The sequence below is a fragment of the Rheinheimera baltica DSM 14885 genome, assembly GCF_000425345.1.
Taxonomy (GTDB): domain Bacteria; phylum Pseudomonadota; class Gammaproteobacteria; order Enterobacterales; family Alteromonadaceae; genus Alishewanella; species Alishewanella baltica.
The window spans coordinates 1-108,433 of record NZ_AUDG01000009.1; the positions used below are offsets into that span (position 1 = coordinate 1).

90 protein-coding genes and 2 pseudogenes are annotated in these 108,433 nt (G+C 47.9%); 38 read left to right on the top strand and 54 right to left on the bottom strand.

Translation table 11 applies throughout. From position 1 onward, the window contains the following. From H595_RS0105715 to H595_RS0105775, 13 genes are all read right to left on the bottom strand, one after another. A partial coding sequence (locus H595_RS0105715; protein ID WP_156885926.1) for a transposase occupies positions 1-235 on the bottom strand: 235 nt, incomplete at its 3' end. A 78-nt stretch (positions 236-313) separates the two neighbouring features. Continuing rightward, complete coding sequence (locus H595_RS21660; protein ID WP_084153485.1) at positions 314-1,021, bottom strand: lipase family protein; 708 nt, start codon at positions 1,019-1,021, stop codon at positions 314-316. A gap of 22 nt (positions 1,022-1,043) precedes the next feature. Further along, positions 1,044-1,541: a DUF6795 domain-containing protein gene (locus tag H595_RS0105725; RefSeq protein WP_205623175.1), complete on the bottom strand. Its 498-nt coding sequence runs from the start codon at positions 1,539-1,541 to the stop codon at positions 1,044-1,046. Between the two features lie 221 nt (positions 1,542-1,762). Next, positions 1,763-2,629 (bottom strand): aminotransferase class IV, encoded by an 867-nt coding sequence (locus H595_RS0105730; RefSeq protein ID WP_027670351.1) that lies wholly within the window; start codon positions 2,627-2,629, stop codon positions 1,763-1,765. 377 nt (positions 2,630-3,006) lie between these two features. Continuing rightward, complete coding sequence (locus H595_RS0105735) at positions 3,007-3,852, bottom strand: DUF4392 domain-containing protein (RefSeq protein ID WP_027670352.1); 846 nt, start codon at positions 3,850-3,852, stop codon at positions 3,007-3,009. Further along, positions 3,853-4,794: a 5-oxoprolinase subunit C family protein gene (locus H595_RS0105740; RefSeq protein ID WP_027670353.1), complete on the bottom strand. Its 942-nt coding sequence runs from the start codon at positions 4,792-4,794 to the stop codon at positions 3,853-3,855. Beyond that, positions 4,791-5,498, bottom strand: a complete 708-nt coding sequence (gene pxpB, locus H595_RS0105745) for a 5-oxoprolinase subunit PxpB (protein ID WP_027670354.1) — start codon at positions 5,496-5,498, stop codon at positions 4,791-4,793. Before pxpB ends, H595_RS0105740 begins: the two co-directional genes overlap by 4 nt. Then, positions 5,495-6,220 carry a 5-oxoprolinase subunit PxpA gene (locus H595_RS0105750; protein WP_027670355.1) on the bottom strand — a complete coding sequence of 242 codons (726 nt, stop codon included), beginning with the start codon at positions 6,218-6,220 and terminating at the stop codon, positions 5,495-5,497. The genes pxpB and H595_RS0105750 overlap by 4 nt, the downstream gene beginning before the upstream one ends. A gap of 197 nt (positions 6,221-6,417) precedes the next feature. Next, positions 6,418-6,696 carry a DUF3297 family protein gene (locus tag H595_RS0105755; protein ID WP_027670356.1) on the bottom strand — a complete coding sequence of 93 codons (279 nt, stop codon included), beginning with the start codon at positions 6,694-6,696 and terminating at the stop codon, positions 6,418-6,420. Between the two features lie 108 nt (positions 6,697-6,804). Then, positions 6,805-7,998, bottom strand: coding sequence for a chromate efflux transporter (chrA, locus tag H595_RS0105760; RefSeq protein ID WP_027670357.1), 1,194 nt, complete (start codon positions 7,996-7,998; stop codon positions 6,805-6,807). Continuing rightward, positions 7,988-9,202 carry an organoarsenical effux MFS transporter ArsJ gene (arsJ, locus tag H595_RS0105765; RefSeq protein WP_027670358.1) on the bottom strand — a complete coding sequence of 405 codons (1,215 nt, stop codon included), beginning with the start codon at positions 9,200-9,202 and terminating at the stop codon, positions 7,988-7,990. Before arsJ ends, chrA begins: the two co-directional genes overlap by 11 nt. An 11-nt stretch (positions 9,203-9,213) precedes the next feature. Then, positions 9,214-10,218, bottom strand: a complete 1,005-nt coding sequence (locus tag H595_RS0105770) for an ArsJ-associated glyceraldehyde-3-phosphate dehydrogenase (RefSeq protein ID WP_027670359.1) — start codon at positions 10,216-10,218, stop codon at positions 9,214-9,216. A gap of 18 nt (positions 10,219-10,236) precedes the next feature. After that, positions 10,237-10,584, bottom strand: a complete 348-nt coding sequence (locus H595_RS0105775) for a metalloregulator ArsR/SmtB family transcription factor (protein ID WP_027670360.1) — start codon at positions 10,582-10,584, stop codon at positions 10,237-10,239. Between the two features lie 246 nt (positions 10,585-10,830). On the opposite strand from H595_RS0105775, the gene H595_RS0105780 reads away from it, so the two are divergent. Then, complete coding sequence (locus H595_RS0105780; RefSeq protein WP_027670361.1) at positions 10,831-11,301, top strand: hypothetical protein; 471 nt, start codon at positions 10,831-10,833, stop codon at positions 11,299-11,301. Positions 11,302-11,346: 45 nt separating this feature from the next. Here the strand turns inward: H595_RS0105780 and H595_RS0105785 are convergent, their stop codons facing one another. The 4 genes from H595_RS0105785 to H595_RS24365 all read right to left on the bottom strand — a co-directional run bounded on the left by H595_RS0105785 (position 11,347) and on the right by H595_RS24365 (position 14,780). Then, positions 11,347-13,404 carry a tetratricopeptide repeat protein gene (locus H595_RS0105785; RefSeq protein WP_169338539.1) on the bottom strand — a complete coding sequence of 686 codons (2,058 nt, stop codon included), beginning with the start codon at positions 13,402-13,404 and terminating at the stop codon, positions 11,347-11,349. Between the two features lie 185 nt (positions 13,405-13,589). After that, positions 13,590-14,123, bottom strand: coding sequence for a hypothetical protein (locus tag H595_RS0105790; protein WP_027670363.1), 534 nt, complete (start codon positions 14,121-14,123; stop codon positions 13,590-13,592). A gap of 311 nt (positions 14,124-14,434) precedes the next feature. Continuing rightward, on the bottom strand, positions 14,435-14,638 hold the full coding sequence (locus H595_RS0105800) for an FG-GAP repeat protein (RefSeq protein ID WP_205623176.1): 204 nt from the start codon (positions 14,636-14,638) through the stop codon (positions 14,435-14,437). After that, positions 14,607-14,780 (bottom strand): hypothetical protein, encoded by a 174-nt coding sequence (locus H595_RS24365; protein WP_205623177.1) that lies wholly within the window; start codon positions 14,778-14,780, stop codon positions 14,607-14,609. The genes H595_RS0105800 and H595_RS24365 overlap by 32 nt, the downstream gene beginning before the upstream one ends. A gap of 209 nt (positions 14,781-14,989) precedes the next feature. Between H595_RS24365 and H595_RS0105805 the strand changes: the two genes are divergently transcribed. Beyond that, complete coding sequence (locus tag H595_RS0105805) at positions 14,990-15,409, top strand: GFA family protein (protein WP_027670366.1); 420 nt, start codon at positions 14,990-14,992, stop codon at positions 15,407-15,409. Positions 15,410-15,427: 18 nt separating this feature from the next. Here H595_RS0105805 and H595_RS0105810 read toward each other — a convergent pair whose 3' ends face one another. Then, a complete protein-coding gene (locus H595_RS0105810; RefSeq protein ID WP_027670367.1) occupies positions 15,428-16,333 on the bottom strand; it encodes a LysR family transcriptional regulator in 906 nt (301 codons plus the stop codon). 276 nt (positions 16,334-16,609) lie between these two features. On the opposite strand from H595_RS0105810, the gene H595_RS0105815 reads away from it, so the two are divergent. Next, on the top strand, positions 16,610-17,590 hold the full coding sequence (locus tag H595_RS0105815) for a DUF1852 domain-containing protein (RefSeq protein ID WP_027670368.1): 981 nt from the start codon (positions 16,610-16,612) through the stop codon (positions 17,588-17,590). A gap of 27 nt (positions 17,591-17,617) precedes the next feature. After that, on the top strand, positions 17,618-18,646 hold the full coding sequence (locus H595_RS0105820; RefSeq protein ID WP_027670369.1) for a methionine synthase: 1,029 nt from the start codon (positions 17,618-17,620) through the stop codon (positions 18,644-18,646). A gap of 49 nt (positions 18,647-18,695) precedes the next feature. On the opposite strand, the gene H595_RS0105825 is transcribed toward H595_RS0105820, so the two are convergent. Next, positions 18,696-19,481 (bottom strand): putative hydro-lyase, encoded by a 786-nt coding sequence (locus H595_RS0105825; protein WP_027670370.1) that lies wholly within the window; start codon positions 19,479-19,481, stop codon positions 18,696-18,698. Positions 19,482-19,652: 171 nt separating this feature from the next. On the opposite strand from H595_RS0105825, the gene H595_RS0105830 reads away from it, so the two are divergent. From H595_RS0105830 to H595_RS0105855, 6 genes and pseudogenes are all read left to right on the top strand, one after another. Then, the gene (locus H595_RS0105830; RefSeq protein ID WP_027670371.1) at positions 19,653-20,099 is read left to right on the top strand and encodes a hypothetical protein; all 447 of its coding nucleotides are present in this window, start codon (positions 19,653-19,655) and stop codon (positions 20,097-20,099) included. 352 nt (positions 20,100-20,451) lie between these two features. Beyond that, entirely contained in the window at positions 20,452-21,525 is a 1,074-nt protein-coding gene (locus H595_RS0105835) for a sulfate/molybdate ABC transporter ATP-binding protein (protein ID WP_027670372.1), read from the top strand. Between the two features lie 18 nt (positions 21,526-21,543). Continuing rightward, positions 21,544-22,547, top strand: a pseudogene (cysP, locus tag H595_RS21665) (thiosulfate ABC transporter substrate-binding protein CysP). A gap of 2 nt (positions 22,548-22,549) precedes the next feature. Next, positions 22,550-23,395 (top strand): sulfate/thiosulfate ABC transporter permease CysT, encoded by an 846-nt coding sequence (gene cysT, locus H595_RS0105845; protein ID WP_027670373.1) that lies wholly within the window; start codon positions 22,550-22,552, stop codon positions 23,393-23,395. Further along, a complete protein-coding gene (gene cysW / locus H595_RS0105850) occupies positions 23,392-24,219 on the top strand; it encodes a sulfate/thiosulfate ABC transporter permease CysW (RefSeq protein ID WP_027670374.1) in 828 nt (275 codons plus the stop codon). Before cysT ends, cysW begins: the two co-directional genes overlap by 4 nt. A 95-nt stretch (positions 24,220-24,314) precedes the next feature. Continuing rightward, positions 24,315-25,484 carry a trans-sulfuration enzyme family protein gene (locus tag H595_RS0105855; RefSeq protein WP_027670375.1) on the top strand — a complete coding sequence of 390 codons (1,170 nt, stop codon included), beginning with the start codon at positions 24,315-24,317 and terminating at the stop codon, positions 25,482-25,484. Between the two features lie 8 nt (positions 25,485-25,492). Here H595_RS0105855 and recG read toward each other — a convergent pair whose 3' ends face one another. From recG to H595_RS0105895, 8 genes are all read right to left on the bottom strand, one after another. Next, on the bottom strand, positions 25,493-27,571 hold the full coding sequence (recG, locus tag H595_RS0105860) for an ATP-dependent DNA helicase RecG (protein ID WP_027670376.1): 2,079 nt from the start codon (positions 27,569-27,571) through the stop codon (positions 25,493-25,495). 17 nt (positions 27,572-27,588) lie between these two features. Beyond that, positions 27,589-29,028, bottom strand: coding sequence for a substrate-binding periplasmic protein (locus H595_RS23415; protein WP_051219749.1), 1,440 nt, complete (start codon positions 29,026-29,028; stop codon positions 27,589-27,591). Next, positions 29,025-29,855, bottom strand: coding sequence for a substrate-binding periplasmic protein (locus H595_RS0105870; protein ID WP_037053792.1), 831 nt, complete (start codon positions 29,853-29,855; stop codon positions 29,025-29,027). The genes H595_RS23415 and H595_RS0105870 overlap by 4 nt, the downstream gene beginning before the upstream one ends. 7 nt (positions 29,856-29,862) lie before the next feature. Further along, positions 29,863-30,255, bottom strand: coding sequence for a RidA family protein (locus H595_RS0105875; protein ID WP_027670378.1), 393 nt, complete (start codon positions 30,253-30,255; stop codon positions 29,863-29,865). Positions 30,256-30,260: 5 nt separating this feature from the next. Then, positions 30,261-32,381 (bottom strand): bifunctional GTP diphosphokinase/guanosine-3',5'-bis pyrophosphate 3'-pyrophosphohydrolase, encoded by a 2,121-nt coding sequence (gene spoT, locus H595_RS0105880; protein WP_027670379.1) that lies wholly within the window; start codon positions 32,379-32,381, stop codon positions 30,261-30,263. Positions 32,382-32,506: 125 nt separating this feature from the next. After that, positions 32,507-32,782: a DNA-directed RNA polymerase subunit omega gene (rpoZ, locus tag H595_RS0105885; RefSeq protein ID WP_027670380.1), complete on the bottom strand. Its 276-nt coding sequence runs from the start codon at positions 32,780-32,782 to the stop codon at positions 32,507-32,509. Between the two features lie 46 nt (positions 32,783-32,828). Beyond that, positions 32,829-33,461 (bottom strand): guanylate kinase, encoded by a 633-nt coding sequence (gmk, locus tag H595_RS0105890; RefSeq protein ID WP_027670381.1) that lies wholly within the window; start codon positions 33,459-33,461, stop codon positions 32,829-32,831. A 65-nt stretch (positions 33,462-33,526) separates the two neighbouring features. Beyond that, entirely contained in the window at positions 33,527-34,003 is a 477-nt protein-coding gene (locus H595_RS0105895; protein WP_027670382.1) for a PaaI family thioesterase, read from the bottom strand. A gap of 253 nt (positions 34,004-34,256) precedes the next feature. On the opposite strand from H595_RS0105895, the gene H595_RS21675 reads away from it, so the two are divergent. The 3 genes from H595_RS21675 to H595_RS0105910 all read left to right on the top strand — a co-directional run bounded on the left by H595_RS21675 (position 34,257) and on the right by H595_RS0105910 (position 40,862). After that, entirely contained in the window at positions 34,257-37,139 is a 2,883-nt protein-coding gene (locus H595_RS21675; protein WP_084153494.1) for a ligand-binding sensor domain-containing diguanylate cyclase, read from the top strand. Between the two features lie 119 nt (positions 37,140-37,258). Further along, on the top strand, positions 37,259-39,328 hold the full coding sequence (locus H595_RS0105905; RefSeq protein WP_037053796.1) for a site-specific recombinase: 2,070 nt from the start codon (positions 37,259-37,261) through the stop codon (positions 39,326-39,328). Between the two features lie 73 nt (positions 39,329-39,401). Continuing rightward, on the top strand, positions 39,402-40,862 hold the full coding sequence (locus H595_RS0105910) for an aminoacyl-histidine dipeptidase (RefSeq protein WP_027670384.1): 1,461 nt from the start codon (positions 39,402-39,404) through the stop codon (positions 40,860-40,862). Positions 40,863-41,093: 231 nt separating this feature from the next. Here the strand turns inward: H595_RS0105910 and H595_RS0105920 are convergent, their stop codons facing one another. The 14 genes from H595_RS0105920 to H595_RS0105990 form a co-directional block, all read right to left on the bottom strand. Beyond that, positions 41,094-42,512: a sugar porter family MFS transporter gene (locus tag H595_RS0105920; protein ID WP_084153487.1), complete on the bottom strand. Its 1,419-nt coding sequence runs from the start codon at positions 42,510-42,512 to the stop codon at positions 41,094-41,096. A 105-nt stretch (positions 42,513-42,617) separates the two neighbouring features. Then, a complete protein-coding gene (locus H595_RS0105925) occupies positions 42,618-43,697 on the bottom strand; it encodes a FecR family protein (RefSeq protein ID WP_027670386.1) in 1,080 nt (359 codons plus the stop codon). Continuing rightward, complete coding sequence (locus H595_RS0105930) at positions 43,690-44,265, bottom strand: RNA polymerase sigma factor (protein ID WP_027670387.1); 576 nt, start codon at positions 44,263-44,265, stop codon at positions 43,690-43,692. Before H595_RS0105930 ends, H595_RS0105925 begins: the two co-directional genes overlap by 8 nt. A gap of 174 nt (positions 44,266-44,439) precedes the next feature. Then, complete coding sequence (locus H595_RS0105935; RefSeq protein WP_037053801.1) at positions 44,440-45,150, bottom strand: DUF6445 family protein; 711 nt, start codon at positions 45,148-45,150, stop codon at positions 44,440-44,442. Then, on the bottom strand, positions 45,150-45,920 hold the full coding sequence (locus H595_RS0105940; RefSeq protein ID WP_027670389.1) for a SapC family protein: 771 nt from the start codon (positions 45,918-45,920) through the stop codon (positions 45,150-45,152). Before H595_RS0105940 ends, H595_RS0105935 begins: the two co-directional genes overlap by 1 nt. A gap of 85 nt (positions 45,921-46,005) precedes the next feature. After that, positions 46,006-47,625: a tryptophan halogenase family protein gene (locus H595_RS0105945; RefSeq protein WP_205623178.1), complete on the bottom strand. Its 1,620-nt coding sequence runs from the start codon at positions 47,623-47,625 to the stop codon at positions 46,006-46,008. A 141-nt stretch (positions 47,626-47,766) separates the two neighbouring features. Further along, positions 47,767-50,931 carry a TonB-dependent receptor gene (locus tag H595_RS0105950; protein WP_205623179.1) on the bottom strand — a complete coding sequence of 1,055 codons (3,165 nt, stop codon included), beginning with the start codon at positions 50,929-50,931 and terminating at the stop codon, positions 47,767-47,769. A gap of 414 nt (positions 50,932-51,345) precedes the next feature. Continuing rightward, complete coding sequence (locus H595_RS0105955) at positions 51,346-52,269, bottom strand: M14 family metallopeptidase (RefSeq protein ID WP_027670392.1); 924 nt, start codon at positions 52,267-52,269, stop codon at positions 51,346-51,348. Positions 52,270-52,327: 58 nt separating this feature from the next. Further along, positions 52,328-54,709 carry a fatty acid cis/trans isomerase gene (locus H595_RS0105960; RefSeq protein WP_027670393.1) on the bottom strand — a complete coding sequence of 794 codons (2,382 nt, stop codon included), beginning with the start codon at positions 54,707-54,709 and terminating at the stop codon, positions 52,328-52,330. A 216-nt stretch (positions 54,710-54,925) separates the two neighbouring features. Further along, on the bottom strand, positions 54,926-55,597 hold the full coding sequence (locus H595_RS0105970; RefSeq protein WP_027670394.1) for an immunoglobulin domain-containing protein: 672 nt from the start codon (positions 55,595-55,597) through the stop codon (positions 54,926-54,928). Positions 55,598-55,807: 210 nt separating this feature from the next. Next, positions 55,808-57,142, bottom strand: a complete 1,335-nt coding sequence (locus H595_RS0105975) for an ATP-binding protein (RefSeq protein ID WP_027670395.1) — start codon at positions 57,140-57,142, stop codon at positions 55,808-55,810. Between the two features lie 34 nt (positions 57,143-57,176). Next, positions 57,177-57,893, bottom strand: coding sequence for a response regulator (locus H595_RS0105980; protein WP_027670396.1), 717 nt, complete (start codon positions 57,891-57,893; stop codon positions 57,177-57,179). Positions 57,894-57,901: 8 nt separating this feature from the next. Further along, complete coding sequence (locus H595_RS21680) at positions 57,902-58,246, bottom strand: DUF3019 domain-containing protein (protein ID WP_169338540.1); 345 nt, start codon at positions 58,244-58,246, stop codon at positions 57,902-57,904. A gap of 55 nt (positions 58,247-58,301) precedes the next feature. Then, entirely contained in the window at positions 58,302-59,162 is an 861-nt protein-coding gene (locus tag H595_RS0105990; protein ID WP_027670397.1) for a MipA/OmpV family protein, read from the bottom strand. A gap of 237 nt (positions 59,163-59,399) precedes the next feature. Between H595_RS0105990 and recC the strand changes: the two genes are divergently transcribed. From recC to recD, 3 genes are read left to right on the top strand one after another with little or no spacing between them, the layout of a single operon-like run. After that, a complete protein-coding gene (gene recC / locus H595_RS0106000) occupies positions 59,400-62,828 on the top strand; it encodes an exodeoxyribonuclease V subunit gamma (RefSeq protein ID WP_027670398.1) in 3,429 nt (1,142 codons plus the stop codon). Next, positions 62,825-66,520, top strand: coding sequence for an exodeoxyribonuclease V subunit beta (gene recB, locus H595_RS0106005; RefSeq protein ID WP_027670399.1), 3,696 nt, complete (start codon positions 62,825-62,827; stop codon positions 66,518-66,520). The genes recC and recB overlap by 4 nt, the downstream gene beginning before the upstream one ends. Next, on the top strand, positions 66,510-68,459 hold the full coding sequence (recD, locus tag H595_RS0106010; protein ID WP_240474833.1) for an exodeoxyribonuclease V subunit alpha: 1,950 nt from the start codon (positions 66,510-66,512) through the stop codon (positions 68,457-68,459). The genes recB and recD overlap by 11 nt, the downstream gene beginning before the upstream one ends. Before the next feature lie 3 nt (positions 68,460-68,462). Here the strand turns inward: recD and H595_RS0106015 are convergent, their stop codons facing one another. Further along, entirely contained in the window at positions 68,463-69,377 is a 915-nt protein-coding gene (locus H595_RS0106015) for a LysR family transcriptional regulator (RefSeq protein WP_027670401.1), read from the bottom strand. A 94-nt stretch (positions 69,378-69,471) separates the two neighbouring features. Between H595_RS0106015 and H595_RS0106020 the strand changes: the two genes are divergently transcribed. Further along, on the top strand, positions 69,472-70,923 hold the full coding sequence (locus tag H595_RS0106020) for an NAD-dependent succinate-semialdehyde dehydrogenase (RefSeq protein ID WP_027670402.1): 1,452 nt from the start codon (positions 69,472-69,474) through the stop codon (positions 70,921-70,923). Positions 70,924-70,965: 42 nt separating this feature from the next. After that, on the top strand, positions 70,966-72,285 hold the full coding sequence (gene gabT / locus H595_RS21685; protein ID WP_240474834.1) for a 4-aminobutyrate--2-oxoglutarate transaminase: 1,320 nt from the start codon (positions 70,966-70,968) through the stop codon (positions 72,283-72,285). Between the two features lie 14 nt (positions 72,286-72,299). Here gabT and H595_RS0106030 read toward each other — a convergent pair whose 3' ends face one another. After that, a complete protein-coding gene (locus H595_RS0106030; protein ID WP_169338541.1) occupies positions 72,300-73,247 on the bottom strand; it encodes a PfkB family carbohydrate kinase in 948 nt (315 codons plus the stop codon). A 107-nt stretch (positions 73,248-73,354) separates the two neighbouring features. Here H595_RS0106030 and H595_RS0106035 point away from each other — a divergent pair, with 107 nt between their 5' ends. Next, complete coding sequence (locus H595_RS0106035) at positions 73,355-74,377, top strand: LacI family DNA-binding transcriptional regulator (protein ID WP_037053807.1); 1,023 nt, start codon at positions 73,355-73,357, stop codon at positions 74,375-74,377. 11 nt (positions 74,378-74,388) lie between these two features. On the opposite strand, the gene gtfA is transcribed toward H595_RS0106035, so the two are convergent. After that, positions 74,389-75,870, bottom strand: coding sequence for a sucrose phosphorylase (gene gtfA, locus H595_RS0106040; RefSeq protein ID WP_027670405.1), 1,482 nt, complete (start codon positions 75,868-75,870; stop codon positions 74,389-74,391). A gap of 187 nt (positions 75,871-76,057) precedes the next feature. Here gtfA and H595_RS0106045 point away from each other — a divergent pair, with 187 nt between their 5' ends. Together H595_RS0106045 and H595_RS0106050 are read left to right on the top strand one after the other, a co-directional pair. Continuing rightward, positions 76,058-77,311: an MFS transporter gene (locus H595_RS0106045; RefSeq protein WP_027670406.1), complete on the top strand. Its 1,254-nt coding sequence runs from the start codon at positions 76,058-76,060 to the stop codon at positions 77,309-77,311. 86 nt (positions 77,312-77,397) lie between these two features. Beyond that, positions 77,398-79,830, top strand: a complete 2,433-nt coding sequence (locus H595_RS0106050) for a TonB-dependent receptor domain-containing protein (RefSeq protein ID WP_027670407.1) — start codon at positions 77,398-77,400, stop codon at positions 79,828-79,830. Positions 79,831-79,877: 47 nt separating this feature from the next. Here H595_RS0106050 and H595_RS0106055 read toward each other — a convergent pair whose 3' ends face one another. Genes H595_RS0106055 through H595_RS0106065 form a run of 3 tightly spaced genes read right to left on the bottom strand, consistent with a single transcriptional unit; the run spans position 79,878 to position 83,534 of the window. After that, complete coding sequence (locus H595_RS0106055; protein WP_027670408.1) at positions 79,878-80,591, bottom strand: LytR/AlgR family response regulator transcription factor; 714 nt, start codon at positions 80,589-80,591, stop codon at positions 79,878-79,880. Then, complete coding sequence (locus tag H595_RS21690) at positions 80,588-81,670, bottom strand: sensor histidine kinase (protein ID WP_084153492.1); 1,083 nt, start codon at positions 81,668-81,670, stop codon at positions 80,588-80,590. Before H595_RS21690 ends, H595_RS0106055 begins: the two co-directional genes overlap by 4 nt. Positions 81,671-81,695: 25 nt before the next feature. Beyond that, a complete protein-coding gene (locus H595_RS0106065) occupies positions 81,696-83,534 on the bottom strand; it encodes a serine hydrolase domain-containing protein (protein WP_037053810.1) in 1,839 nt (612 codons plus the stop codon). A gap of 319 nt (positions 83,535-83,853) precedes the next feature. On the opposite strand from H595_RS0106065, the gene H595_RS0106070 reads away from it, so the two are divergent. Next, positions 83,854-84,201, top strand: a complete 348-nt coding sequence (locus tag H595_RS0106070; protein ID WP_027670410.1) for a hypothetical protein — start codon at positions 83,854-83,856, stop codon at positions 84,199-84,201. A 300-nt stretch (positions 84,202-84,501) separates the two neighbouring features. On the opposite strand, the gene H595_RS0106075 is transcribed toward H595_RS0106070, so the two are convergent. Both H595_RS0106075 and H595_RS0106080 read right to left on the bottom strand, forming a co-directional pair. Continuing rightward, positions 84,502-85,494 carry a nucleotidyl transferase AbiEii/AbiGii toxin family protein gene (locus H595_RS0106075; RefSeq protein WP_027670411.1) on the bottom strand — a complete coding sequence of 331 codons (993 nt, stop codon included), beginning with the start codon at positions 85,492-85,494 and terminating at the stop codon, positions 84,502-84,504. Next, positions 85,475-85,879: a DUF6088 family protein gene (locus H595_RS0106080; RefSeq protein ID WP_027670412.1), complete on the bottom strand. Its 405-nt coding sequence runs from the start codon at positions 85,877-85,879 to the stop codon at positions 85,475-85,477. Before H595_RS0106080 ends, H595_RS0106075 begins: the two co-directional genes overlap by 20 nt. 237 nt (positions 85,880-86,116) lie before the next feature. On the opposite strand from H595_RS0106080, the gene H595_RS0106085 reads away from it, so the two are divergent. The 7 genes from H595_RS0106085 to H595_RS21700 all read left to right on the top strand — a co-directional run bounded on the left by H595_RS0106085 (position 86,117) and on the right by H595_RS21700 (position 96,467). Beyond that, positions 86,117-87,124 carry a YecA family protein gene (locus tag H595_RS0106085; RefSeq protein WP_027670413.1) on the top strand — a complete coding sequence of 336 codons (1,008 nt, stop codon included), beginning with the start codon at positions 86,117-86,119 and terminating at the stop codon, positions 87,122-87,124. An 89-nt stretch (positions 87,125-87,213) separates the two neighbouring features. After that, positions 87,214-88,365 carry a Fic family protein gene (locus tag H595_RS0106090; RefSeq protein WP_027670414.1) on the top strand — a complete coding sequence of 384 codons (1,152 nt, stop codon included), beginning with the start codon at positions 87,214-87,216 and terminating at the stop codon, positions 88,363-88,365. A gap of 201 nt (positions 88,366-88,566) precedes the next feature. Continuing rightward, complete coding sequence (locus H595_RS0106095) at positions 88,567-90,156, top strand: type I restriction-modification system subunit M (RefSeq protein ID WP_027670415.1); 1,590 nt, start codon at positions 88,567-88,569, stop codon at positions 90,154-90,156. Beyond that, complete coding sequence (locus H595_RS24260; RefSeq protein ID WP_051219753.1) at positions 90,153-91,400, top strand: restriction endonuclease subunit S; 1,248 nt, start codon at positions 90,153-90,155, stop codon at positions 91,398-91,400. The genes H595_RS0106095 and H595_RS24260 overlap by 4 nt, the downstream gene beginning before the upstream one ends. 8 nt (positions 91,401-91,408) lie before the next feature. Next, positions 91,409-92,191, top strand: coding sequence for a hypothetical protein (locus H595_RS0106105; protein ID WP_027670416.1), 783 nt, complete (start codon positions 91,409-91,411; stop codon positions 92,189-92,191). A 44-nt stretch (positions 92,192-92,235) separates the two neighbouring features. Beyond that, positions 92,236-92,643, top strand: a complete 408-nt coding sequence (locus H595_RS0106110) for a nucleotidyltransferase substrate binding protein (RefSeq protein WP_027670417.1) — start codon at positions 92,236-92,238, stop codon at positions 92,641-92,643. After that, positions 92,643-96,467 (top strand): type I restriction endonuclease subunit R, EcoR124 family, encoded by a 3,825-nt coding sequence (locus H595_RS21700; protein WP_037053814.1) that lies wholly within the window; start codon positions 92,643-92,645, stop codon positions 96,465-96,467. The genes H595_RS0106110 and H595_RS21700 overlap by 1 nt, the downstream gene beginning before the upstream one ends. A 49-nt stretch (positions 96,468-96,516) precedes the next feature. Here the strand turns inward: H595_RS21700 and H595_RS0106120 are convergent, their stop codons facing one another. Then, complete coding sequence (locus H595_RS0106120) at positions 96,517-97,377, bottom strand: YicC/YloC family endoribonuclease (protein WP_027670418.1); 861 nt, start codon at positions 97,375-97,377, stop codon at positions 96,517-96,519. 141 nt (positions 97,378-97,518) lie between these two features. Between H595_RS0106120 and rph the strand changes: the two genes are divergently transcribed. The 3 genes from rph (at position 97,519) to H595_RS0106135 (ending at position 99,615) form a co-directional block, all read left to right on the top strand. Further along, the gene (rph, locus tag H595_RS0106125; RefSeq protein WP_027670419.1) at positions 97,519-98,232 is read left to right on the top strand and encodes a ribonuclease PH; all 714 of its coding nucleotides are present in this window, start codon (positions 97,519-97,521) and stop codon (positions 98,230-98,232) included. A gap of 50 nt (positions 98,233-98,282) precedes the next feature. Further along, a complete protein-coding gene (gene pyrE, locus H595_RS0106130; RefSeq protein ID WP_027670420.1) occupies positions 98,283-98,930 on the top strand; it encodes an orotate phosphoribosyltransferase in 648 nt (215 codons plus the stop codon). 313 nt (positions 98,931-99,243) lie between these two features. Then, complete coding sequence (locus H595_RS0106135) at positions 99,244-99,615, top strand: diacylglycerol kinase (protein ID WP_027670421.1); 372 nt, start codon at positions 99,244-99,246, stop codon at positions 99,613-99,615. Positions 99,616-99,621: 6 nt separating this feature from the next. Here the strand turns inward: H595_RS0106135 and slmA are convergent, their stop codons facing one another. The 3 genes from slmA to coaBC all read right to left on the bottom strand — a co-directional run bounded on the left by slmA (position 99,622) and on the right by coaBC (position 102,090). Then, a complete protein-coding gene (gene slmA, locus H595_RS0106140; protein ID WP_027670422.1) occupies positions 99,622-100,215 on the bottom strand; it encodes a nucleoid occlusion factor SlmA in 594 nt (197 codons plus the stop codon). A gap of 176 nt (positions 100,216-100,391) precedes the next feature. After that, entirely contained in the window at positions 100,392-100,850 is a 459-nt protein-coding gene (gene dut / locus H595_RS0106145) for a dUTP diphosphatase (RefSeq protein ID WP_027670423.1), read from the bottom strand. A 28-nt stretch (positions 100,851-100,878) separates the two neighbouring features. After that, positions 100,879-102,090 (bottom strand): bifunctional phosphopantothenoylcysteine decarboxylase/phosphopantothenate--cysteine ligase CoaBC, encoded by a 1,212-nt coding sequence (coaBC, locus tag H595_RS0106150; RefSeq protein WP_027670424.1) that lies wholly within the window; start codon positions 102,088-102,090, stop codon positions 100,879-100,881. Between the two features lie 82 nt (positions 102,091-102,172). Between coaBC and radC the strand changes: the two are divergent. After that, positions 102,173-102,622: pseudogene (gene radC / locus H595_RS21705) on the top strand (RadC family protein); the annotation flags it as partial. Between the two features lie 379 nt (positions 102,623-103,001). Here the strand turns inward: radC and H595_RS0106160 are convergent. After that, positions 103,002-103,805 carry a hypothetical protein gene (locus H595_RS0106160; RefSeq protein WP_027670425.1) on the bottom strand — a complete coding sequence of 268 codons (804 nt, stop codon included), beginning with the start codon at positions 103,803-103,805 and terminating at the stop codon, positions 103,002-103,004. Between the two features lie 81 nt (positions 103,806-103,886). Here H595_RS0106160 and H595_RS0106165 point away from each other — a divergent pair, with 81 nt between their 5' ends. The 5 genes from H595_RS0106165 to H595_RS0106185 all read left to right on the top strand — a co-directional run bounded on the left by H595_RS0106165 (position 103,887) and on the right by H595_RS0106185 (position 108,384). After that, a complete protein-coding gene (locus tag H595_RS0106165) occupies positions 103,887-104,096 on the top strand; it encodes a helix-turn-helix domain-containing protein (RefSeq protein WP_027670426.1) in 210 nt (69 codons plus the stop codon). A 227-nt stretch (positions 104,097-104,323) separates the two neighbouring features. Next, positions 104,324-104,617, top strand: a complete 294-nt coding sequence (locus H595_RS0106170) for a hypothetical protein (RefSeq protein WP_027670427.1) — start codon at positions 104,324-104,326, stop codon at positions 104,615-104,617. A gap of 11 nt (positions 104,618-104,628) precedes the next feature. Continuing rightward, on the top strand, positions 104,629-105,543 hold the full coding sequence (locus tag H595_RS0106175; RefSeq protein ID WP_027670428.1) for a WYL domain-containing protein: 915 nt from the start codon (positions 104,629-104,631) through the stop codon (positions 105,541-105,543). Between the two features lie 80 nt (positions 105,544-105,623). Further along, positions 105,624-107,447, top strand: a complete 1,824-nt coding sequence (locus tag H595_RS0106180) for a site-specific DNA-methyltransferase (protein WP_027670429.1) — start codon at positions 105,624-105,626, stop codon at positions 107,445-107,447. A gap of 1 nt (position 107,448) precedes the next feature. Continuing rightward, the gene (locus H595_RS0106185; RefSeq protein WP_027670430.1) at positions 107,449-108,384 is read left to right on the top strand and encodes a DEAD/DEAH box helicase family protein; all 936 of its coding nucleotides are present in this window, start codon (positions 107,449-107,451) and stop codon (positions 108,382-108,384) included. The last annotated feature ends 49 nt before the right edge of the window (positions 108,385-108,433 follow it).

Consider the following 108,433-nt stretch of genomic DNA (forward strand, 5'->3'; position numbering starts at 1 on the left):
CGGCGAATAGCTGCATCAGAATGCCTTTTTTAGACCACAAGTTAAAACGCCGGTAGATGGCGCTCCAATCTCCAAAAGTTTCTGGCACATCGCGCCATGGGCAACCGACCCGCATCCGGTACAAAATGCCTTCGAAAGTATTTCTGTGTTCCGGTTTGTCATAAATGCGGCCTGTTTTAAGCATCAATCTGATTAGCTTTGACCAGCACTCGTCTGTTAACATTGTCCTTGGCATGATGGGTTGTCATGGTTAGTTTTTGGCGAAAGTAATTGTACCAGCCCATCATGCTGTCTAATAATCCATCTCGAAAGATCAACAAGCCCTAATACCCTGACCTGGCGCTAACAATACTTCTTCACCATGATAAGGTGCGTGAACAAAGGGCCATAAAGGCACCATTGGTACCGGATCGGCAGCGTGAGTACAGCGGAAAATACGATCGATATTGTTGGAGGTCTTTAGTGCAAAGCCGTCAAGCCCGACACGAGGTGCGCCAAAGGTGTACAAGAATACTTTATTTTTGTAGCGCCGTTTGACCCAGTCAGCCGTGATATGTGCCAAAGCGCCGCCTAAACTATGACCCACGCAATGAACTGTGCCAGAAGAGCTGCGAGCTAGCATGGGATTTAGTGTGCTTTCCAAGGCAGGTTTCATGCTTTGGAAAGTTTTATTAAAACCAGCATGTATCAAGGAGTTATTATCACCACCGGTTAAACCTATGTGGGCATCAGTAATGCCATCACTAAGGCTGGCGGTACCCCGGATTGCAATCACATGATCGCCGTCATATTGTCCTTTGCCTTTGCCAACAGCAGCAAAGCCGGTAGAACGTTTTAACATCCTAGCCAAAATACTACCGGAAATACCCTGAATTGGGCCATTTGATAAATCAAACTGAAAAGCTTTTTCTACCTCAGGTGCCGATTTGCCAAAACGATATAAACCTGATGAGCTGGGTTCCTTAATGTCATATGCGACGGACGCCAGTTGGACTGCAAGTTTAGGTGTTAACGTTGCCATTAGATGATCCTTTCGGTGGTAATTAATCCAGACTGCATATGCCTGTCACACCGTGAGGGTGATCAGGATACTCATGGTTAGGTAATTCGTAGGTTGTTTCCGGTTGAGTTAATTCGCAGCGCAACTGTTGCATTTTTTCAGTCAACGTCTTTGCCGCAGAGGCATTTAGAGTTGTGAAGTACCAGAGTAAATAGCGTTGTTCGTTATAATCAACATACAGTACCTGACGCTTCGAAGTATCAAAGGCGCTGCCTGGACGACGTGAGCGAATATTCTTTTCATCAAAGGTGAAAAAACCGTCGTGGTTAGTTATTGCATGGTCCAGATACTCTTTATCATAAGTGAGCTCGCGGAATACTTTAACGTTAGCTACTGGGCTACCATGAAACGTAATAGTGCCTTGTACTGCAGGCGATAAATGCACATCGTATTTTTTAAACCAACTAAACATATCTGCCATAACCTGTTGTGAAAAAATAATAAAAACCAAAAAACTCAGCGCTGCTACCAAAAACAGCATTGGCTTTCGCCTAAACAGAGGAATATGCATTTGCGGCTCTGATGAAAATAGGTTGCTAAAAGATAACCAAGTAGCAACATTTTGTAAATTAATTATTTGTTAAAGTTGCAGAGTGTGGGGGGAAGGGTGCAACCCAGGTGGCTGCACCATAAAACTTAGCTGTTTAGTTAACAAAAAGATGTATGGTAAGTGAACAGGTGTTAAGTAAAAAAACAAGCTGTTTAGTAAGCAAATTTATGCTGACTAAATAGCTGTTGTACGGCCAGCCATACATCACCCACCTGACCACTACCAACTGGCTTATCATTTACAAATAATACGGGCGCAATTTCTTTGCTGGAGCTGGTAAGCCAAATTTCATCTGCGGCTAATACCTCGGCTTCACTGACATCACGTTGTTCCACACTGATATCGCTATGCTCTGCCAGTATCGCCAGCAAAATGTGCCGGGTTATACCGGGCAAGAGTTTATTACTAAGGGGTGGGGTGGCAATAACACCATCTTTTACCACAAATACGTTTACCGCTGCCCCTTCGGTAAGGTTACCGTCTTTATCAAACAGCAGTATTTCTTGCGCGCCCTGGGCATAGCTTTGCTGGTAGTGCAGCACATTACCCAGCAAGGATGTCGATTTTATATGGCAGCGCTGCCAGCGTAAATCCTGGCCGGTGACTACAGCATAAGTGGTGGCTTTGCTCTTATCGGCTACGGGTTCTGGCCCTATTGCAAACGCATAACCAAATACGGTTGGGCTGATATTGCTGGGAAAGGCATGGCCGCGCTTGGTGTCGGTGCCGCGGCTTACCTGAAAGTACACCCCGAGGTTGTCACCCAGTTCGGCGCGGTTATCGGCAATCAATGTGTCGGCAATCTGCTGCCAGTCACTCAGACTTAGTTTTGGGTCAATGGATAGCTGGGCAAGGCCGCTGTGCATACGGTCTATATGCGGACCAAATCCGACAAAGCGACCGCCGTAACTTGGGATCACTTCGTAAATGCCGTCGCCGAATAAAAAGCCGCGGTCCATCGGCGATATTTTAGCTTCGCTGGCCGGCATAAAGCTGCCATTTAAATACACTGTTGTCATTGCGGTTCTCTTGTTCGTGGCATGTAGTTATATCATCGAACCGGTTTACCCACACCGACACGCCGTAAATACATCCTTGTAGGCTCGTTTTTGCCCATCAGGGACTCCAACGGTCGGTTTAGGGTAAGCCGATTCTCACATTATTTAGTTATATCATCGAACCGGTTTACCCACACCGACACGCCGTAAATACATCCGTGTAGGCTCGTTTCCGCCCATCCGGGGCTCCAACGGTCGGTTTAGGGTAAGCCGATTCTCACATTATGTAGTTATATCATCGAACCGGTTTACCCACACCGACGCGCCGTAAATACATCCTTGTAGGCTCGTTTCCGCCCATCCGGGGCTTCAACGGTCGGTTTAGGCTAAGCCGATTCTCACTTAATTAGTAACTGAAGATCATCAATCAGTTGCTGGCCTTCAGTATGTGCCAGGCCATCTTCGGTTAAGGTATTTAACCGGGTAACGCCATCGACACTGCCTTTGGCGGATAAATATTGCAAAATCGCCAGCGGGTCGGCGTCGCTTAGCCGGTTTTCGCCGCGTAGCAAAGACACCATAGCCGTTAAACCCCAGGCTGCCCAGTTGGAGACATCGGCAACAATGAGCTCGTCACATTGGGTAACACAAGGCGTAATGTTAAGCGCGCTTACTTGTTGGTATAAATTACCCATACCAATTTCATTACCGCCATCGCCAATGCCAATAGTAGGGCAGTGCGCTTGGGTTAAAAAGTAATCGAAGCTGGCGCAACGCGCGCTGATATCTTCACCGCGCATGTTAGCGTAGCGCTGCTGCGCGTTAAAACCGGGCCGCTCAATGGAGATCACCAGTTGCGGCTTAAGCTCTGTAAGTGCGACACTGGCAATTGTAGGCAGTGCGTCGTATTGGTTTACCTTAATTTGAAAACACTGGTAATCGGCCTTTAGCGCGCTGTATAGCGGGTCGCCACAAACAATAATAGGGTTGGCACCCAATTGTTCAAGCAGCTTATACAAGCCAATAGCGCCAACCGGACCATCAGTTTCAAAAGTGTCTAATACCGGAAAGCCAGTGCCGATAAGGACAGTACCACGGCATTGATTAAGCAACCGGGCGGCGCGCAGGATATAGCCAGGGCGCAAATGCGGTTTTAAGGTTGCCATGCCTCTTGGGTTTTGCCGCACTAATAGCTGTTCTATCTGCTGGCTAATGGCCAGATACTGTGGTGTCAATGTTGTCATTTACAGGTTCACCATTTGGCTGGTTAGTGCATCAGTGCGAACTTTAGCCAGACAAAGCGCATTGTGCGCTTGCTCTGGGCTTATCGGAGTGAAATAGACTTCGGTTCCCGCAGCGGCTTGGGCTAATAAGGCGCAATCTAGCGACAGGACGCTACCAATTTTGGGGTAGCCACCCAGGGTTTGGCGGTCGTTCAGCAGTACTATGGGCTGGCCATCCGGTGGAATTTGCACTGCACCATAGCAGATGCCCTCGGATAATAGCTGTGTTTGTTGACAACGGATGGCGCTGCCACTGAGTTTATAGCCCATGCGATCAGCCTGTGGCGTGACTGTATAACTGTGTAGGTAAAAGCGCTGACGCTCAGTGCTGTTAAAGCTTTGTGCTTGATAGCCTTCTACCAACCGCAGTGTAAGGGTACGATTAAATTGCACCTGGTGATGTACAGGCAAGTGCCTTCGTGGCAGGCTGTTTACTGTTGCGGCAGGTAGTGAGTCGCCCGGTTGCAGTTTATTACCGTTTAATCCGCCAATGCCTTCGCGTAGCACCGTGGCGGTGCTACCAAACTGCGGTGCGACGTTAAAACCACCGGCTACGGCCAAATATGCCCGCAAGCCTTTGCTTACCATGCCAAGCTCAATAACATCGCCTTGCCGGATTTTATGTACTGTCCATAATTCTGCGGTATTGCCATTAATACTTAGGGGCAAGGTTGCGCCGGTAACGGCGATATAGCTGTTTGTTTCTGCCCGCATTTGCAAGCCGCCGACGCTGCATTCTATTAAGGTTGCGTTATGCTGATTACCCAGCAAAAGGTTCGCCCACTGTGCTGATGGCGCATCCATTGGCCCACCGCTGGTAAGGCCCAAAGCGCCTTGGCTAAAGCGGCCGTTATCTTGTAATAAGCTTAGTACGCCGGGTGCTATTACGGTAAAGCCGCTCATCGTTCGTCTCCAGGTATTTCACCACCCAGTCGCAGAAACTCCGCTTTGTCTATAGCAACAAAGCGCACTTCGTCACCAACCGCGACGGGCATCACCGGTGTGCTATCCGGGTTAAACATCCGCGTTGGGCACAGGCCAATCAGGTTCCAGCCGCCGGGTGATTGCGCCGGATATACCGCCGTTTGTCTGTCAGCAATGGCAACTGCACCACGCGGCACTTTAGCGCGCGGCGTAGCCAAACGCGGCATCTGTAACAGAGGGTCTACTTCTCCTAAGTACGCAAAACCGGGAGCAAAGCCAATGGCATACACACGATAGCTAAGTGCCTGATGACGCTGAATAACCTCAGTAATGCTAATGTTTTTTGTCTTGGCGATAAGGGCTAAATCTGGCCCGCTTTCTTCACTGTAATACACCGGCAGTTCAATGGTGTTACCGGTTTGGCTATTACCGCTTTGCAGGTGCTTCAGGCTATGTTGTAGCTGTGCTGAGACACGATGTAGATCGGTGGATAATGGGTTAAACAGAATTAATACCGAGGCATAAGAGGGCAGTAAATCAATAAGATCATCAGTAAGTTCGTTGCGGATAAGCACACACGCCTGTTGCACTAAGGCTGATATTTGCGGGTCTATCCGTTGGTCAAAATATAGCATCAGGGCGTTTTCACCGGCCGGTGTCAGCTGAAAATGTAACAAGCTCATCCCAATAGCGCCCTTATTTGCTGGATCTGTGCAATGGCGGCCTTGTTATCACCATGTACGCACAGGGTGTCGGCTTTAAGGGCCAGTTGCTTGCCCGAGTCTGTAGTCACGGTACCCTGTTTTACCAGCTGTGCGACCTGGGTGAGTAACTTAACACCATGCAGCACGGCGCCAGACTGACTGCGTGGCGTAAGCTGGCCATCATCGGTGTAACGTCTGTCGGCAAAGGCTTCAAATAGCAAATCAACGCCTTTTTCTGCAGCAACATTACTAAAGTGCTGCTGATCGGCCGTCGCAAGGATCATCAGTTTAAGCGGCTTATAGTAGCCTGCTATAGCATCGAGCACCGCGTCGAACACCAAGGGCTTGCTCATCATATCGTTGTATAGCGCACCATGTGGCTTAACGTAGCTTAGGCTTAGCCCGGCACTAAGCGCCATGCCATCCAACGCCGCTATTTGGTAGCGCAGGGTATTAATAATTTCACTGTGCGACAACGCCATACTGCGCCGGCCAAAGCCTTGTAAGTCAGGGTAGGACGGGTGAGCACCAATTGTGACACCATGTTGCTTCGCCAGTGCTAGGGTGCGCGCTATGACATCGGCATCACCGGCATGAAAACCACAGGCAATATTGGCCATGTCGATATGCGGCATAACATCATCGTCCAGCCCCATTTGCCAGCTGCCAAAGCTTTCGCCTAAATCACAATTGAGTTTCATCCTGCCTCCGTCGCTGCAGTTGAAAAATAATTTATTCATGTTGCGTTTAATTTAAGTAATAGTCTAGTCGTATGCGATAGAATACGTCATTGCAGCAATGGTGTGGGGCAGCTGAGATTGCGGTTACGGTCTATGCATTACGTGGCATGAGACTGAAGTAACCGCTATAGAGATTAGCGCTTAGACAGCAGTAATAGTTAGCGATAAAACGCTGCTACTTTACCTTTTAAGGTCATTAACAGCGGTTGTCCACGACGGTCCAGCGCTTTGGCTGCGGCTACTTTTACCCAGCCTTCACTAATACAATATTCCTCTACATCAAAGCGGTCTTTACCGTTTAATGTGATGCCAACATCGTGTTGAAATATGTCTTTTACATAATACGGGCTGCGAGGGTTAACCGATAAGCGATCGGGTAAATCCGGGCGTGCCGCAGTGTCGTTTGTTACTGCATCATTTTTTGTTGTGTCGTTCATGGCTTGTGCCTTAGTAAGTAAAACGTGCGCTATTGTAGGCAAAGCTGGCAGGCTGCTCAAGTGGAGGTTGTTATAAACTGCTTAATGGGTAAGCACTGCCCATCTTACTTAATGCAACAACATGCCGGTAACAGCACCTGCTAATACCAGTAACCAGGGCGGTGCTCGCAAATACTGTAGGGCAGCGAAGGCCAGCAGAGCAAAAGCAGCATCGCTTAGTGTAAAAATACTGCTAGTGCCCAGCGGATGAAAAAGGGTTGCCAGCAACAGCCCGGTAACCGCAGCCCCAACACCGGCAATAACTGCGCGTGCGGCATTGAACTGAGCAAGCCGCTGCCAGTAGGGTAGTACTGCGTGCAGAATTAAAAACGATGGCAAAAAAATTGCCAGCAATGCCAGTAGCCCACCCTGCAATGGGTTTACGCCGGGCAGCAAGGCGCCAACAAAGGCGGCAAAGCTAAATAGTGGCCCGGGTACAGCCTGCGCTGCAGCATAGCCCGCCATAAATTGATCAGCATCTACCAGCGCCGTTGGCACCAGTTCGGCTTGCAATAACGGCAGCACCACGTGCCCACCACCAAACACCAGCGCGCCAGTGCGATAGAAAACATCTATCAGGCTAAGAGAGGGTAGGGCGTAAAACTGCGCGGCAATAGGTAGACCAATTAATAACAAGACAAATAACATCGCGCTGCTTACCGTAAATCGTTGTGCAACCGTGTTAGCCGGTGGGAGTATATCGTGCTTTACCGGTTGTTCGCGTAGTAGTAAATAACCCGCTACCGCAGCCACTAGTATTAGCAAGGGCTGCATTATCGCTTCCGGCTGCCACAACATAAAAGCGGTGCTTAACAGCATAATCATCGCTTTACGCCGGCTATTGCATAAGCTGTGTGCCATGGCCAATACAGCATGTGCGACTACTGCAACCGCAACTAACTTTAGGCCATGTAATGCACCGTTTAAAAGTGGTGAATGCCACAGTGTCAGGCTAAATGCAAATGCCAGCATTAACAGGGCGGAGGGCAGTGTAAAGCCTAACCAGGCGGCCAGTGCGCCACGAAAGCCAGCTTGTTGTAAGCCAATAGCCATACCCACCTGGCTGCTTGCCGGGCCAGGTAAAAACTGACACAGCGCGACAAGAGCAGCGTAGTCGCCATCGCTGAGCCAGTGTTTTTTGCTGACAAACTCATGACGAAAATAACCAATATGGGCTGCTGGCCCGCCAAAACTGGTTAGCCCCAGCTTTAGAAATATGCTGAAAATGACCCAGAACCCGGGTTTGATGCGGCTATCCGCCATAGCCATTCTCAGGTTCGAGAGCAGTTAAGCGCCAGCTACACGCGACAGCAGCCAATAGTAATAGCGATGAGATAATTAAACAGGCTACCAGGCCCCAGTTCTGATACGCCCAGCCCGACAATACGGTGCCAAGCAGGCGGCCGGTGGCGTTGGCCATATAATAAAAGCCGACATCCAGCGATACACCATCGGCACGGGCTAAACGCACAATGTAATAGCTATGTAGCGCTGAATTAATAGCAAATACCACACCAAATAACAGCAAACCACCAAGCAAAACGGCCAGTGTTTGTGGGGTGTAGCTGATGCCTGCAGCAATAAGTAATGGCAGTGCACATAGCGGCAGCGCCCAGAATAACAACGCGCTAGCCCCTGGCGCTTGCTGTTTGCTGTTACCGGTAATACGTGGTGCCAGCGCCTGCACTATGCCGTAACCAATAACCCAGCACGCAAGAAAACCACCGACAGCACTGTGCGGCCAGTTAAACTGGCTGGCCAGATACAGCGGTAGCGCAATAACAAACCAGACATCCCGTGCGGCAAATAAAAATAACCGGGCGGCAGACAAGGTATTAAGCGCAGGGCTTTTTGACAACAACTGGCTAAACTTCGGTTTAAAGCTTGTCTTACCAAGGTCTTGTTTAAGTAAGCATAGGCTAAGCAGCCATACCAGCAGGAGTGCAGCAGCCATAAGGGCAATAGCACCACTAAAGCCCAATAGCGATAGCAGCAGGCCGCCTAAGAAAAACCCGACACCTTTAAGTGCATTTTTGGAGCCGGTAAGCAGGGCGACCCATTTATATAACGCGTTTTGGGCGTGCTCTGGCAGTAGCAGTTTAATGGCGCTTTTTGCACTCATTTTATTTAAGTCTTTAGCAATGCCTGATACGGCCTGAGCTACCATCACCCACACTACGGTTAACGCTTCTGCTGGCACTAGTAGCATTGCTAGCGCGATAACTTGCAGCAACAAGCCGATATTCATTGTGTTATTCAGGCCAAGCCTTGCGCCCAGCCAGCCGCCAACCAAGTTGGTCACGACGCCAAAAAACTCATAAAACAAAAACAGCGAGGCAATGGCCAACGGCGTATAACCCAGCTGATAAAAATGCAGCACAATAAGCATGCGCAGCGCGCCATCGGTTAGGGTAAATGCCCAGTAGTTACCGGTGACAACCAAATACTGCCTAATATCTGCGCGCATTGGTAAGCCTGTTATCCTGCAAGACCAACCAGCCGCACCAACTCTACAGTACGGTTGGCATAGCCCCACTCGTTATCATACCAGGCGTATATTTTTACCTGGGTGCCATTAATCACCATGGTAGAAAGCGCGTCGATAATACTGGATCGTGGGTCGGTTTTATAATCGACCGACACCAGTGGTCGTGTTTCATAACCCAAAATGCCCTGAAGTTCGTTATCAGCAGCGGCTTTAAGTAAGGCGTTTACTTCATCAGCACTGGTGGGGCGCTCTACTTCAAACACACAGTCGGTTAGCGAGGCGTTGGCCAGTGGCACACGCACCGCATGGCCGTTTAACCGGCCTTTAAGCTCGGGAAATATTTCGGTAATGGCGGTAGCTGAGCCGGTGGTGGTTGGAATCAAACTGCTGCCACAGGCACGGGCACGACGTAAGTCTTTGTGTGGCGTGTCCAGTATTGACTGCGTATTGGTTAAGTCATGGATGGTGGTTATGCTGCCATGTTTAATGCCAAGTTTTTCATGAATGACTTTTACCACCGGAGCTAAACAGTTCGTGGTACAGCTAGCAGCAGTGACAATGCGGTGTTTACTGGCATCGAACAGGTGCTGGTTTACGCCCATCACCACATTAAGTACTCCGTTTTCTTTTACCGGTGCCGATACCACGACGCGTTTTACGCCTTGATCCAAATAGCCTTGTAGCAAGGCACTGGTTTTCATTTTACCTGAGGCTTCAATGACCACGTCACAACCTGACCAGTCAGTATCAGCAATCGCTCTATTGCCGGTTACTGCAATGGCTTTACCATTGATAACAATCTTATTGTCGTTGTGATCGGCATTGTGCTGCCAGCGGCCGTGTACAGAATCGAAGTTAAGTAAGTGAGCAAAAGTTGCTGCATCAGCCGCCGGATCGTTAATTTGCACAAATTCCAACGCCGGCCAGTCAAAGGCAGCACGCAGTGCTAAGCGGCCGATACGGCCAAAGCCGTTAATACCTACTTTAAGGGTCATTGTTGTCTCCAGTTCAGGTTAAGCGCAGCAGGTTGATAAACGTTGTGGCCGCTCGCCCATAGCACACAGGTTTTGTTGTAACGGTGCCAACATATCAGGGTTTTGCGTCAGGGTTTGGCGGATACATCTAAGCGCCCAATCAGGCAAATCTGAATTAATGCGGTAATACACCCATTGGCCCTGACGGCGATCAAGCAACAGCTGGGCTTTACGTAGCATCGCCAGATGACGTGAAATTTTCGGCTGTGTTTCATTCAAAGCGCAGGTGAGTTCGCATACACACAACTCGCCCTGATCAGCGATCAACAGTATAGACAAGAGCCGGGTGTCATCGGCAAGTAATTTGAAAAACGCCACGGGTGTCATGCTGCCAGGTCTCTAGAAAATACATTACATGTGGATTATCATATATATGGATATTCATATATACAAATGACATTTTTGTGAAATTTATTAGTCAAACAATTAGTACAAGATGATGCTTTATATTTTTCAATAAATTCATGGTTTTATGTTTTTTTGCCCGGTTTTGCCCAACTCTTTCGCTGTGTTTTTTGTCAGTGATAGGTAAAGTAACATAGTGAGTAACAACGGTAATTCAAAGGAGAATTTATGCACGTCACAACTAAACTTATACTGGCTGCGCTTGGTGTAATGGTCGGGTGCTCTGCAGTGGCACATGATGAAGCCCTGGAATCTGGCTGGTGTCGCGGTGGCAATGTTACGGTGCTGGGAGAGTTTTCTCTGAAAGATCCGTTGTTGCGTCAATTTAAAGCTGATTCAGCACAGGTGTGTGGGCAGCTCAAAAGCTGCGGTCACTTTGATGATGATGATTACACCATTGCCCGGCGCACAGCAGAGGGGCTATGTCGTGCTTTTAGTGAACGGGAACTGGCATATGCTACTGATGGGCATGATGGCACTGTTCGGCCTATATTTCATACCCCAGCTGTATTTAAGAATAATGAAACTGATCATCATACATTGTACCAACTGGCACAGGGCATCCAGTTTTCCTGTGGTTATTGCAGTATGCCTGCAGTGCGCGAACAGCCGCGACAGAATATCGAACTTTATCGTTAATTTTGATAAAAATTGCTACTTATTTGGCAGTGAAAGCAAAGGAAGTTAAAGCAAAGACTGTGCTCTGATATAAGCGGTAACGCTGTTCAACTTACTCACCAGTTGCTGCTGAGTGTCGGCTGGCAGTGTACATTGCGCTAGTACGAAGTGTGCGGTACGAAGCACTTCACGCCAGCGTGGGTGTTTAGGCAAAGTTTTGACGGATAAGTAACGATCCAGTGAGCGGGTTCTAATTCGGCCATCGTCGATGGAAACCCGCCAGATACCGCTTTGTTCAGCCAATTCAATGCGACTGCTGTTAGTACTTGATTCCCAAGCCGCCAAACTGCTAAGCAGCAAATCAACCAGCATTTGCGAAAAACTGGCCTGAGGAACTAAAGCGGAACAAGGTAAACTATTAGCTTGATGAGGGTCTGACAGCACCAGTAGAGTTAACGGCTCCTCACGCGCCAACATGCTTACACTGAAGTTTAGCTGGTAGTGTTGCTGCCCCAGTTGCAAACTTTGCTGCGGTAGATACTCATGCTCAACCGGTTCGTCGTTATTCCACAATTGCCAGAACCGATCATTTTGTGGGGGAATGAAATTGCCGAGTAGCAGCGAATTAAATGCCGACAAAGGTAAGGCAAACAGGCGGCAACAGGCATCATTAACAAACAGTAGTTGTTGCTTGTTGTTAAAAATCATTATAGCAAGATTAAGCTGACCAAAAGCTGCTTTAAGAGAACTATGGCTGGCACCAAGGTCAGCAAACTGGCGGGCATGCCAGGCCAATTCAGCTTCGAGTTGTTGCCGCGCGTGCTGTCTTTTGCGTTGTTGCCAAAACCACAATAAAGCCAGCAACAATAGCAGAAGACTGCCGGCGCTAAGTAGCATAAACAGTTGATTACGTTGAACACTTATTTGTAATGCTTTAATTTCATTCTCTTTACTCAGTAGGCCAATGGCTTTTTGCTGTTGCTCGTATTCCAGTTGGCTGCGCTGCTGTGCCAGCGTGTCGGCAAAATTCTGCTGATACTGTGCCAGTTGGGCCATCGTCAGTTGTTGTTGATAGCGGAGTGCACTTTGCCATTGCTTAAAAGCGATAGCATTATCAACCAGAGCTTGTTGCAATTGCAGGTTGGTATCGGTAGCCTGTTGTGTTGTCGCAAGTTGTTGGCCAAGGCTGAACATGGCTTCTGCCTGCTGATAATGACCTTGTTGTTGCAGTAATTTACCCAGCTGTAGTCTTAAAATAACCGACTGGTCGGATGGCCCCAATTGCAAATCTAATTGCTCTGCCTGCTGCAACCAGTTAGCAGCTGAGTTAATATCTCGATGGTTTAAGGCAGCATCAGCCAACAGCAACATCACGCGTAGTTCAGCATGTAGGTTTGCTACGGTCTGAAAATAAGCTAGCGTTTGTCTTAGTATGGCTATGGCTTGTGTACTATTCCCTTGTTGCAGGTACACCAGTGCAAGTTCCTCCTGAGAATGGCTGGCTTGATCACTATTATTATCTTGCTGGTATAACTGTACCGCACGATTAAGGTAATGCTCTGCCTGTGCCCAGTCGGTTAATTTGCGAAACACGCTACCAATATTGTTCAGCGTTACGGCCTGGCTGGAAGGTGAAGCCTGATACTGCTCTTTTAATGCCAAGCTTTCACGGTAATGATCGATTGCTTCGGCGTATTGTGTCATGGCCAGATGCGCGGTACCTGCATCTGATAATGTCATTGCCAGCAATAAAGGCTTTTCGCTATCACGTGCTGCCTGTATAGCTTGGCTAAACAGGCGCAATGCCTTGGGCCGCTGTCCTTGCCGGTACGCCAAAATTCCCTGACGTCGAAGCAGTTGAATATTTTGCTCTGCTGATAGCACTTGGCTGCGGTATTGCAATGCGCCCAGCAGCTCACTGGCTTGTCCAAAATGCGCGTTACTGGTATAGAGCTCAGCTAGTTTTAACACTATGTCGGCATCTTGAGATGTGGCTATCTCTGGTGTATCAGCTGCTGGCCAGTGTAAGAGTGCCCGGCATTGATCAATTTGCTGCTGGGCATTCAGTTGTCGATTAAAACATGCTTCTGGGTTGGACTGGCCATAGACCGGGCTAGTGCACATAAGCAACACCAGAGAGAATATAACAATAAGCAAGCTTGTTTGCGGCACAATACGCATTAATAACAACAGCAAAGGATAATGGCGTCACACTACACTTAACATTTTGTTAATTCAAGTTGCGCACGTTAGCGTAAATTGTGCCATGGCGGACACATGGCTGCCATGGCACTAAGTTAATCGCTAACTTAGTTTTTGCGCTCTTTGCCATCCGGGTCATTATTGGGGTCGGTGATCTGCCAGTACTCTTTAATCGCTTCCACACCGCGTAATGGCGTAAAGCCAGTACCCGATTCCGGAGGCTCTACCGTTGCCAGTTCATGTACTACAACCATAGGGGGAATGGTGTAGCATTTGTGCAGCTTAAATTGCACGCCCTGACTAGTGAAGTAGTAACCTGGGCCTACCATATTAGTTAGTGTATAAGGCGCATAATGGGTTACCCGTACGGTACCAGACCCCGGTACTGAATAACCTCCAAAACCACCACCACCACCGGCAAAAGTAGAGGCATAGTTATTGGTCGCCTGTGATGTTTTGTACACCTCAGCATCTACTACGCCGCCAGGTACTGCGCCATAAAAATTAGCCAGGATCTGTGCTTCGCTCCAACTGACATTGGCTATTTGCACAATAGTGCCGCGATGACACCAGGGTACCGCCTGCGCCGATAAAGATAACAATGCGCTGGCTGCCAGCGTGGATAGAATAAGCTTTTTCATATCAGTGTCCTTCGGTTAGGTCAAAAGATTCATGCCCGTTTTGCCGCATCGCAAACAAAGATGGGCTAGGGGTAAATTCAACATAACCAAGTGGAGGCCTGAAACCAATCAAACAGCAGGGCAAAACCGGGCCGGGAAGACTTTGCCCTGTTTTGCCCATGGTAAGGCAGTTGCCGCTGGCGGCGGCATCCAGAGCAGGCCCCCGCAGGGTTGTGGTATACATCAAGCGACTTAGAGCGCTTTGTCATCGAACCACTAAAGCCTATCAGGGGCAAAGCATGCTGTTATCACAAGCTGCAGTGCCTCTAATCTCACATAGCAATGATTAAGGCTGTGTCTTTGCTTAGCGCTACGCCATTAGCGAACCTGTCCTCAGCTTTACCATCAGGTGCAACTAACTTTTGTGTCTGCGTCCAATGACCTTTTGTTCGCTCAAATATATAGGCAAAACCTGCGTCCTTACCAATGCCCTCGACATCGTTCTCATCTGGTAGAAATAAGTGCTGTATAGCCAAACAATGCCACTCTGACGTCAAAAATATCTGTATCTGCGCCATCCTGTGCCATAAGCTTTGCTTGATGTTGCCAGTGTTTTCCATCAAATTCATACACATAGACGGCACCGGCTTTTTCAGCTTTAGCATCGTCAGCTAACAACTTGTGCTGCTTTGCATAAATTTGGCACGTTTTTGCCAGGGTGAAACAGCATAAGAATTTAAAGATAGAAGCAGCCTGAACAGATAGTCAGTATTAGTCGGCGCTTGAGTTAATTGAGGCTGGCCTGGGCTCGGTGTAGGCACTGGACGTCAGGCTGGCTTTGCACTAGCTTTATCTGCAACAGGGGTAATAGATAACGGGAGATAAAAATGTCAGTGCAACGTCATGGTCAGTGTGTTTGCGGTGCGGTTAAAATAACGGCCAGTACCGCAGACAGCAAAGTAGGTGCCTGCCACTGTAGTACTTGCCGGCGCTGGGGCGGCGGCCCGTTGTTGGCGATAGATTGCGGCACCGGCGTAAACTTTAACGGTGAGCAGCATGTCCGGGCTTATCGCTCATCAGAGTGGGCGTCGCGCGGCTTTTGCGCTGAATGCGGCACGCATTTGTTTTACCGCTTAAGCCAGAATGGCCAATATATTATGCCGGCTGGTTTATTTGATAACGCCGACGACCTGGTGTTCGACCATCAGGTTTGTATCGACAGCAAACCTGGCTATTACAGCTTTGCCGAAGCCACTCACGATATGACCTGCGATGAAATGTTCGCTGCCTTTGCGCCGCCGCAATAGATAGGATTAGTGTAATGTTCAATCGGCTACAGCTAATGCCTCACCACTGCTTTTTGCCAGCGTAATAAAGGTTTGAATATGCTTGTTCAGCTTTTCCTGCTTACGGTAACCAACATAAATATGTTTATGAATACCGCTGTCACCCAACCGAATAACCGTAATTGGCAGGGTGTTAGCGTATTCCAGCGCCAGCCATTTTGGCATTGCCGCCACACCGCGGTTGGCGGCTACCATTTGCAGAATAATGTCGGTGGCTTCCAGCGTTTTATGTAGCTTTGGCATGCACTGAGCGGGTAATAAAAACTGCTGAAAAATATCCAGCCGCGCCGTTTCTACCGGATAGGTTAACAGGGTTTGATCAGTTAGCTGTAGCGGCTGAATGGCTGTCATCGCAGCCAGCGGGTTTTGTTGGCTGACCACCAGCACCAGTTCGTACGGAAATACTGGCTCAAACACAATGCGCTCTTTTTGGATTGGGTCTGGTGTTATCAGTAAATCAATATCGTAGTTAAATAGCGCTGCCATGCCGCCAAACTGAAAGCGTTGTTTTACGTCGATATCAACCCCGGGCGATTGTGCCAAAAACGGCTGCACCACTTTTAACAGCCACTGATAACAAGGGTGGCATTCCATACCTACGCCAAGACTGCCTTTTTCGTTATTGGCAAACTGGCGCAGTGTCTCGTCTATACGCTCAAACTGTGGCAGCAGGCGGTTGGCTTGCTCCAGCAGGTAGCTACCTGCTTCGGTTAAGCGGATATTGCGGCCGTCTTTTAACCACAGGTTGATATTGTGCTGCCGTTCAAGCTTTTTCATGCTGTGGCTTAGCGCTGATTGCGTCAGGCTCAGTTTGTTGGCAGCGGCAGTCAGTGAGCCTATGCGGCTGATTTCACGCAAAATACTCAAATGTATTTTTTCAATCATGGCTAACCTATGAATACAAATCATTAAAAATAAAAGATACACCGTTTTGTGTAATGGGTATAGCGGTTCGCTGTGCCAGTGCTGTCTAGCGGAGTGCTGATTAAATATTAATAAATGAATAATACTCATTAGTGAATGAAAAAATATCATTTTTATTCATCATATCTTAGGTATACCATCTTTAAATGTTTGGACGTCTGGATGTCTTTTTGTGTGGGCGATAATCAGCAGTAGTGTTTTCAGGCTTGGACCGGGCAAGCAAATAGGATGGCAATGATGAGTAACGATTTAACATTTAGCATAAAACGTATTGCGTTTGATGAGCACTATCAGCCTGCAGAAAGCACAAGGCTGACGACTAATTTTGCTAATCTGGCCAGAGGTGAAAGTCGGCGGCAGAATTTACGCAATGCCTTTACGATGATCGACAGCCGCTTTAATGCGTTGGCGCATTGGGACAACCCACGCGGTGATCGTTATTCGGTTGCACTTGATATTGTATCCGTTGATATCAACATCGAAGGCAGCGAGCATAGCTTTCCATCAATTGAGGTGTTGCAAACCACTATTATTGATCATCAAACCGGGCAGCGTGTTGAAGGTATGGTAGGTAACAACTTTTCTTCTTACCTGCGCGATTATGACTTTAGCGTCGTGTTGCCGGAGCACAATAAACAGCAGGCTACGTTCAGCATCCCGGCGAATTTTGGCAACTTGCATGGCAAGTTGTTCCAGTGTTTCGTTAACTCAGATACTTACAAACAGTATTTTGCCAAGCAACCGGTAATATGTCTTAGCGTGTCAGATAATAAGGTGTATCAGCGGAGCGGCAACCAGCATCCGGTTTTAGGTGTGGAATACTTGCCAAACGAATCATCGTTAACCGAGCAGTATTTCCAGAAGATGGGACTTCAGGTGCGCTATTTTATGCCGCCAAACAGTGTCGCCCCTTTGGCTTTTTATAGCCTTGCTGATTTACTGAACGATTACAGCAACCTTGAATTAATTAGCACAGTAAGCACTATGGAGACCTTTCAGAAGATTTACCGGCCGGAAATTTATAATGCCAATGCAGTCGCAGGCACTTGTTATCAACCAGATCTGAACAATCCGGACCATTCTGTTACGCAAATAGTGTACGACCGCGAAGAGCGCAGCAAGCTTGCCATTGCGCAGGGTAAATTTGCGCAGCAGCACTTTATTCAACCGCACCGGGCCAAACTGGAACACTGGGCAGTATCGGCGAATTTCGCTTAATTACTGACGCAAATAACGGTATCGCACATGAAAAAACTATTACCTACCTCAACCGCTGGCAGTTTACCTAAGCCGTGCTGGCTGGCCGAACCGGAGGCACTCTGGTCACCGTGGAAATTGCAGGGTGAAGAGCTGCTTCACGGCAAGCAGGATGCACTGCGCTTGTCATTGCAGCAACAGCAACTGGCAGGCATCGATATCATCAGTGATGGCGAGCAGACGCGGCAACACTTTGTTACCACCTTTATTGAGCATTTAAGTGGGGTGGATTTTGCCAACCGTCAAACCGTTCGGATCCGCAACCGCTATGACGCCAGTGTCCCGACTGTGGTGGGGCCAGTATCACGACAAAAACCGGTGTTTGTGCAAGATGCCAGGTTTTTACGCCAGCACACTACGCAGCCAATAAAGTGGGCGTTGCCAGGCCCAATGACGATGATTGACACCCTGTATGATAATCACTATCAAAGCCGCGAAAAACTGGCCTGGGAATTTGCCAAAATACTCAACCAGGAGGCAAAAGAACTGGAGGCGGCGGGTGTGGATATTATTCAGTTTGATGAGCCGGCATTTAACGTGTTTCTTGACGAGGTAAACGATTGGGGTATCGCCTGTTTAGAACGCGCCATCGAGGGCCTTAAATGCGAAACCGCCGTGCATATTTGTTATGGCTACGGCATTAAAGCCAATACCGATTGGAAGAAAACCTTAGGTACTGAGTGGCGCCAGTACGAACAGATTCTCCCCAAACTGCAGAAATCCAATATCGATATTATCTCGCTGGAATGTCATAACTCGCGGGTGCCGCTTGAGTTACTCTCGCTTATCCGCGGTAAAAAAGTGATGGTAGGTGCTATTGATGTGGCCACTGACATTATTGAAACGCCAGAGCAAGTGGCTGATACGCTAAGGCAAGCGTTGCAGTATGTCGATGCCGATAAACTTTACCCCTGCACTAACTGCGGTATGGCGCCGTTACCTCGCCATATCGCCGGTGCTAAGCTCAATGCCTTAACCGCCGGGGTACAAATCGTGCGTAATGAACTGCTGCGTTAGCAGTGGCCGGCGCTGATAAGGAAGTTGCTTGCCATATCAGCCTGTTTAATCACAACACCGATAACTTACTGTTCGGAATATCTGTTACCAGCATATGGCCCGGGCTGTGGGTAATGCAAAAATCCACGCCTGCATTGGCTATTGCCACTTGTGGCGTAACACCGCAGGCCCAGAATACCGGCACTTCGCCTGGTTTTATTGTTACTGCATCACCAAAATCCGGTTTAGTAATATCATTAATGCCAATAGCGGCCGGGTCGCCAAAGTGTACTGGCGCGCCATGTACCTGCGGAAAACGCGAGCAAATTTGGATTGCGCGGATTGCATCAGCCGGCTTCATTGGCCGCATACTTACCACCATACCGCCATGAAACACGCCTGCCGGGGTGCAGGCAATGTTGGTGCGGTACATCGGCACGTTTACTTTTTCTGTAATATTACGAATTTCCAGGCCATCGGCCAGCAAGGACTCTTCAAATGAGAACGAGCAGCCAATTAAAAAAGTGACTAAATCGTCACGCCAGTATTCTATTACATCGGTCACTTCATCGGTTAATTTCCCGTTTTGGAAAATGCGGTACTTCGGTAAATCGCTGCGGATATCTAAATCTTGCGCTAGTTGTGGCATGTCGATAGCACCCGGTGTGGCAGCCATACCTAATAACGGGCACGGCTTGGGATTAAAATGGCAAAACTTCAGAAAATCAGCCGCGTACTGCTTGGGTAAAATGGCCATATTAGCCTGAACAAAACCCGGCGCAAAGCCCGAGGTATTACCGCTAAAAACGCCATCGCGGCACTGTTGGCGTAACTGATAAGGGCTTTGTACTGACATAAAGTCTCCGAAAAATTCGCAAGGTAAGATAATGCAGTGTACTGCAGCTAATGCTGGCGTAACAGTGGGGAGTAATAGCTTCAGCCGATAACGTTTTGCGCACCAAGGGTTGCATTTATATCTTTATGAATTATTGTGTATCCTTTTAAACTAACTATTAAACAGGATGTTATGAGTAATTTAACGATAAAAGCAAAAAGCTTGTGTTTGGCGACACTGCTGCTATCCGCGGGTGCAGCTAATGCTCAAAGCAATTGGTCTATCGGCCATGGCTATGCCTCAGGTGGTGTGGTGGGAGCGCAATATCAGTGGCTGCATGACGACATTAAGTGGACTGCGGCAGTAGGTTTAGTCGGTGCTGCAGTGGGTGTGCAACGTAGTATAGATGACGCCCGTCAGCACAGTATCGGTTTGGCAGCCGGTGTCGAAGATTTAACGGCGGAAGACGGCTTCTTTGTCGCTACTTATCAATATTACCCTTCAGGTTTTGCTAATTCAGGTTGGCGTTTAGGTTTTTCAGCAGGTATGCGGCGTGAGGATGAGAGCAGTTTCTTCGGCAGTGTGGGCAAAACGGAAACCAAGCCTGCCATTGCTTTTGAGCTGGGTTATCAGTTCTGAGCCATTGCGTTTAGCATTACTATAAAATTTTTAAGCGTCAGCCAGCGTTTTTATAAGTTATTCGCTGGCTATCATATCTCGCCATTTTGCTGTAAACCCCACATCAAAGTTTACTTAAGACCTCGCGTCAAACAATAGCGCTTGTAATGCCGCCACAAACAACGTCATGCAGTACAACTAAGTTTTAAACGTATTGAACTTTCATTTATTCACTTTTGATATAACCAATCATTAATGGCTATTTATTGGTTATTTAAATCCCATTTATGATATCAAACTGAGTGCTATTTAAAGCCGCAATCTTTATGCAGCCTATGATTTTCAATGGCAATAATATCGGGACTAACTGGCAATGAGTATCAGTATTGAACAGGTTAACAAACGTTTTGGCGATTTTGTTGCGGTAGATAACGTTAACCTGCAAATAAAAACCGGTGAGTTAACGGCATTGTTGGGGCCGTCGGGTTCGGGCAAAACCACGTTATTGCGCATTATTGCCGGCTTAGAGCAAGCCGACAGTGGCAGTATTCGCTTTAACAATGAGGACATTACCGGCCGGCATGTGTCTGAGCGTGGCGTGGGTTTTGTGTTTCAGCACTATGCGCTGTTTAAACATATGACGGTGTTTGAAAATGTTGCCTATGGCTTAACGGTAAAACCGAAGAAATTCCGGCCAAATAAAGCTGACATTGCAAAAAAAGTGCACAACCTACTGCAACTGGTGCAACTGGTGCAACTGGACTGGACGGCAGACCGTTACCCGGCGCAGTTATCCGGTGGCCAGCGCCAACGCATTGCCTTAGCCCGTGCTTTAGCGGTTGAACCCAAAGTATTGTTGCTGGACGAGCCCTTTGGCGCGTTGGATGCCAAGGTACGTGCTGAGCTGCGCCGATGGCTGCGACGCTTGCACGATGAAATTCATGTGACCAGTGTCTTTGTTACCCACGATCAGGAAGAAGCGCTGGAAGTGGCCGACCGCATTGTGGTGATGAACAAGGGCGCCATAGAGCAGGATGGCACGCCCGAGCAGGTTTACGACCACCCGGCGAATCCCTTCGTGTACGAGTTTTTGGGTAATGTAAATTTATTCCATGCCAGGGTAAAACAGGGCCAGAGTACTATCGGCAACGTTAAGCTGGCGTCGCCGGAGCATAGCAATGGCGAGGAGCAGGATGGCTTTGCTTATGTACGGCCACATGAAATTGACGTCTTTAAAGCACCGCTAAGCGATAGTTTAAAAGTGACGCTGGATTTAGTCACCATAGTCGGCCCGGTCGCACGGTTAGAGGTGCTCAGTGATACCGACCAACAACTTATTCATATTGAATTACCCAAAGAGCAGTTTAAACAATTACAGCTGGCACAGGGCGATGTGGCCTGGATCCAGCCGCGCTATAGCAAAGTCTTCCTCGGTGAAGGCATTTAAGTAAAAGGAATACCCATTATGCAGCACACAAAAAAGTTTACTCTGGTCCTGCTGGCGGCATTGCTGGCGGCACCGGTAACGGCAAAAGAGCTGTTAAACAGCAGCTATGATATCGCCCGCGAGCTGTTTGCCGAGATAAACCCGCTGTTTATCGAACACTACAAACAACAAACCGGCGAAACGCTGAGTATTAAACAGTCGCATGGTGGTTCATCGCGTCAGGCGCAGGCGATTATTCAGGGCCTGCGGGCTGATGTGGTGACCTTTAACCAAAGCACCGACATTGATATTCTGCACCAGCGCGGTAACTTACTGCCGGCTGACTGGCGTGATCGCCTCGCCAATAACAGCTCGCCGTATTATTCCACCATGGCATTTTTGGTGCGCAAGGGTAACCCTAAGCAAATCAGTAGCTGGGCAGATTTAACCAAAGACGGCGTGGGTCTGTATTTCCAAACCCGAAAACCTCCGGCAATGCCCGTTACACCTACCTGGGAGCCTACGGTGATGCGTTAGCGCGTTTTGACAACGATGAGCAAAAAGCGCAGCAGTGGCTGCAAACTTTTTTAAACCGGGTGGTGGTGTTTGATACCGGCGGCCGTGGCGCAACGACCTCGTTTGTTGATCGCGAACTGGGTGACGTGCTGATTACCTTTGAGTCGGAAGTAAACAATATTATTGCGCAGTATCCGGACCAGCAGTTTGAACGTGTTGTGCCGCCAACCAATGTGCTGGCCGAGTTCCCGGTGGCCTGGATAGACCGTAATATTGCCCGCAACGGCACAGAAAAGCAGGCTAAAGCCTACCTGCAATATTTATACAGCAAAGAAGCACAACAAGTGCTGGCGCGCTATTTCTACCGGGTGCACAACCCGGACGTTATTGAAGCGACCAAAGCGCAGTTCCCGCCAACCAGCTTGTTTACGGTAGAGCAGGTATTCGGCAGCTGGGAGCAGGTGCAGCAACAGCACTTTGCCAGTGGCGCACTGCTGGATAAACTGCTGGCACAGGGCAAGCGTTAACCGTGACCTTTTATCGCAGTAATAACAGCAAACGCGTGTTGCCGGGCTTTGGTATTAGCCTTGGCAGCAGTTTGTTTTTTATCAGTCTGGTTATTCTACTGCCTATTACCGGCTTAGTGGTGCAAACCGCTGAACTAAGCTGGGCGCAGTACTGGGCAATCATCAGCGACCCGCGCGTGGTGGCGTCTTATAAAGTAACCGCTTCGGCTGCTGCGGTAGCGAGTATTTTTAATCTGTTTTTTGGCCTGTTAATGGCCTGGATCTTAACCCGTTACCGCTTTCCTGGCCGCGTGCTGCTGGACGGGTTAATGGACTTGCCCTTTGCGCTACCTACTGCAGTAGCCGGTTTAACCCTGGCGGCAGTATTTTCAACTCAGGGCTGGTTTGGTCAGTATCTGGCACTGTGGGATATCAAGGTATCTTACACCTGGCTGGGTATTGTACTTGCAATGACGTTTACCAGCGTGCCTTTTGTGGTGCGTACAGTCCAGCCGGTACTGGAAGAGTTTGGCCCAGAATACGAAGAAGCCTCAGCGACTCTGGGCGCCAGCCCGCTGCAAACTTTCTTTAAGGTGATACTGCCGGAAATAAAGCCGGCGCTGCTGACCGGTACCGCATTGGCGTTCACCCGAAGTTTGGGCGAATTTGGTGCGGTTATTTTTATTGCCGGTAATTTGCCGTGGCAAACTGAGGTGACCTCACTGATGATTTTTGTCCGGTTACAGGAATTTGACTATGCTGCCGCTGCGGCCATTGCCAGTGTGGTGTTGCTGGTGTCGTTGGTGCTGCTATTTGTCATTAACGGCATGCAACAGCGTTATCAACATATTACCGGTGGGCCCAAATGAGCCAAACATCATTGAATAGCCGCCAGCGCTGGCTGCGGCCGCTATTAATCAGCACTGGAGTGGTGTTAACACTGCTGTTACTGGTGGTGCCGCTGATTTTTATTTTTGTGGCGGCATTTTCTGCCGGTATCGGTGGGGTGTGGCGTAATCTGGCCGAACCCGACATGTTGCATGCAATTGGTTTAACCTTATTGGTGGCGGGTTTAACGGTGCCGATAAACCTAGTCTTCGGCACCCTTATCGCATGGTGTGTTACGCGGTTTAGTTTCCCCGGCCGGCGCTTATTGCTGACGCTGATTGATATTCCGTTTGCCGTGTCGCCGGTGGTTGCCGGCTTACTGTATCTGTTGCTGTATGGCAGCAATGGCCCTTTCGCAAGCTTGCTGGATCAATACGATGTGCAGCTGATGTTTGCATGGCCGGGTTTGGTGATGGTAACGGTGTTTGTGTCCTGTCCGTTTGTGGTGCGCGAGTTGGTGCCGCTGATGTCTACGTTGGGTACCGAGCAGGAAGAGGCCGCCGTGCTGTTAGGCGCCAGTGGCTGGCAGGTGTTTTGGCACATTACCTTACCCAATATCCGCTGGGCACTGCTGTACGGTGTTATTTTAACTAACGCCCGTGCGGTGGGCGAGTTTGGCGCGGTGTCGGTGGTATCGGGCACTATTCGCGGCCAAACTAACACCTTGCCACTGCATATCGAGCTGTTACAGCAAGACTACAACACCGCCGGAGCTTTTATTGCCGCCGCGTTACTGACGTTAATTGCCATTGCCACCCTGGTGGTAAAGGCGTTTTTACAGTGGAAGCTGGCACGACAAGAATAATCTGTGGCAACGCTATAAAGTGCTGCTTGAGTTTGTTTGCTGAGGTAGCATATACGCATCATGCTGAAAGAAAGCTTGTTTGACGGATATGACTTATGAAATTTAAAACCCGATTACTTCACAGTGGTGCCGGTGCCGATGCGCATACCGGCGCGTTAACCACCCCCATTTATCAAAGCAGTACCTTTACTTATGGCACGGCAGTAGACGGCAAAGCCCGCTTTGCCGGCGAGCAGCCGGGTTTTATCTATAGCCGCATGGGCAACCCGACAGTGCAGGCGCTGGAACAGCAATTGGCCGAGCTGGAAGGGGCCGGCGAAGCGCTGGTAGTCGCCAGTGGCATGGCTGCTGTCAGCAGTATTTTTTATGCATTGGTAAGTGCCGGTGACGAAGTGGCCTTTATTGACCCGGTGTACGGCGGCACAGCTGCATTTTTAATTAACACCCTAAGCCGCGCCGGTATTACCGTAAGCCGGTATTTGAGTGATGATGACTTGCTGGCCAATATTAATCCGGATACTAAGTTAGTGTTGTTTGAGCCCATCACTAACCCGAACCTGAAAGTAACAGACTACCGTAAGGTAAAGGCGGCTGCGGCAAAAACCGGCGCCATTACGGTATGTGACAATACCTTTTTAACGCCCTATTTATTTAAGCCTCTGGAACACGGTATAGATTTAGTGATGCACAGCGGCACCAAATATTTAAGCGGCCATGGCGATATTATTGCCGGTGTAGTGGCAGGACGAACTGAGCTGATGCAGCAGGTGCGTACGATAGCGTTGAAACATATTGGCGCACCAATAGGCCCGCAGGAAGCCTATTTACTGCAGCGCGGTTTGCGTACGCTGGCGCTAAGGATGGATGCGCACCTGACCGGGGCAGCCAAAGTGGCCGAATTTTTAGCACAGCATCCGTTGGTGGCTAAAGTGATTTATCCGGGTTTAACCACTGATGCCGGCTACCCGGTGCTGGCTGAAACCGTGGGCGCGTTTGGCGGCATGGTGAGTATTGAACTTGCCGGCGGTTTTGACCGCGCTGCGCGCTTCCTTGATAGTCTGCAGCTGTTTACTCAAGCGGTAAGCCTGGGCGATTTGGAGAGTCTGGCCTGTCACCCTGCCAGCACCACTCATGCGGCGATGGATGCACCAAGCCGTTTAGCTGCTGGTGTAACGGACGACTTAATCCGCCTGAGCATTGGGGTTGAGGATGCTGAAGATCTAATTGCTGATTTACAACAGGCGCTCCAGGCCGCAGTGCGGTAAAACTAGACTTAGGCATTACCATAAATCTCTTTATTCGCCAGCCAGCGTTTTATTAACTGCTCGCTGGCGCTGCGGTTTTGTTGCCACAGCGTGGTAGCTATTTGTTGCGCTTGCGGTAGCAGGTCCGCGTCGCGGCTTAAGTCGGCTATTTTAAACTGCAGCACGCCGGTTTGCCGGGTGCCAAGTAATTCGCCCGGGCCACGAATTTCTAAATCGCGCTGGGCAATAACAAAACCATCGTTAGAATCGCGCAGTACACTGAGTCGCGATTGTGCTGTTCTGGACAGTGGAGAGTGGTACAGCAAGACGCAATGTGATGCTGTGCTACCACGACCAACACGACCGCGTAGTTGATGTAACTGGGCTAAACCCAGCCGCTCGGGGTTTTCAATAATCATCAGGCTAGAATTAGGCACATCCACGCCCACTTCAATGACCGTGGTGGCAACCAATAAATCTAATTCTCCACTGCTGAACTGCTGCATCACTGCTTGTTTTTCTGCCGCTTTTAACCGGCCATGCACTAAGCCAATTTTTAATTCAGGTAACGCTTGCTGTAAGTTTAACATGGTGTCTTCTGCGGCCTGACATTGCAGCGTTTCCGATTCTTCTATTAAGGTGCATACCCAATACGCCTGACGCTGCTCTGTAGTCACGGCACTGCGTACGCGCTCTATGATGTCATCGCGGCGGGTATCGGGTATGGCGACAGTAGTAACTGGCGTGCGGCCGGGTGGAAGTTCGTCAATAATCGAGGTATCTAAATCGGCATAGGCAGTCATGGCTAAGGTGCGCGGTATTGGTGTTGCGGTCATCACTAATTGATGCGGATATTTACCTGCAATGCCGCCTTTTTCCCGCAAGGCGAGGCGTTGATGTACACCAAAGCGATGCTGTTCGTCGATGATGATAAGCGTCAAGGCTTTAAACTCAACCTGTTGCTGAAATAAGGCATGGGTGCCGACTATCATTTGCGCGCTGCCATCAGCGATAGCGGCCAGCGTAGTTTGCCGGGCTTTACCTTTGGTTTTACCGCCAAGCCAGGCCACGCTGATATCCAAAGGCGTAAACCAGCGGGCAAAATTGGCGGCGTGTTGCTCTGCCAGTAATTCTGTTGGTGCCATTAACGCTACCTGATAGCCATTGCCAATCGCCGTAAGGGCTGAGAGCGCGGCGACTAAGGTTTTGCCAGATCCTACATCGCCTTGCACTAAGCGAAGCATCGGCAGTGTTTGACTTAAATCGTGGCGTATTTCCGCTGTTACGCGTTGCTGCGCACCGGTAGGGGCAAAGGGTAAGGCAGCTAAAAAACGTTGCTCAAGAGTAAGGTCTGTTTGCAGCGCAACGGCATGTTGCTGCTGGCTTTGGCTACGCAGTTTGTACATGCTCAGCTGTTGCGCCACTAACTCTTCAATAATCAACCGCTGCTGCGCCGGGTGTTTACCCAGCTCGAACAGTTGTAGGCTGGCATCCGGTGGTGGCCGGTGAATATAGCTTAATGCTGCTGTTAACGACCAAGGTTGCTGCAACAATGCCGCTGGCAAAAACTCATCCGGCGGGCTGCGCTGCAAATAATCTAAGGCTGCATCTGTCAGGTTACGCCAGGTAGCCTGGCGTAGGCCTTCTGTCGTGGGGTAAATTGGGGTGAGTGTTTCGGCAACGTCGAGTAATTGCTCATCGTCGTGCACGCGGTATTCCGGATGTAGCATTTCCAAGCCACGCGGACCGCGCTTAGCTTCGCCAAAACAGCGTAACAATATACCGGGTGTTACAGCATTTTTTTGTGCCGCGCTAAAGTGAAAAAAGCGCAAGGTTAGAAAACCACTGCCATCTTTAATTTTCACTAACCAGCTGCGCCTTTTGCCCATTTGTACTTCGCTGCTGATCACTTCACCCAACACAGTGCCATGCATTAAAGGCATTAAATCCGCAATGGGATAAATTCGGGTGCGATCTTCATAGCGTAGTGGCAGATGAAACAGAATGTCCTGGATGCTGAAAATGGCTAACTTGTGTAAGCGCTCTGCCACTTTTGCCCCAACACCTTTGATGGTTGAAATCGGATACTGTTGTAACGAACTGTTCACGCCTGTCCTTTTTATGACTATTGTTGTGCAGGGGTAGAGTAAAAGCGTGTTTTGCCATCCGTCATCATCCGGGTTAGTTCGCTACTGATAGTATCAAATAACAGCGCATGGGTGCCGGTTCTAGACATTGCCAAATTAGCACTTTGCGCTCTAGTATCTGCAGGGGTATTCAGTAACACCAAGCTATTTTTAAAGCGAAGCTGAGATGCTATTGCATGACTAATAACATGCTCAGGCCCAATAATGGCATCAACTTCTTCTAAAAATAACGAGGTCATTGCGTGTTCTGCGTTGTTAACAAACAACAAACGAATATTTTTTTGTGCAAGCTCTGCAGTTAATGTGCTGCGGTAAGGTTTGTCTTTAAGCAGCGCTACCGTATGTATTGCTGATTCACCTTTAGGCTGTTGGCTTTTACGCACAAACCAACTTTCTGTTCGGGCAATATCAAACGGGGCCATCAGCAGATGTTGCTGTCGCTCAGATGTATCAACTACGCCAGTGACAATATCGGTTTTACCCTCTATAAGCTGTTGTAGACACCGCTTGGCCGGGGTGGGTACGGAGAATGACAGTTCAAAACCACTGCGCTTGGCCAATTCACGCATCATAGTGACCATTGGGCCTGTGGGTTCTGTCATTCCTGGCTGATAAATATGCCGGGGCGGCAGGTGGTCGAGACACCATTGCAATACAGGTTGGTTCATTTGCCTGACGTTTTTGTAGTAGTGTTTAATCAGGCCTTGTTGTTCCATTTGTAAAATTTCATGCTGGATACGTTCTAATAACCTGGCGTGAGGGCTATTGCGCGATAGTGCGATATTGACATGCGTATTTTTGTTAAAAGGAAAGGTTAGGCTAGCGGCTTTAAGTTTGTCTTTAAAACGTGGGTGGTTATTAATCAGGTTTTCAGCGGTTAGCATCGGTGCTATTACAGCATCCAAACGTTGATACAACAACATTGCCATGGCAGATTCTTCGGTATCGACTTCTACAACGTTTTTACTGTGATTGATAAGTAAATTGGGTAGCTCTGCGTTGTATATATAGCCACGGATGATACCAACGGTCATATTGCTAAGCTCGGCCATATCTATAATGTCTTTGTGCTGATGGTGAATATACAAGCGTTCTGCCCTGGCATGATCATATGGAATAAGATGCATAAAACTGTTGCGTTCGTCGCTGTAATTTAAACTGGTCATCAGGTCGGTTTTACCCTCTTGCATCAGTTTTAGACAGCGCGCAAAGGGAGTATTCGGACTAAACGTCAGGTTAAATTCGGCACGCTTCGCCAACTCTTGCATAAAGTCAACGGTTGGGCCATACGGCTCGCCTTGTTCAGGATAGTTATGGCGGTTGGGATAGTTGTCCAGGCACCATTGCACATTGGGCTGTTCCGCTTTAATGCAGCAGGATAATAGCAGGTATAGACTCAGTACTAAGGTCCGCATCATGGCGTTATCCCTCTGAGCTCATTTATTCTCGGACTAATGACAACATCGGTGTATAAGCGTTTAACCGTACCATCTTGCTGCATATCGTTAAGGTGTTGTTTAATGTTGGGCAGTAAGTTCATGTGTGGGCTGGCACGTGACAAGCCGATATTAATATACTCCGGTTTAGCGCCATCCATATTTAGCGTAGCAATACGAAAGCGGCTGTCATAACTGTTTACTGTAAAAATGGCTTCTGAGGTACTAACGGTAGGCGATATTAACGCATCAATTCTACCGCGGTTTAGCATTTCCAGACCCACTTCAATTGATTCAACGTGAGCCATATATGAAGGGTTTTGAGCTAAAAATCGCATGGTCTCTTGGCTGAACAAGTAGCCGCGGATACTTGCTACAGTCAGGCTTTTTAACTGAGAATAGCTGGTGATAGCTCTTTTATCGGTTCGTCGCATAAAGACGCTTTCCGGCACTGTAGTTTCATACGGCAGCAGAAACATGAATTGATTTCGTTGGTCACTAAACTTTAGGTTAGACATAAGATCAACTTTGCCTTCTTCCATCAGTTTGAAACAACGACTTACCACTGTGCGTGGCGTAAAACGCAGCACAAAACCAACACGTCGTGCTAATTCCTGCATTAAATCTACCGAGGGTCCGAAAGGTTTGTCGACATCTTCATAGTTATGAAAGCGAGAGAAATGGTCTAAACACCAAACAAGCTCAATAGGAGCCTGTGCAGGCTCAGCTAAGGGTTCTTCAGGCTTTACCGTGCCGCTGGCAAGCAGTGTGCTTACCAGTAGTCCTTGTAACAGCCTGTTTATCCCCATAGAAACCTCAATGCGTAGACGGTACTTCCATTACGCCATCTATTTCAATTTGACTTGCGCGTGGCAAAGCTGACACCTGTACTGCAGCGCGAGCCGGGTAGGGTTCGGCAAAGTACTGGCTCATAATTTCATTAACTGTAGCAAACTGGCCCAGATCGATGAGAAAGATATTCAGTTTTACCATATCGTTTAAGCTACCACCGGCAGCGTCGCAAACAGCCGCCAGGTTTTTAAACACCTGATGGGTTTGTTCAGCAAAATCATCTGACACCATCTGCATTGTAGCGGGTACCAAAGGGATCTGCCCTGAAAGGTATACGGTGGTACCTATTTTCACCGCCTGGCTGTATGTGCCAATTGCGGCTGGGGCATCGCTGGTACGAATAATGACTTTAGACATGCGGGTTATTTCCTTCTATATACTTTTTGAACATCCGACATTACGCGAATTTTTCGCATCACATTGGCCAGATGTATTCTGTCACGCACCGACAGGGTAATTTTAATAACGTATTCACCGGTATCACGGTCGTCAGTTGCTAAATCCTGAATGTTGGAATCTTGAGACGCAATCAGGGTGGTCAGTTTAGCCAGTACGCCTTGGCGGTTGACAATAAATACGCGGATATCACATAAGAATTGTTTGTCGCCGGTTTTATCCCAGCGTACCGGGAAGAATTTGCCCGGCTCTTTATCCCAACCACGAATGTTGCGACAATCAGCTCTATGCACATTGAGGCCTTTGCCTGGTGTGGCATTGGCAATAATTTCATCGCCGGGTATAGGTCTGCAGCACTTGGCGAAGGTCAGCAGCATACCTTCGGAACCGATAATAAAGGCTTTGCTTTTTTGCATTGGGCCCGGGTTGTCTTTGCCGCTTTCGTCTGAGTCAAACTCTCCCAATAGGCGTCTTGCTACGGCAATGGCAAGTTGATTCCCAAGGCCTATGTCACTACATAGCTCATCCAGCGATTTCTGTTTCGAATTTTGTAGTACTTGTTCAACACGTTCTGGGGCAAGATCTTCCAGTTTTACTTCGCCCAGTGCCGAGCTTAACAGGCGTTTGCCTAAGCCAGTTGATTCGTTTTGTTGCTGTTTTTTCAGGTAGTTACGAATACCTAAGATGGCGCGGCTGGTGACAACATAGTTAAGCCAGTTGGCATTGGGTTTGCCGCCAGGGCTGGTAATAATTTCTACTGTCTGGCCGGTTTCCAGGGGTTTATTCAGGGGGTAAGGCCGGCGGTCAACTTTAGCACCGACACAACGGTTACCAATGTCAGTATGCACTGCATAAGCAAAGTCGACTGCGGTGGCGCCAATGGGCAATTCAACTATTTTACCTTTGGGTGAGAACACATACAGCTCGTCCGGATACAGTTCAGACTTCACGTTCTCGACAAATTCAGCACTATTGCCCGCGTTTTGCTGTAGCTCTAATAAGCTTTGCATCCAGCGTCGGGCACGAATTTGCGCGGTGGTATCCTGGTGTTGGCCATTAGCTTTATACATCCAATGCGCAGCGATACCTTTGTCGGCCATTTCGTCCATTTCACGGGTGCGCATCTGTATCTCTACCGGAATGCCATGCGGCCCGATCAAAGAAGTATGCAGCGACTGATAACCGTTCTGCTTAGGAATAGCGATGTAGTCTTTAAAACGGATTTCAATTGGTTTATACAGGTTGTGTACCACACCCAAGGTGCGGTAACAGTGATCAATACTGTCTACTACTACTCTAAAAGCATAAATGTCCATCACATCGTTGAACATCAGTTCTTTGTTTTTCATCTTGCGATAAATGCTGTACAGATGTTTTTCGCGGCCTACAACATCGGCATTAATACTGGCTTGATCTAAACGCCCGGTAATTTCATGCTGAATTTTTTCCAGCAATTCTCTCCGGTTGCCCCTCGCTTGTTTCACAGCTGTTGACAGTGCGCGATAACGCATAGGGTAAAGCGCCTGAAATCCCCAGTCTTCCAATTCATTCTTAATGTTGTGAATACCCAAGCGGTTAGCAATAGGTGCATACAGTTCGAGGGTCTCTTTGGCAATACGACGGCGTTTTTCTGGCCGCAGTGCGCCTAAAGTGCGCATATTATGTGTGCGATCGGCCAGCTTAATTAAGATAACGCGGATATCCTGCGTCATTGCCATAAACATTTTTTGTAAATTGGTTACTTCAAATTCCTGATAGTCTTTGAACTTTACTTTATCGAGTTTGCTTACGCCCTGCACCAGCTCCGCTACCGTATCACCAAATTTACTGGCTAACTCTTCTTTACTCACCGGCGTATCTTCGATGACGTCGTGTAAAAGGGCGGCCATCAGAGTTTCATGGTCCATACGCATATCGGCCAGAATGCTGCTGACAGCAACGGGATGGGTAATATAAAGTTCACCACTGGAGCGAGTTTGAGGCGCGTGCGCGTCGCGTGCGACGACATATGCCTGCTGCACTAAGGCAACCTGCTCTGCGGGCAAATAGGCACTAATTTGGTTTTTCAGACCTTCAAATAAATACACCTGTGCTCCCAAACTGCGACAGCAAACGAAACACGCGATAAAGCGTGGGATTTATTATGAATATACGTCTATTTGTAACAGTTGCCAACGGCTAATGCGCCGCTGGCCTGTCTATGGAGAGGATTTTAGTGGTCAGAACCAATAATTGCTGCCACAGCTGCCATTTCTGACGCTTCCTGCTGAATTTGATCACGGCGCTCTTGCTCATCCAACACTGAGTTGGTGATAAAGCCTTTTTCAATTTCGCGCAGTGCAACTACTGTGGGTTTATCGTTTTCGACATCCACCATAGGCTCTTTACCTTCAACCGCTAACTGACGGGCACGGCGTGCAGCCACCAGAATTAAATCAAAACGGTTACCAATTTTATCTACTGCATCTTGAACAGTTACGCGTGCCATTTACCACTCCAGTGTTACGGGCTTTCACAAGACCGTGTAGTTTACGCTAATTTGCTGTTTTCGCCAACAGTTGCTTCAGCATGTTGCTATGTTTGCTTGCCTGGCTGCTATAACTGTTGCGCTGCGCGAGCACTATGCGTTCAAATTCAACCAGCGCTGTATCAAAGTTATCGTTAATAATGAGAAACTCGTACTCATCAGCATGGCTCATCTCACTGTGAGCCTGAGCCATACGTTTAGAAATCACCTCTGCTGAGTCCTGACCCCGACTGTTCAGCCGTTGTTCCAGCTCCGTTAAACTGGGCGGCAAAATAAAAATGCCTTTAGCGGATGCTTCCTGAGTTTTAACCTGGCGGGCACCTTGCCAATCGATGTCTAAAAACACGTCGATACCACAGCTTAGGCTATCGCGGATACTGCTTTTCGAGGTGCCATAATAGTTGCCAAACACTTCAGCCCACTCAAAGAATTCATCTTTGGCGATTAGGCCCTTAAAAGCATCGACACTGATAAAGTGATAGTGCACGCCATCTTGCTCACCTGGGCGTGGTGCACGGGTGGTATGGGATACACTTACCTGCATATCGCTATGGCGCTTTAACAGCGCCTGGATCAGGCTGGATTTACCTGCGCCACTGGGCGCTGAAACAATAAACAAGTTACCGGCTAAGTGTTGCATAAGGTTCACACTGCTAAACAAAGAAAGCGGATTTTAGACGCTGTTTGCTGTCGCTGCAAATCCCGTTACTTTTTCGCTTTAGCCTTAACCGATAACGTCAGAGTAAATATGGCCATTGGCTCATCGCCATAAAGGCTGGGGCAGGTCACCACTACAGAAACGGGTTTATTAATACGCTCACCTGTAGCCAACGAATCGTCGATCATCGTATCAATGATATCGCCGTCGTTACTGGTAAAGTGCACTGTCGCTTCCGGGCGCTTTAAAAATTGGCCCTGTACATCTTTAAAAGCGAAATTGGCATTAACACCACGCGACTTGGCTTTGCTGAAAACTAAAAATGCACCGGCTAAGTCTGCGCCGATGGCCAGAGCACCGAAATAAATGCTGCCCAAATGATTTTTTGTACGCCAGCTATGTGGCATGGTCACTTCAAGCGTTGAATTATCCATGCGAACAATCTTCGGTGAACAAAAACCAATTAGCGGAATATAACGCCAGGCAAATAGTTTTAAGCCCCAATTAGCTTTTCGCAATGACATGGTAAATTTTAGTCCCGTTGTTAACACCAGTTGCCAGCTTACACTGGTAAGACCATCTGAACAAGCTGACCGCTCAGGTAGTTAAAAACACCATTCGTCAGGTTTCAGCTTTTGGCTGTAAAGCGAGCTATAGTAAAGTCAGCACAATAACACTTTACAGTACTAAGATAAGGGTCACTCGACAGTGCGCTGGTGTAAGTTATTACTTTTTTTTATCTTGTTAACAGGTTTAGGCCTGCCTAAAGCAGATGCTATGGTGTTGACGCAAGATGAATATTTATACCGGGTTTGGTCGGTAGACGCCGGCTTACCTCAAATTTCTGTTACGTCTATAGTGCAAGACGCCGAAGGCTTTCTATGGCTAGGTACGCAAAATGGTTTAGCGCGTTTTGATGGCGTGCAGTTTGAGGTTTTTAATACGGCCAACACCGCTGCGATGTCGTCTAATATGGTTTCAGCATTGCATTTGGATAATCAGAGGCAATTGTGGATTGGCACTGCAAATGGCCTGATTATGTACCACAAAAATCAATTCAGGCGACTCGATGCAGCGAAACCACGGCAGGGCCAGATCACTGGGTTTGCCGAATTGTCTGACGGTCGAATTTTTGTTGGCGGTAACCGGTTATATCAGTGGACGCAACAAGAATTACAAGTTGTCGAGGCACATCAGGGGCCGGTATTTCAGCTTTTTCAACACAATGACAGGGTGTATATCGGTGGACAAGGTGGTTTTGCTGAATTAACGCAGAATGGGTATCTATGGCAAAGTGCACCAAAAGACCTTGCTGGCTTACAAATTTTGGAAATAGCGTTCGTTGATGGACAGCTATACCTGGGTACAAACATAGGGCTTTATCGTTGGCATAATAGCGTATGGCAGCCCGTTACGCTGCCGCAACATGTAGGCGATAGCCGGATTGAGTCGCTCTATTTGGATCAGCAGCAACATTTATGGATTTCAACCTATGGTTCAACTTACCGTATTCAACGAGGTGTTATTGAGCGTGCCGACTTTGTTAAAGGTGAGCATAATGACTTTGTCTGGGTTGAAAGTATGTTGCAGGACAAGCATAAGAACATTTGGTTTGGTAGCCGCTCACACGGGTTAAAACGACTTAGAAAGGCTGCGACTCAGCGCTTTAGTTTGCAACAAGGCTTACAAGACTCCTACGTGTGGGCTTTAGCACCGTGGCAGCAGAATCTGCTAGTGGGCACCCGCAATGGATTGGCATTGTTGCAACATGGTGTCTTTCAGCCACTGATGGCAAATCAATATTTACCTAGCCCGTTTGTTTATAGCTTGTTAGTTGAGGATGACAAAGTCTGGGTGGGATCCCGCGCCGGCTTATCCATGCTGGATACTGAAACATTAAGCTGGCGACGAAATTATGATCAGATAGCGCATGTGTTAGTCACCACATTAGCCCGTGAAAATGACAAACTGTGGGTTGGTACAAATGGTGGATTATATTATTTGTTACACGACGAGATTGTGCAGCATGGCTTGCCAGAAGCGTTACTCACGGCAAGAGTAAGGATGGTGTTACCTGATAGCGAGAACCGGCTTTGGGTGGGTACTGAAAACGGCCTCTATCTTCGCGACGAAAACGGTTTTCACTCGGTTGACGATGTGCCACTTACAGGTACTTTTATCAGCGCTATTAAACAATTTGACGATGGTAATTTGCTTATTGGCAGCTTTGATCAGGGTTTTATGTTTGGAAAACCGGGGCAATGGCAATGGTTTCGTCAACAAGACGGTTTGCCAGGCAATGGCGTTATCCATGTTGAACAGGTAGACAACCAGTTGGTGATAAGCAATTTTCAGGGCTTTTACCGGCTGAATTACGAGGCGTTAAAACAAAACAAAATTGAAGAGCTTTACATGCTGGTTGATGATCGCCGGCCTGAGGCTAAAACTGATTCTCACCGTTGTTGTAATGGAGCAGGCAGTAGCAAAGGAGTTCAGCATCAGGGGCGTTTATGGTATCCCACACTCGATGGTGTTGTGTCACTGCCTTTGCAGCAACTCATTCACTTCAGTGACATTCCGGAGCCCGTGATAAAAAAAGTCACAGCGGGAAGCCAGAGTTACCGGGGTGATAATATTACGCTGCCACCGGAGCAACGAGACTTGCAGGTAAGCTTTACTGCGCCATATTACGTGCAAGCATCATCAGTGCAAATGCGTTACCGGTTAGAAGGCTATGATGAAGCTTGGATCGATGCCAGCAACCGCCGTGAAGCGTTTTATACCAATTTACCTTCCGGACAGTATCGTTTTTTGCTTCAGGTTCGTGTCGCGGGCGACTTCCGCTGGAGTGATACTGCAGAGATGGCGTTAAAACTTACCCCGTTTTGGCATGAAAAAATTTGGGCTAGAGGGTTATTTCTTATTCTGTTTTCGTTGGTTTTGTGGGGGCTTTATCGTTGGCGTTTGATGGCTTTGGCGGCTTCACAAAAGCAATTGGCGAAGTTGGTAGCAGAGCGTACCGAAGAGTTACATCTTGCCAACGAAAAACTACAGCAAATTAGTATGCAGGATGCCCTAACCGGATTGCATAATCGGCATTATTTGGACTGCAATATTCAACAGATTTTGTCTAGGGCTAATCGTCATTCAGAACCACTGATATGGGCAGTGCTCGATCTTGATCACTTCAAGCAAGTGAACGACAATTTTGGTCACCAAACAGGTGATAATATTCTGATGCTGGTTGCGGACATATTGCGCCAGAATAGCCGGGGTTCAGATCATATTATTCGCTGGGGCGGTGAAGAATTTTTGTTGATCTTAGAACACACCGACGATGGGTTATTGGCATTGCAACGAATCCATCAGGCGCTAGGTGAATATCCTTGGCAGCGCAAGATTGCACTTGATAAACCTCTTACCTGTTCTATCGGTGCGATAGCACAACTGAGCGATTGGGATTGGCAGCATAGTTTGCGTTTGGCTGACCAGGCGTTGTACTGGGTAAAAGGTCATGGCCGCAACGGTTATATGTTGCTACAAACATCTGATCCGATAGATACCGCGGTATTGGCAGAGGATGCCAATGTCATCCAGTTACTGGCCGCGGGTAAGTTGAGCGGGATTAGTAATAAAGAGGTTACTGCGGTGTCATGCTAAATCCGGGTATATATTGACCGACAGGCTTTACAGGCATTGCAACGGGCTTTTAATTGCACTTTGCTGTGCATAAAGGTTTTGGGTATAGTCGGCGAATTAATGTATTTCTGGAGCCTGGCATGGATACTCTGGGGGCAGTGACACTGGTGCGCAGTGTTTCAGAGCAGCGATGTCCGGTCGCGTTGGCAACGGCCTTGGTAGACTGGTTAAGCTATGACGGCCTTGGAGTCGTTCAAGCTCAACGAGCGACAAAGTTGCAAGATGCTTTGGTCAATAATCCTAAGCACAGCGCAGCAATCTCTCAGGTATTGTTTGGCTGGTTAAGCGAAGTAAATATCTACCCTGCATTGGTGAATTCGGGGTTGTTTTCTCTTCGTGGTTTTTTGCGAGAGATGGCATCAAGGTTATATGAAAGAGTCAATCCTGCCCCGCGTGACCAAAATGATGTTAAAGATATGCTGGTGCAAATGTTTAGCGGCAAACACCAACCGGTATGGTTGGGTCAGGCCAGTAGTGAAGCTGTTCAGGGATGTTTTATTGCTCTATGTGCCAACGCCCCCTCTGGGCTGGTGCAGAAAATGTATGGGCATTTTCAGGAAGAATGTCTTTATGCCTTGGAAATGCTGGGTATATGGGTAGCTGCTGAAGAAATTGAACCCGATTTGATGCGCCTCGACCGCCGCTTAAGCAGTATCGACTCGCCTTTTATTGCGTTAAGCCGCGAGATGAATTTGTTTGTGCAAAGTGGCCGCGACAAGTTAAATAACCCTGAATTATCGTTGTTGGATACTGCGCACCTTGATGTGATGATTGAACAATCACGTGATCAACTAGAGCGCTTACGACGCCGTGGAGCAGGTGTTGGTAGCTCGGTCTCGGTGGCACATTTGCTGGAGCGATTGGAACAAACGCTGGATCGTATCGTCATTCTGGTTGATTTATTACAAAGCGATGGTGCTGCGCAAGGCAGCAAGCTATTTAGTTTATTTGGCACCTTGGCACAGGCTAGCACGGAGCAAAATAGTATTGGTGCTTTGTGGCGTAGTAGCACCCAAATGCTGTCAAAAAGTATTACGGTGAACAAAAGCGGCCATGGCGAGCATTACATTACACGAGACAAAAGCAGCTTCTTTACTCTGATGCGCTCAGCCGCTGGTGCCGGCGTTATTATTGCGCTGATGGCTCTGTTAAAAATGTATATTAATCAACAGGCTTTCAGCCCACTTGATGAAGCCGTACTGGTTAGTTTGAATTATGGCTTGGGTTTTGTGCTTATTCATATGCTGCATTTCACGATAGCGACAAAACAACCTGCTATGACTGCCGCCAGTTTTGCGCAAGAAGTGGAACGGGGCGAAAATGGCCGTGCGGTTAATAAAAAACTGGCAGCACTGCTGATAGATGTAAACCGTTCGCAGTGGGCGGCAGTGTGGGGCAACATTAGTGTTGCAATTGTGCTGGCGTGTAGTATTGCGCTGGTTTTCAGATTAGTAACGGGGTCTGCGTTGTTGTCCCCAGACATGGTAGCGTATCAGTTAGCCGCCATTTCACCTGTAACCGGGCTGGCGCTGCTTTATGCTGCAATTGCCGGGCTTTGGCTATTTTGTTCAGGTATTATTGCTGGTTTCTTTGATAATCGGGCTAACTGTCTGGAACTGCGGCTGCGACTATATCAGCATCCGATGTTGAAAAAACTGTTACCGGATACGGCAAGGCATAAATTCGCTGATTATCTGCATGATAACTACGGGGCGCTGGCGGGCAATTTCCTGTTTGGCGTGCTACTGGGCATGACGGGCTATGTTGGCTATCTTAGTGGTTTTCCATTGGATATACGTCACGTTGCTTTCTCATCGGCAAACTTGGGTTATAGTGCGATAAGTGGCGAGATTGGTGTGTTGAGCTTTCTTGTTAACGTCATCTTTGTCTTGCTGATTGGCTTTGTCAATTTATGGGTTAGTTTTACGCTGGCACTGACTGTTGCTCTGCGCGCACGTGGTACCAGTATCAGCAAGTTACCCTTATTGCTAAAAAGTTTGTGGGAGCAGGCCAAGCAACAGCCGTTACAGCTTTTCTTTCCGGTAAATGCAGTGAAACAGACCATGGCAGAGGCCACAAAAGCAAAAGAGCCAAAGGTCATTGTAAATATGGAAATAAAAGCTGACACGGCCAGTGCACAGGATAAGTAGTTGCGCTGTCTGTCTGGCTACAAGGGGCCTGTGTTAAAATGGCCGTCTTTATTGACGTATTTCGGAGACACTAGTGTCAGCATTAGCCAGTTTATATCCACAGCCGCTATGGCAGTGGTTCGCCCAAATCTGTGCCATTCCTCATCCTTCAAAGCACGAGCAGGCGTTAAGCCAGCATATTCAAAGCTGGGCGCGCGGGAAAGGTTTGAGTGTTGTTGAAGACAAGGTAGGTAACCTGATCATCAAAAAGCCGGCTACAGAGGGTATGGAACTTTGTAAAACCGTGGTGATTCAGGCGCACTTAGATATGGTGCCGCAAAAAAATGCTGACAAAGTACATGATTTTACCACTGATCCTATCGAAGCTTACATTGATGGCGATTGGGTAAAGGCTAATGGCACAACCTTAGGTGCTGATAACGGCATTGGTATGGCCTCGGCGTTAGCTATTTTAGGCAGCAGTGATATTAAACACGGCCCGTTGGAGGTTTTGCTTACCATAGACGAAGAAGCCGGCATGACGGGCGCCTTTGGTGTTGAACCGGGTATGTTAGACGCTGAGATCCTGATCAATACTGATTCTGAGCAGGAAGGTGAAATTTACATGGGTTGCGCTGGTGGCGTTGATGCAGAGTTTACTGTGGCAGCAAAGTGGCAGGCAGTATCTACAGGTGTAAAAGCGTTTACTCTAAGCTTGTCCGGGTTAAAAGGCGGCCATTCCGGCGTAAATATTCATTTAGGCCGTGGTAATGCTAACAAGCTGTTAGCGCGATTTTTAGCAGACAACGCTGCAGACCTCGGTTTAGCCATAAGTGCGTTTAATGGCGGCTCTTTACGCAATGCCATTCCGCGTGAAGCCAGTGTTAGCTTAACGGTACCGGCAGAAAAACACCGCCAGTTAGCGCAACAGGTTGCGGATTTTGAAGCCTTGTTAAAGCAAGAGTTAGCCGCCGTAGAACCCGCGTTAAAACTTAGCCTTACCGATACCACAACGCCGGAACAAGTGCTGACGGCCGACGTGCAAAGCACGCTAATCAACCTGTTAAATGTATGCCCCAATGGCGTAATGCGTATGAGCGATGAAGTTGAGGGTGTGACCGAAACATCATTAAATATGGGTGTTATTACCACCAGCAACAGCAGTATCCAGGTTCTGTGTTTAATTCGCTCGTTAATTGACAGCGGCCGCGAGCAAATAGAAAGTATGCTCAGCTCTCTGGCGCAACTCGCCGGTGCCGAAGTTAAGTTTAGTGGCGCTTACCCTGGTTGGAAACCCAACCCAGACTCGCCGGTAATGGCAATCGTAAACCAAACCTATCAGGACATTTATCACAAAGAACCAGTGATTATGGTTATTCACGCTGGTTTAGAATGTGGCTTGTTTAAGAAGCCGTATCCAGACATGGACATGGTGTCGATTGGCCCGACTATTCGCTTTCCGCATGGTCCGGATGAAATGGTTAATATCAAAACCGTGGGCCAGTACTGGGAGTTGTTGCTTGCTGTATTGGAACGTATTCCCGCTCGAGCATAAATGCTTGTTTGGTAATGCATTATCGAAAAGCATAAAAGATTAGGCCGTTTTAGCGCAATGCTAATCAGTTAAGCAGAATCGGTTTGCCCTAAACTAACCGTTGAAGCCCTGGATGGGCTGAAACGAGCCCCCAGGGATGGGTTTACGGCGCGTTAGTGTGGGCAAATCGATGACGATAATAACCTTAACTGACGGGTTAACGGCCTGTTCTTTTTTAGCTTCAACCACAGGTTACATTGCCTCCAGGCTTTTGCCTCGGGTTTCTTTAATGTATTTCACCACAAAGAAAATGCTGACAAAGGCGGACAAGGTGTAAAAACCGTAAGCACCGGCCAAACCGATAGAGCCAAGTAAAACCGGGAAGGTCATGGTGATGGCAAAGTTGGCAATCCACTGCGCGCTGGCAGCAACCGCCAAGGCGGCACCGCGAATACGGTTATTAAATATTTCGCCCAGTAACACCCACACCACCGGCCCCCAACTTAAGCCAAAAAACACCACAAACAGGTTGGCGGTAATCAGCGCTACTGTGCCCATATTTTCGGTCAAAGCTAACTTACCAGCGGCGTCAAAACCAGCAGTGCCAAAGATAAGCGTTAATAACGCCAGGCTAACAAACATGCCAATGCTGCCAACTAATAGCAGCGGTTTGCGACCAATTTTGTCTATTAGTGCGATGGCAATAAAAGTAGAGACGATATTGGTGGTGCCCGCCAGCACATTAATAAACAATGACTGCGACTCATCAAAACCGGCCGCTTGCCACAGTTCCGCACCGTAATAAAACACCACGTTAATACCAACAAATTGTTGGAATACCGATAAGGCAATACCCACCCAGATGATGGGATGCAGCTTGCGGCTACCCTGAATAAATAAATCTGAGATACTGGGCTTTTTATTACCCTGTAATGACTGGCTAACCTCAGCAATTTGTTGATCTTCGCTGCCAGGATGAATGCGGCGAAACACTGAGCGTGCTTTATCCAGCTTGCCTTGCGCAACTAAATAACGCGGTGATTCTGGGATCATCAACACACCCAGCAAAAACAGCAGGGCAGGGGCCAGTTCTACCCAAAACATCCAGCGCCACGCTGGTAGGCCGAATAAAAATTCGTATTGGGCACCACCTGCGGCTGAAGCAATCAGGTAATTACTAACAAAGGCAGCAAACAACCCAAGCACGATGGCCAGTTGCTGCAAAGTCGCTAGTCTGCCACGCAGCGCAGCGGGGGCCACTTCAGAAATATAAGCGGGAGCCAATACAGACGCCGCGCCAATACCCAAGCCACCAATCAAGCGAAACAGAATAAATGCGCTGGCAGTTTGGGCATCCCCCGAGCCCCAGGCACTTAATGCAAATACTATAGCGGTGATGATCATGACGGGCTTGCGGCCAACCCGGTCGGCCAGCGGGCCGGCGACCAAAGCACCAATGGCACAGCCTAACAGGACAGACGCTACGTTAAAACCGGTGGCAACCGAGTCAGACTGAAAGGCTTTGCCAAGGGCCGTAACGGTACCGTTGATTACGCCAGAGTCAAAACCAAATAAAAAGCCGCCAATGGCTGCAACCGCAGAGATAAACAGCACGTAAGCTACGCTGCTGTTGTTGCTAGCGGCGACCTGCGCTGAGACTGAGTTTGTCATCACGAACATCCTTTTTATTAATAATTATTATGGTTACTTCAGGTTTTGGTTAAAGCAGAGCGACTTAGCCGACAAAAGCTTGCTACGCTCTGTTGTTCAAGTGAACTAACCGGCAAATTTCAGCAAAACTTTGTCACTGCCCAGACGTTCATGGCTAATGTTGAAATTCGTTTTAAACACCTCTAACAAGCCATTGACGTCTCCGGTTTTAAACATGCCAGCGACATGAATATCATTGAGTTTGGCATCATCTGCCAGTTCAAACTGAATGTCGGTATAACGGCTAATTTCGGCCACTGCATCGGCCAAAGTTTCACCGCGAAATATCAGGTTACCCGTGCGCCAGGACAAACTCGCCGCAATGTCGACCGGGTCAACTTTGTGCACTTTCTCTTCGCGTTGACCGCTGGCATCCAAATCAACTCTTTCACCTTTAGAAATGGCCATTGCGCTAACGGGGAGTCTTTTGGCCAGGCGTTGTTCATCCTGAATCACTTCAGCCAGCGCGGTCTCTACCAGCACCTTGCCGTCGGTAACCATCAGTTTTACGTGGTTGCTGCGCACATCAACATTAAACGCGGTACCTACCGCCTGGATAATTTTACCGGCAGCAACCACGCTAAGGGGTCTGCTGGTGTCATGCGCTACATCAATCATGATTTCACCGCGTTGTAACTCAATAATGCGGGCTTTGGCACTGTACTTCACCACCACAAAGCTGTTGGTATTGAGTACCAGTTTGCTTTTATCTGGCAGTTCAATGGTTGTGGTTTCGCCAACCCGGGTTTGGTAGCTACTTTGGCTGGCCATTACTGTCGGGGTGGACGCTGGGTCTTGCATCATATGCTCTGGCCGGAACCAAAACGTGGCTAACAGGAAAACCGTAGCCACCGATGCGGCTAACGCCCAGGTTTGCCAGTGACTGGCCGGTTTTTTTTCTGTTTGCGGAAATAAATCAGATAACCGTTGCAGGGTATCCATTTTGTCCCACAGCGCCGCTACCTCTAATAATGTCGTACGGTTTTGGGCTGAACTGGCCAGCCATTGCTGCAATGCTTGTGTGTCTGCCGGCGTTAAGGTCCGGTCCAATTTTGCGATCCAGTCACAGGCTTGTTCTAAACGCTGCTCATCAAGGACGGCTTGTTGGCGTTTCGACTGCAGATGGATCGGGTGAATATTACTCATAGGATCCTCCTTTAACGTGTCGGTGAGCGTTGTTCTGGCCTTGTCCTTTTTCGCCTGCTGTTGCTTTACGCATAAATAGCGTGCAACTTTTCATACCCGTGGCGATGTGTTTTTCTACTGTACTTTCACTAATACGTAACTTGCCGGCTATTTCACGTTGGGAATAACCGTAGACCTTTTTTAACACAAATACTTTACGACATTGTACCGGCAACAATCTGACGGCCTCGCAAAATATGGCAAATTCGCTGGCAGATAAGGCCTGATCATAGACTTCATCCCGGCAGTTGTCGGATAACAACTGGTCCAGCAAATCAATATCTTCCACATGGTCGACCTGTTTTACATTTGCCTGCTTCTGATAGTCCAATGCCAAATTGCGGGCGATGGTAAACATAAAAGACTTTGGCGAACTGATGTTCTGTTTATGATCAATCTGGCAAATGCGTACATAGGTTTCTTGCACAATATCTTCAATCTCGTGCGGTGGCACAATACGCGATACCGCGCGCCACAAACTTTTACGCGAAGCCAGATAGACCTTGTAAAGCAATGAGTCGTTTGACATTTTTCCCCGTCTTTTTGGTGTTTCGGCGGTTAATCCGAATGAGGCCCTGCCCAGTCTATTGCTGCGCATATCACCCCTGAACAATAAGACGAATCAGCCGGGGAAAATCCACTATACCCTGAAGAAATTATTTTAGTTTTTTATAAAATCTTTTTTTTATCAATACAATTTTTATCAACACCACTGCAAAAAACTGCTGATGGTAAGCCGCCCCTGTCTTGGCTCAGTTGACAAACCTGTTTCTGGGCGAATATCGCCAGAGTGCAATAAATTACCCGGATAAATAATAGCGCGGTTTGGCTTGGCTTCAACCTGGAAAATCCGGCTAAACATCGTGTTGTCACCACTGACATATGCCGGGTTTCGATGCAACTGCTCTGCCTGTGCTTGTGCTTTTAGTATGGCACTGTAGTTTGGCAACCGGTCTGCTGTAATGCGTTCATAACCGGTTTGTTTATGACGATAAAACGACGTTCCACCAAACTCCGGCCCGGCTAAGTAATGCACCATCGCCAACTGATTCGTCGTACTGGCATCAATATGCGGCAACATCTGAATCGGCCGAAGTTGGGACGGTGGCGTGGTAGAGAGAGCAAAAGCCGACAGTAAAATGTGCAAGCTTGCCGGTTGTAGCGGCGTAAACACCGTTTGTAGTAGTGGTAGTAATGCCTGTTGTATAGCGTGTTGATAACACGAGGGCGTGGGTTTACGAATACCCGGGTAGAAGTTGGCGGCATCGGCACTAAAGTTTGGCGCTGCACAGGCATTAGTAATAAGCCAGTCCGGGTTAAGCACCAGATCATCAATTACCAGTAGCGGTGTGGCTTCGTTACCAATGCTGAGCTGCGTTATACCCTGCTTAAGGGAACGAATACTGACCGACATTAGCACTTAGCCAGCCGGCGGTTTTTCCGCGCAATAAGCGGATAAATCTGTGCTGTCGATGCAATAAGCGTGTAGATAGGCAATAACCAACCTGCCTGATGCAGCTCAACCAGTTTGTCCGGTGCCAGAGCGGCTAACTTTTGCTGGTCAATAGTATAGAGACCGTTTAAGCGGGTCGACTGCTCGTTATCAAACACGATGTCGAGCGACAGTGGCTGGATCAGATCATAACTTAGCAGTGCCTGTACCAGCTGTTGTTGTTGTTGCTCGCCACGCAATAGTTCTGCCAGACAGCTTTTAGCCTGCTGGAAATAGCGGCTATCGGCGCCAGTCTCGGTAAACAGTTGTTCATAGCGGGTATCGTCTATGCTCGTTGGCTGGCAGATAGTCGGGCTGTCGCTATCAATGCACAGCACGTAATCCTCCTTGTTATTTGGGGCAGTCGAGGTGTTAGTCGGTGTTTCAGCCGCTTCGGCTTGGCCTAAAAAAAATGGCTGACGTTGTAACTGCAAGGGTAGATAGTCGCCTTGCCAGGCGTTATCGCTATAAAACAGGTTTTCACCTGGCGCAAAGCCCAGCAATGCCACTGCAACAAACTGGCCGGTTTGGCCATTTTTGGTCAGCACTATCGGGGCCTGAGTTGCCATGCTGGCGAATTCTGCCGGCACCACCGGCATCAGTTGAGTATCCTCGCTGTGCCGTCCGGCGTTGGCGGGTTGAAGACGCAAGTGTTGATGCAGCTGCGGGTTAATTGCGACAAGTTGGGCCATGATGAATATTCTCTTTTGTTTTAGTGGGTAGCACTTTGCGCTAAGCCGGGTCAGTCTTGAGCGCTGAGTCTGCACAGTTCAGTATTCACAGCTGACTAAGCCCAAATTCGCGGATCTTGCTAATTAACTCGCGGTTCGAAGGCAGTATACTCAGGGCCTGTGCAATCATTTTTTGATTTTGGGCAAATTGTTGCGCGGCAAACTCAGGGTTATCCAGCAAATAGTGACTTTGGCTGTAGTCTGTTTTAAATCCCATGCCATACAGCACGTATTGATAGCTGGCTGCCGGAAATACTTCGTTGTTGCTGGTGAAGTCCAGATCACCGGGCGCACGATAGCGCCATAGCTGCAGTAAGTCCTGTAAACTTTGTGGAATAGTCGCTGGGTTTCGGTTGTCTCGCCAAAACGGCTCCTCGCGCTGACTCAGCAGATAATGCAGCTTTAGAAAATCGATAATTTTGTCCCAGCGATATAAAAAGGTTTCATTAAACCGTTTAGCGACAATGTCCATTAGCGCACGGTTAGCGGGCAGTTGTTCACTTATCATTTGGGCTGATAACTCGACCAACACCAGCGCAGACGCTTCCAGTGGTTCGAGAAAGCCTGCCGCCAAACCTACAGCGACACAGTTGTTTTGCCAAAAACGCGTTCTGTGGCCACTGACAATAGGAATTTTGCGCACCGATAAATCGGCAATGGCCGGGCCGACATAGCGCGCCAAGGTAGCCCGGGCTTGCGCTTCTGTGCAGTATTTACTGGCGTAAACATAACCAACGCCGCGGCGGTGTTGCAGGCCAATATCCCAAATCCAGCCTGCGTCTTGTGCGGTGGAAATGGTATGTGAAGCAATAGGCGTGTCGGGGTGCTCGTAGGGTACCTGTACCGCAAGCGCGGTATCGATAAACAGAATATCGTCACAGGCTTTAAACGGTACCTGGTAATGTTTACCCAGTAACAACGACGAAAAACCGGAACAATCAACAAACAAATCGCCTGCAATCACGCCAGACTGTTTAGTGTTAACCGCGGCAATATCACCATTGCTGGAACTTTGCACTGCAACGACATCGTCCAGAATATGCGTCACTCCCAGTTTTTCGATGCAATGTTGTCGTAAAAACGGGCCAAATTTGCCCGAGTCCAGATGATAGGCATAATTGGCAACGGCGCCAAACTCAGCGTGGCGAATGGTTTTTGGGGCTAAACCGTGCTCGCAGAGTGCTTCCTGATAACACAATGCATTGGAAAAAGATGACGTATTGCACGATGTATTGTTGGCTGTCGCCGTGCTCTGTTGCCAATAGCCTGCCATTTCGGCTTTGCCAAAACCTTGCGGTAAAACCAGCGGATGGTAATAAAAGTCGCTGCTACTACCATCGACCCATTGCGCGAATTTTGCCCCTTGCTTAAAGGTAACATCGCATTGGCGGATAAAATCAGTTTCGCTGATACCAAGGGCAATCAAGGTGCTGCGCATGGTGGGCCAGGTACCTTCACCGACACCAATGGGAGGCAGGGTAGGTGACTCAATCAGAATAACTTTAACACCATCAGGTTGGTTGCTTTTGTGTTTGGCGGCAATGCGCCCTGCCGTTAGCCAACCGGCATTGCCACCACCGACAATAACCACGGTACGAATGGGCGCTGTGGCGGTTTGCTGCGTTATGGGTGTTGCCTGGTCGTGTTGTGGCGGTTGCTTAATCACATTGGTCACCATGTCAATACAACTAAAAACAGGGCTTGCAGCAAAACGCAGGCCCTGGCCATCAGCGGTCTGTTCAGGGAGGAAGACAGACCGGTGCATCCCCGTCATAACTTAATAGTTACAGGGGATGCGATCCAAAGGCTAAAAAGTACCGCGCACGCCAAAGGCAATACGGCGGCCGCTATCTTCAATCAGCAATAGCTGATTACTAAAGCGACCACGTTTGTGCACGTATTCATTGGTCAGGTTAATGCCTTCAATAACTACCGTAAGGTTGTCAGTCAGGTCATAACTGGCCGTTGCGTCTATTTGAGCATAGTCTTCTACAATCACGACACCATCACCGTTAGACTGAGTTAACGACTGTACAAACTGATCCCGCCAGTTATACGCAATCCGCGCCTGGAAAGGACCTTGTTCATAGAAGCCGACCAGGTTGTACGAGTCACTTAAGCCCGTTAAGGCAAACACCTGGCTAATGTCAGCCGGGTCCAGTTCGGCATTACTGCCAACCAGCGTTGCATTTACCATCAAGCCAAAGCCGGAATCAAAACTGTGTTGCAGTGCCAGTTCAAAACCATCCACAATGGCCGACTCACCGTTGTTGGGTAGCGTATTGGTAAATACTGCTGTGGCGTCGTTGTTGTCTGGCGCACCGGTATCACTGCCGGTGGACGGATCGGTAAGCAAGCTGCCGTTATCCAGGGTAAAGGTTTTATCTTCGGTGGTGTTGACGATGAAATTTGCTACATTCTTGCGGAAATAACCCACCGACATATAACTGGCCGTGTCGTAATACCATTCCAGTGATAAGTCCAGGTTGGTTGAGGTAAAGGGTTCCAGTTCAGGGTTACCTGAGGTTGATGTTAAATCGCCGCCCTGACGCGTTGTGCCAATAACAGTAACCGGTGACATGCTTTCCAGTGTTGGCCGCGTCAGAGTTTGAGATGCAGCAAAACGGGCCACCACGTCGTCAGAGATTTCAAGTTTGACACTGAAGTTAGGTAAAATGGCTTCATAGCTGGCACTTTCATTGATGGGTGATGCATTGCCAAATTGCGCCAACATTTCGGTTTCATCTAGTATAGTCAGGCCCGTCACCGGTGCATCAGTACCATCAACGCCTACGCTGGTGCGTTCATAACGTACCCCGGCAGTACTGGTCAGTGGCATGCCGGCGAGTTCGCCTTCAAAGTCCATTTCTACATACAATGACGTTGTATCTTCGGTGACTTCATAAGATTTGTTGCGCTTAACGGCATCAAAACTAATGTTGTTGCCTAGTGACGCAGCATACTGTTCAAGGAAAGCAAAATTGGCTTCGCCGTCGTGCGCTAACCAGGACGTTGGCATACGGCCACTGCCGCTGACACCACTTAAGAAATCGCTGCCAGCATTAAACACATATTGCGGGAATGCTGCCATATCCGGTGTATCTGGATAGCCACAAAATGTACAGTGAATACCCACACCTTCGTTGTCCCAACGGTCGAGGTTTTTCTTTTCGCTGGAGTAACTTACACCAAATTTAACTTGAGTAAGTCCCGTTAGCGCATCTTCACTCCACACGCCATCCCAGCGCAGCTGATTAATACTGTCTTTTACGGCCCAGCCACGGCGTAACATTACGTGTGCCCGGCTGTTGGCAGGATCGAGCAAATTAGACACGCCATCGGGTGTAACCCCGGCCTGATAAGCGGTGCCGTTAAGTTCTTGTTGCCCACTGTAGATATTGGCATTCGCTTCGGCGAATTGGCTGGCGTACGGCAGAATATTGTTGTCAACCTGAATGCGCACGCGGTTGGCGTAGCCTATCAGAGATAACTGATCACCACGGCCGTTATTGGGCTCGCGCTCAGCACTGGAGTGGCTGAAGTCGAATTTCATATTAAGGTTGTTATTGACATCCCAATCAGCATTCAACCCCAAGGAGACGGAATTCGTTAAGCGGTCAAATTTTTTCGCATGCATATCGGTTGCCAGACCGACTTCCTGGTACAAGTCGATAACCGTACCGTTGGCATCGACCACCGGCCCTGCAGCGCCATCAAAGCCTTCCAGATTGGGCGCCGTAAACCAGTGACCATAAGAGGTGGTATCGGCTTTAATATCAAAGTCGGAATACAAGGCGTCAGCGGTAATAACCAGCTTGTCCGTTGGCGCGTACTGCAATACCAGATTGGCGTTAGTGCGGGTGCGCTCTTCGGTGGTAACTTTATGGTCGTAGTTACGAGGCGAGAAAATATTGCCGCTATAGGCTTGTCCGTTTTGTGTTATCGGGTTAGGCACGCCGACATTTTCCAACCAGCCGTCAATTTGCGCTTGGTTTAAACGTGTGTCGCGCTGTTGGTGTGATACCGCTAACAAGGCACCAAAAGTGCTATCGGCAAAGGTGTTGCTAATAAGGCCAGATAACTGCGGCGAGGTTTGCTCGCTATTTTCGTCGTAAATACCCTTAACACTACCGGCCACTTTAAAGCCACCAATGGCAAAAGGCCGGGCCGTATTTACATTTACAGTAGAGCCAATGCCACCGGACTGCATAGTTGCGCTGGAAGTTTTGTGCACATCAAGGCTGCGGACTAATTCAGAGGCAATGGTATCAAAGCTAAACGCACGGCTTTGGTTTTCAGACGCCATCTGCCGGCCATTGACTAACACTGTGTTAAATTCGGGGCCAAAACCGCGTACGGTGATCAGCTGGCCTTCACCACCAGAACGGTCAATAGACACGCCGGTGATGCGCTGCAGTGATTCTGCTAAGTTGGTGTCCGGAAACTTGCCAATATCTTCGGCTGAGATGGAATCTACCACGCCACCCGCTTCGCGTTTTGAATCCATTGCACGGCCAAGTGCACCGCGTATGCCTCGAATTTCAATGATTTCTGCTGCTTTCCCTTCGCTTTCCTGCATTGCCAAAGTGGGTGTTGCTGCGACTGCACTAAGCACCGCCATTACTGCGGTCGCCACTTTATTTTTGTTATATTGAGCCATGTCGTTGTTACTCTCGAAAGTTGGATCTATCTGAATAGATACCTGCCCACTTTCGCTAATTTCTGGCTTTAAACCGGTATCTTTTAACAGAATCATTAAGGCTTCAATGAGACTGTACCGGCCCTGCAGCAGATTGGTGTGTTTATCACTGATATGCTCTAGAGGAAAAAGCAAGGTGATATCTGCCTGCTCTGCAAAATTGATTAGCGATAAGTCGGCCCTTTGTCTTGGTATATTGAAAGCAATTGTTGATGGCTGCTCTTTAGCTAACGCTACGCCTGACAGGCAATAGACGATAAGCAAAGATAGCAACAGCCGCCGCCCGCTTCGATATCCCCCCCGCATGAAGTGTTGCCATGCAGTAAACAAAGACGACAGAGCGTGTTTTTTCCTCCATATAATTTTCACAATTGTGTTAAACAATTTAATTTGCCTGCTCCCCGGTCCGTGTATCTTTTTGTTTTTATAATTATTTTTTTAAAACGGTATTCTGCGACATGCTTGTTGTGCTTAACTTCTATTGGTTTAGCGACTAACAAGACGTAGCCATAAAACATGAAAAAAATCTAAAATTCAAGTTAACCACACTTTATGCGATCAAGGGCGGGGTTTCGGGCAGGGGTATAACAGCACAGCGTTGGTCGTCTGCGCCGCCTGGTTTTAGGCTGAGTATTACGGTTAAAAAAAATGGGCGCCACAAGCGCCCCTGGTTTTATTTAAATACAACTATTTGGTTTGTAGCAGGTAATCCAGTGCGCCAACAACGGCCGCAACCTGAGCCTGAATGCATTGCTCTGGGCTGGCGCTTGGGCTGTCTGGGTAAACTTCGGTGGTGCTCACCAGTGGCGCATCGGTAACGCTGCCACATAAACCTAATGTGGCTTTGGCATAGTTAATTACACCGGGTTGCTGCATGGGCTCGCCAATGAGCTTACCGTTTTCATCAGGCTCGGCAATATGGGTAACTTTGGCCACGCTGTCGATAATCGCTTTTTGTAGCGCCGGGCAGGGGTGTTCGGCGTCATCTACGGTGTAGTAGCCGTCGGGGATATTCCAGTTTTTATTTATGGTGCCATCTAGTGCTGCCTTGGCCGGGCGAAACTCGCTGTTGTCGGAATCCGTGGTTTCATGCAGGTCAATGTGCATAGCGAAGTTTAACTGCAAACCGTGCAGATACTGTCGTACTTGTTGGGCTTCGGTTGCGGTGCCGTTGGGGCCAAAGCTGCGGTTGGGGTCTATCGCTAATGGGTTCCAGCGGTTAATGGTTTCGTAGCCCCAGGGGCTAATGCACGGCAGAACCAACACATTCACTTTATCGCTGTAAGCTTTTGCTTCAGTTTGTAAAAACCGCAGCGCGCCATGTACGCCACTGGTTTCGTAACCGTGCACGCCGCCGGTCACTAAAATAGTCGGTTTATCACTGTGCCAGTTACGGCTTTTTACTGCGAACAGTGGGTAGGTTTTACCGCACACGGCCTGATAGGCCAGCTCGCCGTATTGCTCAATATCAAACTCAGTTTTCAGCGCTTCTATTGCCGGTAATACTTCATCAAAGAAACTGCGCTTAATGCGTTGCTCGTTTAGCCACTGCGCTTTTTCTGCCTCGCCCCACGGCTGGCCCACTGTGCCGATATGGTAAATTTTGTCCATGTTAGTCTCCGTATTGCCTACTGCTTATGTCACTGGGTTTTAACTAAGTATGCTTTGTTTATCTATTTTCCAGCCGGTTGTAGTCTAACCAGCCGCTGTCTACCGGGTGCTGGCGCATAAATTGTTGGTTTAGCTTATCGCTAAAGGCCCAAAAATCCGCGGCAGTGCGCCTTACTCCAATATTATCCAGCAGTGTGCGGTAGTCCTGTTCGGTTTGCAGCTGTTGTACCTGTGCTACCCATTTGGCTAAATCGGCTTCTTTTACCCGCCAAAATGCATTGGGATAACTGCCAAGCAGGCCATACACCAGCGTCATATTGTCCTGCGCTGGGTTGCGGTTGTCATCTTCGGCAAACAAACTGTTAACGTTGTAGTGGGCGCTGTTGCGCAACAGAGTATACAATTCGGCCGGTTTGCCGTTTGCCGGCTCTACCATCAGCATGGTCATTTCCGGCAGAACAGAAGCGGCCTGCCCGGTAATATTGTGCAATTGCGCCAGCAGCGCTTTGCTGTTGGCCGCCAGCTTGCTGTTTGATAACTGATAACGCTGAGGTTGAACCCCGGCTAAATGCTGCTGCAGCAGTTGGTAAAGTTCAGCTTTGGGGTTATCGCTGCTAAAGCTCAGCCCTGTAGGCTGGTGAAAAGCATTAATGTCATCGCGGATAAAGGCGGTCAGTTCAGTGCCGGATTTTTGATACCAGGCATTAAATTCGCGCCGGCGTGTATCCGGTGGTAACAAGGCCAGAAAGTTAGACTCGCCCTCCATGCGTAAAAAGTCCATGTACAGCCGCGTCATCAACTGGTGGCCATAATTGCCGTACACATCAAAGCCGGCTACCAGTAAGTAGTGAATGCGCTCCAGCAGGGCATAATCTATTACCCAGGCCGTTTTCGGTGGTTGACCCTGCAAGCCTTTTACCACGGTAGCGTTATCAAAGTGGCGAAATACCGTCAGGCTGGCGTTAGTGTTATCGCCATCGCCGGCCCAGATGCCATCCAACGTAAGGTGGCGGCCATCTTTAAATGCGTTATTAAGAAACTCACTGCGGGCGCGTACATAGCTGCCCTGGCGTTTGGCAAAGGCAACCCAACTAAGTGCCAGGGTACTGCTCTCTTTTTCGGCCGGCAGGCGCAGGTTATCCTGTTGCGATAAATAAAACGCCTCTACCTCATTACGGCTTGCCAGTTCCGGTGCGACAAAATACACCCAAAAATGATCGTTTATCACATTCAGCGCCACCTGACCGCGACATACCGGGCCTTTGATATAACCCATAATGGTGTTTTCCGAACGCTCTAACATAAAACGGTAGCGCGCATTAACCGGCAGCTGCGCAAAGGCGGTTAGCGGATTAGCTGCTATTTCAGGTTGGTAGCCCGGCAATTTGCTAACCTGATAGTCGGCCTCAACAAACCACTGTTGCCATTTCGCCAACAGCCCGGCGTTAATGTCGTAAGGCTGATGGGTTTTATTGACGATAGTGGCGTGCACCGGCAGCAGGCGATAATACACCCTGGAAACGCCCGGGTCGTCAAACGGCCGGCGGCTGGCGATTACCTCAACCGGTTGGCCGGGCGGCGTTGCTGAGCGCACCAGGCTATAAAACTGTGGTGTTTGGTGTTCTGCATGCAGCGCACTAAAGTACAAATGCGAGGTAAACAAATGCTCGTAAATATAGCGGGCGCTAAGCTGCATGTTCAGGCTATCGGCATTAAGCCACTGTTCCAGTTTAGCCACTTCAGCCAGGGCGTTGTCGGGTAGTGTTGGCGTTTTCGGCATGGCCGCGCCTTGCTCTAACCAATGCATTAACTGTTTGTGCTCGTCGTCACTTAGCGCAGGCAGACCATAAGGCATACCGGCCAGCGGCTGACTTTTGGCGAAGTGGTCAAATTGTTCAATAGTGGGGCAGCTTTGGCCGCGATCCAGGCTGAAATCAAACGGCTTGGGCAAAATGTCGCCTGGTGGCAGCGGGTATTGCTGCTTTAGCGCTAACGAGCGTGCAAGTACCGAAGCCTGTGTATTAGCTTGCGTGCTTTGTTGGCGCTCATTTAACACCGGAAAAAAGCCGCGCTCGCGCCAGGCGGCCGTACCAAAGGCATCGGTAAACAAGCGGTTGGGAGTAGCGGCCAGCAGCCTGGCGCCATCGTAGACTTTATCTTTGTGCGCGCCGCGTTCAATACCATCGGTAGAGGACATATTTAACTGGCAGGGCGAATCATAACAAGCGTGGCAGACCACGCAGCGGGCGTCGATAACAGGTTTTATGCTGTTGTAAAAATGATCATCTGCTGCATTTTGGGCGCTGACATCGGCGCGGTTGGTTACTAAAGCGCGGCCATACTGCTGATCTAAATCCATACGACTGAGCGTAGCGCAACCTACACATACCAAGACAAAAAGCAGTAAAAACTTTTTCCATTTATGGACGGATATGAGCATGGATTTTCCTGTCTGGCGACGTTATATCGTTCTTTATGGTACCGCCTTAACGGATAATTTACTAATGGCCCGGCGCATTTTGCAGCGCCACTTTCGCTGATGTTGTGCCACGGTACTGTCTTTTTGCCCTACAGCAAAGCTCTGTTTGTACTAACGCAGGAGGGCACTGCGGCAAGTACAGCGGTACCCTCCTGGCTTACGCAGATATCAAGATGACTATTCAGCCGCCATAACGCGCGCACCGTTTCGGTCTACAACGAGCAGATAAGAGGCTCCTGACTCTGCAGTACATAAATCAATCGCATTATCAGCAACTTTAAGGCTGTTAGCGCAGTTATTTACCTCCAGATAAGCGGTAACTTTACCTTTTTCGGTATTTAACACCTGGTTACCGTCGACAGACACTGCATAGTTACCATCGGCAAATAACCGAACATTGAATGTATCTGCTTTACTGTGCTTTTTTCCGGTGATGACCGACAGTGTTTTAACGCTGCCTTCTTCCCATGCGATAACCCACAATTTTTCGCCGTTAGTTAAGGTTTTAGTGGTGCGTTCTTCATTGTTTTTGCTGATACTGTCCCTGGCGCCTAAATTCACAATGTTGTTAATTGCTTTATAGCTGTATCGATAGGGCGTACCGACTTCATTAACGGGCACATCCTGTGAGACCAAATTGTCTGTATCAAACAGACCACTGTAACCACTGTCAAATTTGCGCTTGGCAACATGCAGATCTGCCATAGAACTCCAGGCATTAACCAGCGAAATGCTGGCGCTATGAGTGAGCTTCTCATCCAACTCATCTGAGCTTTCACCACATCCGATAAGTGCAGTAGTTATACCGAATATCAGCGCCAAACCTAGTCCTTTACTATTTTTCGCCATCACGATCTCCATAAATTTAATTAAAACCAGCCTGGTGGTCTGTTGTTGTTTCACACTTTTATCAATACCAACACATGCCTTGCATACGCCGCGACAAAGATGTCGAAAAAAGGTTAACACTGTGGTGTTAGTTGCAGGAAGTTGATAATTGTCTGAAAATTGTAAGGGTTAAGCGCGTAGCTTAGAGCACGTAGCTTAGAAAGCGTATCTTTAACAATCCAAATCAGAGGCCGCCCGCGGCAGCTGTAAGCTGAAACAGGCTCCACCGGCAGCACTTTTGTTAACACACACTCGGCCGTTATGCCAACTGGCAACCCGATGAACGATAGCAAGACCTAATCCAAACTGCGGTGTTTCAGCAGTAGCGCTGTCAGTATCAAGTCGGACAAAGGGCTGAAATATTCGTAACGTATCGACTTCGGCGATACCAGGGCCATCGTCACTAATGTTTAACCAGATTTCATGCGCTTGCTCTTGAATGGACAGCACGATGTGTCGTTCTGCGTAGCGGCTTGCATTGTGTAATATATTTAATAGCGCCCTTTGCAGCCAGTGCGCGTTGGCGTGGCTTAACCAAATTTCCTGTTCCGGCAGTTGTAGCGTCAGTTGTATCAGTGGCCGCTTGGGATGCGCCTTGTGTTGTTGTTGCAATAACAGCTGGCACTGACTGGCAACCTGTGCACAACAGCTGAGTAATTCTACCGCCGAAAACCTCAGTTTCTGCTGCTGACGTGACAAACCGGCGTATTCCAGAAAGGCATTTACCATGGCCTCCATTCGGTCTAAATCCTGCTCCAGGCGTTGCAAATAGTGATCTTTTTGCTGCGGGTGTTCACATTCCTGAGCGGCGTCTAAGCCAAAACGAAAGCAGGCTAAGGGAGTGCGCAAGTCATGTGATAATGAGCTGGCCAGCAGTTGGTTATCTGCCAGCAATTGTGTTATCTGGTCAGCCATCTGATTAAAGCTATGCTCCAAAGCGGGAATGTATGACCAGGGAGAGGGCGATAGCCGGGTTTTCAAGTCGCCCTGTCCAAATCGTTTAGTTGCCTGACTTAACAACCAGAGCTGGCGGGTTAGTGGTGTTAACCAGAACAACATTAGTAGGCAGATGCCGGCGTAAAACAACAATGTCAGCCATAAATCACCTGGGAGCGGTTCTGGTTCAGCGGGTAGTTGCACTTTTAATAACCATTGCGGGTGAGCAGTTAGTGCTTTGAGTAAATACCGATGCTCACTTGCTGCCAGGCTTAACCCCTGCGGCCGGTATAGCTGGTATTTTAGTTCTTCCGGTAGGGCGAGGTGGGCTAAAGGTTCAAACGAAACTTGTAGTTGCCATCGCAGCGATTGCTCTGCGGCAAATGATGGTAAATCTGCGGCGACACTCTGATTTGCTTCTTCAGCAAGCTGAGCAAGCAATACAGGGAGTAACTTTTCGTCTGCAGTGGCATGGGGTTCGGCCTGGCCAGCCAGTGAGTCCAGCATAGCGCCCAACACAAACAGCGCGCAAACAGCTGACAGCATAAGGCTTAGACTTAGCTTTAACATACAATATGTGCTTGCAGCTGCATAACGTTAAACATCACCGCCAGCCATCAGCGACAAATAAATAGCCTTTACCCCAGACGGTTTTTATCCCTTTAGGGTTGCTGGCATCATCGGCCAGTTTTTTTCGTAGTATAGAAACCATAACGTCAAAGCGTCGGTCCAGGCCATCGTGTTCACGCCCTTTCATAGCAAGAAAAACCTGATCTCTACTGCAAATTTCACCAGCATGACAGGCCAAATACCAAAGCAAGCAAAATTCGGTACTGGTCAGATTAATTTCTGCTCCGCGCAATAATACACGTTGCGCACTGGCGCAAATGTGCAGTTGACCAAACTGCAAGGTCTCAGTGTTGGTGGCGCTTTTTTCTGAAGTATTACTTGCTAAACAAGAGCGCAGAGCCGCTTCAATTCTGGCGTGCAATACCCTTGGCCGTACCGGTTTAACCAGATAATCTGTTGCGCCGGTTTGCAAACCTATCACTTCGTCACTTTCTTCACCCTGCGCGGTCAGCATCAAAATAGGTAACTGATATTGTTGTCGTATTTGCTTACAAAGGGCGAGCCCATTAAGGCCGGGTAACATCAGATCCAGTAAAATCAGGTCGACGTGTTGCTGTGCCATGGCGTCCAATACGGTGTCACCACGGCAGTGGTGCAAAACCTGATAACCTTTTTGTTGCAGGTAAGTTTTTACCCAATCGGCAAGCGATACATCATCTTCCACCAGTAAGATGGTGCTCAAATCTGTCATGCTCACTCCTAGAATAAACGCCAGTGACGCTTTATTTTAGATGCCTTATGCACCCAATTAACTTCAACTTCAACCTGCGCCAGTACCTGTTGTTGCTGACGCAGCATAACCTTAGTGCTTTGCGCTGCGGCAAACTCAAACTGATGGCTGCCCTGAATTTGATGTTGCCAACACTTCAGCACCTTGTCCGCAAGTGTCAAACATAAATCGAGTGGTTGAGCACTATGCCAGCGTGCTGTGACAGTGCTGTAACAGGTTCGTCCTTGTTGTATGCTGATGCATTTATCAGGTGTTACTGCCAGCACGACGCTTTCAAAATTGCTATTGTCACTAGCGAACGCTTTATCCGACATGTAAAAAGCACCTGCGACTATCAGACCAGCACAGAGTGGAGCGCGGCACTGGAATTTAAAAAACATAGCGCACCATTACGACCATCAACTTTTCCTGATCGCGTGTTACGACTGGGCTTTGGCGGTAATTACGGCTAAACAGATTAAGGCCAACACTGGCATCTAACTGCCAATGCTTTGCCAGAGGGTAAACCGCAGATACACCAAAATGGGTTTTGTATCCTGCACCGGCACGGTAGAGTGCTCGCCCGGGGCGAGCTTCATCAGCGTCAATGCCATAGTAATAATTAACCACGTTGCTGGACTCGAGCGTTAGTGCGGTACTCAGATACACGTCGAGGTTACGCCAGGGTAATAAATAGCTGTAGCTTAAACGGGTAATAATACCGTGGTGGGCGGCAAGGTCGATTCCAGACTCAAAACCAAACACGTGTTGCTGCCATAGAAACTGGTAACGAATTGCGTTTAAAGAGTCAGGTGCGCGTGCTTTAAGCCCTTCCAACTGTGGTGTTGCGCTGCTGGTTTTTTTGTTGGGCAACCAGACATTATAGTTACTGGCAATTAAATCCCAGCTATGTTGCTCATGTTGATAAAAGCGGTAGCCAATAGTTGCACTGTATATGTAGGTGCCACTACGATGGATAGGCGTTTCAATAAAGAAGTTACGCCATTGCAACTCGCCAGAAATAACGAAAAGCAGGTCATTATTTAATTCTCGCTCTAAGCCTGGTACTAGCGTTTGATGGAAGCCTTTGCCTACACCCAGATAAAGCGTACCGTCGAAATCGTCACGCCAACTGTTGGTTGACGGCTCTGAAGTGTCCGCGCCTGCAAAGCTTGCCATTACCAGGCAACACGCCAGGCCTAGCTTGATGCTGTGTTGTAAAAACCGCACTAGTTGTCTACTGCAATACATTGCCATTCCATTGGCCTAAAAGCATAAAATTAATCATCGGGCACAGATAATACAGGCTCTGCTATAAAATAATGTTTAAAAAGTGTAAGGTTTTGCGTCAGTTTGGTGCAAACATTTTTAATGGCAAACTGAGTTGGTGTTGCACTGCATTTTGCCAAGCATAGTGGTACCAGCTTCATTCTCAAAAGTTAAGCACTGTGCTAACCTGCCATCATCTTGTTTTGCCAGAGAAATAGCATGCTGCAGAGCGGTTTTGTCGTTATCCATAGCAATCAGCTTGAAACCCTGCGCGAGCTACTCGTGCAGTGGATGAGTCGCCATCCTATTTCTGTATTGGGCACTGAAGAAATTCTGGTACAAAGTAATGGTATTGCGCAGTGGCTTAAAATGGCGCTGGCGGAAACGGCTAATGACCACCCCGGCATTGCCGCAGGCTTACAAGTAGAGCTACCAAATAAGTTTGTCTGGCAGTTATACCGCGCCGTATTGGGTGACAGCATTCCCAAAAGTTTACCCTACGATAAAATCAACTTAGGCTGGCGTTTGCTGGGGCTGTTGCCGCACCTTACCGACACCGTTTTTGCACCATTACAACGTTACTTACTGGATGATATTGATGGCAAAAAGCGTTATCAGCTGGCGCTGCGTTTAGCCGACTTATTTGACCAATATCAGGTATACCGGGCGGATTGGTTAAAAAGTTGGCGCGACGGTGCCAATGCCTTGCCGGGCAGCAAACAGCAGCTGGTGCCTGAGGATCAGCTATGGCAACCGGCGTTATGGCGTTTGGTGCAGCAGCAACTGGCTAACGTGTGTGATGAGGGGGCTTATTCCAGCCGGGCAGATGTGCACAGTACTGCTTTGGCCGCCTTGCAACAGGGCAAGCTGGCGCGGCCAGACCTATTGCCAGAGCGTATTATTGTGTTTGGCGTGTCGTCTTTGCCGCAGCAAACGGTCGAGCTATTAGCGGCGTTAGGCGCGCAGCGTCAGGTCATTTTAACGGTGCTTAACCCTTGCCGGCATTTTTGGGGGGATATCAGCACTATTAAAGATGATATGCGTGGTGCACAAAAACGTCATCAGCGTAAAGCAGGCTTACCTCAGGTGCTGGACGCTGACGCATTGTATTTGCATGCCCCGGTATTGCTGGCCAGCTTAGGCAAGCAAGGGCGGGATTACGTGAGTTTGCTTGACCAGTTTGACCAGCCAGAGCTTTACCAGCAATGGTTTAATGGCCGTATCGATTTATTCTCAGCGCCAGTTGACGATATTAGCCGCTTACCCCTGTTGGCGCAGTTACAACAGGCCATGTTAGAACTGGAGCCGACGCCTAATCCACCGCGTGCCTTGGCCACTGATGACAAGAGTATCCAGTTTCATATAGCGCATAGTCGCCAGCGCGAAGTGGAAATTTTGCAGGATAACCTGATAGCGGCCTTTGCGGCTGATCCCAGCTTACAAGGACGCGATATTATCGTGATGACGCCGGATATAAGCCAGTATCAAAGCCATGTGCATGCCGTATTTGGCCGTTTGGCACCAGACGATGCCCGCTTTTTGCCTTACACCCTGGCGGATCAAACTTTGCGTGGCAGCCAGCCACTTTTGGTTGCGTTGGAATATATGCTGGACTTACCGCAGCAGCGTTTTGCCCTCAGTGAAATGTCAGATTTGCTCGACGTACCAGCTATTCAACGCCGTTTTGGCATTAACCCCGATGCCTTACCGCAGCTGCGATTGTGGCTGACAGAAGCGGGGGTGCGCTGGGGGTTGGATGCAGAGCAACGCGCGGGGCTTAAACTGGGTAACCTGGATAACAGTTTCAGCTGGATGTTTGGTATTGAACGGATGTTGCTGGGTTTTGCCATGGGTGATGAGCCCGAATGGCAAGGCTGTGCGCCCTATGCTGAGGTAGCGGGCCTGGGCGCCGCAGAGCTGGGGCCGGTATTGCAGTTTATTCAACAGTTAAAACGCTGGTACAGCAATATTAGCCAGAATACCGACCGCAGCCTGGTGCATTGGCAGCAACTCATGCTGGGTGAGCAAGGCTTATTGCTTAGCCTGTTTGATTTTAGTGACGAGCAAGACCAACTGATTTATAGCCGGTTAAGCGATGCCTTAGTGCAATTAGTTGATGCCGCCGACAGTGGCGATTTTGCCGGTGAAATTAGCCTGGCAGTGTTGCGTGAAGCCTGGTTAGAGCAAGCCAGTAGCAGCGGTTTAAGCCAACGCTTTCTGGCCGGCAGTATTACGTTTTCAACCCTGATGCCAATGCGGGCTATTCCGTTTAAGCGTATTTACCTGCTGGGGCTGAATGATGGTGATTATCCGCGTTCGCGCATGCGCGATGATTTTGATTTAATGGCGCAAGAATACCGGCCGGGCGACCGGTCGCGACGAGATGACGACCGCTATCTCTTTTTAGAAGCATTACTCAGCGCACGCCAGGCGGTGTATTTAAGCTGGGTAGGGCGTAATATCCGAAATAACAGTGAGTTACCTCCCAGTGTGTTGGTTAGCCAACTGCGTGATTTACTGAACAGCGGCTGGCACCTTGCTCCCACAGCCAAGGATAACAAAAGCACTGTCGCCGATAGTTTGACAACGGTATATCCGTTGCAACCGTTCTCGACGCAGTATTTTAACGGTAACTTTGCTACCTATGCCCATGAATGGCAGGCGGCATATCAACCTGCCGAGCGGCAAACAGCGCTATTGTCAACAGAGGGTAGCGACACCTTACCGGTGTTAACGCTGCGCTTGTTGGACGACTTTCTGGCTAATCCATGCCGGCATTATTTAACCCAACGTTTTAAAACCCGCTTTTATCGTGCGGAATTGGCCACGGAAGATACGGAACCCTTCGTGCTGGATGCCTTGCAGTTGTATCAGTTAAAGCAGCAGCTGCTTGATCAGTTGTTGCTCAATCAGCAGGCGCAAAATGATGATCGCTATCTTGATGCTGCGGTGAGCCAATTGGCAAAACAAGCGCGTTTGCCGCTGGCATTGTTTGGCCAGTTAACCAGCGCCCAAATCGCCCGTGAAGTAGACGTGGTGTTTAGCCGTTATCGGGCTGCCGGTACGCATTGGCAGCGGCGCACGCAAGCGTTACCGGTAACATTGCAGGCCGGAGTTTTGCAATTGCAGGATACGCTAAGCAATGTGTATTTCAGTGATGCCGGCCAACAGGCGCTTATTTTATTACGGCCGTCGGCCATTAAAAATAAGGGCGAGTTACGCTGGCACACATTACGCAGTGCCTGGTTGCAGCAGCTGGCAGCAAACGCACAGGGCGAAGCGCTGTCTATTTATCAATATGGCTTGGATGACGCCGTGCAGCTATTAGCGCAGCCACAAGCCAAGGCGCAGCAACAAATAGAAAGCTTGATACAAAGCTGGCAAAGTGGTTTGGCGCAGCCCCTTCCTATAATGCCAAAAACAGCGTTTTGCTATTTACAAACCGGTGATGAAGCCAAGTGCCGGGAGATGTTTGAAGGGGGGTATCAGCGCAGTGGTGAACGCGACAATTCGCCCGAGCTGGCACGTTATTACCCTGATTTTGCCAGTTTGATGGCTGCGGGCTTCCCGGATTGGGCCGAAAAAGTGTATGGCCCGTTATTACAAAGCCAGGTTGTGGCGAGCACAGATAGTGAGGGCCAGCCATGAGTAAGGTGCATGAGTTACAGCCGCTAAGCTTTCCCTTGCACGGTTGCCGACTAATTGAAGCCAGCGCCGGAACCGGAAAAACTTACACGCTGGCCGCACTTTATTTGCGTCTGGTATTAGGCCATGGCGTGCAATCGGCTACTGCAGCGCAAACTACCGCCTTTGTACGGGCATTATTACCGCCTGAGATTTTGGTGGTGACCTTTACCCGCGCGGCTACCGCAGAGCTTAGAGACCGCATTCGGGCGCGGCTGGTTGATGCAGCCACGGCTTTTCGGCTGGGCAGCACCGACGAAACTATGCTACAAAGCCTGCTGGATGATTACCCTGCAACGCAATACCCCGCCTGTGCCGCAGCGTTAGAGCGCGCTGCACAGTGGATGGATGAGGCGGCTATTTTTACCATTCATGGTTGGTGTCAACGTATGCTTGCCGAGCACGCCTTTGACTCGGGTATGGCGTTTGGCGAGCAACTTAGTGACGATAATCAGCAGCTTTTACACACGCTGGCGTGCGATTACTGGCGGCGGTTTTTATACCCGCTGCAAGATGCACAATTGCTTCATGCCTTAGGCCGTGTTGCGCAGTCGCCTGAAGCGCTGCTGGCGGATGTGCAGCCCTGGTTGCAGGCTGATGCCGTGAATATGCAATTTAATGTGGCAGGCCAGGCTTTGCCTAAGGCGCTAAGCCCACAACAGGCCGCAGAACCCTTAGCGCAGTGGCAGCAACACCTTAATACCTTGTGTCAGCAAGTCGTGCCGCTGTGTGGCGATGCCGTGTTGCACCTGCTGGATGATGCCTTTGCCAATAGCTGGTTAAATGGTACCAAATTTAAAGCCGCAAATTGGCCCGCCGAACGGGCATGGTGGCAAGCACTTTTAGCTGATCCGCAGCTGTTACAAGCGTCTAATGCGGATGTTGTCAAAATGGTTGGCAAATACAGCGCCAGTAATTTGGCCGCAGCGCAAAAAAAAGCGCAGCCGCTGGTAAGCCATGCCGTATTCCAGCTGTTTGACGATATTACCCAGTGGCTTGCGGCTAAACCGCAGTTAGCCATCCAGGTGCGGCATCATGCTGCGGTGTGGCTGGAAGCTGAGTTTCGTGCCCGTAAAAAACAGCGTGCCGAGCTCGATTTTAATGACTTGTTGCTACAACTTTATCAGGCGTTGCAGGGCGAAGGTGGGCCGGTGCTGGCTGCACGCATTCGGGCGCAATACCCGTTTGCTATGGTGGATGAATTTCAAGATACGGATCCACTGCAGTTTGCTATTTTCCGTGCTATTTATCCGGATGTTGAAAGCCGCGACAGCGCCCTTATTTTGGTGGGGGATCCCAAGCAGGCGATATACAGTTTTCGTGGCGCAGATTTACATACGTATTTGCAAGCGCGTCATCTTACCAGCGGGCGCCATTACAGTTTAGCCAAGAATTTTCGCTCAACCACTGCATTAGTTGATGCGGTGAACGCTTTGTTTGCTCAGGCAGAGCAGCAACGGGGCGCCTTTGGTTTTGGCCAGGCGGAAGAAACTCCTTTACCCTTTATTGGCGTGGCGGCACAAGGCAAAACGGCGCAGTTGCAGCTGGATGATCACCCTGTTCCAGCGTTAAATTATTGGTTGGCCGAGCATGATCCGGCAGAGCTGAAAAAAGGCGCTTATCAAGCCATGATGGCGGAGGCATGCGCGGATCAGATAGCGTTGCTATTGCAGCAGGCGTCAAAGGGTAAGGCTGGTTTTGCTAACCCGGCGCAGCCTGACGCTGCCTTAACCGCACTGCAACCGGCGGATATCGCCATCTTAGTGCGTGATCGCAACGAAGCGGCGTTGGTAAGACAGCAACTACGTGCCCGCAATATCCGTTCGGTGTATCTGTCAGACAATGAATCTATTTTCCAAAGTACAGAAGCCAGTAGCATGTTGTACTGGTTGCGCGCCTGTCATCAGGTTGAAGATGACAGTGTGCTGCGTGCGGCATTAGCGTTACCCATGTCAGAAAATAGTGATGCCCAGCTACAACATTGGTTAAACGACGAGCTGGCCTGGGAGCAGCTTACTGAACAGATCCGCAGTTTTCGCCAAATTTGGCGGCAAAAAGGCGTACTGGCCATGCTAAGTGCCTGGCTGCATTACTTTGCCTTACCGGCTAAGTGGCTGACGCAAGAGCAGGGCGAGCGGCGCTTAACCAATTTGCTGCATTTGGCCGAGCTACTGCAAACTGAAAGCCAGCAACGGGATGGTGAAACCGGCTTAATACGCTGGTTGGCGGAGCAATTAGATGCCGGCGGGGCGAGTGATGAACACCAATTGCGACTGGAAAGTGATCAGCAGTTAGTGCAAGTGGTCACTATCCACAAAAGTAAAGGTCTGCAATACAACCTGGTGTTTTTACCGTTTATTTGTGGGGTGAAAACGGTAAAAAAAGACCGGCCGCAGCGTTATTTTAATGGCGATACTATGGTGCTAGATTTAACCCCCGATGAGGCCGCGCTGGAATGCGCTGAGCAAGAACGTTTGCTTGAAGATATCCGGCTGTTGTATGTCGCGTTGACACGGCCGGTATTTGCCTGTTGGTTGGGGCTGGCGGCCTTTAGTGAAGGAAATAGCAAAAAAAGTAAACTGGCGGCCAGTGCTTTAGGTTATTTACTTAGCTTGCCAGCCGAGTGCAATGCGGCAGATATTTCAACTGCATTAGCTGCGTTACCCTGGCAGGCACACGCTATGCCCGGGCGGCAGTCGCCATTAACCCTGGCGCCATTGCAGCACCTAACCCCAGCACTAAGTTTATCGGCGCCGATTCGACGTGAACGCTGGTGGATTGCCAGTTATTCAGCGCTGCGCACCGGCAGTTATCAGGTTGAAGCGGAACAAACAACGCCGGCATTAGCCGCCGATACTGCGCTAGACAGTGTGTTGCAAGAGGAAGCGGCTCAACCGCTATTGGTCAGCGAGCAACAGCACAGCATTCACGATTTCCCCCGCGGCGCCGTGCCGGGCACTTTTTTACACCAATTACTGGAAGATGCGCAGCAGCAGGGCTTTGCTAACTGCAACGAAGAGGGTATTGCAGCGCTATTACAGCAGCAATTGGCACGTTATAACTGGCAGGATTGGCAGCCCGTATTGCAGCAATGGTTAAGCCAGATGCTGCACACCCCGCTGGCTGGCATTGGTTTGACGTTACAGCATTTAGAGCACGAGCGTGCCGAACTGGAATTTTGGCTACAAACCGAACAGGTGCATGTCGTAACACTGGACCGGCTGATTTGTCGCGCTATATTGCCCGGTGTTGCGCGACCTGCCTTATTGCCAGACACCTTAAACGGTATGTTAAAAGGCTTTATCGACTTAACCTTGCAAGGGGCAGATGGCCGCTACTGGGTGCTGGATTATAAGTCGAACTGGTTGGGAGTAGATGATGCTGCCTATACCCCGGATGCGATGCAAGAGGCGTTACTAGCGAAGCGTTATGATGTGCAGGCCTCGCTGTATATGCTGGCGCTGCATCGCTTGTTAAAGTTACGCCAGCCCGGCTACTTGCAGGCGCCAAAACGTTACATGGGGGGCGCCCTGTATTGGTTTATGCGTGCCCCGAAGCAAGGCCAACTTACGTTGGAGGCGTCATTGGTGTTGCTACAGCAATTGGATGACCTGTTCGCCGGTAAACCGGTTACGGAGAGCGCAGATGCAAATTGATATGTTTGCCGAACCCAATGGCGTTGACGTGAATGCATCGGGTGTATCTGAAAAAGCCCAACATAGTGCGTTAACAGACCTCAGCCAGATGCAGGCGTTGTTGCAGCGCTGGGTAGACCGGCGCTGGCTTAGGGCATTGGATGTTCAGTTACCTCATACTCTGCATCAGCTTGCCGTTGAGCCTCAGCCTCTAATGTGGTTGTTTACTGCATTGTTGTGCCATCAATATGGCCGTGGCCATAGCTGTATTTTAATTGATGATTTACTCACTGACCCAGACGCCTTACTGAGTTTGCCGCCACAGAACCAGTTTTTACAACGCTTTACGGACAAACCTTCCGTGCTGTTAGCCGGGTTAACCCTGCAACAAGTCGATGCGGCGCTCAGTAGCAGCCCCTGGCTACAAGGCAGTGGTGCAGCGCCGCTGGTGCATGCTGAGGCTAAGTTGTATTTAAACCGGTTATATCAGGCTGAACAGCAGGTAAAGCGTGGTATTGCTGCGCGGGTTGCTAATGTTATTAGCGTATCCACCGAGGTAAAACAGGCTTTAGATACCTTGTTTCCTGCACCGTCAGCGCCTAATACGGCTGCTGCCGACTGGCAAAAGCTGGCCTGTGCCATGGCACTGCAACGGCGCTTTAGCATTATTACCGGTGGCCCGGGCACCGGCAAAACCACGACAGTAGTTAAATTGCTGGCGGTGCTACAGCACAGTGCCAATAACCGCCTGAGTATTAAACTGGCGGCGCCAACCGGTAAAGCGGCAGTGCGACTGACTGAGTCGATAAGCGGCGCTCTGCAAAAATTACCTGCGGCCTTTACGCAGGCTATTCCAACTGAAGTAACCACATTGCACCGCTTGCTGGGGGCGTTGCCGAACCGGCGCAGTTTTAAGCATCATGCTGCGGCGCCGCTCACCTTAGATGTACTGGTGGTTGATGAAGCGTCCATGGTTGATTTAGAAATGATGGCGGCACTGCTTGATGCACTGCCGCCACAGGCGCAGCTTATTTTGTTGGGTGATAAAGACCAGTTATCGTCGGTTGAAGCAGGCTCTGTACTGGGCGACTTATGCCGTGGTGCCGATAAAGGCGGTTACAGTGTCGCAACGTTAAACCTGCTACAGCCTTACACCGCGGCTGATTTAAGCCCGTGGCAATCTGAGGGTTCGGTGTTAAACCAGGCCACGGTGATGTTGCGCCACAGCCATCGCTTTGATGCAAATTCCGGCATAGGCCAGTTAGCATTTGCGGTAAACCGTGGTGACACCCTTGCAGTAGATCTATTTCATCGCTTTAGTGATATCCGCATGCTGCCAGGTAATACCTTAGCAACGCTGCGCGACACTGTCGTTAAGGGGTATAGCCAATACTTACAGTGCATCAATGCAGATAATAGCTCGCGGGACGATTGGGCCAGGGCAATTTTAAAGGCCTACAGTCAATTCCAGCTACTGTGTGCCTTACGCAGTGGCGACTTTGGCGTAGAGGGGTTAAACCAACATATTAGCCAATGGCTAATGGCCGCGGGTTTAATTCAGGCTAACCAACTGTGGTATGTTGGCCGTCCTGTGATGATGCAGCGCAATAATTACAGTTTAGGCCTGATGAACGGTGATATTGGTATGACGCTGCCAGACCCGCTAAGTCAAAAGCTGCGGGTGGTGTTTCAATTGGCTGATGGCACGGTAAAGTGGGTGTTGCCCAGCCGGTTAAGTGACGTTGATACCGCCTTTGCTATGACAGTGCATAAATCGCAGGGCTCAGAGTTTAGCCATTGTTGCCTTGTATTGCCGCCGGACAACAGTCCCATTTTAACCCGTGAATTGTTATACACCGGCATTACCCGGGCAAAAACACAGTTTTCCTTATTGTGCCCCAATAGCGCGCTTTTAGCGCAATGCATTAACACGCGGGTTAGCCGCAGCAGTGGGCTGTAGTGGTTATGTGGGAAGTAACGACTTTAAAATCGATAAAGCCAGCTGCACTTTGGCGCTGTCCCGGGGGTGTTGCTTGGTCACAATCGACTGGTTAAACGGGTACTGGTACTCTGCCGGTTTGATATAGCGCAACTGACCAGAATCGATATACGACTTAGCAATCTCAGCGGGTAAAAAACCGATATAACTGCCGGACAACAGCAGCGCCAGCCGGGTATCGAACTGATACGCTCGCGCGCTGGCCTTTAGCTTTTGCAACTGTTTGCGTCCTTCCGGATTAATGTCTACGCCTGGGTGAATGGCCGGGTACTGGCCGAGCAGCTCATCATCAATATCGCTATCGGGCTGATTAAATAGCGGATGTGTAGCTGCGCAACACAAAAAAATTGGCGTGCTAAAAACATGCTGATATTGCAGGCCATCAATCTGGCGGTAGCCGGGCATTAATGCCAGATGCGCCTGATCTTTTAGCAGCGCCAGTTCAATTTGTTGCAGCGGCAGCACATCCAGCGCCAGCTGTAATTTTGGTGCTTGTTGCTGCACAGTGGCACAAAACTTACTGAGTAGATTTAAGCGCGATTGGTCCAGCTGATCGGCGGTTAAAATAATCAACTCACCGCTGCATTCGTCACTCAGGCTGGCAACCAGTTGGCTGAACTGAGTGTGTGCATGATCTAACGCCTGAATAGCGTTATACACCGCCTGACCTTCTCGGGTTAACGAAAACCCCTGCCGTCCGCGCTGACACAGATTTAGCTTTAGCCGGTGTTCCAGGTTAGCAATATGAATACTGATGGTCGAACGGCCAATATTCAGTTCGGTTTCGGCCGCAGTAAAGCCGCCACAATCCACCACGGTCTGGAAAATCCGCAGTAGTTTAATGTCATGCTGGGTCAGGTTTTTCGGTAATTTGGCCATATAGGTTGATAGTTTTCAAACTAAGTATTGAATGTTTGGTATTTAAACTTGTCTGCTACCATGATGCAATAGCCACACTTAACAGGAGTTTGTTATGAAACAGATCACATGCAGTGCCTTAATTAAACACGGCTCTTATATTAACGGCAGCTGGCAGCAACACGACAACCGCTTTGATGTGGTAAACCCGTCTAACCAGCAGTTACTGGCAATGGTTGCCAGCGCTGATGCCGCTGACGCCGAGCAGGCGGTACTGGCGGCAGAGCAGGCTTTTGCCGCTTGGTCTGCACTGCCTGCCGGCAAACGTGCCGATATTTTGCAGCATTGGCAGCAGCTTATATTGCAGCATCAAGATGATTTAGCCCGTTTGTTAACGTTGGAGCAAGGTAAGCCGCTGGCGGAAGCTAAAGGCGAGATTGCCTACGGAGCGTCTTACATTCAATGGTTTGCCGAAGAAGCCAAGCGGCTGTATGGCGATACCATACCGGCGCCATCAGCCGATAAACGCATTATTGTGCAGCGCCAGCCAGTTGGCGTAGTGGCGGCGATAACACCGTGGAATTTCCCTAATGCGATGATAGCGCGTAAAGCAGCAGCGGCATTAGCGGCGGGCTGTACCTTTGTGGTGAAACCGGCGCAGCAAACGCCATTGTCGGCATTGGCGTTAGCTGAGCTGGCAGATCAGGCCGGTATTCCGGCCGGCGTATTTAACGTGGTGGCGGGCACTGACGCCAAAGGCATTGGTGAGGTATTAACCCGACACGAAAAAGTGGCCAAGTTCAGTTTTACCGGCTCCACAGCAGTGGGTAAACAGCTGCTAAAACAGTGTGCCGATGGCGTAAAGCGGGTATCGATGGAATTGGGAGGTAATGCACCTTTCATTGTATTTGACGATGCTGACATAGACGCCGCCGTGCAAGGTTTGATGCTGGCAAAGTTTCGTAATGCCGGCCAAACCTGTGTCTGTGCCAACCGCATTTTAGTGCAGCAAAGCGTGTATCAGGCTTTTGCCGATAAACTGGCCATTGCTATGACTCAGCTGAACGTGGCGGATGGCTTAACAGATGGTAGTCAAATTGGGCCGTTAATCGACGACAAAGCCGTGGCAAAGGTCACGCAGCTGCAGCAAAGCGCACTGGATGATGGCGCAAAATTGTTGCTGGGCGGCAGTATTCATGGCGCCGGTGCACAGTTTTTTCAGCCGACCTTAATCAGCGACGTAAACGCCGATATGGCGATCAGCAAGGAAGAAATCTTCGGCCCGGTGGCAGCGCTAATGGCGTTTGATACTGAGCAAGAAGCAATTGAGTTGGCCAATAATACCGAATATGGCCTGGCGGCATACTTTTACAGCCGCGATATCGGCCGGGTGTTCCGGGTCGCGCAGGCGCTGCAGTTTGGCATGGTGGGTATTAACGAGGGCGCTATTTCTAACGCGGCAGCGCCTTTTGGCGGCGTGAAGCAGTCTGGCTTTGGCCGCGAAGGGTCGCACTATGGGCTGGACGACTATACCGACATTAAATACCTGTGTTTAGGTGGCATATAACGCATCAGGTTTAACACAAGACAATTTTAACAAGGCAGCATTATGACAAATCAGCAGTTACAACAGCGTAAGCAAGCGGTATTCGCCCGTGGCCAGGGTAACTTGTACCCGGTATACGTGCAGCAGGCGAAAAATGCCGAGCTGTGGGACGTCGAGGGCAACCGTTATATCGATTTTGGTACCGGTATAGCGGTGTGCAATACCGGCCATGCCCACCCCAAAGTGGTTGCTGCAGCACAGGCGCAACTGGCACGCTTTAGCCACAGCTGCCTGATGATAAACCCGTATGCTGAAGCGGTTGAACTGGCGGAAAAACTGACCCGCTTAGCCCCTGGCAGCAGTGCGAAAAAAGCTATTTTTGTTAGCACCGGCGCGGAAGCGGTAGAAAATTGCATTAAAATTGCCCGGGCGTATACCCGGCGCCGCGGTGTTATTGCCTTTAGTGGCGGCTTTCATGGCCGTACTAATATGACGATGGCATTAACCGGCAAAGTGACACCGTATAAAAACCTGTTTGGCCCATTCCCTGCCGATATTTACCATGTGCCCTTTCCGATGGCATTGCACGATGTGTCCACAGAACAGTCGTTAGCAGTGCTGCATAAAATGTTTAAAGTGGATATCGCGCCTCAGGATGTGGCGGCCATTATTATTGAGCCGGTGCAGGGCGAGGGCGGGTTTTATCAGGCTCCCACCGAGCTGTTGCAGGCACTGCGCCAACTGTGTGACGAGCATGGCATAGTGCTGATTGCCGATGAAATTCAAACTGGCTTTGGCCGCACCGGCAAAATGTTTGCTATGGCGCACAGCGGTGTCGAGCCAGATTTAATCACCATGGCTAAAGGTATTGCCGGTGGTTTACCGCTGGCGGCGGTGGTGGGTAAAAGTGAGATTATGGACGCGCCGCTACCGAGTGGTTTAGGTGGCACTTATGGCGGCTCGCCGGTAGCCTGTGCTGCCGCTTTAGCGGTGTTGGACGTAATTGAACAAGACAACCTGTGCCAGCAGGCGAATATCATTGGCGAGGCTTTTGCCGCGCGCTTAAATGCATTAAAGCAGGCATTTCCGGCGCGTATTGCTGAGGTGCGCCAGCTGGGCGCGATGATCGCCGTGGAGTTTATGCAACAGGGTGATGCGCACCAGCCGGACGTGGCCTTAACCCAGCAGCGCCAGTGCACACGGGCTGATTTTATTGTCCTGTGGTTTTTACGGCAATGTGCTGCGGTTTTTACCACCATTAACCATAGAAGCCGACGTGCTGCAGGATGGTTTAGAAAAACTGGACAGGTTGTTATGCGCAACTTTGTCATCCTAAGCGCACAACCTATCGAACTAATGATATATCGTATGCGCGTTGCATAGTTTCTTAAAACGGTTTAGTTTTTAATTGTTTTTTCTTGATTTAAAGCCGTATTAACTTGTAATGCAGTTGGCGGATTACACCCCGCGCTCGCGATATTTAAGCTGGCAGCCAGCATGGCGCGTTGCAGGCACTGCGTTAATTCTGCCGTGCTGATCTGTGCTGCTGAAGGTAGCCCCAGCTGCAGTAATGCGGCAAGTAAATTTGCCCAGAAAGTATCGCCTGCACCGACAGTATCAACAAAAGGTGTGGCCACAACAACCGGTAAACTAATGCTGTGCTGTTGCCAATACAGGGTGGCACCTTTTTCGCCTTCGGTTAGCGCCAGTAAGGCTGAAGGCGCGCAATCACGCAGTGCGTTAAGGGCTTGTTGCAGATTTAGTGAAGGAAACAACAACTGTAAGTCTTCGTCACTGGCTTTAATAAACTGGCTTTGTGCAATAACGTTCAGCAGTAAAGTACGGTAGCTGTCGACATTTGATACGGCATTAATGCGCACGTTGATGTCTACGGCCAGTTGAATGTCTTTTGTATGGCAAGCCTGAACTACCGCATTTATTCGCTCGCCATCTTCTGGCTCTAAGGCTAATGATCCCAGGTGCAGCAGCTTGCAATTTTCTGGCAGGGCAGTAATTTGTTGCGCCGCGCTGATGTCCCGGTCGGCAATACCGGTACGATATAAACTGTATTCGGGCTGGTGCTGCGCATTTATGCTAACCATGGCCAGCGACGTGGGGGCGCGGCTAAAAAACGGTAAGCCATAGTGTGCGTCGTTATCGGTTAAGTAGTTTAAAAAGGCACTACCAAAATGGTCCTGTGATAATGGCGATAAATAGCTGACAGCAATATTTTGTCTGGCCGCACCAATGGCTACATTAAAAGGTGATCCGCCAAGGCAGGGACGATAGTGCCCGTCAGGCGTTGGTATCATATCAACCACATTCTCTCCAATAACTGCAAGCATGATGGCTTCCTTTAATGTTACATTGTTAAGCATGGCAAAAAGCCTTCGCAAATAATGATAAAAGCATATAACTTAATTGATTAAGAAGATAGTGAAAAAGCACTGGCATGATGAGTAAATTAACCCTTAAAAGCGTTGCTAAAACCCTGGGTGTGTCGACAGCGACTATCTCAAATGCATTTAACCGCCCCGATCAGTTGTCGGTTGCGCTGCGTGAGAAAATACTGCAGGCCTGTAAAGAGCTGGGCTACTTTGGCCCGAATAAAGCAGCGCAGTCGCTGCGTAAAGGCAGCTCTGGCATTGTGGCAGTGATTTTGTCAGACTCGTTGGAGTATATGGTCAGCGATCCGGTAGCCAGCCAGTTTTTGCAAGGGGTTGCGCGTGAGCTGGAGCGTAATCAAGCGCACTTGTTATTGTTTTCTGGCAGTTCACCCAGTTTAGAGCCCATTAGCGACTTTGTTGACGGCTTTATTTGTTACGGTGCGCCGCGAAATCTGACATTAATTGAACAATTGCAGCAGTCCAGAAAGCGTGTACTGACAGTCGACTTTGACTTACCCGGCCGCCCTTCGGTTAATATCGATAATGAGCAAGCTGCCTTTGATAGCGCTATCTCTGTGCTACGTGCCGGAGATACGGTTGCGGTGTTAGGCTTGCGTTTAATTGATTCAAACCAGAGCCAGGCTGTGGGCGATGCGCCAATGTGGGATAACCTTAGCTCTATTGCACACCGGCGGTTAGACGGTTACCAACGCGCCATGCAGCAGCAAAACCTGACACTATCTGCTGATTATATTTGGCATATTCCCGAGAGCAGTCAACACTATGCCCGTGTTGCCGCCAAAGCCGGACTGGCGATGACACCAAGGCCAACGGTCTTGTTGTGCATGAGTGATTTAATTGGTTTAAGTGCGATGCGCGAAGCGCTGCAACTGGGGTTACGTATTCCAGAAGATATTCGCGTTGTTGGCTTCGACGGTATTGAAGAAACGTTGCGATACCATCCAACATTAACCTCGGTATGGCAATTTAGTGATAAGAAAGGCGAAGCCGCCGTCAGGGCTTTTTTAAACCCTGACGACACAACTTTGCAGTTACCTTATGAGCTGCGTATTGGCGAAAGCAGTTAATTAATTCTGTGTTAAAGGCTGTTTAGCGACAGCGACGCGGCTTGTTGTCCGCCATGCTGCCAGTGAATGGTTGCCTGCAATGAAGCTAAACTAATTTCTAAGCTGGCCGTGTGCGCCTCGTGTTGCCAGCACAACTGATATTGGTCGTTGTTAAGTGTTTGGCTAAATTTGCCGTTAAATGCCTGCAAACTACGGCGTAGTTTAATCAGTTGGCACAGTGCTTTTACTACCGGTTTTTGCAGGGCGTTTTCAACTTCATCTGCGGTTAAATATGGCCTGCCAATGTCGCGGCCTACCCTGCTTTTTTGCAACAGCTCAACATCATTTTCCATCGCCAGCAAACCGGCATAATAAATTTGGCTAATGCCAGGGCAAAACAGTTGTATGGCCCTGGCAAGCAAATATTGTTGATCATTTTGCCCCAACGCATCATAAAAGCTGCAATTTACCTGATATAAATCGACATTATTCGCCGCGCTACCAGTGGCCAGTTTAGAACTGCCTTTGCTGTTTTTGTGAATGGTTTCGACCAGGGTATCTAGCTCTGGGTCGGTTAACAAACCGGGCTGCCCTTGGTAATCTGCTGCATCAACAATACCAATGCCATCATGGGTATCAAGCACGGTAATGCAGTTGCGCGGTGCAATATCCAGCCAGTGTTTAAGTGCTTCAGCATTTCGGCTAAACAAGGTATGCAACACCAGTGGTGGCAGGGCAAAGTCGTATACCATGTCACAACGTTTGGCGATCTCAATCTGGGTTTGATGATAGCCGTGTATTTCGACCAGACATACCATACCTCGCGCTTTAGCTCGCTCTGATAATGCGGCAATAAACTCAAAGGTTTCTGGCAGCATAAAGCAGCGCGTGCCGGCTTTTTTAATGGCGTAGCCGGCGGCGTCCAGGCGTATGTACTTCACGCCATTTTCGGTAAAGCGTTCGAGTATGGCATTAAGGTATGCCTTACCCGCTGCAGAGTTGACATCAATATCAATTTGGTTGGCCGTAAAGGTGGTCCAAAACGGCACCTTGCGACCATCTTTAAGCGCGATATCAGTAAAAAACGGCGTGGGTCTTGGCCGGTATACTGCAGATATCTGCTCAGCAGTAGCGCCTTCGCCAAACACGGTGTCTTTGGTTAAAAACAATGGCCAGTAGGGCGATTTCTCGCCATGTTCCAGTACATCTAAAAATTGTGGCGACTGGGCTGACATATGATTCACAATCATGTCTGCCATAACAGGAAAATCTGCTGCAAGAGTACGAATATCGTCCCAGTTACCTAACCGGCTGTCCACTGCCGTGTGGTCAGTTGGATCAAAACCGGCATCTTCGCCATCAATGGGTGGGTAAAAAGGTAATAAATGCACACCATCAAAAAGTCCTGCTAAAGGCCCTTGCAGCATCTGATGTAAGTTGTTGATTTTTCCACCACTAAGCCGGTCAATGTAGGTGATTAGCTGGATCTGATTGGTGTGGTTTTTACTGTTCATGAAAATATTCCTGAAAAAATATTTGCTTCTTAAACGATTAAGATATAGCTTTAAGCCAACGGACGACTTTGTCAACCCCCGGTGAATAATAAAACCGGCCTGAATGATAAAGCGTGGCGTTCAGATAAGTTTGTTGGAATAGGTGCGCTTACACCGAGCCAAACAAACCATAAAAACGGGGAACACTATGCTTACTTCTGAGACGAAGCGTGAAGCTGTCGGGGCGGCTGGCACGTTAGTAACAGGGCAGGATTTACAGCGCCAGGTGCGCTGGATGACCTATCTGATGTTTTTTGTCTTTGCCATGACAACCGATGCGGTTGGTGTGATCATTCCACAAGCGATGGCTGAGTATCAGTTAACGCTGTTCCAGGCCAGTGCGTTTCATTATGTTCCAATGCTTGCCATTGGTTTAGCGGGCCTTTTTTTAGGACGTTTGGCCGATAAACTCGGTAGAAAAAAGCTTATCATCGCTGGCCTTAGCCTGTATTCCCTGTCTTGTTATGCCTTTGCGGTAGGCAACAGTGCATTATTCTTTATTCTGTTAATGGGGTTGTGCGGCCTGGCGATAGGTATATTTAAAACCGCCGCCCTGGCACTAATCGGTGATATTAGCCCAGACAGTAAAAGCCACACCCGCACCATGAACACTGTAGAAGGCTTCTTTGCCATTGGTGCCATAGTTGGCCCTGCTATGGTAGCCATTATGATTGCACAGTCTATTCACTGGACTGTGCTGTACTTATTTGCAGGTTTGCTGTGCACGGTACTCGTGGTGATGTCTGCCCGTTTGCCTTACCCCCCTTATGAAGCGTCGGCTGAGCAGGTATCGCTGCGCAGTTCGTTAGCCTTGGTAAAAGATCGCTACGCCTTAGGTTTCTCTTTGGCTATTGCATTGTATGTTAGCTGTGAAGTGGCCATTTTTGTTTGGTTACCAACCTTGCTGGCCGATTACAACGGCGCATGGCAATTTATGGCAGCACAAGCCATCACCGTATTCTTTATCTTAAGGGCGCTGGGGCGTTTTTTGGCAACAGCCATTTTAAGTCGCTTTTGCTGGAGCAGTGTCATGGCAGTGTTTACGTTATGTATTTTCGGCTGTTTTGTTGTCAGCTTAATTGGCGGCAGAGACTTCGCTGTTTGGTTAATGCCCTTATCTGGCCTGTTTATGTCAATGATTTACCCCACGCTTAATTCAAAAGGTATCAGCTGCTTTAACCGGCAACAGCACGGTGCTGTGGCGGGCCTAATATTAGCCTTTACTGCGTTAGCTGCGGCGGTAGCCCCGGCGCTAATGGCAATCATTGGCGATGTTGCCAATGACGTGGCGGCTGGCTTTTATTTGGCGACATTATTTTCTGCCATGTTAGCAGTGGCCATGGTGTACAACTGGCTGAAACAGCCAGCAAAAGCTAAACTGGAGCAGATGTCTTCCAGTTAACATTTTTATATCAAACTAAACTTAAACGATTAAGATTTGCAGACTATCAAAAGAATAGATCGCGACTTCAACACGGGAGATAGGCAATGAAAAAGCATACTTTAACACGCTGTACTGTTGCGTTGGCAGTGAGTTTGGCTTTAGGCAGCACAACGGTTTTTGCCCAGCAAACACCTGCAGAGCAACCTGCTGATAGCAGCACAGATGCGAATAACGAAAATGCCGGTTTAGGCTTTGAGCGTATTGTGGTAACAGGTGCGGTATCACGCAACCAAACGGTAATGCAGTCAAGTGTGTCGGTAAGTAGCTTAACGACTGACGATATTGCTATTGCCACCCCGCGCAGCACGGCGGAAATATTTCGCATGTTACCGGGCGTGCGCAGTGAGTCTACTGGTGGTGAAGGTAACGCGAACATTGCGGTACGCGGCTTACCGGTAGCCTCTGGTGGTGCAAAATTTTTAACCCTGCAAGAAGATGGTTTGCCTGTACTGCAGTTTGGCGACATCGCCTTTGGTAATGCCGACATTTTTGTTCGTGCCGATGCCAGCTTGTCACGCTTAGACGTGATCCGCGGTGGCTCAGCCAGTACGGCAGCCAGTAATTCACCGGGTGGTGTGATTAACTTTGTTAGTAAAACCGGGCTTGAAAATGGCGGTAGTATTGCGTTTACTACCGGGTTGGATTACGACAGCTTTCGCACCGACTTTGATTACGGTGGTGATATTAACAGCGATATGCGTTTTCATGTAGGTGGCTTTGTTCGTCAGGGCGAGGGCGTGCGGGATCCCGGCTACCAGGGTGAGAAAGGCTTTCAAATTAAAGCGAATCTCACCAAAGAGTTTAATTCTGGTTATGTACGGCTGTACTTTAAACACTTAAATGACAAAGCCGCCAGTTATATGCCAATGCCAATGTATGCCGATGGTAGTTCGGTGCCCGGTTATGATGCCGGTTCTGATACCTTGCAATCGGCTTATCTAACTCAAACCGTGCGTTTAAATGGCGACAACCAACTGTCACGCGGGGATATTCGCGATGGTATGAACCCGGTAGTGAATAGCGTTGGTGTAGAAGCGGTATTCGATTTATCTGAAGGCTGGACCTTGGAAAACCGTTTTCGGGTGAGTGATATTAGCGGGAATTTTATTACGTTATTTCCGGCGGAAGTGGGTAATGCACAGGATATAGCTGACAGTATTGCTGGCGCCGGTGCCAATATTACCTATGCGGTAGGCCCTAATGCCGGTGATGCTTACACCGCTGAAAACGCCATGCGTATTCATACTTTTGATGTTGAATTAAATGACTTCGGCTCTATCGTTAACGATTTAAAACTGTCGCGTCGTTTTGGTGATGTTGACGTGAATGTGGGCTACTACGTAGCCGACCAAAACATCAGTATGTCATGGTTGTGGAATTCTTATTTCATGGCATTAAAAGGCAACAACGCTGAACTGCTTGACGTAACTGCGTCTGATGGTACCGCGTTTACTGAGCAAGGCTTAACCGCTTATGGCGTGCCATTTTGGGGGAACTGCTGTCAGCGTAACTATGACACCGAATACAGCATTAAAGCCCCTTATGCCAGCGTAAGTTGGGCTTATGAGGCACTCTCGCTGGATGCCAGCATCCGGCGTGACATTGGTAGTGCATCGGGTACCTATGCTGGTGCCGTCCAAAGTAGCCTCGACATGAATGGCGATGGTGTTATTAGTCAGGTAGAGCAAAATGTTGTCGGCATTGATAACGCCAATGCCAGTATTGTTAATTATGACTGGGGGTACAATTCGTACTCGTTTGGCGCCAACTATCAGTTTACTAAAGACTGGGCGATGTTTGGCCGCATTAGTAAAGGTGGCCGTGCCAACGCAGACCGTTTGTTGTTCGGTAAGGTGAATGCCGATGGCAGTGTGGCAAAAGAAGACTCCATTGATGAAGTAACCCAGTATGAGCTGGGTAGTAAAAGTCGTCACGGCAATCTAAACCTGTTTGCTACGCTGTTTTTTGCTGAAACTGAAGAGCAAAATTTTGAAGCCACCAGCCAGCGTTTCTTTGACCGTGCCTACACGGCTCGTGGTATTGAACTGGAAAGCAGCTACCGCATTGGCGACTTTGATATGCGGGGTTCTGTTACCTGGACTGATGCTGAAATTGATAAAGATGCTTTGGCACCAGAAGTGGTGGGTAATACACCACGTCGTCAGGCCGACTTTATTTATAACCTATTAGCGCGCTACTTCTTTGAACAAGCTCAGGTAGGGGTAAGTGTTACGGGATCAACCGGCGCTTATGCGCAAGACAATAATGATCTTAAGTTCGACGGCTACACCCAGTTTAATGCCTTCGCCAGTTACGATTTGGTGGAAAACCTTACCGTGTCGTTAAACATCAATAACGTGTTTGATGAAATTGGTTTAACAGAATCGGAAGAAGGTTCTGTACCCGCAAATGGTATTATACGCGCGCGCACTATCAATGGTCGCAGTGTATCGCTTGGTTTGGCGTATAAGTTTTAATGCTTAACACTAAACTCCTTTAGGGCGCCTTGGCGCCCTTTTTTGTGTCAAAGACTAAGCAGTTGTTTAAAACGGGCGCTATGCCGGCGTGATACTTCGACATTGCTGGCATCACACAACACAAGCTCAAGGTTGCCTGCGATGGTTAAATCGATGCTGGCAATTTTTTTTATATTAATAATTTGCTGACGATTCGCCCGAAAGAATAAGTGCTCTGGCAAGCGGGCTTCCAATTGGTTAAGCGATTTATGAATCAGTGGCCGGTGGCCATCAAAGTGAACTTCAGTGTAATTACCGACACTGGTAAAGTGCACAACCCTGCTAAGCTCTAGCATCCAGCACTGCTCGCCGTCTTTGACAAAAACGGAGCTGTTAGCCTCTAATTTAGAGTTTGCCGGAGCAGTATTGTCTCGCCTATGCTGCACGCGCTGTAATGCTTGAGCTAAACGGGCAGGCTCTATAGGTTTAAGCAGATAGTCGAGGGCATCGTATTCAAACGATCTCACCGCATAGTGATCATAGGCGGTGGTAAATATCACCGCAGGTTGATAACTCAGTGCATCAAGTAATTCAAAACCATTTTTGCCCGGCAATTGAATATCCAGAAATAACACCTCTGGCTGTTGTTGCTCTATTGCCTGAATAGCCATGTCAGGCTCTTCATATTCACCCAACAACGTAATGTCGTGGTGTTGCAACAACAGATTTTTTAGCTCTACGCGGGCGAGCCTGGAATCTTCAACAATCATGGCAGTGGTCATGGTGCTTCCTCTACTATACAAGGGATGCGTAATTCCGCGATAACACAACCTTGTGTTTCACATAAACGGAAACTAGCCTCATCGCTAAAGAGTAACGCAAGCCGTTGGCTAATATTGTTCAGGCCCAGTTGGGTAGATTCTTCAGCGTAGGGTGCCCGCTTTAGCTGTCCGGGGTTAATGACCTGTATTAACAGCTGCTGTTGTTCCAGTTGAATATGCAGCGTTAATTCACCGCCATGTTTAACCGTGGCAATACCATGCTTGATGGCATTTTCAACTAACATTTGAATCATCATAGGGGGTACTTGATAGCGCTGTGCGTCAACAGCGATATCAAGATGCCACTGTAAACGTTGTTCATATTGAATTTTCGCCAGCGCAACAAAGTCGTTCACGGTATCTAACTCGCTTTGCAGTGAAACAAAATTTTGTTTCGGTGCGGTTAGGCCATAACGTAAAACCTTCGCCAGCAGCGTCATGCTATCTCTGGCTTTAGGCACGTCTTCTAACATTAATGCCCGGATGTTATTTAACGCGTTAAACATAAAATGTGGGTTAATTTGACCAATCAGGGTATTTAACTGTGCATCTTTTAACGCATTGGCCAGAGCGAGTTTATCCACTTCAGATTGACGCCAGCGGCGCAAATATTGGCTGCCAAGATACAGGCAACTCCAAATCAACATTAGCGGATAAATACCGACGACATTGCCCAAAATGGTGTTGATATTAAATAACGACGGGCCGTCTGGCATAACAAGGTTTATTACGCTGAACATGCAAAAAATGACTGCTGAGGTAGCCAATAAAGATAAGCCCATAATCGGTATGCCCATCTGTAGCAGCGGCATATCAATAACCTGCAGCTTGCGGTAGCACCAGCGTAAACTGTGAGTACTCAGTATGCCTAACACAATAAAAAACAGATTGGTGAGTAGCTGCTCTAGTACATTGACGTCAGGTCGCAACAGCTGAAGTAAAAAATTGGCTGTGGCGGCAATTAACCAGCCAATTAGTTGGCATTTCCAGTAACGATTCAGGTGCATCTTCATAGTGTGCCCTAATAAAGAGGAAGGCATTAATTGCCTTCCTGTTTTCAATAGCTTACCACTGCCACAGTGCTAAGCCGAGATAATCAAAATGATAACAGTAGACTGCAAGAAAATTGGCAGAAATAACACTGACAACAGTGAAGTAGCGAGCAAAACACGAGGATTCGGTTTTAAGCGCACGCATTACCAGCCACAGTGCAATGGCACTGCTAATGGCAAATGCCAGACTGCCAATATAGATTGTCAGCGTTTGCCAGTTTATATAGGCAGTTTCAAACAACGACAGATTAAATAATGCGCTGATAACGGCCACCAGACATAACACTGTCAGTAATGGCATCAACCGCAGCCAAAGCTGCTGACGTGATGTTAACTTGCCGCGCAAGGCATTAATACACCATACGGGTGCATAGCATAGGGTTAGTAAAAATACGCTGAAGATAAAGCCCAGCATAATAAGCGGTAACCATGCACTTAAGAAGGACGTTTTTATTAAGTAGTCACCGTCTAAATCGATAGCAAAACCCTCTACGGTATTACCAATAACGCTAACTTTGGCAAAGCCCTCACCCGCTTTAGCAAACTGTCCCTGGCCAAGGTAGACATATTCGCTGGCATCACCAAGCAGTGGCGCGACCACTAAGGTACTGCCAGAGGTGGTTAGTTTAGCCACCGCAGTGCTAAAGCTAATACCGGCAAAGATTTGATTACGCTCATTGCTGACACGATAGTAGCCGTCCAAATTCTCCAAATCGATAGGTAACAGCGTTGCATCGGGCAATGGCGCATTCTGTGCTAGTAACTGTGTAATCGTGTCTACAATTTGTCTCATGCTGGCACTACTGCTGTTTATCATCACGACATAGCCCAGGTTGAGATCACGGTTATAAGCATACGAGGTTAAAAATCCGTCAATGCCGCCATTATGTCCCAGCCATTCACGCCCATTGCGAGTGGCATGGTATATGGCTTTAGCATAGCCATACGCTAAGCCCTGTTTGGCGGCTAAGGTCGACTCTGGTTGTTCCATCTGTTGAATAGTCTGTGGGTTAACATAAGGCACGCTGTCGGTTTGTCCCCGGCTTAATAACCAAGACCCTAGTTGTGCTAATCCTGCCGCAGTACAATGTAAGTTTCCGGCCGAGCGTAAATAAATTTGTCTAAAGGCAACAGCTTCGCCATCGACAAAGCCTGCACTAAGATCTGCCTCAGGTATGTTTGATGAGTTAAGATGGCACTGAGTAATACCCAGCGGTAACAGCACATGCTCAGTGATATAATGTTCAAAGCTTTGGCCAGAGTAGAGTTCGATTAAATGGCCCAAAATCCCATACCCCGGATTACTATACGCATGGCGGCTGCCGGGCTGCCAGCGCACGCGCAGCGATGCAGCATCACGGTTCACGGCATCTAAAATAGTTATATCCGGTTCGCTTACATTGTAGAAATTGCGAAAATGCATGTCGTCTAACCCGGCTGAGTGTTCCAGCAAGTGAATAACCCGTACGGGATCCGTGTTTTGCCAAGCGTTGTTAATCAGTAACCGTGGCTCGAGTTGCAGCACGTCATCTTGCAAGGTAAATTTACCTTGATTCACCAACTGCATAATGGCTAAGCCAACAAAGGTTTTGGTTGTTGAACCAGCGCGAAATAAGGTGTTATCCGATACTGGCGTTTGTTTTGCGCTGTCAGCGAAGCCAAAGTGGTTTTGCCAGAGGATGTTTTTATCGTCAAATACCGCAACCTGCGCCCCCGGTACGTTCAAATCGGCAAACTTGGTTTCCAGTTGCGTGGTTAATTGATTGAAATCTAACGGTACTGGGTTGGCAAATAATGCACTGCTAACTATGCCGCCAAGCAATGTCATCGCAGTTAGTATTTTATTCTTCATGGTATATCCCTTGCTGTTTCTTGTTGATGTAGCGACATCATCGATAACATGAAGGGGAAAGTCAGAAAAATTACATGATTGGTTGTAACAGCTGATGAGCGGTAAAGCACATGCACCTGTTCTAAAGCGTTTTCGTGTGTTTTAGGTGTGCGAGAATGCTTGTATCAAGTATTGGATAAGCTGTTGCTGCGATTATTGCCACAAATATGAAATCCGTTATCTGTATCTTAAGCGTATACATCAAAAATATTCTCACTGTTCAGAGCTGTTACGAGCCAATAATCTGGCTACACTGAAACAGAGCCTAAGGAGAAATGCTATGGATAATGATGTAATCCTGCTTGAACAGCAGAGCCTGGAAGCCCTGCGTCATAACTACCCTCAATTGCAACAACTCAGTGGCAGCATTATATTTTTAGCCGAAGCTGAATCACACATGCTTACCGCTACTGCATGGCAATTAGCCGAAGCTGATAACATGATGCTGAGAAAGTCAGGGGTAAAAAGTGCTATTTTGGAATTACTTGATACCTTGGTTGAACAGCGCAAGCGGCAACGGATCCGGCCAAATCGGGAAGGGCGCTTGCTACTCGATAATGGTCAGCTAGTGGTTGAATGGCTTAGCGATGGCAGTATTTCATTGTCAGCTTACAAAAATGCCAGTTGAGCTGAAAAGTGGTATGAGTTAAGCCGAATAAGTGTGCTTAACTCCCCTTTAACTTATGCTCGTCTCTTCCCTGAGACTCTGCCAGTGGCAGAGCTTTCGATGCCAAAAATACAGCCAGGCGATATTATTGTTCTGGTAGCGTTCAGTTAGAAAATTTAAATCTATTCGATGTTTTGGGTCTGTTAATTGATTAATTTTTTAATGCTTAGATCAATCAAATGGTTGTGGGTATTTCGCTTATCTTATTTCTGATTTTACTCACCACTTTAGCCACCATTTTATGTTCGCTTTAAATACTCATTAACTGCTTACATTCGAAAGCGGGTCATCAAATTGTTGCTCTGCATAATCCAATACGTCATTCGACAGCTTTGTAAAAACCGCTAACGCGTCGTGCCATTGGACAGGACTTTCAGCATACACCATAGGGCTAACATAGCTGTTATAGCGCTGCTCGAACTTTGGGTTAGCAGCTAAGAGTTGCAATCCGAAGCGCAATTCCTCGATAGGGGATTCAACCATCTGCGGGTGTTGATTACCATAGCGCTCAACATCGGTTTTAATGGCTCTGACTACCAGAGAGCCAAGTTGTTCTATCTCGGAAGGTTGGGCAAGCTGGATATGGTAGGTATCGTAAATATGCCTTACCAGGGTCTCATCATCATCTCGTTCGCTGTTACGCGCCACACTGGCTGTTCTGCGCATCATTGACAGCAATTTTTCTGCTTGCGTCTCAATAATAACAGCGCAAGACAACTGCTTAATCTCTATATCAGATTTCAACATCTGCGCATAAATTGATTGGATGCTTCGAGACTCAGCAATACTAAGTAAATCAGATTCGATAAACTCCAACTTGATGAATGGGCGAAGGCAAGGTGCTTGTTGGTACTCCTGAGGGTAACGGATATCGAAGCTAAAGTACCTGTATTCATCCAGTACCAGCGCAGCTTTCTCAATAGAAAAAGTTCTACTCGCTGAAATTGTTGACTCAACCAACTGCTTAGCCGCTTTACGGGCATTTCTTTTCGCATTGCGGGAAGTAAGCTCAGAAAACGTCGGCTTAGGAACCAGTTTCAGATCAACATCTTCTGACATGCGATAGGTTTTTATCGATGATTTTGCCAGCGCTGTGCCGCCAGAAAATACGATTTGGTGATAGGGGAGTTGAATAGAAGATAAATGCACCAGCAGCTTTACGACATAATAGTCTTTTTCAACAATAGCCGGGTTACCAAGCCCGAGGGCGTTGGCAACGTCGACAAAAAGTGAGCTATCGAACTTCGTTGACACGCTGTTTCCCTACCGCAATTTTGCGGGTAAAGCGTGAGCTCTTTGGAATAATTTTGACGTTTGCCGGAATTTGAGTGCTTTCGCCTGACAAATTTTTCAGAGATAAGTCATCAAGCTTATAATCAACGCCTAACCTTTCCATGGCCTCAATAAGCACCCCATCGTTACCTGCAGGGTTATCTGGCATTAACTGGCCATTGATACGATTGACTCTGGCACGCACATACAGGCCATAACCAATTTTCAGCAGCAAGCCTTCTTGTACCAGGCTTCTGAGTCCACGGCCAACCTGATCATAATCGGCGATATCAGCAAAATCAGAACGCAGGAAAACAGAACGCTTAGAGCGCTTCACTCTGGTTTGTAGTCTGTCTTGTATCGTCATCTGATACCTCCTGCGAATAATGGTCATAGCATAGGCAAAAATACGACAATTATCAAATGCAAAAATACGACATTTATACTTTGCATAATCCATTAATTTGAAGGGGTGATTAGGGTGTTTGGTTGAGCTATTAAGATTCACTGATACGCTGTTTCCCCTACTGCAGTTTTACCAGGAAGAATTGAGTAGATATACTGGTCGTTTAGTAGGTATTGGCATAGTTTAGAGTAATTCAGAATGAAAGCAGGCCGTAACGACCCATGCCCTTGTGGTAGCGGTAAAAAATTCAAACAATGCTGCATCAATGCTACCTCTAAACAGCATAGCGATGTGTTCGATGATATCGCCCAAACCGTCGCGATGAATCCCAATCTGACGCTTGATGAATTAAACCTTGCAGCGCAGCAAAGAATAGCGGAGCGTAATAATAGCCCAAACGCTGATTTCTGTGGCCTTTCGCCAACGCAAATGGCCAACTGGCTGTATGCCCCTTTTAGCGAAGTTGCCGGGGTTAAAATCAGGATACCTGAAGACTTAGTTACAAGCCCTGTAATGCGCTATCTAGGGCTAATTGTTGATGAAGCTATGCAAAATGATGGTTCATTTAAAGCTACGAGCAAAGGTAATTTACCAGCAAAATTAGCGAAGTGCGGCAGTGATTTATTGCCGGAGTTTGCTGTATCTAAATTCAGCACGCACATAAGCATTAATGAGTATGCTGGCGCGAATGAAGATAAATTTAATGCTTTGCACTATACCCGCGTTCTGGCTGAAATTGCCGGCATTATTTACTTAAGATCTGGTCGTTTTCATCTTAAAAAAGCAGCACAGAAGCAGTATCAAGCCCAAGGCATCAAGGCCTTTTTTCTACCTATGTTAGAAGCAGCCACTACCAAGTACAACTGGGGCTACCTGGATAGCTTTGAGCATGATGTTAATCTAAGGAGCTTTTGGTTATTTATGCTTTGGCGTTTGCAAAGCCACGGCTCTATTGAACAGTTGATAGACGACGTTGCGAAAGCGTTTCCAGACTTGCTGCGCCAGCTGACACCTGACGAGCATTTTTCACCTATCAGGCTACTGAGCTTGCTGATTGAGTCACGCTTTATTAAACGCTTTTTACAGTTTTGGGGCTTTGTTACTGCTGATCCTAAAACGTACTTAGATGGCGTGAAAGTACCCAGACAGGTGAGTATTCAACCGCTGCTGACGCAAACTTTTCACTTTACTATTAACGTGCGTTAAAGCGTTATGAGGTGATTAGTCTTGCTATTCGCCTCACTGTGTGAGTAGATTGTGCGATGTATTCACCTCAATAAACAGGAGCCTTGCCTATGTGGATCTGGCAACAACCGGACTGGCCCGGCCGTAAGCAAGAGACGTCACAAGTCTTTCGTTATGATCATACGGCATTGACGCCTAAGTTGCGTGAACTGCACTTTTTGCAGGGCATACTGCTGGGCAAAATGGGTGTGCAGATCAACCAGCAGGCTGCGCTGGATACCATGCTTGCCAATATCCTTACATCCAGTGCTATCGAAGGTGAGCGACTTAACCATAGCGTGGTACGTTCTTCATTAGCCCGTAAGCTGGGTATTGCTGAGTCACAGAGCGTTGCAACCACAGCTCAGTCGGATGGCCTTGCTGCGATGGTGGCAGACGCTATTGGTAACTGGCAGCAGCCGTTAACGTTAGAGCGATTGCTGCAGTGGCATGCCTGGCTGTTTCCGTCAGACAGCTCGCTATTACAGAGATGGCAGATAGGGCAGAGAGTACAGGGCGGGCAGCTTCGCGGTAACGAGCCGATGCAGGTGGTTTCCGGCCGGCCATGTTTAACAGAAGCTGGTCGCCCTAAAATTCATTTCGAAGCGCCACCACGCGACGTATTGGAAAGCGAGCTTAATTGCTTTATCGACTGGTTTAACCGCTCGAAGGATGACGCCAAGTTAGACCCGCTGCTACGCGCTGGCATTGCCCATTTCTGGTTTATCACTATCCATCCACTAGAAGATGGCAATGGTCGTTTGGCCAGGCTTCTTACCGATCTGGCGCTGGCGCAGGCAGAACATCAGTCCATCCGCTTTTATGCCATGTCGGTTGCTATCCTGGAGCGACGTAGCAGCTATTACGATATCCTGGAGCAAAGCCAAAAGAGCGATACTGATATTACCGCCTGGTTGGTTTGGTTTCTCGACACGCTAGCCGCTAGCCTAAAGCAGGTGCTGGCTGATATCGAACAAACGCTACTAAAAACCCGCTTCTGGCAACGGGTAGATCAAACGCAATTGAATAAAGAACAGGTCAAAGTGCTAAACCGGTTGCTGGATGGCGACTTCAGCGAAGGCATCAGTAACAGCCAATACGGCAAAGTTGCTAAAGTAAGCCCTGCAACGGCCAGCCGGCATCTGGCTCAATTTGTTGAGGTGGGGTGTTTGGTGAAAACCGCTGCTGGGGGGAGAAGTACCAGGTATGTGATTTTCCGTTAGCAGGTCTTTTAGGCTAGTTTATTTGCCGCCTAACCAAGGCAAAGATAAAAGCCGGAAGAGCCTGTATTATTGGTGGCGATTCATTTAAAGCATTGGCTACAGGTGCATATCGCTATACCATAAGCGACAAATCTAATCGGCCAGGCTATTAGAGTTCAGCAAGCTTGAGCCGATGCAGTAATACCTAATTTGAGAGCAAGCATGACTGAAGATCAAAAAAAGAAGCTGGAACAGAAACTATGGAATATTGCCAACGAATTGCGTGGCAAAATGAATGCCGACGAATTCAGAGATTACTGTTTAGGCTTTATCTTCTTTAAATACCTGTCTGAAAAGCTGCATAACTTCGCCAATAGCATTCTGGCTGAAGATGGTATCGATTTTCTGCAGATCGATGAGAGCAGTAGCGATGGCGAGGAGATGCTGAATGCGATCAAGGAGGAGGCTGTACAGGAGCTGGGTTACTTTCTAAAACCATCAGAGCTGTTTAGCAGCATCGCCAAACGCGGTGCACACAAGGCCAGCGATGATGACGATGACGTGGTGGTAGACACCTTTATTATGGACGACCTAACCCGGGTGCTGAATAACATTGAGCATTCCACCATGGGAACCGACAGCGAAGAAGACTTTGACCACCTGTTTGAAGACTTGGACCTGACATCAACAAAACTGGGTCGCACGGCAGATGCCAAAAATAAGTTAATTGCCAAAATAATGCTGCACCTGGACAGCATAGATTTTGCGTTAAGCGACAGCGAAAACGATGTACTAGGCGATGCCTATGAATACCTGATTGGCCAATTTGCGGCCGGGGCCGGTAAAAAAGCCGGTGAGTTTTATACGCCGAAGGAAGTATCAATCGTATTGGCTAGACTGGTCACTATTGGCAAGAGCCGCTTAAAGTCAGTGTACGATCCAACCTGTGGCTCGGGGTCTTTGTTGTTGCGTGTTGCTAGAGAAGTAGATCACGTTGGCGATTTTTACGGTCAGGAAATGAACCGCACCACCTACAACCTGGCGCGGATGAATATGATTTTGCACGGCGTGCACTATCGTAATTTTAATCTGCAGCAGGAAGACACGCTGGAGCAGCCACAGCACCTGGATTTTAAATTTGAAGCAGTAGTGGCTAACCCGCCATTTTCGGCGCAGTGGAGTGCCAATAAAATATTTGAAAGCGACGACCGTTTTGCCCAGTACGGCAGGTTGGCACCTGCATCAAAAGCCGACTTCGCTTTTGTACAGCATATGCTGTATCAGCTGGACGACAACGGTACCATGGCGGTAGTACTGCCACACGGTGTGCTGTTCCGCGGCGCTGCGGAAGGCCATATCCGTAAATACCTGATAGCCGAGCGCAACTGGTTAGACGCCGTAATAGGCCTGCCGGCCAATATCTTCTACGGTACAGGTATACCTACCTGTATTTTAGTTTTCAAAAAATGTAGAGAACATCCAGAAAATATCCTGTTTATAGATGCTAGCGCTTACTACGAGAAAGGTAAGAATCAGAATATTCTGCATAAATCCAATATCGATGACATTATTAATGCCTACAACGAACGGAAAGACATTGGTAAATACTGTCATGTAGCGGCTTTAAGTGAAATTGAGGAAAATGATTACAACTTAAATATCTCCCGCTATGTCGATACTTTTGAAGAAGAAGAAGAGGTCGATCTTGCTGAGCTGGCTCAGGAGATTAGAAATATTGATCAACAAATGAAGGCGGTTGATAAAGATATCCTTCGATTTTGTGAAGAGCTGAAAATAGAAGCGCCATTATGAATGAGCTGTTAAATAATGAACTGAACTTAGGGCCTCATCCGCAATATCCCAAATCAGTAAAACCGGGTATCCCTCGTTTAGCGCAACCTAAACCAGGTTGGAAATCCTACCGAATTGGTGAATTGTTTGAAGTGATTAATCGGCCGGTATCAATGGAAGATGAGGTTACTTACCAACTGGTTACAGTGAAACGGGCCAGAGGTGGTGTGTGCGAGCGGGAAAAGCTCAAAGGTAAGCAAATTTCAGTAAAAAGCCAGTTTTATGTCAAATCGGGTGATTTTTTGATTTCAAAACGGCAAATTGTACACGGTGCTTGTGGCTTTGTGCCTGAAGAGCTTGATGGCGCTATTGTCTCGAACGAGTATGCGGTTTTGCATTGTAAAGACAAACTGCTACCACGCTTTTTAAATTATTTGATGCATACACCTTATTTCCAGCAAACGTGTTTTCATTCAAGTATTGGTGTTCACGTAGAAAAAATGATTTTCAAGCTGGAAGAATGGTTTAATTGGGAAATCAATATACCAAGCATTGATGAGCAGATATATATTTCTGATTTTATGGATTCTGTAAACAAAAAAGCTGGAATTCTTGCTTCAAAACTATGTGCTCTAAAGGAATACAAGTATTCATTTTCGAGGGGTGTTTTTCAACAAAAAATTGCTATAAGAAAAAATGACGGTTCTAACTTTTCAAGTTGGAAAAAAATTAATATAGGTAATGTTTTTGAAGAAAGAAGCGAAAAGAGCTGTGAAAATTTAGAATTGCTCTCAGTGACTCTGTCCGACGGTGTGGTAAAACGGAGTGACATTGAATCAAAGAATAACTCTAGTGACGATAAAAGGAATTATAAAAAAGTTTGCCCAGGTGATATCGCGTACAATTCAATGAGAATGTGGCAGGGGGCAAGCGGAATATCTGAGTACTTAGGTATAGTAAGTCCTGCATACACTGTCTTAAAGCCAGATCCAGACGTTGATGTTGTCTTTTTTTCCTATTTTTTCAAATACGACCCGATAGTTTTTTTATTTAGAAGATATTCCCAAGGGTTAACTTCTGATACTTGGAACTTGAAATATCCTGAGCTTTCAAAGATAGAAATTACTGTCCCTCAAGAGAAGGAAGAACAGGAAAAAATATCCAAAATACTTGTCTCTTTAGATAAAAAAATAGCGTTGTGTGACTTAAAACTGCGAAGACTTATTACTTTTAAAACTGGTCTAATAAACAGTATTTTTTCATAGGTCTTGAAATGGAGAAGACTAAGGCGTTTCTAAACCAAAATCTCGCAAGTTTTTATAGGTACTTAAATTTCGAAGACCACAATATCTATTACTATGCGATTGAGGAAAAAATAACCCCTGATAATTGCATTGAAACATGCAAAGCTCTAATTGAAGGGATAGCGAAGACAATTCTTGGTCAATTAGATTTGAAGAGCGCTGAAGTCAGAAGTCGGTTCAGCAATCATGAGTTGATTGCGTTAGAAAGCACCATGAGCAAAATGCTCGGGAATGGTGAGGATTTTCAGGTACTTTATAGACAAGCAATTCTTGTTCTGGCTGCTTTTCATCATTCGTGTGAAGAAGAGTTGATGCAAGCCCTTGGTAAAGACTTTTTTAAGTTTTTTACCAAGCTGAGAAACCGTAGGGGGGACATCTCTCACGGTAGAGAAGCGCCTAAACCAGAAAAAAGCTCAAAAAATTTAGCAGAAATGATTGTTCAAATCACTGATATCATTGCGTTTCATATGTTAGAAGTGTTGTCGCTAATTGACTTTGAAAAGGACAAGGCGGAAAACGAGGATTTCACTATTGCAGAGTCATTCTTTGTAAAAAGCCGTGAGCAGTTAGAAATTATCAGCGATTCAGAGCGCAACATAAGAGATTTTAACGACTTTCTTGACGAACAGTACCCGTACGAGGGCAAGATACGATTTAGTATGGCATTGTATCAACAATATAAAGACGACTATAAAATCCAATTTAAGGAGTTTATGGACGGTAAAGAAATTCTGACGGATAGTGATGAGTAACATGCTAAAAGCCAGAACAAACAGATATTTTGCTGGAGCCCTTTATGACTGACGATATTCGCTGGAAGCAACGGCTGCAAAACTGGAACCGAGCGTTGGCGCAGCTGACCAAGTTTATGCAGCGTGATGCGCTTAACGAGCTGGAAGAACAGGGGCTGATTCAAAGCTTTGAATATAACCACGAACTGGCCTGGAATACCCAGAAAGACTTTTTGCAGGATCAGGGGTTTACTGAATTATTTGGCTCTAAAAACGTAGCGAAAAAAGCCTTTGAAACCGGCCTGATTAAAAACGGTGAGCTGTGGCTGGATATGATAAAAAGCCGCAATTTGACTTCGCACACTTATAACGAAGCTGTTACCCGGCAAATTGTTGATGCCATTGTGCATCAGTACTTCGCAGAACTTTGCGAATTGAATACCAAGATGAACCAATTAGCGGAAAAAGATTAATGTTAACCGAGAAGTCCGGCCTGCCGCCAAGCACAATTGACGCTATTAAAACTGCACTGGCACAATTTCCCTCTGTCAGCTCTGCAGTGCTTTACGGCTCTCGTGCCAAGGGTACTTACCGGCCAGGCTCGGATATCGACCTTACATTACACACTACAGCCGATGCGCCTGAAAATCTATTGCTCAAAGTGATTACAGCACTGGACGAGCTGAATATTCCTTACAGTTTTGATGTATCGCTGTATCACCATATCGATAACGTGGCGCTAAAAGAGCACATTCAGCGGGTGGGTATTGAACTGTACAATGCTGTCAGTTACCGCGCTGTGGTGCAGCAAAGCGAAAGCACTCAGCGCTATCTTGAGGAGCAGCATCAGTCGGAAGCACAGCTGGAAGCCAAACTGGTAAAGCAACTGACGGGGCTGGGGTATCAGCAGGTTAGCATTACTAATGCCGACGAGCTTAGAGCCAACTTAAAGCGGCAGCTGGAAATTCATAACAAAATTGAGCTAAGCCACGGCGAGTTTAATAAAATTGTTAACCATCTGGATAAAGGCAATGTGTTTGTTCGTGCCAAAACACTGCGCGACCGCTTTTTACTTAACCGTGACGATGGTTCCAGCTGTTATATCCAGTTTTTTAACAGCCTGCATTGGTGCCAAAACCAGTATCAGGTTACCCAGCAAATTACCCAGCAAGGCAAGTACCAGAACCGTTACGATGTCACTCTGTTGATCAACGGATTACCGCTGGTACAAATTGAGCTGAAGCGCAGTGGCATAGAGCTGCATGAAGCTTTTAACCAGATCAATCGTTATCAGCGGCACTCTTTTTGGAGTGAAGGCGGCCTGTTTAACTATGTACAGTTGTTTGTTATCTCAAATGGGGTAAACACCAAATACTACGCCAATAACCGCAAGCAGGATTTTAAGCAAACCTTCTTCTGGGCGGATTTCGACAACAACTTAATCACCGAATTAGCGCCGTTTACAGATGCGTTTTTAGAGAAATGCCATCTGTCGAAAATGATCAGCAAGTACATAGTGCTGCATGAGTCTGACAAATTGCTGATGGTACTGCGGCCTTATCAATACTACGCGGTAGAAGCGATAGAAAAGCGGGTGAAAGAAGGCCGCAAAAATGGCTATATCTGGCACACCACCGGCAGTGGTAAAACCCTCACCAGCTTTAAGGCTGCGCAACTGCTGACGGAGCTGCCCAAGGTTGATAAGGTCGTGTTTGCGGTAGACCGGGCAGACTTGGATTATCAAACTACGCGTGAATTTAACCATTTCAGTGAAGGCAGTGTTGATGGTACCAGCGATACCGCAGCTTTGGTAAAACAAATGGCGGGCAGCAATAAGTTAATTGTTACCACCATTCAAAAGCTCAATAGCGCCATTAAAAGCAGTAAGCATGAAAAAGCGATGACTGCACTGCGGGATAAACGGGTGGTGTTTATTTTTGACGAATGTCATCGCTCTCAATTTGGCGATACGCACAAAAGTATTGTCGGCTTTTTTACTAAGGCGCAGCTGTTTGGCTTTACCGGCACGCCAATCAAAAAAGACAATGCGGTCAGTGTGCAGGGCATTAAACGCAGGACTGAAGACTTATTCACTGAAGCATTGCATAAATACCTGATTAACAATGCCATAGCAGACCATAACGTACTGAAATTCGCTGTTGAATATTGGGGCAAGCCGGTAGCAAAAGAATCTGCCGCAGCAGATGAGCAGGTAAGCAGCATTGATACGCAAGAGCCCTTTCTCGACGAGAACCACATTGCAAAAAATGTTGATTGGATTATTGCTCATCACGATCGTAAAACCCATAACCGGCAGTTTTCTGCCATGTTGTGTGTTAGTAGCAAAGAAATGCTTATCAAGTACTACGATATTTTTAAGCAAAAGCAGCAGGCTGGTGAGCATGACCTTAGAGTTGTCACCATTTTCACCTATGCGGCTAATGAGAGCGATGAAGAAGCCAATGGCCTGATAGGTGAACCTGATTTTGATATTAAAACTGACGATAGCAAATATGCTGATAGCCGGGAAAAGCTGGAACAGTATGTCGCCGATTACAATGCTCTGTATCAAACCCAGCATTCCGTAAAAGACAGCAAAGCGTTTTACAGCTACTACAAAGATATCGCCAAGCGCATGAAAGAGCGCGACAAAGAAAATTTCCAGGACAAAGATCGCGCCGATATCCTGCTGGTAGTAAACATGTTTTTAACCGGCTTTGACGCGAAAAAGCTCAATACACTGTATGTGGATAAAAACCTTAAACATCACGGCTTAATTCAGGCATTTTCCCGCACTAATCGGGTGTTGGGCGAGCTAAAATCACAAGGCAATATAGTTTGCTTTAGAAACCTGAAACAAAACACCGATGAAGCCATTGCGCTGTTTAGTGACCCCAATTCCAGTGAGAAAGTGTTACTGGAACCTTATGAGCACTATGCCGCTGAATTTAACCTGGCGGTAGACAAATTAAGGTCGCTTGCGGCTAGCCCGGATGCGGTGAATGCATTACAAAGCGAAAGCGAGAAGCTGGAATTTGTTAAACAGTTCCGCCAGTTGATCCGCACCTTAAACAAGCTGAAATCTTTTACTGAATTTGGCTGGAAAGATCTGCAGCTTGGTCAGCAAGAGTTTGAAGATTATAAGAGTAAGTATTTGGATATTTATGATTTTGCTCACAAAAAGGAGCCTGGCGCATCGATTTTAGAAGAAGTTGATTTTGAGCTGGAGCTGATTCATCGTGACGAAGTAAATGTCGACTACATCTTGAATTTACTTAGCCAACTGCAGAAACAACAGGCTAAGTCAGGTAAATCAGCCAGTGATGACAGTGCCAAACAACAGGTGCTCAACCTGCTAGCTAAAGAGACGCAGTTACGCAGTAAGCGCGAGCTGATAGAAAAGTTTATTGCCGACTATATGCCAAAATTATCCCCGCAGCAGGATTTACGCGATATCTTTACCGGCTTTTGGCAGCGGGAAAAACGTTTCGCTATTCATCAGTTATGTGAAAGGGAGATGCTGGATAAAGAAGCTGTGTATCAACTACTTGATGATTACAGCTTTACCGGTAAAGACCCACTGCGTGAGCAAGTATTTGCGGCCCTGAATTACCGGCCGAAATTGCTGGAGCGCAAGCAAATATTTGATCGCATACTTCATGATTTAAAAGAGATTATTCAGCGCTTTGAAGACCACACCGGTGCCTATGAAACCGGCGAAGAGCCGGGTGAGTATGAGTTTATTAGTCACTATGTTCATCGACTGGGTGACTATGAGCTATTTTTTGCTGACGAAGTAAAAAAGTCCCGCTATGCCCATCAGCTGGCGCGTTTTAGCATAGTGCTCGATAAACCTTATCAGGATGGCTTGCCCAGCTTGGCGGCTTATCCGGTAGCCAGTAACTTGTTAGGGCACGGCATTGCCAGTGAGGCGATGTTTGAGGACTACCTTCAACTTACCAAACAGTTCCAACAAACGTTAAGCCAGTACGGTTTTGAGTTCGATAGCAGCGAAAACTTTAAAGACGGCAGTGTATTCTGGGCATTAGCAGAAGCGCGCGAAGGTAGTATTATTCTTGAGTTTGTTCTCGTTGTATGGATAACAGGCAAGGTAATAAATGGCGTGATGGACTTTTTGCAGAAATATGAGGGTTCTGCTGAAGGGTTAGACCGGTTGAAATCAGATATCACATCACGCTTTATTGCTAAAGCAGATGATTCGGCTAAACAAACTAGCGTAATTATTACTGAGGATATCGAGGAAGAATTAAGAAAACTGCGTAATAAAAAACATTAAATAGCAGGTTTCTGATTGAACCTGCTATTTAACTGGCGATGGCTTTGCGTTATTCCACGTTTTGAATTTGCTCGCGCATCTGCTCTATCAGCACCTTCAGCTCTACCGCCGCATTTGTGATGTCGGTGCTGATAGCCTTGGACGACAGCGTATTCGCTTCGCGGTTAAATTCCTGCATCATAAAATCGAGGCGTCGGCCGCAGGCACCGCCTTTTTTCAATGTGTGGCGCGTTTCTTTGATGTGCGCATCTAAACGGTCCAGCTCTTCTGCTACGTCAGATTTTGACGCTAAAAATGCCATTTCTTGCTCTAAGCGGCCGTGGTCGATGTCGGCTTTAATGTCGTTTAAACGGTGTAAAATGCGGTCGCGCTGCCACTGCATGGCTTGCGGTAAATGGCCGCGCACAAACGCGACTTGTTCGCCAATGGCAGTTAAGCGCTGTTGAATCATTTCTTCTATGGCGTTGCCTTCGCGGCCACGGCCGGCGAGAAAATCCTGCATGGCGGCGTCAAACCCGGCGAGTAATTCACCTTGCATGGCGTCTAAGTCTTCGCTTTGGCTTTCCATTACACCAGGCCAGCGCAAAATGTCGGCAATATTTAGCTGCGCTTGCGGGGCTTTTTGCAGCAGCTGCTGGGCTTTTTGTAATAATTGCTCGGCAAACTCAGCATTCATGCTTAGTTCGCCCGCGGCTTGGTTGGCATGGTAGCGCAGGTTTACTTCAATTTTTCCGCGCTGCAAGTTGCTGCGCAGCTTGTCGCGCAAAATGCTTTCTAAGCCACGAAATTGCTCAGGTAAACGAAAATACGATTCAAGGTAACGTTGGTTTACCGAACGGATTTCCCACTGGGCAGTGCCCCAGCTGGCTTTGGTTTCGTGACGGGCGAAGGCGGTCATGCTGTGGATCATAATGAATTCTCTGGCGACAAATAAAACCAGAGTATACCCGAGGCTAAGGCTTTTTGGCGAATTGCTCGCTTTGGCCGCCTACGTGCATTTAGAAATTCATAGCGTATAATGTCGGCCATTGTTAATTTCAGGAGTGCAGCTATGCGTCCAAGTGGCAGAACCGCCAGTCAGATCCGTCCCCTTACGTTTACCCGTCAATTTACTGCTCATGCTGAAGGCTCAGTATTGGTTGAGTTTGGCAACACCAAAGTAATTTGTACCGCCAGCGTGGTTGAAGGTGTACCGCGTTTTATGAAAGGCCAGGGCAAAGGCTGGGTAACGGCAGAATACGGTATGTTGCCACGTGCAACTCACACCCGTAATGACCGTGAAGCGGCACGTGGCAAGCAGGGCGGCCGTACCATGGAAATTCAGCGCTTAATTGGCCGGGCACTGCGCACCGCGGTGGATTTAAAACTGCTGGGTGAAAATACCATTACTATCGACTGTGATGTGATTCAGGCCGATGGCGGCACCCGCACTGCGTCTATTACTGGTGCTTGTGTGGCGTTAGTGGATGCACTTAACCATATGCGTGCTAAAGGCACGATTAAAACTAACCCGCTTAATTTTATGGTGGCGGCTGTTTCAGTAGGAATTTACAAAGGCACCGCAGTGGCCGATTTAGATTACGCTGAAGATTCAAATGCTGAAACCGATATGAATATCGTGATGACCGAAACGGGTAAGATCATTGAAATTCAGGGCACGGCAGAAGAGGCACCATTTAGCTTTGAAGAAATGCAGCAGATGATGGATTTAGGCAAGCATGCGATTCGCGAAATTATCGACGAACAAAAACGCGTACTGGCTTAAGACTGTTTTAAGGTGCTGAGGTAATAATCTTTAAAGGTAAAGAACAGGCTATGAAACAATTTCAAATTGATTTTATTGAATTCGCGTTGTCGCGCCAGGTACTTAAGTTTGGCAGCTTTACGCTAAAGTCTGGCCGCACCAGCCCGTATTTTTTTAATGCAGGTTTGTTTAATACCGGTAGCGACTTAGCGAAGTTGGGCCGGTTTTATGCTGCTGCGCTGCACGATGCGGCATTAGAATTTGATGTGCTGTTTGGCCCGGCGTACAAGGGTATTCCTATTGCTACTACTACGGCTGTAGCCTTGGCGGATCATTATAACCTTGATGTGCCTTACTGCTTTAACCGTAAAGAGGCGAAAACGCATGGTGAAGGTGGCAATTTAGTGGGTTCGCCGCTAAAAGGCCGCATTATGTTGGTAGATGATGTCATCACTGCCGGTACCGCGATTCGCGAGTCGATGCAGTTAATTCAGGCACAGGGCGCAGAGCTTACCGGTGTGCTAATTGCACTGGATAGGCAGGAACGTGGCCAGGGTGAGTTGTCGGCGATTCAGGAAGTAGAGCGCGATTTTAATACCAAGGTCATTTCGATTATTAGCCTGCCGGATTTAATCAGCTATTTAGCGGATAAGCCGGATATGGCGAAGCATCTGGATGCGGTGAAGGCGTATCGCGCCCAGTATGGTGTTAATGCTTAAAAGTTGTAACTATTTAAGTTTCAAAGAAACCAGATAGCAAAGTGTCAGGTGTGCTTTCGTAACAGCGGCATGGATGCCGCACAGGCTGAAAGGGCACAGGGATGTGATCCTTGAAGGCGGTGCAGAAAGCATTTCCTGACATTTTGCTGTACTTCGGCGTTGGATGCGAAGGTTGCAACACTCGCTGTGCTCGCCACAGCAACTCGTCTTTTGCCTACGGCAAGACTCAGACACTCTGTGGCTGCGCATCGAGGTTTCAACCTTCAGATGTTAAGTTCAGATCTTTATCGAAATTTATCGAAGGGCAGTCAAGATGCAAAAACCAAATGGCAGCGGCATTGGGCGGGTACTTAAAGCAGCGAAATGTTCGATGCAAGGTTTTAGTGCAAGCTGGAAGCATGAATCTGCGTTTCGTCAGGAAACGGTACTGGCCATTATTTCTGTGCCATTGGCAGCGCTGTTGGCAACGTCAGTGAGCCAATTCGCTTTATTAGTGAGTGTATGGTGTTTGGTGCTGGTGGTGGAGTTACTTAATTCTGCTATTGAATCTCTTACCGACCGTGTAGGTCTGGAGCGGCATGAGTTGTCAGGCCGGGCCAAGGATATGGGTTCTGCAGCAGTATTTGTTAGTCTGGTTATTGTGGCCTTGATCTGGGGCAGTGCGCTCTACGAGCGCTTTGCTTAAACCGGGTTATACAGTAAACAAGGTTTGCTGTAATAATTGCCACTGACTTTGCCAGTGTTGAGTTGGTAGTCGGCTAAAACCGGAGCGAACAAACTGGCTTAGCTTGCCCTCTACAACCGCCAGCAACAGGTTGGCTAGTTCACCCTCGTCGATACTAAAGCCTTTGCCTTCACGTAGCTTGCGCTCGCGTAAACATTGCTTAAGCTGGGTTTCCAGTTTTTCAAATAGCTGTGCAACGCGTTCCTGCAGGCGTTCTTGCTCGCCTTGTAAAGCGTCACCAGTCAAAATGCGGCATATCCCCGGATTACGTTCTGCAAACACCAATACCAATTGTAAAATAAGCTCAGTGCGGCTTTGGGTATCTTTATGCTCTTCCAGAATGACATTGATACGTGATAACAGCGTATTTTCAATAAACTCAATTAAGCCTTCAAACATCCGCGCTTTGCTGGGGAAATGCCGGTACAGCGCGGCCTCAGAAACACCGACTTTTTCTGCCAGTGCTGCCGTGGTAATACGCTGGCCGTTATTACTTTGCAGCATAGCGGCTAGGGCTTGCAAAATATCTTCTTTGCGGTTTGTACTGCGTGGTGCCGGCATTGCGTGTCCTGTAAAAAATAACTTAGAGTCTGGTGCAGGCGCCTGCAGCCGGAAATACTTATTTCGCCGCCTTCAAGGATCACATCCCTGTTCCCTCTCAGGCTCCGCGGCATCCATGCCGCTGCTGCATAAGTACATCGGCCTTCGGCGCTAGGTAAAACGGTGCTTTATACTAATTATGCTTTGCCGGAATGGCCAAAACCGCCTTCGCCGCGCGCTGTTTGCTCGAAGCTGTCAACAATAGTAAATTCAGCCTGCACTACCGGCATAAACACCAGCTGTGCAATACGATCTCCCGGTTGTATGGTGAAGCTTTCGTTGCCGCGGTTCCACATTGATACCATTAACGGACCCTGGTAATCCGAGTCAATTAAACCGACTAAATTACCCAGCACAATGCCGTGTTTATGGCCAAGACCTGAGCGCGGTAAAATGGTGGCACAGAGGTTGGCATCACCAATAAATATCGATAAACCGGTTGGGATCAATACCGTCTGGCCGGGTGCTAATTGCAGTTCAGCATCCAGACAGGCACGTAAATCCAAACCTGCTGAGCCAGGTGTGGCGTATTCAGGTAACGGAAATTCAGTGCCAATACGTGGGTCGAGGATCTTTAAATCAATGGCTTTTTTCATTTACGGCTTAGCTCTTGTTAGTTAGCAATTATTTCGCAGAAAACTGCAGGTAAATATGGAGCAAAATGGCTTTCGCAAGCTCGGTTTTCGACTGCAATGGCAGCGTTTTTTCGTCTACGGCGCTAATAAGGGTAATGGCATTGTTATCGCTGTTAAAACCTAATTCGCTAGTAGATACGTCGTTGGCACAGATCAGATCGAGTTTTTTACGACTGAGTTTGTCTTTAGCATAGCGCACGACATTTTGTGTTTCAGCGGCAAACCCTACGGTAAAAGGCCGGTTACGGCTTAGGCCCGCTACGTCAGCAATAATATCGGGGTTTTTAATCAGCGTAAGGTTAATGCTGTCATCGGTAGTTTTTTTCATTTTTTGTGTCGCTATGTCAGCGACACGGTAATCTGCTACTGCAGCGCAACCAATAAATACCTGGCTTAACTCAGCGTGTTTAAGCGCAGCAGCATGCATTTGTTCTGCCGTTGTTACGTCAATGCGAGTAACACCCGCTGGTGTTGCCAGCGTAACCGGGCCAGTAATTAGTGTGACATCCGCGCCCATAGCGGCAGCGGCGGCCGCTAACGCAAAGCCCATTTTTCCGGAGCTGTGGTTGGAGATATAGCGCACCGGATCAATGGCTTCGCGTGTTGGACCGGCGGTAATTGTGATTTTTATGTTATTGAGTTGCTGTTGTGCTAGAAAATGGTTTTCTACTGCGCTAACTAGCTCTAGCGCTTCTAACATGCGGCCTGCACCGACATCGCCACAAGCTTGCTCGCCAGAGCCAGGGCCATAAATGTAAAAATTATATGAATTAAGCTTGGCTAAATTCTGTTGGGTGGCTATGTTTTTATACATCTGCTGGTTCATTGCCGGGGCAACAGCTACCGGTGCAGCAGTGGCAAGTACACAAGTGGTAAGTAAATCGTTGGCTAAACCATGTGCCAGTCGGGCAATCACATCGGCGCTGGCAGGGGCTATCAGCACCATATCAGCCCATTTAGCCAACTCAATATGACCCATGGCGGCTTCTGCAGCTGGGTCAAGCAAGCTGGTGCTAACCGGGTTGCCGGACAGTGCTTGCAGCGTTAGTGGTGTAATAAAGTGCTGGGCGGCGTCGGTTAAGATCACGCGAACGTCAGCGCCGCGCTCTTTTAACCGGCGAACTAAATCAGCACTTTTATAAGCGGCAATACCGCCACTGATACCAAGTAAAATGCGTTTTTGTGCAAGCGTTTGCTGCATAACAGAGTAACCAGAACCGGAAAAAACTGGCGATAAGATAGCATGGAAACACAAATTCAGCATCAATTCAGGGAGGATTTACATGAGCATTAGGCACTGGCCGGCATCGGAACGGCCGCGAGAGAAACTGCTCGACAGAGGTGCGATGGCGTTGTCTGATGCCGAGCTACTGGCTATCTTTTTGCGTACCGGTATTGCTGGCACTGATGCGGTAACACTGGCGCGGCAACTTTTAAGCCAATTTGGCTCACTACGACACTTATTGGGCGCCAGTCAGGCTGACTTTTGTTCAGCCAAAGGATTAGGTGAGGCCAAATTTGTGCAGCTGCAAGCTGTGTTGGAACTGAGTAAACGTTACTTGCAGCAGCAGATACAGCGCGAAACGGTGTTTAGCGAACCTGCAGCCGTAAAGCGCTATCTGCAACATGCGATAAGTGGTGAGCAACGCGAAGTATTTTTGTTGCTGTATTTAGACAGCCAACATCGACTTATTAAAGCGGAGCCATTGTTCAGCGGAACAATAGACGCCGCTACTGGTCATTGATCAATAAATGGACACGTAAGAGTTAAATTAAAACATGGGTTTAGAATCAGTTATCTGTCCATAAAAATCATCTCAAAAACGGACTTTTTTTAGCAAATATGGCCATTTTTAGCGTGCATTCTACAATGAGTCATCTGTGTTTGGAGTGAAATAACTTTCATGCTTTACTATTCCCACTACTGGCACTACTCCCAAAATTTTTTGTCACTTGGAGGCATAACACGCCATAGCCTCCTCAGAGCGGCTTTAGTTCATGTTATGTTGTTTAAGCTTGAGTGATCGACCAATTGATATAGTTTGAACAACTCGTCACTAGCACAAGTAGAAAATCGTAAAATAGCATAAGCATATGAATTTCATGCAGATGTCATAATTTCACACTCTCGTCTTTTTTCAGGAAATTTTGGCGAAACCAAACCTCTGAAAAACTGTAGCCGTCATCAATAATTTGTAGAATATCGTTAAAAATAATACGACTTAAACGTGATTGTGGGATGTCAGAAAGTCTATGGTATCTTGTTATTGTCCACTGTTCATCTTTCGCTCGAATTAACAATGTCTCGAAATGTGGAATAACGGTAGCGGCAGCTCTTGTCCGACTAAAATTACCCATTTGAATTTTTGCCAAAGCCCGCTTAACAGCGCACCACAATAAACTGACCAACTGGCCTACGTTATTTTCTTTGAGCGCAGTTCTAAATAGATGCTGTACTTTAAGCCCTATTTGGATAGGCAGATTATACTTTCTGGCAGATGCTTCTAAAAAACCAATACACTCATGCGCTGAAACAGCCGAAAGGAAATCAGCAAACAATTCTGTTCCTGCCAACCCTTTATAACGGGCAATTTCGGCATTTAACGCGACAAGGTAATCATAATTATTGCGGCTACCCTCGGGTACATTAAAGTTGATGACGCCAGGTGAAAATAACTTAGCTAAGTCACTTTTTGGTTTAATAGTTTCAGCTTGCTTGGTAAAAACCACAAACCTGTTTTCCAGAGCTTCTTTTAGCAGGATCAAATCCAATAGCTGAGAAGGGGTAAAACTGTAGTACGGAGCTGCAGATAGCCCAATATAATTGTTACAGTTTTTATCCGACAAAGACTGTAAAAGAGCTGCCTGCTTAATCAGGTTCAAAATATGAGTATGTTGAAGCACTTTAACAGCCATTCGGCCCACCAAATGAGAGCTATATCCCGTGGAATTATAGACAACCAAACGTGATAGTTCTATCTTTTGGATGGAACAGTTATGCGGGATCAACGGCTTGTCAATTTTGGCAATCGAATTCGAACCATTAGAAAAGAAAAAAACCTATCACAAGAGGAATTGGCTGCGTTAGCCAATATCGACCGCAGCTATATGGGGCATATTGAGCGGGGTGAAAAGAATGTCACTCTGACTAAAATTTATCAAATTGCGGATGCTCTGAGAATTCCGGTATCAAACTTACTCGTTTAAAGTTTATTAGTAGTAGCGATAACAAACATAAACTAGCAGATTTTTTGCTACATTTTTCGATTTTCGACTTCCCTTAAATCCCAACAACCAATTTTTGAAGCTTCCAAAGTAAATTATTTGTGCTAGCATACGACCTAATAAATTTAATTAGGTCGTATGTTCTAATTTATCTTGATTAAGTAAATATACGTAAGAGGGTCTGAGAGCTTGCGTATCGTGGGGGGAGTATGAGCGTATCAAAAGAACTGCTATCAAAACTGACCATCTTAGAAGAGCTAATTCAAGTCGTTGGTAACGAGAACTTAATGAAGGTAGAACGATATCTCGCATATTCTGGTCTAGTTGCTCTGTTGCGTGACATTGACGAAACGTCAGGTTCCCCATGTTTTGGCGAGCATAGTCGAGATCTAAAAAGTGCCTTATTAAAGAAGTTTGGATTTGAAACAGACAGCCAATGCTTGCGTGTTCCGGCAGCTTATCTACGCAAGATAAAATCCCCATTATGCTTAGATGTTGAATAGATGAAGGTTGAATGAAGCGAATTAAACATGATCTGTCTGGAAGCAAGCCTAGAGCGCTTTTAGATGAGCTACCTCAAGCGAGCCGTGATCGTATTGCGCATATCGACTTTACCTTATTATTCAAGGGAGAAGCGGTGCGCGCTGATTTGGTTGAGCGTTTCAATATAGCTCCAACACAAGCGACAAAAGACTTCACCCTATACCGAGAGCTTGCGCCAGGCAACATTGAGTATGACCAAAAGCTCAAATTGCATAAGCGTGGTGAAGCATTCGAACCCCTGTTCGACTATGACGTTGTGAGAACGCTAGCGACGATTAGCCAAGGGTATGGAGATGGCTTCACTGGAAAGGTAAAACCATCTCTGGCTTGTGAAGCGCCTTATCACCTTAACAAGCCGAACTTATCGATTGTCGCGAAAGTCACCGAAGCCATACACAAAGGCAAAGCCTTGCGTATCACCTATGTGTCGATATCGAGTGGTGAAACAACGCGTGAAATTGTGCCGCATACGCTGGTGGACAATGGTCTGCGTTGGCACGTTCGTGGCTTTGACCGCAAGCATGGTGAGTTCCGTGACTTTGTATTGACCCGAATTAAAGCAGCGGTTGTGCTTAAAGATTCAACGTTGTCTGAGGCTGAACTAGAAACCCAAGACCGGCAATGGAACCGCTTTGTTGAGCTGGAGTTAGTGCCGCATCCACGCATAGAACACAGTGAAGCGATTGAGCTGGATTATGGCATGACGGGTGGAGTGATGAAGGTTGAGATCAGAGCAGCAACTGCTGGGTATTTGCTCAGACTCTGGAATGTAGACTGTTCGGAGACCGCTTGCTTACCAATCAGTCAATGCCAACTGGCATTGAACAATCGTGCTGCGCTTTATGGGGTACAAAACCTCGCAATCGCGCCGGGTTATGTCACTTAGACAATGAGTACAACCCAGACAACCGCTTTTTATGACTAGAGATTAATCATCAGAATTAATTAAGAATTTAAGGAATACCGATGCCAACGTTGGATTTTAAAGGTAAGCAGTTTGTTTATTCACACCACCTGAGTGTGCCGTTTCGTGAACTAAAAGTGGTTGCGGATAAATCGTTACCACAGCAAGGCAAGGCTGCCTCACTAGATGACAACCTCATCATCCACGGTGACAACCTCGAAGCTCTCAAGGCGTTACTGCCAACTCATGCAGGTAAAGTAGACTGCATTTTTATCGACCCGCCGTATAACACAGGTAATGAAGGCTGGTGTTATAACGACAATGTTCGCTCACCCTTGATGCAGGAGTGGTTGAAAAAGTCTGCCAATCCTGTTGATAAAGAAGATTTAGAACGTCATGACAAGTGGCTATGTATGATGTGGCCTAGGGTTCTTCTACTAAAAGAGTTACTCAGTGACTCTGGTAGCATTTGGATAACATTGGATGATAATGAGGTGCAACGTTTCAAAGTACTCATGGATGAGGTTTTTGGAGAAGAGAATTTCATTACCAGCTGTATTTGGCATAAAAACTATGCACCAAAGAGTACTGCCCGCCATTTCTCAGAAGACCATGATTACATACTGGTCTATGCAAAAAACAGCGAGACTTGGGTTCCCAACATGCTCGAAAGGTCAGAGACATCAAACCAAATGTATAAGAATCCAGATAATGACCCTAGAGGCCCTTGGAGGCCGAACAACCTAGCGGCTAGGAATTTCTATAGTAAAGGCACCTACTCGATTAAATGCCCAAGTGGAAGAGTGGTTGAAGGGCCTCCAAGAGGGCTTTATTGGAAAGTCTCAGAAGAAAATTTCTGGAGACTAGATGCCGATAATAGGATTTGGTGGGGGGAAAGCGGTAATAATATTCCGGCTCCTAAAATCTTTTTATCAGAGGTTAAGCAAGGAAGAGTTCCACAGACAATTTGGAGTTGGGCAGATGTTGGCCACACGCAAGAAGCTAAGCGAGAGCTGCTGGAAATAATGGATTTTGCGACATCTGGGGACGTTTTCATAACACCAAAACCTGTGCGGCTTATTGAAAGAGTAATTGAATTAGCAACGACACCTACCTCCATAATATTAGACTCTTTTGCTGGTTCTGGCACGACAGCTCATGCGGTATTACACCGAAATAATAAAGATGATGGTGACCGAAAGTTTATCCTCGTAGAATGTGAAAATTATGCAGATTCGATGACCGCCGAGCGTGTTCGCCGTGTTATTAAAGGCTATCCCTTCAAAGTTAATCAGAAGCAAGAACTACTTTCTGAAAAAATCACTTGGTCGGTCTTCGAGAAGAAACACACTGAACTGCTTGAAAAAATCGCCACAGTTGAAGCAAAACACAGCAAGGAGTTCGACAAAATAAAAAAAGAACTCAATGATGGTGTGCTTACCGTAACCGGTGAGCGCAAAGTGGATGAGTTTGCCCCAGGTATTGGCGGCAGTTTCACTTACTGTACCTTAGGTGAACCGATTCAAATTGAAAGCTTACTCACTGGCAAAGATATGCCGTCGTTCGATGCGCTTGCTCGTTATGTATTTTATACAGCAACTGGGCAGTCGTTAGAAACTGTTGCTAAAGCCTCTGCCGATGGTTTTATCGGTGAAACAGACCTGTTTCGTATTCATTTGTTCTATCGCCCAGATAGCGAATGGCTGCGCTCAAATGAAGCGGCTTTAAACGCGGACAAAGTCGAGGTTATAGCTAAAAACAATGCTACGAAGAAGCGCACCATTGTGTTTGCTGTCGCGAAATTTATGAGTCAAAAGGATTTAACTGAGAAACGCATTGAGTTTTGCCAGTTGCCTTACGCTATCCATCGCATTATGGGGGCGTAACATGGAGTTAAAAGACTACCAGAACGGTGTGCTGGATAAGCTGGACTATTACCTGGAAAAGCTGGCTGATAACATGGAAGAGGCTGAAGACTTTGTTGCTTTTCAGAAAATGAAAGGGAAAGAAGCTCGCTTAACCGATTACGCCAAAGATACTTGGGAAGCTCTGGTGCAGGAGCGCCGTATCGACTTACTGAAGGACAAAAGTGGGCACTTGGTGCCGGCACCTTATGTCACAAGATTTGACGGTTTAGACCGGCCAATTCCGAACGTATGCCTGAAAGTACCAACGGGTGGTGGTAAAACCTTGTTAGGTGTCGCTGCGATTGAGCGCCTACAAACTGACCTGTTTACTCAACAAACCGGTATGGTGCTTTGGATAGTGCCTTCGGATGCCATTTACAAACAAACCTGGAAACAGTTAGCCAATCGTGAGCATCCGTATCGACAAATGTTAGAGCGTGCTTCGGGTGGGCGTGTAAAAATGCTCGAAAAGAACGATGCATTTACTAAGCGTGACATCGACGACAACCTGTGCGTTATGCTGTTGATGCTGCAATCAAGTGCGCGTCAATCTAAAGAAACCCTGCGCATGTTCCGTGATAGCGGACGATTTACCACCTTCTTCCCCATTGAGGATGACTCCACAGCCAATAAGGCGCTACTAAACAGTATTCGTAATTTGGATTGTAACGATCTTTCAGATTATGGCTGGCAAGAAGGCATTGCTCCAGGCTCTGTGTCAGTCAAACAAAGCTTAGGCAATGTGTTACGCATGGTTCGCCCAGTGATTATTGTGGATGAGGGACATAAAGCCTATAGCGAAACTGCAAGAGAAACACTTTGTGGTTTTAACCCTAAGTTTATTCTTGAACTCTCTGCTACGCCTAACACAAACTGTCACCGGCAATGTAAAACTGACCCACTAACGACAATTTAAAATTGACCCACCTGAGGCAAAATTACCGCCGACATTAATTGAATTAAGG

Coding starts and splice junctions, on each gene's coding strand:
- H595_RS21660 (WP_084153485.1), bottom strand. CDS start 1,021: ATGGCAACGTTAACACCTAAACTTGCAGTCCAACTGGCGTCCGTCGCA.
- H595_RS0105725 (WP_205623175.1), bottom strand. CDS start 1,541: ATGCTGTTTTTGGTAGCAGCGCTGAGTTTTTTGGTTTTTATTATTTTT.
- H595_RS0105730 (WP_027670351.1), bottom strand. CDS start 2,629: ATGACAACAGTGTATTTAAATGGCAGCTTTATGCCGGCCAGCGAAGCT.
- H595_RS0105735 (WP_027670352.1), bottom strand. CDS start 3,852: ATGACAACATTGACACCACAGTATCTGGCCATTAGCCAGCAGATAGAA.
- H595_RS0105740 (WP_027670353.1), bottom strand. CDS start 4,794: ATGAGCGGCTTTACCGTAATAGCACCCGGCGTACTAAGCTTATTACAA.
- pxpB (WP_027670354.1), bottom strand. CDS start 5,498: ATGAGCTTGTTACATTTTCAGCTGACACCGGCCGGTGAAAACGCCCTG.
- H595_RS0105750 (WP_027670355.1), bottom strand. CDS start 6,220: ATGAAACTCAATTGTGATTTAGGCGAAAGCTTTGGCAGCTGGCAAATG.
- H595_RS0105755 (WP_027670356.1), bottom strand. CDS start 6,696: ATGAACGACACAACAAAAAATGATGCAGTAACAAACGACACTGCGGCA.
- chrA (WP_027670357.1), bottom strand. CDS start 7,998: ATGGCGGATAGCCGCATCAAACCCGGGTTCTGGGTCATTTTCAGCATA.
- arsJ (WP_027670358.1), bottom strand. CDS start 9,202: ATGCGCGCAGATATTAGGCAGTATTTGGTTGTCACCGGTAACTACTGG.
- H595_RS0105770 (WP_027670359.1), bottom strand. CDS start 10,218: ATGACCCTTAAAGTAGGTATTAACGGCTTTGGCCGTATCGGCCGCTTA.
- H595_RS0105775 (WP_027670360.1), bottom strand. CDS start 10,584: ATGACACCCGTGGCGTTTTTCAAATTACTTGCCGATGACACCCGGCTC.
- H595_RS0105780 (WP_027670361.1), top strand. CDS start 10,831: ATGCACGTCACAACTAAACTTATACTGGCTGCGCTTGGTGTAATGGTC.
- H595_RS0105785 (WP_169338539.1), bottom strand. CDS start 13,404: ATGTGCACTAGCCCGGTCTATGGCCAGTCCAACCCAGAAGCATGTTTT.
- H595_RS0105790 (WP_027670363.1), bottom strand. CDS start 14,123: ATGAAAAAGCTTATTCTATCCACGCTGGCAGCCAGCGCATTGTTATCT.
- H595_RS0105805 (WP_027670366.1), top strand. CDS start 14,990: ATGTCAGTGCAACGTCATGGTCAGTGTGTTTGCGGTGCGGTTAAAATA.
- H595_RS0105810 (WP_027670367.1), bottom strand. CDS start 16,333: ATGATTGAAAAAATACATTTGAGTATTTTGCGTGAAATCAGCCGCATA.
- H595_RS0105815 (WP_027670368.1), top strand. CDS start 16,610: ATGAGTAACGATTTAACATTTAGCATAAAACGTATTGCGTTTGATGAG.
- H595_RS0105820 (WP_027670369.1), top strand. CDS start 17,618: ATGAAAAAACTATTACCTACCTCAACCGCTGGCAGTTTACCTAAGCCG.
- H595_RS0105825 (WP_027670370.1), bottom strand. CDS start 19,481: ATGTCAGTACAAAGCCCTTATCAGTTACGCCAACAGTGCCGCGATGGC.
- H595_RS0105830 (WP_027670371.1), top strand. CDS start 19,653: ATGAGTAATTTAACGATAAAAGCAAAAAGCTTGTGTTTGGCGACACTG.
- H595_RS0105835 (WP_027670372.1), top strand. CDS start 20,452: ATGAGTATCAGTATTGAACAGGTTAACAAACGTTTTGGCGATTTTGTT.
- cysW (WP_027670374.1), top strand. CDS start 23,392: ATGAGCCAAACATCATTGAATAGCCGCCAGCGCTGGCTGCGGCCGCTA.
- H595_RS0105855 (WP_027670375.1), top strand. CDS start 24,315: ATGAAATTTAAAACCCGATTACTTCACAGTGGTGCCGGTGCCGATGCG.
- H595_RS23415 (WP_051219749.1), bottom strand. CDS start 29,028: ATGATGCGGACCTTAGTACTGAGTCTATACCTGCTATTATCCTGCTGC.
- H595_RS0105870 (WP_037053792.1), bottom strand. CDS start 29,855: ATGGGGATAAACAGGCTGTTACAAGGACTACTGGTAAGCACACTGCTT.
- H595_RS0105875 (WP_027670378.1), bottom strand. CDS start 30,255: ATGTCTAAAGTCATTATTCGTACCAGCGATGCCCCAGCCGCAATTGGC.
- rpoZ (WP_027670380.1), bottom strand. CDS start 32,782: ATGGCACGCGTAACTGTTCAAGATGCAGTAGATAAAATTGGTAACCGT.
- gmk (WP_027670381.1), bottom strand. CDS start 33,461: ATGCAACACTTAGCCGGTAACTTGTTTATTGTTTCAGCGCCCAGTGGC.
- H595_RS0105895 (WP_027670382.1), bottom strand. CDS start 34,003: ATGTCATTGCGAAAAGCTAATTGGGGCTTAAAACTATTTGCCTGGCGT.
- H595_RS21675 (WP_084153494.1), top strand. CDS start 34,257: ATGGTGTTGACGCAAGATGAATATTTATACCGGGTTTGGTCGGTAGAC.
- H595_RS0105905 (WP_037053796.1), top strand. CDS start 37,259: ATGGATACTCTGGGGGCAGTGACACTGGTGCGCAGTGTTTCAGAGCAG.
- H595_RS0105920 (WP_084153487.1), bottom strand. CDS start 42,512: ATGACAAACTCAGTCTCAGCGCAGGTCGCCGCTAGCAACAACAGCAGC.
- H595_RS0105925 (WP_027670386.1), bottom strand. CDS start 43,697: ATGAGTAATATTCACCCGATCCATCTGCAGTCGAAACGCCAACAAGCC.
- H595_RS0105930 (WP_027670387.1), bottom strand. CDS start 44,265: ATGTCAAACGACTCATTGCTTTACAAGGTCTATCTGGCTTCGCGTAAA.
- H595_RS0105935 (WP_037053801.1), bottom strand. CDS start 45,150: ATGTCGGTCAGTATTCGTTCCCTTAAGCAGGGTATAACGCAGCTCAGC.
- H595_RS0105940 (WP_027670389.1), bottom strand. CDS start 45,920: ATGGCCCAACTTGTCGCAATTAACCCGCAGCTGCATCAACACTTGCGT.
- H595_RS0105955 (WP_027670392.1), bottom strand. CDS start 52,269: ATGGACAAAATTTACCATATCGGCACAGTGGGCCAGCCGTGGGGCGAG.
- H595_RS0105960 (WP_027670393.1), bottom strand. CDS start 54,709: ATGCTCATATCCGTCCATAAATGGAAAAAGTTTTTACTGCTTTTTGTC.
- H595_RS0105970 (WP_027670394.1), bottom strand. CDS start 55,597: ATGGCGAAAAATAGTAAAGGACTAGGTTTGGCGCTGATATTCGGTATA.
- H595_RS0105975 (WP_027670395.1), bottom strand. CDS start 57,142: ATGTTAAAGCTAAGTCTAAGCCTTATGCTGTCAGCTGTTTGCGCGCTG.
- H595_RS0105980 (WP_027670396.1), bottom strand. CDS start 57,893: ATGACAGATTTGAGCACCATCTTACTGGTGGAAGATGATGTATCGCTT.
- H595_RS21680 (WP_169338540.1), bottom strand. CDS start 58,246: ATGTCGGATAAAGCGTTCGCTAGTGACAATAGCAATTTTGAAAGCGTC.
- H595_RS0105990 (WP_027670397.1), bottom strand. CDS start 59,162: ATGTATTGCAGTAGACAACTAGTGCGGTTTTTACAACACAGCATCAAG.
- recC (WP_027670398.1), top strand. CDS start 59,400: ATGCTGCAGAGCGGTTTTGTCGTTATCCATAGCAATCAGCTTGAAACC.
- recB (WP_027670399.1), top strand. CDS start 62,825: ATGAGTAAGGTGCATGAGTTACAGCCGCTAAGCTTTCCCTTGCACGGT.
- recD (WP_240474833.1), top strand. CDS start 66,510: ATGCAAATTGATATGTTTGCCGAACCCAATGGCGTTGACGTGAATGCA.
- H595_RS0106015 (WP_027670401.1), bottom strand. CDS start 69,377: ATGGCCAAATTACCGAAAAACCTGACCCAGCATGACATTAAACTACTG.
- H595_RS0106020 (WP_027670402.1), top strand. CDS start 69,472: ATGAAACAGATCACATGCAGTGCCTTAATTAAACACGGCTCTTATATT.
- gabT (WP_240474834.1), top strand. CDS start 70,966: ATGACAAATCAGCAGTTACAACAGCGTAAGCAAGCGGTATTCGCCCGT.
- H595_RS0106030 (WP_169338541.1), bottom strand. CDS start 73,247: ATGCTTGCAGTTATTGGAGAGAATGTGGTTGATATGATACCAACGCCT.
- H595_RS0106035 (WP_037053807.1), top strand. CDS start 73,355: ATGATGAGTAAATTAACCCTTAAAAGCGTTGCTAAAACCCTGGGTGTG.
- gtfA (WP_027670405.1), bottom strand. CDS start 75,870: ATGAACAGTAAAAACCACACCAATCAGATCCAGCTAATCACCTACATT.
- H595_RS0106045 (WP_027670406.1), top strand. CDS start 76,058: ATGCTTACTTCTGAGACGAAGCGTGAAGCTGTCGGGGCGGCTGGCACG.
- H595_RS0106050 (WP_027670407.1), top strand. CDS start 77,398: ATGAAAAAGCATACTTTAACACGCTGTACTGTTGCGTTGGCAGTGAGT.
- H595_RS0106055 (WP_027670408.1), bottom strand. CDS start 80,591: ATGACCACTGCCATGATTGTTGAAGATTCCAGGCTCGCCCGCGTAGAG.
- H595_RS21690 (WP_084153492.1), bottom strand. CDS start 81,670: ATGCCTTCCTCTTTATTAGGGCACACTATGAAGATGCACCTGAATCGT.
- H595_RS0106065 (WP_037053810.1), bottom strand. CDS start 83,534: ATGAAGAATAAAATACTAACTGCGATGACATTGCTTGGCGGCATAGTT.
- H595_RS0106070 (WP_027670410.1), top strand. CDS start 83,854: ATGGATAATGATGTAATCCTGCTTGAACAGCAGAGCCTGGAAGCCCTG.
- H595_RS0106080 (WP_027670412.1), bottom strand. CDS start 85,879: ATGACGATACAAGACAGACTACAAACCAGAGTGAAGCGCTCTAAGCGT.
- H595_RS0106085 (WP_027670413.1), top strand. CDS start 86,117: ATGAAAGCAGGCCGTAACGACCCATGCCCTTGTGGTAGCGGTAAAAAA.
- H595_RS0106090 (WP_027670414.1), top strand. CDS start 87,214: ATGTGGATCTGGCAACAACCGGACTGGCCCGGCCGTAAGCAAGAGACG.
- H595_RS0106095 (WP_027670415.1), top strand. CDS start 88,567: ATGACTGAAGATCAAAAAAAGAAGCTGGAACAGAAACTATGGAATATT.
- H595_RS24260 (WP_051219753.1), top strand. CDS start 90,153: ATGAATGAGCTGTTAAATAATGAACTGAACTTAGGGCCTCATCCGCAA.
- H595_RS0106105 (WP_027670416.1), top strand. CDS start 91,409: ATGGAGAAGACTAAGGCGTTTCTAAACCAAAATCTCGCAAGTTTTTAT.
- H595_RS0106110 (WP_027670417.1), top strand. CDS start 92,236: ATGACTGACGATATTCGCTGGAAGCAACGGCTGCAAAACTGGAACCGA.
- H595_RS21700 (WP_037053814.1), top strand. CDS start 92,643: ATGTTAACCGAGAAGTCCGGCCTGCCGCCAAGCACAATTGACGCTATT.
- H595_RS0106120 (WP_027670418.1), bottom strand. CDS start 97,377: ATGATCCACAGCATGACCGCCTTCGCCCGTCACGAAACCAAAGCCAGC.
- rph (WP_027670419.1), top strand. CDS start 97,519: ATGCGTCCAAGTGGCAGAACCGCCAGTCAGATCCGTCCCCTTACGTTT.
- pyrE (WP_027670420.1), top strand. CDS start 98,283: ATGAAACAATTTCAAATTGATTTTATTGAATTCGCGTTGTCGCGCCAG.
- H595_RS0106135 (WP_027670421.1), top strand. CDS start 99,244: ATGCAAAAACCAAATGGCAGCGGCATTGGGCGGGTACTTAAAGCAGCG.
- slmA (WP_027670422.1), bottom strand. CDS start 100,215: ATGCCGGCACCACGCAGTACAAACCGCAAAGAAGATATTTTGCAAGCC.
- dut (WP_027670423.1), bottom strand. CDS start 100,850: ATGAAAAAAGCCATTGATTTAAAGATCCTCGACCCACGTATTGGCACT.
- coaBC (WP_027670424.1), bottom strand. CDS start 102,090: ATGCAGCAAACGCTTGCACAAAAACGCATTTTACTTGGTATCAGTGGC.
- H595_RS0106160 (WP_027670425.1), bottom strand. CDS start 103,805: ATGGCTGTTAAAGTGCTTCAACATACTCATATTTTGAACCTGATTAAG.
- H595_RS0106165 (WP_027670426.1), top strand. CDS start 103,887: ATGCGGGATCAACGGCTTGTCAATTTTGGCAATCGAATTCGAACCATT.
- H595_RS0106170 (WP_027670427.1), top strand. CDS start 104,324: ATGAGCGTATCAAAAGAACTGCTATCAAAACTGACCATCTTAGAAGAG.
- H595_RS0106175 (WP_027670428.1), top strand. CDS start 104,629: ATGAAGCGAATTAAACATGATCTGTCTGGAAGCAAGCCTAGAGCGCTT.
- H595_RS0106180 (WP_027670429.1), top strand. CDS start 105,624: ATGCCAACGTTGGATTTTAAAGGTAAGCAGTTTGTTTATTCACACCAC.
- H595_RS0106185 (WP_027670430.1), top strand. CDS start 107,449: ATGGAGTTAAAAGACTACCAGAACGGTGTGCTGGATAAGCTGGACTAT.